This window comes from Sandaracinus amylolyticus (genome assembly GCF_000737325.1).
Classification (GTDB): domain Bacteria; phylum Myxococcota_A; class Polyangia; order Polyangiales; family Sandaracinaceae; genus Sandaracinus; species Sandaracinus amylolyticus.
This window is the reverse complement of record NZ_CP011125.1, coordinates 6,202,875-6,318,217: the sequence shown is the minus strand read 5'-3', so window position 1 is coordinate 6,318,217 and position 115,343 is coordinate 6,202,875. Positions and strand designations below refer to the sequence as shown.

Annotated in this window: 79 protein-coding genes (2 of these 79 cut by a window edge); 53 read left to right on the top strand and 26 right to left on the bottom strand. The window is 73.4% G+C overall.

Features of this window, described 5'->3' with window-relative positions; genetic code table 11:
- From DB32_RS26530 to DB32_RS26480, 11 genes are all read left to right on the top strand, one after another.
- Positions 1-937 carry the 3' end of an error-prone DNA polymerase gene (locus DB32_RS26530; RefSeq protein ID WP_053238966.1) on the top strand. Its footprint begins 2,252 nt before the window's first position, so 937 of the gene's 3,189 nt are visible here — the last part of the coding sequence; its start codon lies off the left edge, out of view; the stop codon is at positions 935-937.
- Between the two features lie 39 nt (positions 938-976).
- Positions 977-1,447, top strand: coding sequence for a hypothetical protein (locus DB32_RS26525; protein ID WP_053235433.1), 471 nt, complete (start codon positions 977-979; stop codon positions 1,445-1,447).
- Positions 1,448-1,476: 29 nt separating this feature from the next.
- Complete coding sequence (locus DB32_RS26520) at positions 1,477-4,761, top strand: MopE-related protein (protein WP_157069413.1); 3,285 nt, start codon at positions 1,477-1,479, stop codon at positions 4,759-4,761.
- A 1,228-nt stretch (positions 4,762-5,989) separates the two neighbouring features.
- Positions 5,990-6,304: a four helix bundle protein gene (locus DB32_RS26515; protein ID WP_053235431.1), complete on the top strand. Its 315-nt coding sequence runs from the start codon at positions 5,990-5,992 to the stop codon at positions 6,302-6,304.
- Between the two features lie 599 nt (positions 6,305-6,903).
- Complete coding sequence (locus tag DB32_RS26510) at positions 6,904-7,128, top strand: hypothetical protein (RefSeq protein ID WP_053235430.1); 225 nt, start codon at positions 6,904-6,906, stop codon at positions 7,126-7,128.
- Positions 7,129-7,571: 443 nt separating this feature from the next.
- Entirely contained in the window at positions 7,572-10,067 is a 2,496-nt protein-coding gene (locus DB32_RS26505) for an FG-GAP repeat domain-containing protein (RefSeq protein WP_053235429.1), read from the top strand.
- A complete protein-coding gene (locus DB32_RS49670; RefSeq protein ID WP_157069412.1) occupies positions 10,064-12,391 on the top strand; it encodes a VCBS repeat domain-containing M23 family metallopeptidase in 2,328 nt (775 codons plus the stop codon). Before DB32_RS26505 ends, DB32_RS49670 begins: the two co-directional genes overlap by 4 nt.
- 43 nt (positions 12,392-12,434) lie before the next feature.
- Entirely contained in the window at positions 12,435-12,908 is a 474-nt protein-coding gene (locus DB32_RS26495; RefSeq protein ID WP_053235427.1) for a hypothetical protein, read from the top strand.
- Positions 12,909-12,944: 36 nt separating this feature from the next.
- On the top strand, positions 12,945-14,285 hold the full coding sequence (locus DB32_RS26490; RefSeq protein WP_053238965.1) for a PQQ-dependent sugar dehydrogenase: 1,341 nt from the start codon (positions 12,945-12,947) through the stop codon (positions 14,283-14,285).
- Between the two features lie 50 nt (positions 14,286-14,335).
- Positions 14,336-15,685 (top strand): exonuclease SbcCD subunit D C-terminal domain-containing protein, encoded by a 1,350-nt coding sequence (locus DB32_RS26485; RefSeq protein ID WP_053235426.1) that lies wholly within the window; start codon positions 14,336-14,338, stop codon positions 15,683-15,685.
- Positions 15,682-19,491, top strand: a complete 3,810-nt coding sequence (locus DB32_RS26480) for an AAA family ATPase (protein ID WP_053235425.1) — start codon at positions 15,682-15,684, stop codon at positions 19,489-19,491. The genes DB32_RS26485 and DB32_RS26480 overlap by 4 nt, the downstream gene beginning before the upstream one ends.
- Before the next feature lie 5 nt (positions 19,492-19,496).
- Here DB32_RS26480 and DB32_RS26475 read toward each other — a convergent pair whose 3' ends face one another.
- Positions 19,497-20,363, bottom strand: coding sequence for a hypothetical protein (locus tag DB32_RS26475; protein ID WP_053235424.1), 867 nt, complete (start codon positions 20,361-20,363; stop codon positions 19,497-19,499).
- Positions 20,364-20,482: 119 nt separating this feature from the next.
- Between DB32_RS26475 and prfB the strand changes: the two genes are divergently transcribed.
- Positions 20,483-21,632 (top strand): peptide chain release factor 2 gene (gene prfB / locus DB32_RS26470; RefSeq protein WP_420820909.1). Its coding sequence is split into 2 segments (ribosomal slippage): positions 20,483-20,548 and positions 20,550-21,632, totalling 1,149 coding nucleotides; the frame shifts between segments, so codons are not numbered across the junction.
- Here prfB and DB32_RS48540 read toward each other — a convergent pair.
- Positions 21,633-22,469: a tetratricopeptide repeat protein gene (locus tag DB32_RS48540; protein WP_053235423.1), complete on the bottom strand. Its 837-nt coding sequence runs from the start codon at positions 22,467-22,469 to the stop codon at positions 21,633-21,635. It abuts the gene before it with no gap.
- 117 nt (positions 22,470-22,586) lie between these two features.
- Here DB32_RS48540 and DB32_RS26460 point away from each other — a divergent pair, with 117 nt between their 5' ends.
- From DB32_RS26460 to DB32_RS26445, 4 genes are read left to right on the top strand one after another with little or no spacing between them, the layout of a single operon-like run.
- Complete coding sequence (locus DB32_RS26460; protein ID WP_053235422.1) at positions 22,587-24,308, top strand: lysine--tRNA ligase; 1,722 nt, start codon at positions 22,587-22,589, stop codon at positions 24,306-24,308.
- The gene (locus tag DB32_RS45645; protein WP_053235421.1) at positions 24,305-26,611 is read left to right on the top strand and encodes an ABC transporter permease; all 2,307 of its coding nucleotides are present in this window, start codon (positions 24,305-24,307) and stop codon (positions 26,609-26,611) included. The genes DB32_RS26460 and DB32_RS45645 overlap by 4 nt, the downstream gene beginning before the upstream one ends.
- Positions 26,612-26,631: 20 nt before the next feature.
- Entirely contained in the window at positions 26,632-27,393 is a 762-nt protein-coding gene (locus DB32_RS26450; protein WP_075097636.1) for an ABC transporter ATP-binding protein, read from the top strand.
- A gap of 19 nt (positions 27,394-27,412) precedes the next feature.
- Positions 27,413-27,619, top strand: coding sequence for a hypothetical protein (locus DB32_RS26445; RefSeq protein ID WP_053235420.1), 207 nt, complete (start codon positions 27,413-27,415; stop codon positions 27,617-27,619).
- Positions 27,620-28,011: 392 nt separating this feature from the next.
- On the opposite strand, the gene DB32_RS26440 is transcribed toward DB32_RS26445, so the two are convergent.
- Both DB32_RS26440 and DB32_RS26435 read right to left on the bottom strand, forming a co-directional pair.
- Positions 28,012-28,365 (bottom strand): GFA family protein, encoded by a 354-nt coding sequence (locus tag DB32_RS26440; protein WP_053238962.1) that lies wholly within the window; start codon positions 28,363-28,365, stop codon positions 28,012-28,014.
- A gap of 593 nt (positions 28,366-28,958) precedes the next feature.
- Positions 28,959-29,744: a ZIP family metal transporter gene (locus DB32_RS26435; protein WP_053235419.1), complete on the bottom strand. Its 786-nt coding sequence runs from the start codon at positions 29,742-29,744 to the stop codon at positions 28,959-28,961.
- A gap of 118 nt (positions 29,745-29,862) precedes the next feature.
- On the opposite strand from DB32_RS26435, the gene bamA reads away from it, so the two are divergent.
- From bamA to DB32_RS26400, 7 genes are all read left to right on the top strand, one after another.
- Positions 29,863-32,424, top strand: a complete 2,562-nt coding sequence (bamA, locus tag DB32_RS26430) for an outer membrane protein assembly factor BamA (protein ID WP_053235418.1) — start codon at positions 29,863-29,865, stop codon at positions 32,422-32,424.
- 256 nt (positions 32,425-32,680) lie between these two features.
- A complete protein-coding gene (locus DB32_RS26425; protein ID WP_205627082.1) occupies positions 32,681-33,304 on the top strand; it encodes an OmpH/Skp family outer membrane protein in 624 nt (207 codons plus the stop codon).
- 47 nt (positions 33,305-33,351) lie between these two features.
- The gene (gene fabZ / locus DB32_RS26420) at positions 33,352-33,807 is read left to right on the top strand and encodes a 3-hydroxyacyl-ACP dehydratase FabZ (RefSeq protein WP_053235416.1); all 456 of its coding nucleotides are present in this window, start codon (positions 33,352-33,354) and stop codon (positions 33,805-33,807) included.
- Positions 33,808-33,855: 48 nt separating this feature from the next.
- A complete protein-coding gene (locus tag DB32_RS26415) occupies positions 33,856-35,280 on the top strand; it encodes a TolC family protein (RefSeq protein WP_157069410.1) in 1,425 nt (474 codons plus the stop codon).
- A gap of 44 nt (positions 35,281-35,324) precedes the next feature.
- A complete protein-coding gene (locus DB32_RS26410) occupies positions 35,325-35,954 on the top strand; it encodes an MlaC/ttg2D family ABC transporter substrate-binding protein (RefSeq protein WP_169791558.1) in 630 nt (209 codons plus the stop codon).
- A gap of 102 nt (positions 35,955-36,056) precedes the next feature.
- On the top strand, positions 36,057-36,569 hold the full coding sequence (locus DB32_RS26405; RefSeq protein WP_053235413.1) for a DUF507 family protein: 513 nt from the start codon (positions 36,057-36,059) through the stop codon (positions 36,567-36,569).
- 33 nt (positions 36,570-36,602) lie between these two features.
- The gene (locus tag DB32_RS26400) at positions 36,603-37,523 is read left to right on the top strand and encodes a YicC/YloC family endoribonuclease (RefSeq protein WP_075097635.1); all 921 of its coding nucleotides are present in this window, start codon (positions 36,603-36,605) and stop codon (positions 37,521-37,523) included.
- An 80-nt stretch (positions 37,524-37,603) separates the two neighbouring features.
- Here the strand turns inward: DB32_RS26400 and DB32_RS26395 are convergent, their stop codons facing one another.
- From DB32_RS26395 to DB32_RS26385, 3 genes are read right to left on the bottom strand one after another with little or no spacing between them, the layout of a single operon-like run.
- Positions 37,604-39,565 carry a bifunctional aldolase/short-chain dehydrogenase gene (locus DB32_RS26395; RefSeq protein WP_053235411.1) on the bottom strand — a complete coding sequence of 654 codons (1,962 nt, stop codon included), beginning with the start codon at positions 39,563-39,565 and terminating at the stop codon, positions 37,604-37,606.
- 24 nt (positions 39,566-39,589) lie between these two features.
- Positions 39,590-41,458, bottom strand: a complete 1,869-nt coding sequence (locus DB32_RS26390) for a serine/threonine protein kinase (protein WP_275935492.1) — start codon at positions 41,456-41,458, stop codon at positions 39,590-39,592.
- A 55-nt stretch (positions 41,459-41,513) separates the two neighbouring features.
- Complete coding sequence (locus tag DB32_RS26385) at positions 41,514-42,317, bottom strand: sterol desaturase family protein (RefSeq protein WP_075097633.1); 804 nt, start codon at positions 42,315-42,317, stop codon at positions 41,514-41,516.
- Between the two features lie 117 nt (positions 42,318-42,434).
- Here DB32_RS26385 and DB32_RS26380 point away from each other — a divergent pair, with 117 nt between their 5' ends.
- Positions 42,435-45,554, top strand: a complete 3,120-nt coding sequence (locus DB32_RS26380; protein WP_053235409.1) for an ATP-binding protein — start codon at positions 42,435-42,437, stop codon at positions 45,552-45,554.
- A gap of 9 nt (positions 45,555-45,563) precedes the next feature.
- On the opposite strand, the gene DB32_RS26375 is transcribed toward DB32_RS26380, so the two are convergent.
- Complete coding sequence (locus DB32_RS26375; protein WP_075098024.1) at positions 45,564-46,571, bottom strand: AraC family transcriptional regulator; 1,008 nt, start codon at positions 46,569-46,571, stop codon at positions 45,564-45,566.
- 114 nt (positions 46,572-46,685) lie between these two features.
- Between DB32_RS26375 and DB32_RS26370 the strand changes: the two genes are divergently transcribed.
- The 3 genes from DB32_RS26370 to DB32_RS26360 are packed head-to-tail and all read left to right on the top strand — an operon-like array spanning position 46,686 to position 50,683.
- Complete coding sequence (locus tag DB32_RS26370; protein ID WP_053235407.1) at positions 46,686-47,879, top strand: c-type cytochrome; 1,194 nt, start codon at positions 46,686-46,688, stop codon at positions 47,877-47,879.
- A gap of 57 nt (positions 47,880-47,936) precedes the next feature.
- Positions 47,937-49,478 carry a polysaccharide lyase 6 family protein gene (locus tag DB32_RS26365; RefSeq protein WP_053235406.1) on the top strand — a complete coding sequence of 514 codons (1,542 nt, stop codon included), beginning with the start codon at positions 47,937-47,939 and terminating at the stop codon, positions 49,476-49,478.
- 17 nt (positions 49,479-49,495) lie between these two features.
- The gene (locus tag DB32_RS26360; protein WP_053235405.1) at positions 49,496-50,683 is read left to right on the top strand and encodes a trans-sulfuration enzyme family protein; all 1,188 of its coding nucleotides are present in this window, start codon (positions 49,496-49,498) and stop codon (positions 50,681-50,683) included.
- Here the strand turns inward: DB32_RS26360 and DB32_RS49145 are convergent, their stop codons facing one another.
- Positions 50,684-51,028 (bottom strand): (2Fe-2S) ferredoxin domain-containing protein, encoded by a 345-nt coding sequence (locus DB32_RS49145; RefSeq protein WP_053235404.1) that lies wholly within the window; start codon positions 51,026-51,028, stop codon positions 50,684-50,686.
- A gap of 49 nt (positions 51,029-51,077) precedes the next feature.
- Here DB32_RS49145 and DB32_RS26350 point away from each other — a divergent pair, with 49 nt between their 5' ends.
- From DB32_RS26350 to DB32_RS26335, 4 genes are all read left to right on the top strand, one after another.
- Positions 51,078-51,758 (top strand): hypothetical protein, encoded by a 681-nt coding sequence (locus tag DB32_RS26350; protein WP_053235403.1) that lies wholly within the window; start codon positions 51,078-51,080, stop codon positions 51,756-51,758.
- A 178-nt stretch (positions 51,759-51,936) separates the two neighbouring features.
- Complete coding sequence (locus DB32_RS26345) at positions 51,937-52,875, top strand: hypothetical protein (protein WP_053235402.1); 939 nt, start codon at positions 51,937-51,939, stop codon at positions 52,873-52,875.
- Between the two features lie 27 nt (positions 52,876-52,902).
- The gene (locus tag DB32_RS26340) at positions 52,903-54,378 is read left to right on the top strand and encodes a Y-family DNA polymerase (RefSeq protein WP_053235401.1); all 1,476 of its coding nucleotides are present in this window, start codon (positions 52,903-52,905) and stop codon (positions 54,376-54,378) included.
- A 448-nt stretch (positions 54,379-54,826) separates the two neighbouring features.
- Positions 54,827-56,449 (top strand): alanine:cation symporter family protein, encoded by a 1,623-nt coding sequence (locus tag DB32_RS26335; RefSeq protein WP_053235400.1) that lies wholly within the window; start codon positions 54,827-54,829, stop codon positions 56,447-56,449.
- On the opposite strand, the gene DB32_RS26330 is transcribed toward DB32_RS26335, so the two are convergent.
- Positions 56,438-57,808, bottom strand: a complete 1,371-nt coding sequence (locus DB32_RS26330) for a hypothetical protein (RefSeq protein ID WP_169791557.1) — start codon at positions 57,806-57,808, stop codon at positions 56,438-56,440. The two genes, DB32_RS26335 and DB32_RS26330, sit on opposite strands and share 12 nt — an antisense overlap.
- Before the next feature lie 156 nt (positions 57,809-57,964).
- Between DB32_RS26330 and DB32_RS26325 the strand changes: the two genes are divergently transcribed.
- The 3 genes from DB32_RS26325 to DB32_RS26315 all read left to right on the top strand — a co-directional run bounded on the left by DB32_RS26325 (position 57,965) and on the right by DB32_RS26315 (position 62,774).
- The gene (locus DB32_RS26325) at positions 57,965-59,782 is read left to right on the top strand and encodes an FHA domain-containing protein (protein ID WP_053235398.1); all 1,818 of its coding nucleotides are present in this window, start codon (positions 57,965-57,967) and stop codon (positions 59,780-59,782) included.
- Between the two features lie 283 nt (positions 59,783-60,065).
- Positions 60,066-62,096, top strand: a complete 2,031-nt coding sequence (locus tag DB32_RS26320) for an OmpA family protein (protein ID WP_157069404.1) — start codon at positions 60,066-60,068, stop codon at positions 62,094-62,096.
- Between the two features lie 63 nt (positions 62,097-62,159).
- Positions 62,160-62,774: a hypothetical protein gene (locus DB32_RS26315; RefSeq protein WP_157069403.1), complete on the top strand. Its 615-nt coding sequence runs from the start codon at positions 62,160-62,162 to the stop codon at positions 62,772-62,774.
- A gap of 204 nt (positions 62,775-62,978) precedes the next feature.
- Here the strand turns inward: DB32_RS26315 and DB32_RS26310 are convergent, their stop codons facing one another.
- The 4 genes from DB32_RS26310 to DB32_RS26295 are packed head-to-tail and all read right to left on the bottom strand — an operon-like array spanning position 62,979 to position 66,781.
- The gene (locus DB32_RS26310; RefSeq protein ID WP_053235395.1) at positions 62,979-64,664 is read right to left on the bottom strand and encodes a hypothetical protein; all 1,686 of its coding nucleotides are present in this window, start codon (positions 64,662-64,664) and stop codon (positions 62,979-62,981) included.
- Between the two features lie 43 nt (positions 64,665-64,707).
- Positions 64,708-65,646 (bottom strand): site-2 protease family protein, encoded by a 939-nt coding sequence (locus tag DB32_RS26305; RefSeq protein WP_157069402.1) that lies wholly within the window; start codon positions 65,644-65,646, stop codon positions 64,708-64,710.
- A complete protein-coding gene (gene sctL, locus DB32_RS26300; protein WP_053235393.1) occupies positions 65,643-66,218 on the bottom strand; it encodes a type III secretion system stator protein SctL in 576 nt (191 codons plus the stop codon). The genes DB32_RS26305 and sctL overlap by 4 nt, the downstream gene beginning before the upstream one ends.
- Positions 66,206-66,781, bottom strand: a complete 576-nt coding sequence (locus DB32_RS26295) for a hypothetical protein (RefSeq protein WP_053235392.1) — start codon at positions 66,779-66,781, stop codon at positions 66,206-66,208. The genes sctL and DB32_RS26295 overlap by 13 nt, the downstream gene beginning before the upstream one ends.
- An 80-nt stretch (positions 66,782-66,861) precedes the next feature.
- Between DB32_RS26295 and DB32_RS26290 the strand changes: the two genes are divergently transcribed.
- Complete coding sequence (locus DB32_RS26290) at positions 66,862-67,782, top strand: hypothetical protein (protein WP_157069401.1); 921 nt, start codon at positions 66,862-66,864, stop codon at positions 67,780-67,782.
- A 138-nt stretch (positions 67,783-67,920) separates the two neighbouring features.
- The gene (locus DB32_RS26285) at positions 67,921-69,174 is read left to right on the top strand and encodes a hypothetical protein (RefSeq protein WP_157069400.1); all 1,254 of its coding nucleotides are present in this window, start codon (positions 67,921-67,923) and stop codon (positions 69,172-69,174) included.
- 50 nt (positions 69,175-69,224) lie between these two features.
- Here the strand turns inward: DB32_RS26285 and DB32_RS26280 are convergent, their stop codons facing one another.
- Together DB32_RS26280 and DB32_RS26275 are read right to left on the bottom strand one after the other, a co-directional pair.
- Positions 69,225-71,129 carry an RCC1 domain-containing protein gene (locus DB32_RS26280; RefSeq protein ID WP_053235389.1) on the bottom strand — a complete coding sequence of 635 codons (1,905 nt, stop codon included), beginning with the start codon at positions 71,127-71,129 and terminating at the stop codon, positions 69,225-69,227.
- Between the two features lie 139 nt (positions 71,130-71,268).
- Positions 71,269-72,615 carry a hypothetical protein gene (locus DB32_RS26275; RefSeq protein WP_157069399.1) on the bottom strand — a complete coding sequence of 449 codons (1,347 nt, stop codon included), beginning with the start codon at positions 72,613-72,615 and terminating at the stop codon, positions 71,269-71,271.
- A gap of 131 nt (positions 72,616-72,746) precedes the next feature.
- On the opposite strand from DB32_RS26275, the gene DB32_RS26270 reads away from it, so the two are divergent.
- The 9 genes from DB32_RS26270 to DB32_RS26230 all read left to right on the top strand — a co-directional run bounded on the left by DB32_RS26270 (position 72,747) and on the right by DB32_RS26230 (position 90,965).
- Positions 72,747-73,529 carry a hypothetical protein gene (locus tag DB32_RS26270; protein WP_053235387.1) on the top strand — a complete coding sequence of 261 codons (783 nt, stop codon included), beginning with the start codon at positions 72,747-72,749 and terminating at the stop codon, positions 73,527-73,529.
- 1,008 nt (positions 73,530-74,537) lie between these two features.
- Entirely contained in the window at positions 74,538-75,848 is a 1,311-nt protein-coding gene (locus DB32_RS26265) for a Stp1/IreP family PP2C-type Ser/Thr phosphatase (protein ID WP_053235386.1), read from the top strand.
- Positions 75,845-76,867, top strand: a complete 1,023-nt coding sequence (locus tag DB32_RS26260) for a FecR domain-containing protein (RefSeq protein ID WP_053235385.1) — start codon at positions 75,845-75,847, stop codon at positions 76,865-76,867. Before DB32_RS26265 ends, DB32_RS26260 begins: the two co-directional genes overlap by 4 nt.
- A gap of 17 nt (positions 76,868-76,884) precedes the next feature.
- Positions 76,885-77,205, top strand: coding sequence for a hypothetical protein (locus tag DB32_RS48535; protein WP_053235384.1), 321 nt, complete (start codon positions 76,885-76,887; stop codon positions 77,203-77,205).
- Positions 77,206-77,461: 256 nt separating this feature from the next.
- On the top strand, positions 77,462-82,369 hold the full coding sequence (locus tag DB32_RS26250) for a tetratricopeptide repeat protein (protein WP_053235383.1): 4,908 nt from the start codon (positions 77,462-77,464) through the stop codon (positions 82,367-82,369).
- Positions 82,366-88,998, top strand: coding sequence for a hypothetical protein (locus tag DB32_RS26245; protein ID WP_053235382.1), 6,633 nt, complete (start codon positions 82,366-82,368; stop codon positions 88,996-88,998). The genes DB32_RS26250 and DB32_RS26245 overlap by 4 nt, the downstream gene beginning before the upstream one ends.
- Positions 88,999-89,006: 8 nt before the next feature.
- Positions 89,007-89,609 carry a hypothetical protein gene (locus DB32_RS26240; protein ID WP_053235381.1) on the top strand — a complete coding sequence of 201 codons (603 nt, stop codon included), beginning with the start codon at positions 89,007-89,009 and terminating at the stop codon, positions 89,607-89,609.
- The gene (gene nadD / locus DB32_RS26235) at positions 89,606-90,160 is read left to right on the top strand and encodes a nicotinate (nicotinamide) nucleotide adenylyltransferase (protein WP_075098023.1); all 555 of its coding nucleotides are present in this window, start codon (positions 89,606-89,608) and stop codon (positions 90,158-90,160) included. The genes DB32_RS26240 and nadD overlap by 4 nt, the downstream gene beginning before the upstream one ends.
- On the top strand, positions 90,153-90,965 hold the full coding sequence (locus tag DB32_RS26230) for a DUF2520 domain-containing protein (protein WP_053235379.1): 813 nt from the start codon (positions 90,153-90,155) through the stop codon (positions 90,963-90,965). Before nadD ends, DB32_RS26230 begins: the two co-directional genes overlap by 8 nt.
- Here DB32_RS26230 and DB32_RS26225 read toward each other — a convergent pair.
- From DB32_RS26225 to DB32_RS26200, 6 genes are all read right to left on the bottom strand, one after another.
- Positions 90,940-91,350 (bottom strand): hypothetical protein, encoded by a 411-nt coding sequence (locus DB32_RS26225; RefSeq protein WP_053235378.1) that lies wholly within the window; start codon positions 91,348-91,350, stop codon positions 90,940-90,942. The genes DB32_RS26230 and DB32_RS26225 overlap by 26 nt on opposite strands.
- A 279-nt stretch (positions 91,351-91,629) precedes the next feature.
- Positions 91,630-94,752, bottom strand: coding sequence for a putative Ig domain-containing protein (locus tag DB32_RS26220; protein ID WP_053235377.1), 3,123 nt, complete (start codon positions 94,750-94,752; stop codon positions 91,630-91,632).
- A gap of 37 nt (positions 94,753-94,789) precedes the next feature.
- On the bottom strand, positions 94,790-95,527 hold the full coding sequence (locus DB32_RS26215; protein ID WP_053235376.1) for a hypothetical protein: 738 nt from the start codon (positions 95,525-95,527) through the stop codon (positions 94,790-94,792).
- 74 nt (positions 95,528-95,601) lie between these two features.
- Entirely contained in the window at positions 95,602-97,980 is a 2,379-nt protein-coding gene (locus DB32_RS26210; RefSeq protein WP_083457783.1) for an MXAN_6577-like cysteine-rich protein, read from the bottom strand.
- Positions 97,981-97,985: 5 nt separating this feature from the next.
- Complete coding sequence (locus tag DB32_RS26205; protein ID WP_053235374.1) at positions 97,986-100,640, bottom strand: MXAN_6577-like cysteine-rich protein; 2,655 nt, start codon at positions 100,638-100,640, stop codon at positions 97,986-97,988.
- Between the two features lie 270 nt (positions 100,641-100,910).
- On the bottom strand, positions 100,911-102,134 hold the full coding sequence (locus DB32_RS26200) for a serine/threonine-protein kinase (RefSeq protein ID WP_053235373.1): 1,224 nt from the start codon (positions 102,132-102,134) through the stop codon (positions 100,911-100,913).
- 155 nt (positions 102,135-102,289) lie between these two features.
- Between DB32_RS26200 and DB32_RS26195 the strand changes: the two genes are divergently transcribed.
- Positions 102,290-102,889, top strand: a complete 600-nt coding sequence (locus DB32_RS26195) for a hypothetical protein (protein ID WP_157069396.1) — start codon at positions 102,290-102,292, stop codon at positions 102,887-102,889.
- A 79-nt stretch (positions 102,890-102,968) separates the two neighbouring features.
- Here the strand turns inward: DB32_RS26195 and DB32_RS26190 are convergent, their stop codons facing one another.
- From DB32_RS26190 to DB32_RS26180, 3 genes are read right to left on the bottom strand one after another with little or no spacing between them, the layout of a single operon-like run.
- A complete protein-coding gene (locus DB32_RS26190) occupies positions 102,969-104,189 on the bottom strand; it encodes a ferritin-like domain-containing protein (protein ID WP_053235371.1) in 1,221 nt (406 codons plus the stop codon).
- An 18-nt stretch (positions 104,190-104,207) separates the two neighbouring features.
- Positions 104,208-104,954, bottom strand: coding sequence for a MerR family transcriptional regulator (locus DB32_RS26185; RefSeq protein ID WP_053235370.1), 747 nt, complete (start codon positions 104,952-104,954; stop codon positions 104,208-104,210).
- Positions 104,954-106,336: a ferredoxin--NADP reductase gene (locus DB32_RS26180; protein WP_083457780.1), complete on the bottom strand. Its 1,383-nt coding sequence runs from the start codon at positions 106,334-106,336 to the stop codon at positions 104,954-104,956. Before DB32_RS26180 ends, DB32_RS26185 begins: the two co-directional genes overlap by 1 nt.
- Positions 106,337-106,439: 103 nt before the next feature.
- On the opposite strand from DB32_RS26180, the gene DB32_RS26175 reads away from it, so the two are divergent.
- The 7 genes from DB32_RS26175 (at position 106,440) to DB32_RS26145 (ending at position 113,483) form a co-directional block, all read left to right on the top strand.
- On the top strand, positions 106,440-107,528 hold the full coding sequence (locus tag DB32_RS26175; protein ID WP_053235368.1) for a penicillin-insensitive murein endopeptidase: 1,089 nt from the start codon (positions 106,440-106,442) through the stop codon (positions 107,526-107,528).
- 324 nt (positions 107,529-107,852) lie between these two features.
- Positions 107,853-108,089 carry a CsbD family protein gene (locus DB32_RS26170; protein WP_075098021.1) on the top strand — a complete coding sequence of 79 codons (237 nt, stop codon included), beginning with the start codon at positions 107,853-107,855 and terminating at the stop codon, positions 108,087-108,089.
- A 100-nt stretch (positions 108,090-108,189) separates the two neighbouring features.
- Positions 108,190-109,311, top strand: coding sequence for a hypothetical protein (locus tag DB32_RS26165; protein ID WP_157069395.1), 1,122 nt, complete (start codon positions 108,190-108,192; stop codon positions 109,309-109,311).
- A 72-nt stretch (positions 109,312-109,383) separates the two neighbouring features.
- The gene (locus DB32_RS26160; protein WP_053235365.1) at positions 109,384-110,031 is read left to right on the top strand and encodes a MopE-related protein; all 648 of its coding nucleotides are present in this window, start codon (positions 109,384-109,386) and stop codon (positions 110,029-110,031) included.
- Positions 110,032-110,038: 7 nt separating this feature from the next.
- Positions 110,039-111,472: an MptA/MptB family glycosyltransferase gene (locus DB32_RS26155; RefSeq protein WP_053235364.1), complete on the top strand. Its 1,434-nt coding sequence runs from the start codon at positions 110,039-110,041 to the stop codon at positions 111,470-111,472.
- A 35-nt stretch (positions 111,473-111,507) separates the two neighbouring features.
- Positions 111,508-113,169 (top strand): sigma-70 family RNA polymerase sigma factor, encoded by a 1,662-nt coding sequence (locus tag DB32_RS50170; RefSeq protein ID WP_053235363.1) that lies wholly within the window; start codon positions 111,508-111,510, stop codon positions 113,167-113,169.
- 110 nt (positions 113,170-113,279) lie between these two features.
- The gene (locus DB32_RS26145) at positions 113,280-113,483 is read left to right on the top strand and encodes a hypothetical protein (protein WP_053235362.1); all 204 of its coding nucleotides are present in this window, start codon (positions 113,280-113,282) and stop codon (positions 113,481-113,483) included.
- Between the two features lie 65 nt (positions 113,484-113,548).
- Here DB32_RS26145 and DB32_RS26140 read toward each other — a convergent pair whose 3' ends face one another.
- On the bottom strand, positions 113,549-115,343 hold the 3' portion of the coding sequence (locus tag DB32_RS26140) for a glucosidase family protein (protein ID WP_053235361.1). Its footprint extends 911 nt past the window's final position; the window shows 1,795 of its 2,706 coding nt (coding positions 912-2,706); its start codon lies beyond the right edge, outside the window; its stop codon occupies positions 113,549-113,551.

The following is a 115,343-nucleotide window of genomic DNA, read 5'->3' as shown; positions in this document are numbered from 1 at the left end:
GCTCATCGCGTACGTGACCGCGTGGCTCAAGTGCCACCACCCCGCGGTCTTCGCGTGCTCGATGCTGAACGCGTGGCCGATGGGCTTCTATCACCCGTCGACGATCGTCGAGGACGCCAAGCGCCACGGCGTGCGCGTCCTTCCGATCGACGTGCGGCGCTCGAAGTGGGACTGCACCCTCGAGCACGTCACCGGCGAGCCGCGCTGGGCGCTGCGCATGGGCCTTCGCTACGTGCGCGGCTTCGGCAGCCGCGAGAAGGCCGCGTTCGAGCGCGCGTGGGCGAGCGAGGTCGCGATGGACGATCTCGCGTCGTTCGTGCGCACCGTGCGCCTCTCTCGCCGCGCGCACGAGGCGCTCGCGGAGGCGGGCGCGCTCGCGGGCTACGGGCTCGATCGCCGCAAGGCGATCTGGGAGGTGCGCGCCCTCGCGACCGAGCACGAGGGCGATCTCCCGGTGATGGACGCGCCGAGCGCGAAGAAGGGCGCGAAGTTCCGCGCGCTCGCGCCCGGCGAGTCGATCTCGTGGGACTACCGCGCGAGCATGCACAGCACGCGCGGTCATCCGATGGAGCGCCTCCGCGAGGCGCTCTCGGCGCGCGACATCCCTGACGCGCGCACCGTCGCCTCGATGCGCGACGGCGCGCGCGTGCGCTACGCGGGCATCGTCATCTGTCGGCAGCGCCCGGGCACCGCGACCGGCGTGACGTTCATGACGCTCGAGGACGAGACCGGCTTCGCGAACGTCGTGATCTGGCGCGACGTGTTCCAGCGCTTCGACGTCGTCGGCAAGACCGCCTCGTTGCTCGAGGTCGAGGGACGCATCCAGTCGGCCGACGGCGTGGTGCACGTGATCGCCGAGGTGCTGCGCGATCTCGGCAAGGACGAGCGCATGTTGAGGAGCGCCGAGGAGGTCCCGCGGTCGCGCGACTTCCATTGATCGCTGATCCCGAGCAGGACCCGGATCACGTTGGTGCTCATGTACGTCCACGCGCACGATCCGGTCCGCGGCCTCGCGGTCTGGTACTTCCGCGACGCGACCGACGAGGACTGGGCGCAGCACTTCGCGCACCTCGACGAGATCGCGACGTGGTCGCGCACGACGGGCAAGCGCGCTGCGTGCGTGCTCGTGGTCGGCCGCTTCGACGTGCCCGACGCGAAGCGTCGCGCCGAGCTCGCGTGGCACACCGAGCAGCCGGGCTACGATCCCTACGTCGCGTTCATCGCGCCCAACGCGGCGGTGCGCGGCGCGCTCACCGTGATGAGCTGGCTCCAGAAGAAGCCGCGCTTCGAGAGCGGGTTCGTGAGCTCGCCCGAGGAGGCGCAGGCGTGGCTCGAGGAGCGCCGCGGCGAGCCGCTGCCCGCGCTCGGGCGGATGATCGACGGCGTGCTCGCGCGCGCCGGCCACGCCGCCCCGCGCGCCCCCGTGATGCAACGCGGGGGAGCTTGAGCGCCGATCCCGGTACCATCTCGGACGCGATGCGCAGTCTGCTCGGCCCCTCTCCGCTCGTTCCGCTCTTCGTCGTCCTGCTCGCCGCGTGCGGCGGCCCTTCGAGCTCCCCGCCCGAGCCCGACGCGTCCTCGCCGCCAGACGACGACGCGGGCGAGGCTCCGGAGTGCACCTCCGACGTCGCTTGCGACGACGACCTCTTCTGCAACGGCGCCGAGCGCTGCGTGAGCGGCGCCTGCACGAGCGGCAGCGCGCCCTGCGACGAGGGCGACGCGTGCGACGAGGAGACCGACGCCTGCCTCGATCCCTGCGACCTCGACGCCGACGCCGACGACGACGGCCGCGACGCCATCGCGTGCGGCGGCGACGACTGCGACGACGGCGATCGCAACCGCTTCCCCGGCAACCCCGAGGTCTGCGACGCGGCCGACCACGACGAGGACTGCGACCCTCGCACCTTCGGCGTGCGCGACGGCGACGGCGACGGCTTCCCCGACGCCGCGTGCTGCAACGACGCCCCCGACACCCGCCACTGCGGCTCCGACTGCGACGACACCCGCGCCGCCGCGCACCGCGGCGCGACCGACAGCTGCAACGGCCTCGACGACGACTGCGACGGGCTCAGCGACGAGGGCGCGCTCCGCAGCTACTACCCCGACGACGACGGCGACGGATACGGGCGCGAGGGCGCGACGCCGGTGATGGCGTGCAACGCGCCGGCGCGGCACGTCGAGGACGACGCGACCGACTGCGACGACACCGTGCGCCTCCGTAACCCCGCGGCGACCGAGCTGTGTGACGGCATCGACAACAACTGCGATGGCGCCACCGACGAGGCCGGCTCGCGCACCTACTACCGCGACTCCGACGGCGACGGCTACGGCGACCCCGGCACCACCGTCACGCGCCTCGACTGCGTCATCCCGAGCGGCCACGTCGCGCTCGGCAACGACTGCCGCGACGGCGACGCGGACATCCATCCCGGCGCGACCGAGCGCTGCGATCGCATCGACTCCGACTGCACGCTCCCCGGCGCCGCCGCGGGCGGCGAGGACCTCGCCGAAGACGGCGATCGCGACGGGCACGCCCCGCTCGCCGCGACCTGCACGGCGGGCTTCCCGAAGGACGACTGCAACGACGCCGATCGCTTCTCGTTCCTCGGCGCGCCCGAGGTCTGCGACGGGCGCGACAACGACTGCGACGGCACCGCCGATCCCCAGCCCGCGATGAACGCGTGGTGCGGCGTCGGCTACGCCTGCGACGGCGGCACCTGCGAGCCGCGCCGCACGATCGAGGTCGGCCCCGACGACGAGGCGTGCGCGCTCGAGGGCACGGCCGCGTACTGCTGGGGCGCCAACGACGAGGGACAGCTCGGCGACGGCACGACCGCGCCGCGTCCCGGCGCGGTCGCGGTCAGCGGCGGCTTCGCCTTCGAGCAGCTCGGGGTCGGACCGTCGTCGAGCTGCGGCGTGCGGAGCGACGGAGCGCTGCTGTGCTGGGGCAGCGGCGCCTCGCTCGGTGAGCCCGAGGGGCCCGACCGCCTCGGTCCGAGCACGCCGATGCCCGGCACGAGCGACGTCGTCGAGGCCTCGCTGCGCTACTCGAACGGCTGCTTGCGGCTGCGCAACGGGCGCGTGCGCTGCTGGGGCAACAACGGCTCGGGCCAGCTCGGCGCGGGCGCGGTCGGGCGCAGCGACACGCCGATCGACGTGATCGGGATCGACGACGCGGTCGCCGTCGACACCGGCGGCAGCTTCGCGTGCGCGCGCCGCCGCGACGGCACGGTGTGGTGCTGGGGCGCGCCGAGCCAGCTCGGCCGTGGCCCCACCGTCGGGGACACGCACGTGCCCGGCCCGGTCATGGGCCTCTCGGGGGTGCGCCAGCTCGACCTCGGCTCGCTGCACGCGTGCGCGCTGCTCGCGACCGGCGAGGTCCGCTGCTGGGGCAGCGGCTCGGGCGGCTTGATCGACGGCACCATCTCGACCGCGTCGGCGCCACGCACCGTCGCGGTCGGCTGCGACGTCGCCGAGATCGCGGCGGGCTCCACCGCGACGTGCGCGGTGTGCACCGACGGCCACGTGCGCTGCTGGGGCTCGGGGCTGCCGGTCGGCGACGGCGTGAGCAGCGGCGTCGGGCGCGGTCCGCTCACGGTCGCGGGCATCGACGACGCGGTCGAGATCGCGATGGGCCACGCGGCCTGCGTGCGGCGTGCGACGGGGGACGTGGTGTGCTGGGGCGAGCGCGGCTCGCCCGTGGTCGGCGACGGAGGTCAGCGCTTCGCGGCGCCGGTCGCCGGCATCTCGGGCGCGACCGCGATCGCGGCCGGCGCGCAGCACGGGTGCGCGATCGTCTCTGGCGCCGTGCGGTGCTGGGGCGCGAGCGGCCAGGGGCGGCTCGGCGTGCCCGCGGGCCGCCCGGCGTGGGGGCCGGTCGACGCGGGCGTGACGGGCGCGAGCGCGATCGCGCTCGGGTGGCGGCACAGCTGCGCGCTGCGCGGCGGCGAGGTCTGGTGCTGGGGCGACAACGCGGAGGGCGAGCTCGGCGACGGCACGCTCGTCGTGCGCTCGACGGCGGCGCCGGTGGTGGGCGGGCTCGGCACGGTGACCTCGGTCGACGCCGCACTGGGCACGAGCTGCGCGACGGAGAGCGACGGCGACGTCTTCTGCTGGGGCGACGGCGGGTCCAGCTTCCTGCCGGGCGGCGTCGACTCCGCGACGCCGATCGAGGTGGCGATCGACACCGGCGTGCTGGCCCTCGGCAGCGGCTTCGCGTGCGGCGTGCAGCCCGGCGGCTCGTGGTGCTGGGGCTCGAACGTCAGCGGTCAGCTCGGGCGAGGCGACATCGGCGGGTCGAACGGCGTGCCGATGCCGGTGATGGGTCTCGCGTCGGCGCCGGCGCACCTCGCGGTCGGCAGCCGGCACGCGTGCGTGGCGACCGACGCCGGCGTGTCGTGCTGGGGCGAGAACGGCACCGGACAGCTCGGCGACGGCGGCACGGTCGACGCGGCGCGACCGACGACGGGGCCCGCGCTCACCGGGCTGCGCGCGCTCGCGGCCGGCAGCGAGAACACCTGCGCGATCGTGGCCGACGGCACCGTGCGCTGCTGGGGCGCCGGCGAGGCGACCGGCGACGGCACCGGCGCGGGTGCGGTGGCGCCGGTGAGCGTCGTCGGCGTGACGGGCGCGACGGCGCTCGCGGCGGGCTGGGGCTTCAACTGCGCGCTCGTGACGGGCGGTCGGGTGATGTGCTGGGGGGACGACGACACGGGGCAATTGGGTCGCGGAGTCGTGATCCCGGTGCGTGGATTGCCCTGAGAGGCTTCGGCGTGAGGCGGGGGGTGGAGGGGCCGCCTCGGAGACGTTCGGAGGGGCTTCGGCGTGAGGCGGGGGGTGGAGGGGCCGACGCCCTGTGTGCTCCCGGGCTGCTGTCATGAGAGGGCGCGAGCGTCGGGACGCGGTGGTCGCATCGCGGCGCGCGCTTCGCGCTCTGCCGCGATGCTTCGATCAGTCTGTGGTCGGCCTCGGCGGCCCCCGTCGCACGAGGGCGCCGGCCCCTCCACCCCCCGCCCGGTACCGCGGTTCTGCCGTCTCGCTGGCTTGGGGTGAGATGGCTCGCGACCGGTCCGCGCTTCGCCGCGGCCCGGACGCTCGCGTGTAGCACCGCGCTTCGCGCGTGTGCGCGCTGTCGCGCGAGATCGGGGAGGGCGCGCGGACGTGCGGTCACGGATCGCTCGCAGTGAGCATCCGAGTGCGCCAGCGCGCGCCAGCGCGCCCTTGCGTGAACGTGCACGCCGAGCCTCACGGTGGGCACCCAGATCGTCCTCGAGATCACCTCACCGCAAGCCGACGAGCATGTCCGCGAGATCGCGCCCGCGAGCACGATCTGCGGGGACTCGAGATCGCGCGCTTGCGAAGCAACCCCACCACGAGCGGCCCGCTCGCCGAGACCCAACCGAAACAGCTGTGAGCGCGAGCGCGCGCCAGCGCGCCCTTGCGCGAACGTGCACGCCGAAGCCTCACGGTGGGCACCCAGATCGTTCTCGAGATCACGCTCTCGAAAGCGACGAGCGCGTCCTCGAGATCGCGCCGACCGCGAAGCACCTCCCGCTCCCGCCCCGCGCTCCCGCTCCCGCTCCCGCTCCCGCCCGCGCTCGCGCTCCCGCTCCCGCCCGCGCTCGCGCACCCGCCCGCGCTCCCATTCCCCACGCGCACCCGCCCGCGCTCCCACTCCCCCACGCGCTCCCGCGCGCTCGGCAGCCGCGCGGGAGCGCGTCTTCGACAGCACGCCACCGGGAGGCCGGAGCGGGTCGCTCGGGCTTCTCGAGCGTGCCGGCGTGCTCGGCGGCGTCGAGGCCGGGCCCTGCGGGCCCGCCGCTCCACGAAATCGACAGCGAGCGAACAGCGGCTCGCCATCGATTTCGCTGCGCGGTCGCTGCGCGAGCCCCGACCCCGCCTGCGCGCGCCTGCGGAGGTGCTGCGCACGCGAGCTCGGGTCGGCGCGCACTGACGCGCGTCGAACCTCGAGCCGGGCGCGGAGACGACGATGCTCAGGATCTACACGGACGCGGTCGAGCTGGTGCGCGCTGCAGCGCAGCTCGGCGAAGCGGTGAGGACGCGAAGCGCGGAGCTGGCGCGACAGCTCGAGCGCGCCGCGATCAGCGTGCCGCTCAATGTCGCGGAGGGCGCGGGGGTGCGCGGCGGGCACCGTCGCGCGCGGAACCTGACAGCGCTCGGGAGCGCGCGCGAGGTGAGCGCGTGCCTGGACGTCATCGAGGCGCTCGGAGCCGCGCGCGTGGACGGCGCGATGCGCGCGCGGCTGGATCGGATCATCGGGACGCTCGTGCGCTGCACGCGATGAGAGAGACGAGCCGGCGGTCGCGAGGCCGCCGGCTCGTTCGAGAACGAGAACGAGAGCGAGAGCGAGAGCGGGAGCGAGAGCGGGAGCGAGAGCGAGAGCGAGAGCGGGGAGAGAGAGAGCGGGGAGAGAGAGCGGGGAGAGAGAGCGGGGAGAGAGAGCGGGGAGAGAGAGCGGGGATGCGTTCTCGAGATCGCGAGCGCGTCGATGATTCAGGCGCGTCCTCGAGATCACGCCCCCGAGCACGATCCGCGGGGACCGAGATCGCGCGCTCGCGAAGCAACCCCACCACGAGCGGCCCGCTCGCCGAGACCCAACCGAAACAGCTGTGAGCGCGAGCGCGCGCCAGCGCGCCCTTGCGCGAACGTGCACACCGAAGCCTCACGGTGAGCACCCAGATCGTCCTCGAGATCGCGCTCGCGAAAGCGACGCGATCGTCCTCGAGATCACGCCCCCGAGCTGGATCCGCGGGGACTCGAGATCGCGCGCTCGCGAAGCAACCCCACCACGAGCGGCCGCGTGCCGAGACCCAACCGAAACAGCTGTGAGCGCGAGCGCGCGCCAGCGCGCCCTTGCGCGAACGTGCACACCGAAGCCTCACGGTGAGCACCCAGATCGTCCTCGAGATCGCACCACCGCGCGCCGACGAGCGCGTCCTCGAGATCGCCTCACCGGAAGCGCCCTTGCGGGCCGTGCACGCTGACGTCGTCGCCGCGCCAACCGAGCTCGGTTGGCGCGGCGGTCTCGTTCTCGCCGCGCCGACAGAGACTGTCGCCGAAGGCGTAACGACGTCGCTGAGCGACGGAGATCTGTTGCCGAGGGCGTAACGACGTCGCCGAGCAACGGAGATCTGTTGCCGAGGGCGGAACGACGCCGCTGGGCAACAGAGATCTGTTCCGAATCTCTAACGTTAGCGATCGCCAAGAGAGATCTGTTGTCCAGCGACTCCGTTCCCGAGTGGCTGCGCGCGCGTTCGGCGCGAGGCGTAGCCGGGACGGATGCCCTCGAATAGGGTCGCCCCATGCGGACGACGCCTCACGCGTTCCTCGCGCGACGTCGATGGGAGGCGCGCAGCCAGCCCACGGCGTGATCGAGCGGCCCGGTCCGCACCGCGGCGTGCGGTCCGCAGTCCGATCAACTCCCGGACGCTCCGCCCGCCTGCGCGCGCCGCCTCGTCGCATCCGCGCGCGCCCGCGCGACCTCCACGCCGCATCACGATCCTCGCGCGCCGCTCCACGTCCGGCACGTCGCTTGAGTAGTGCGCGCTCGAATGCGCGCTCTCTCCCTCTCGCTCCTCTGCGTCTTCCTCGCGGCCTGCACCAACGAGCCACGCGCTCCGATGGCGATGAGCGACGGCGAGGTCGGCGTCGTCGCGTCCGAGCTCACCGCCGCGCAGCGTCGCGTGCGCGCCGGGCAGATCCGCGACGCCGCCTACGCCGCGGGCATGACCCAGGGCTGGCTGCTCGCGGGCATCGCCGACGCCGAGACCCAGATGTCGCATTGCTGGCGCGAGCTGACCTGGGCCTGTCAGGGCCCGAACAGCAGCGACTGCGGCGGCGGGCCCGTCGTGGCGGGCGCGGGCGACGGACCGTGCTCGGCGCGCCAGGGCGGCCTCGGCATGTTCCAGTTCGACGCCGGCACGTTCGACGACACGCTGCGCCGCGAGGGCACGCGCATCCTCAGCATCGCGGGGAACACCCAGGCGGCGGTCGACTTCGTCGCGAGCATGGTGGTGCGCAGCGCGTACGTCTCGGGCGTCGACACCCGCGCCCAGGCGATCGCGTGGATGAACGGCGTGCGCGTCGGCAACGGGCGCTGGGACGCGTGGATCCGCACCGTCACCCACTACTACAACGGCTGCGCGCCGAGCTACTCGTGCTTCTCGCAGCGCTACGCGCACTACCGCGACAACACGCGCAACGTGTTCAACGAGATGGGCGCGGACTTCTGGGTCGTCCCGCGCTGCACGCCCGCCGCCGAGTCGTGCAACGGGCGCGACGACGACTGCGACGGGCGCACCGACGAGAACGTGACGCGCGCGTGCTCGAGCGCGTGCGGCGCGGGCACCCAGGCGTGCTCGGGCGGCGGATGGGGCGCGTGCGACGCGCCGCAGCCCGTCGCGGAGTCGTGCAACGGCCGCGACGACGACTGCGACGCGCGCACCGACGAGGGCGATCTCTGCGAGGTCGCGCTGCTGAACGAGCAGCCCGCGGCGTACGCGGCGCCGCGCTCGACCGACGTCGACGCCGACGGTCGCGCCGACCTCTGCGCGCGCGGCTACGGCGGCGTGCGCTGCTGGACCGCGAGCGCGAGCGGATGGAGCGCGCCCTGGGCCGCGATCCCGTGGAGCGACGCGAGCGGCTGGAACGACGTGACGAACTACGCGACGTTGCGCATGGGCGACGTGAACGGCGACGGGCGCGCCGACGTGTGCGCGCGCTCGAACGCCGACGTGCTCTGTGCGGTGTCGAGCGGCACCGGCTTCGGCGCGCACACCACGTGGCGCGCCGGGCTCTCCGACGAGAACGCGTGGAACCAGCCGCGCTACTACACGACGCTGCGCCTCGCCGACGTGAACGGCGATGGTCGCGACGATCTCTGCGCGCGCGATCGCGCCGGCTTCGGGTGCTGGCTCTCCGACGGAGCGCGCTTCGATCGCCGCATCGAGGGCCCGCGGTGGAGCGACGAGAGCGGCTGGGGCGCGGCGCGCCACTACGGGACGATCCGCATGGGCGACCTCGACGGCGATCGGCGCGCCGACGTGTGCGCGCGCGCGGCGGCGGGCGTCGAGTGCTGGCGATCGAGCGGCGACGGATTCGACACGCGCGTCGAGGGCCCGCGGTGGAGCGACGAGAGCGGCTGGGGCGCGATGCGCTACTGGAGCACGCTGCGCCTCGTCGACTTCGACGGCGACGGGCTCGGTGATCTGTGCGCGCGCAGCTCGACCGATCTGCGCTGCGTGCGCGGCACCGGGAGCGGCTTCGGCGAGCCGGTGATCGTCCATCCGATGTCGGACGAGAGCGGCTGGAGCGACATCGCGAACTACGCGACGCTGCGCGTGGGCGATCTCGACGGCGACGGCGCCGACGATCTCTGTGCGCGCGCCAACGCGGGCGTCGTCTGCTTCGCGTGGGACGGCAGCGCGTTCGCGCGCCGCGCCGGGCCCGAGTGGAGCGACGAGTCGGGCTGGTCGCAGGCGCGCCACTACCAGACGATGCGCCTCGCCGACTTCGACGGGGACGGGCTCGACGACGTGTGCGCGCGCGCGGGCGCGGGCTGGCGCTGCCATCCGTCGACCGGCGAGGGCTTCGGCGCGGCGGTGACGTTCGACGAGCTCACCGACGCAGGCGGCTGGGTCGAGCCGCGCTACTGGTCGACGATCCTCAGCGCGGGCCACGCGTGCCGCGCCGAGACGGAGTCGTGCAACGGGCGCGACGACGACTGCGACGGCGAGATCGACGAGCACGCGACCGACGAGATCTGCAACGACGTCGACGACGACTGCGACGGCGAGATCGACGAGCACGCGACCGACGAGACGTGCAACGAGCGCGACGACGACTGCGACGGCGAGGTCGACGACGGCCTCTCGTGCGAGCCGCCGTCGACCGGCGGTGACGGCGGCGTGCGCGGCGACGCGCCCGACGGCGGCACGGCGGCGCACGGGCGCGTGTCGGGCGGGTGCAGCGCCGGCGGCGCCGGCGGCGGCTCGCCGATCGCGCTCGTGATGATCGCGATCGCCCTGTGGGCGGCGCGGCGGCGATGAGGCGGCTCGGCGTTCTCCTGCTCGTCGCGCTCGTGCCCGCGAGCGCGTCGGCGCAGGCGCGCTTCCGCCGTCCGTTCGCGTCGGAGAGCGCGCCGATCACCGCGCACTTCGACACCAACGGGCCGGGCGGCGGCTTGGCCGACTACGTCTGCGGCGGTCGCACCTACGACGGACACACCGGCACGGACTTCGGGATCCCGATGGGCACGCCAGTGCTCGCCGCGGCGGCGGGGCAGGTCATCTCGGTCATGACGGGCTGTCCCGACGTCGGCTACAACTGCAGCCCCTGCGGCGGGCTCTGCGGCAACCAGGTGCGCCTGCGGCACGCCGACGGCTCCGAGACGCTCTACTGCCACATGCAGAGCGGCGGCATGCGCGTGCGCGTCGGCGACGCGGTGTCGTGCGGGCAGACGATCGGGCACTCCGCGTCGAGCGGCTGCAGCACCGGACCGCACCTCCACTTCGGCTACCACCCGCGCGCCGGCGCGCCCGCCGACGATCCGTTCCGCGGCGCGTGCGGCGGGCCGGTCTCGGTGTGGACCGAGCAGCGCGCGTACCCGCAGACGCCGGGCGCGACGTGCGATTGCGCGCCCAGCGCGGAGACGTGCGACGGGCGCGATCAGGACTGCGACGGTCGCGTCGACGAGGGCGTGACGCGCGCGTGCTCGAGCGCGTGCGGCAGCGGGACGGAGGCGTGCTCGGGCGGCGGCTGGGGCGCGTGCGACGCGCCGCAGCCGAGCGCCGACGTGTGCAACGGGCGCGACGACGACTGCGACGGCACCGCCGACGAGGACGACGTCTGCGAGATCGAGCTCTTGAACGAGCAGCCCTCGGCGTACGCGCCGCCGCGATCCACCGACGTCGATGCGGACGGGCGCGCGGACCTGTGTGCGCGCGGCGGCGCGGGCGTGCGCTGCTGGCCCGCGAGCGCGAGCGGCTGGAGCGCCGAGTGGGCGCCGATCCCGTGGAGCGACGTGAACGGGTGGAGCGACCCGACGAACTACGCGACGCTGCGCATGGGCGACGTGAACGGCGACGGACGCGCCGACGTGTGCGCGCGATCGGACGGCGACGTGCTCTGCGCGCGCTCGAACGGCAGCGGGTTCGACGGGCACACGACGTGGCTCGCCGGGCTCTCCGACGAGAACGCGTCGGGCCTGCCGCAGTACTACACGACGCTGCGCCTCGCGGACGTGAACGGCGATGGTCGCGACGATCTCTGCGCGCGCGATCGCGCCGGCTTCGGGTGCTGGCTCTCCGACGGAGCGCGCTTCGATCGCCGCATCGAGGGCCCGCGGTGGAGCGACGAGAGCGGGTGGGGCGCGGCGCGGCACTACGGGACGATCCGCATGGGCGATCTCGACGGCGATCGTCGCGCCGACGTCTGCGCGCGCGCGGCGGCGGGCGTCGAGTGCTGGCTGTCGAGCGGCGACGGATTCGACACGCGCGTCGAGGGCCCGCGGTGGAGCGACGAGAGCGGCTGGGGCGCGATGCGCTACTGGAGCACGCTGCGCCTCGTCGACTTCGACGGCGACGGGCTCGGTGATCTCTGCGCGCGCAGCTCGACCGATCTGCGCTGCGTGCGCGGCACCGGGAGCGGCTTCGGCGAGCCGGTGATCGTGCATCCGATGTCGGACGAGAGCGGCTGGGACGACATCGCGAACTACGCGACGCTGCGCGTCGGCGACATCGACGGCGACGGCGCCGACGATCTCTGCGCGCGCGCCAACGCGGGCGTCACCTGCTTCGCGTGGGACGGCAGCGCGTTCGTGCAGCGCGCCGGGCCCGAGTGGAGCGACGAGTCGGGCTGGTCGCAGGCGCGCCACTACCAGACGATGCGCCTCGCCGACTTCGACGGCGACGGGCTCGACGACGTCTGCGCGCGCGCCGGCGCGGGCTGGCGCTGCCATCCGTCGACCGGCGAGGGCTTCGGCGCGGCGGTGACGCTCGACGAGCTCACCGACGCGGGCGGCTGGGTCGAGCCGCGCTACTGGTCGACGATCCTCAGCGCGGGCCACGCGTGCCGCGCCGAGATGGAGTCGTGCAACGGGCGCGACGACGACTGCGACGGCGAGGTCGACGAGCACGCGACCGACGAGATCTGCAACGACGCCGACGACGACTGCGACGGAGCGATCGACGAGTCGCTCCGGTGCGACGTGCCGGTGATCGACGGCGGCACGATCCCGCGCGGCGACGCGGGCACGAGCGGAGGCGGCACCGTGCGCGGTGGCTGCGCGTGCGGCGTGTCGCGCGGATCGCCGCCGCTCGTGCTCGTGCTGGTGCTCGGCGTGGTGCTCGCGCTCCGCCGCCGGCGCACCTGAGGCTCGGGAATCACGTGCTCCGGGTCGCGCGTAGACTACCCGCGTGTCTTCGCGCGACCCGTATCGCCGTCCCGCTCCGCCCGCGCCGGAGAAGCCCCGTGGGGTCGTGGTGCGGCGGGCCGACTTACCCGACGAGCTGGAGCGCGTCGACGCCGAGCGAAGGCGCGCACGACAGCGCGCCGAGAGCGCGCGCGCGGTGATCGAGCTCGAGGAGGCGCGCCGTCGCGGCGCGCTGGTCGCGCGAGGGCAGGGCGCCGCGCTGATCGCGGTCGGGCTCGTCCTGTGCGCCATGTCGATCTCGCAGATGCACGAGGGCTACTACCACCCGCGCCCGATCGTGCTCGCGGGCGGCGCGCTCAACGCCGGCGTGTGGCTCGTGGCGTTCGGTGCCGGCGGCGCGACGTCGCTGCGCGACGCGCCGGCGTGGGTCGGGCTCGGCGCCGCGATGGCGTTCGTCGGCGGCGCGGTGTTCGGAGGGACCCACCTCGTCGATCTGCTCGCGTGGATCGCGGGCTGATTGATCACGGCGCGCGCCGGTCTCATGTGCGTCGCGATGCGCGCGCTCGCGGCGATCGTGATCGTCTCGCTGATCGGATGTGCGAGCTCCTCGCGCGAGGAGCGCCCGAGCGCGCAGACGAGCTCGCCGCCCCGCGCCCCCGCGCCACCGCCCGCGACACCGTCCGCGAGGCGCACCGCCGGCCTCGTGCGCACGACGACGCTCGAGCCGCGCACGTTCCAGATCCGGCTCGAGGACCTGCCGCCCCCGCGCGAGACCGAGGTGCGCCGTCGCCCGCGCGAGATGCCGCCGCCGCAGGACGCGACGCTGCGCGTGCCCGCGGGCTTCGAGGTGAACGTCTTCGCGAGCGAGCTCCGCATGCCGCGCTGGCTGCGCGTGACGCCGAGCGGCGAGATCCTCGTCACCGAGACGCGCGACAACCGCATCACGCTGCTCGCCGATCGCGACGGAGACGGCGCCGCCGACGAGCGCACGGTGTTCGCGGACGACGAGCGCGGGCATCGCCTCGACATGCCGTTCGGGATGGCGTTCGCGGGCGGCTTCTTCTTCGTGGGCAACCAGGACGAGGTGCGGCGCTGGCCCTACCGCGAAGGGCAGCGCGCGCTCGAGGGCGAAGGCGAGCGCATCACCGAGCTCCCGGGCGGCGGCTACCGCCAGCACTGGACGCGGAACGTCGTCGCATCGCCCGACGGCTCGCAGCTCTTCGTGTCGGTCGGCTCGCAGAGCAACTCGGATCCCGAGCCGCTGCCGCGCGCCTCGGTGCAGGTGATGGGGCTCGACGGCAGCGGGCGCAGGACGTTCGCGTCGGGGCTGCGGAACCCGGTGGGCCTCGCGTTCCATCCGCGCACCGGCGCGCTCTGGACGACGGTCAACGAGCGCGACGAGCTCGGCGACGATCTGGTGCCCGACTACCTCGCGCACCTCGAGGAGGGACAGTTCTACGGCTGGCCGTGGGTGTACCTGACGCCGGATCGGCGCGACCCGAGGCTCGCGGATCGTCCGCTGCCCGAGGAGGCGCGCCGCACGGTGACGCCCGAGGTGCTGTTCCAGGCGCACAGCGCGTCGCTGGGGATCGCGTTCTACGACGGCGCGACGTTCCCCGAGCGATACCGCGGATCGGCGTTCGTCGCGTTCCGCGGATCGTGGAACCGGCGGCTCGGCACCGGGTACGGGATCGCCCTGGTGCCCTTCGACGAGAGCGGTCGACCGCGCGGCGGGTACGAGGAGTTCGTCGACGGATTCCTCCTCGATCCCGCGGGGCCGGAGGTATGGGGGCGCCCGGTCGGCGTGGCGATCGCGCCCGACGGGAGCCTGCTGTTCACCGAGGAGACGAACGGGCGGATCTACCGCGTGCAGTACGTGGGCGAGCGCCGGTGAGATAAGGTCGCCGCGTCAGACGCGCCGATGCGGGCGCGTCGGACGCGCCGATGCCGCGCCGCTTCACGCTCTGCCACACCGCCGACTGGCACCTCGGGCACGCCCTGCACGGCCGCTCGCGCGAGGCGGAGCACGCGGCGTTCTTCACGTGGCTCATCGAGCTGCTGGAGCGACAGCGGGTCGACGCGCTGGTGATCGCGGGGGACGTGTTCGACAGCGCGAGCCCGTCGGGCGCGGCGCAGGCGCAGCTCTTCGAGCTCCTCGCCGCGCTGCGGGCGCGCTGTCCGGCGATCGACGTGGTGATCGTCGCGGGCAACCACGACTCGCCGTCGCGACTGGCGGCGCCGGATCCGGTGCTGCGATCGCTGCGGGTGCGCATCGTGGGCGCGGTGCCGTGGGTCGGGCGCGGGCGCGATCAGCGGATCGATCCCGAGCCGCTCGTCGTGCCGCTGCACGCGGACGGCGAGGTCGCGGCGTGGGCGCTCGCGGTGCCGTACCTGCGCGCGTGTGATCTGCCGGCGCTCGATCCCGACGCGGGCGAGGAAGATCCCGCGGCGCGCATCGCGCGCGGCGCACGGCGCGTCTACGACGAGGTCGCCGCGCATGCCCGGACGGTGCGGCGCGACGACCAGGCATTGATCGTCACCGGGCACTGTCACGTCGCGGGCGCGGCGGTGTCGGACGGGAGCGAGCGTCCCGTGATCGGCGGGGTCGCGGGCGCGCTGCCGCGCTCGGTGTTCCCCGAGGACGCGACCTACGTCGCGCTCGGCCACCTGCACCTCGCTCAGGAGGTGCGGGCTCAGGAGGTGCGGGCTCAGGAGGTGCGGGCTCAGGAGGTCGCGGGGCCGGACGTGCGGTACTCGGGGTCGCCGATCCCGCTCGCGCTCGGCGAGGAGAGCTATCCGCACGAGGTGCGGCTGGTCACGTTCGAGGGCGCGCGCATCGTCGCGCAGGCGGGGCACCGGGTGCCGCGCTCGGTGGCGATCCTGCGCGTGCCGAAGAGCGGTCCGGCGCCGATCGACGAGGCGCTCGCGGCGCTGCGCGCGCTCGAGGACGACGAGGTGGTGCGCGCCGCGCGGGGGGCGCCGGAGAACCGGTGGCCGTGGGTCGAGGCGCGGGTGCGGCTCGAGCGCGCGGAGCCCGCGCTGCGGGCCCGGGTGGACGAGGCGCTCGCGGGGCTGCCGGTGCGGCTCGTGAAGCTCACCGTGGAGCAGGCGCGCACGGGATCGTCGCCGGGCACCGAGGAGGGCGCGAGCCTGCGCGAGCTCGCGGAGCTCGACGTGCGCGAGGTGTTCCTCCGGCGCTGGGCGCTCGAGCAGGAGGGCGAGCCTCCGGCGGACGTGCTCGCGGCGTTCGACGAGGTGCGCGCCGCGGTCGTGGGCACGGAGAGCGGGCCGTGAAGATCCTCGCGATCCGGGGCGAGGGGCTGGCGAGCCTCGCGCGCCGCTTCGAGCTCGCGCTCGACGCGTCGCCGCTGCGCGACGCGGGCGTGTTCGCGATCGTCGGCCCGACGGGCGCGGGGAAGAGCACGCTGCTCGATGCGCTGTGCGTCGCGCTCTACGACCGCACACCGCGCCTGACGGGTCGCGGCGAGCGCATCGGGACCGAGGAGGACGCGCGCACCGCGGGCGATCCTCGGAACCTGCTGCGTCGCGGCGCGGGGCGCGGGCACGCGGAGGTGGACTTCCGCGGCATCGACGGCCGTGTGTACCGCGCGCGCTGGGAGGTGCGGCGGGCGCGCGGTCAGCCCGACGGACGGCTGCAGGACACCACGATGTCGCTGGTCGACGTCGACACTGGCCGCGCGGTGTCGGGCACGCGCAAGGGCGAGGTGCTCGCGGCGATCGAGGAGCGCCTGGGGCTCTCGTTCGCGCAGTTCCAGCGCGCGGTGCTGCTCGCGCAGGGACGCTTCGCGGCGTTCCTCGAGGCGGACGATCGCGATCGCGCCGAGCTGCTCGAGCGCATGACCGGCACCGAGATCTACGGGCGCATCTCGATCGAAGCGGCGCGTCGCGCGCGCGAGGAGCGGAGCGCGCTGGAGCGGCTCGAAGAAGGGCTCGCGTACGTCGCGCCGATGGACGACGAGGCGCGTCGTGCCCAGGAGGCGAGCCTGCCCGAGCGGAGGCTCGAGGTCGCGCGCGCGGCCGAGCGCGTGAAGACGCTCGAGGCGCACGCGCGGTGGTGGAACGAGCGCGACCTCTGGGCGCGCGAGGAAGCGGACTCCCGGCGCGAGCTCGCGGAGCTCGATGGTCAGCTGGACCTCGCGGAGGCGCGCCGCCGCGACATCGAGGAGGCGCAGCTCGCGGAGCCGCTGCGCGCGCCGCTCGAAGCGCTCGATCGCGCGGAGCAGGCCGCGCGAGGCGCGCGAGACGCCCACGTCGCCGCCGATGCGGTGGTCGCGTCGGCCGAGCGCGCGCGCGCCGAGGCGAACGAGGCGCTCGCGCGAGCCGACGCGGAGGAGCGCGATGCGCGAGCGCGCGCCGACGCGCTCGGACCGGTGGTGCGGGAGGGCAGGGCGCTCGATCGCGAGCTCGCCGTGGCGCGCACGCGCATGGACGAGTCCGCGGCGCGTGCGTCGCGCGCGGCGGAGGTGTCGGCGCGGCGAGGCGCGGAGCGCGCGGCGCACGGCGCGCGTCTGGCGACGTTGCACGACCAGATCGCGTCGGCCGTCGCGCGCCGTCGTGCGCTGGGCGAGCTCGACGGCATCGCCGAGGACGACGCGGCGCGGGTGATCGAGCGGCTCGAGCGGCTGATCGCCGCGCGGGACGCGCTGCGGGAGGCCGCCGAGCGTCGCGAGCGGGTGGCGGCCCAGACCGCGCCGCGGACGCGCGCGCTGGAGGAGGCGATCCTCGACGCCCAGCGCTGGCGCGCCGCCCTCGACGCGGCGACCGAGCGGCTCGCGTCGCGTCGAGATGCGCTGGGGCGCGAGCTCCCGGCGCACGAGCTCCGCGACGCGCTCGAGCGCTTCGGGGCCGCGCGCTCGGCGCTGGTGACGATCGGCGAGGCTGCGCGGCGAGCGTCGGCGGCGGCTGCACGCGCTGCGACGGTGAGGGCCTCGGAGCGCGCGGCGCGCCTCGCGGTCGAGCGTGCCGAGGCGCGTCGTGCCGCGGCGCTGAGCGCGCTGCCGTCCGCGCGTGCGCGGCTGGTCGAGGCGGAGCGCGCGCGCGATCTCGCGGCCGCGATGCTCGATTTCGCGCAGCTGCGCTCGGAGCTGCGCGACGGAGATGCGTGCCCGCTGTGCGGCGCGCTGGATCATCCCTACGCGCGCCACGCGCCGGCAGCCCTCGTCGACGCGCAGCGGGCGCGCGCCGCGGAGCTGCGCGAGGCGGTGGTCGCGCTCGAGCGCACGCTGGCGACGGCCGAGGCGGAGATCGGCTCGGAGCGCGTCGCGTCGCAGCGCGCGGCCGAGGCCGCGGTCGCCGCCGAGCGGGAAGCGACGGAGGAGTCGGAGCGCGCGCGTCAGGCGTCGCGCGCGAGAGCGCTCGAGTCGCTCGCGGCGTGGTGGTCGAGCGCGGGCACGCGGCTCGCCGGCGCGCCGAGCGAGGGCTTGCACCCCGGTGGCGCGACCGGTGCGCCGCTCGTCACGCCGATGTGGGCGGAGCCGCTCGCTTCTCGCGAGATCGACGATGCGTGGGCCGGCGCGCTCGAGGACGCGCGTGCCCGGGTGCTCGCTGCGCTGTCCGCGCGCGAGGGCGCCGAGCGGGCGGTGGAAGGCGCATCCCAGGAACGCGATCGCGCGGCGTCGGGGCTCGCGCAGGTCGAGCGCGCGGCGCGCGACGCCGAGGGCGCGCTCGAGGCCGTGCGGCACGCCGCCGCGGAGCACCAGCGGGAGCACGCGCGCGCGCTCGCCGAGCTCGAGGAGAGCGCGGCGCGCATCGCGACGTGGCGCGCGGCGGTCGAGGCGCACGTCGGCTCGCTCGACGAGCTCGATCGCGTGAAGCTGCTCGACGTCCAGCGCGCGCTCGCGACGTGCGCCGAGGCCCGTCGGGACGAAGCACGCGCGCGCACCGCGCTCGCGGCGCTCGAGACGGATGCGGCGCGCGCCGCGGACGCGGAGGCTGGCGCGAAGCGCGACGAGGACGACGCGCGCGCCGCGCGGGCGCGCGCGGAGGCAGAGGTCGCGGCGATCGCGGCGCGGCGGAGCGCGCTCGGCGCCGACGACCTCGACGCGCTCGAGGCGGCGGCGCGCACGGCGTGCGATCGTGGGCGCGCTTCGCGCGAGTCCGCGGCCCAGGCTCGAGCACGCGCGGAGACGGCGCTCGCGGCGGCGCTCGAGGCTGCATCGGCCGCGGCCCGGGCGCACGCGGAGCGCGCGCGGGAGCTGCACGAAGCACGCGCGCGGCTCGACGACGCATTGCGGGCGTCGGGGCTCGACGAGCGCGCGCTGCGTCGCGTGTTGGCGCGCCCGCGCGAGGAGCTCGCGGCGTGGCGACGCGAGCTCGCCGTGCTCGACGAGCGCCGAGCGCGTGGGCACGCCGTGCTCGCGGAGCGCGTGCGGCGTCGCGAGGCCCACGATGCCGCGCCGCCCGACGGGCTGGTCGCGCGCGACGCGATCGATCGCGAGCTCGCGCGGGCGCGCGAGGCCGAGAACGTGGCGCGACGGTTCCTCGCGTCGCTCGAGGACGCGCTGGCGCGCGACGATCGCCAGCGCGCCGAGCGCGCCGAGATCGTGCGTCGCATCGAGGCACAGCGCGCGCGCGTCGGCACCTGGGCCACGCTGGAGGCGCTGATCGGCTCGGCCGACGGCAAGCGGTTCCGCGTCTTCGCGCAGGGCCTCACGCTCGAGCTGCTGCTCGACCACGCGAACGCGCAGCTCGATCGCCTCGCGCCGCGGTACGCGCTCCGCCGCACGCCGGGCGCGGAGCTCGGCGTGCAGGTCGTCGACCGCGAGATGGGCGACGAGATCCGCGGCATCAAGAGCCTGTCGGGCGGCGAGACGTTCCTGGTCTCGCTCGCGCTCGCGCTGGCGCTCGCGTCGATGACGGCGCGGCGCGTCCCGGTGGACTCGCTGTTCATCGACGAGGGCTTCGGCGGGCTCGACGCGGAGAGCCTCGAGGTCGTGCTCGCAGCGCTCGACGCGCTGCAGGCGAGCGGACGCCAGGTCGGCGTCGTGTCGCACGTCGCGGCGATGGCGGAGCGCTTCGCGGCGCGCGTCGAGGTGCGCCCCGCCGGGCACGCCGAGAGCGTGGTCGAGGTGGTGTCGTGATCGCGTCAGCGACGACGGCGCGCGCCGAGCACGCCGAGCACGACGGCGATCGCCGCCCACGCCGCCTCGGCACCGGCGCCCGTGCCGCCCGGCACCGAGCACCGACAGCCTCCGCCGCCCGCGAATTGGATCCCGGGCGGCGCGCTCGGGCCGGCATCGAATTCCTCGCGGCCTGCGTCGAACGGCTCCTGGCCGGCGTCCTCGTCGTCGCCCCCCGCGTCGTGCTCGGCGCCGGCGTCAGCGGCGCCGGCATCGTCGTTCGTCGAGGTGCCGGCATCGGAGTCCGACGGCACCCCGGGGACGCACTCGCCCTCGCCGAGCCGCACCGTCCCGCAGCGCTCGATCGCAGAGTCGCTGCAGGGCTCGGGATCGCGCCCGTTGGGGCACCCGTCCTCGTCGCAGTCGCCTGCCAGCCAGCTGGACGTCGGGCGGCCATCCGGCGTGCGATGACAATCGAGCACGTCCTCGCTCGTGAGCTCGGTGCTCCCCGCGCAGTAGTCGAGCCCGATCGCGGGGTACGCACACACACCGCTGGTGAAGCCCTCGGGCGGGTTCACCGCGCCGACGCACACGCCCTCGCGCGCGAGCAGCGCGGGACAGTCCTCGCTCACGTCGCAGCCGAACAACGTGCCGCAGAGCGGTCGGCACACGAGCCCCTCGACCCCGGGCAGGATCTGATCGCAGAGCCCCGGCTCGAAGCGCGCGTCGGGACAGGTGAACGTGCCGGCGCACGCGATGAGATCGCACTCGACGAGCGGTGTCGCGCCGGTCGCGCCGGTCACGGTGCAGACGAGCGGCTCGGCCTGCGCGACCATCGGCACGCCGAGCACGCCCAGCACGACGAGCAAGCAAGACGAGCGGCGCTGAAGCATCCCTCGATGATCCCGGATCGCGCGACGCGACGGAAGAGGCGTGCGCCGTTGACGGACGCGCCGTGCGGTCGTAGGACACACGACCGGCCTCCGGCCGGTTACCAGAGAGGACTCGCATCATGTCGATGCCCGTCGGCGAAGCCCGCGAAAGACTGTCGGAGCTCGCTCAGCGCCACGAAGCGCTGGGGAGGTATCTTTGACGTCGACGGCCTTCGTCTGCAGATCGATCGTCTGAACGACCACACCCTGCGCCCCGGCTTCTGGGACGACGCCGAAGCCGCGCAGAAGGTGGTCCAGGAGAAGGCGGCCATCGAGGCCGTCGTCGCCAAGTTCGAAAAGCTCCAGCGCGAGACCAAGGACCTCGGCGATCTCCTCGAGATGGCCGACGGTGACGCGTCGATCATCGACGAGGTCATCACGCAGATCCCCGAGCTCGAGAAGGGCACGCGACAGATGGAGGTCGCGCGCATGCTCGCGGGGAAGACCGATCGCTCGGACGCGATCGTCACGATCCATCCCGGCACCGGCGGCGTCGACGCGCAGGACTGGGCCGAGATGCTCCTCCGCATGTACCTGCGGTGGTGCGAGAAGAAGGGCTACAAGACCGAGATCGTCGACCAGCAGGCCGGCGAGCAGGCGGGCATCAAGGGCGCGACGATCCACGTGCGCGGCCCGTTCGCGTACGGCTACCTGCGCGCCGAGAACGGCGTGCACCGCCTGATCCGCATCTCGCCGTTCGACGCCAACGCGCGCCGTCAGACCGCGTTCGCCTCGCTCGAGGTCGTGCCCGATCTCGACGACGACGTCGGCGAGATCGAGATCAAGCCCGAGGACCTGCAGGTCGACACCTTTCGCGCGGGCGGCAAGGGCGGCCAGCACGTCAACAAGACCGAGTCGGCGATCCGCATCACGCACATCCCGAGCGGTGTGATCGTCGCGTGCCAGGCCGAGCGCTCGCAGCACAAGAACCGCGCGACCGCGATGAAGATGCTGCGCGGCAAGCTCTACGAGCTCGAGCGCCAGAAGCGCGAGGCCGAGTTCCAGGCGAACTACGGCGTCGACAAGATGGAGAGCGGGTTCGGCTCGCAGGTCCGCACGTACACGCTCGCGCCCTACCGGCTGGTCAAGGACGAGCGCACCGAGTTCAAGACCGGCGCGGTCGATGCGGTGCTCGACGGGGACCTCGACGATCTCATCGAGGCCTACCTGATGAAGACCGCGGACCAGCGGAAGAAGAAGGACGAGGCCGCGACCGCCGCGGCCCAGTGATCAGCGCATCGCGGGCGGCAGCTCGTCGTCGCCGCCCGATGCGCTGCGCGTCGTCGTGGTCGCGCACGTCGAGGGGCGCACCCGCCCGCTCTCGTCCGCGACCATCGCGACGCCGAGCTCACGCGCCGCGATCTGCACGACGCGCATCGTCGCGTCGCTCGCGTCGCTCGCGCACCCGAGCTGCACCACCTCGGTCCTCGCCGCGCGCGCGTCGTCGGCGCGTCCTTCGTGGTCCCAGCTCTCCGCGCTCCGATGCAGCGCGTACGCGTACAGCGGATGCTCGAGCTGCCCGAGCGCGTAGCGATACGCCGTCGCCGCGTCCGCCCAGCGCTCCGCCGCGAACGCGAGCTCACCGCGGATCATCCACGCCATCAGCGCGAGCTCGCCCGCGCCCGCGAAGCGCGTCGTGAACCGCTCGGCGCGCCCGACCGCCGCGCGCTCTCCCGCGCGCCAGCTCAGCCAGAGCGACACGAACGCCATCTCCGCGAGCAGCGTCGAGTCGCGGCTCCCGTTCACCGCCGCGTCCGCCGCGCGCTCCGCGTCCGAACGATGCCGTCGCGCCTCGCGTCCTTCGCTCGACTCCGCCGCGAGCAGGTGCGCCCGCGCGAGATCGCGCAGCACACGACGACGCTCCGCGCCGCGCGCGCTGCGTCGCGCCGCCTCGAGCTCGTCCATGCTCGCCTCCGGCGCCTGCAGCAGATCGGTCCGCCCGTTCGACGCCTCGACGAAGAGCGCCGCGGGCTCGATCGCGCCGCCGCTCGCGCTCGTCGTCCGCACCTGCGCGCCGCCGCACCCCACCACGCCGAGCAGGACGAGCCCCATCGAGATCCCACGCATGGCGCCGATCCTACTCAACGGCGCCGGACCTCGCTGGCGCCATCCCCCGCGGGCGTGGCAACGTTCGCGCCCCCGGCGCCCCCGGATCCGGGAGCTGCGCGAGGACCGAGGCACCAGATGGCGAGCGAAGAGGAGCTGATCGAGGCGCGCCGCGCGAACGCGAGCGCACTGCGCGAAGCAGGCACGCAGGCCTATCCGAACGACTTCCGCGCGCACGACGACGAGACCACCTCCCGCGCGCGCGCCGTCGCCATCCTCACCGATCCCGAGAAGCGCGCCGCGCTCCCCGAAGAGAAGGACCTCACCGGCACCGAGCCGAGCCACCACCTCTTCGGTCGCGTCGTCGGCAAGCGCGGCCCGTTCGTCGTCATCCGCACCCCGCACGGCGACGCCCAGGCGCTCGTCCGCAACAAGCCCGGCAAGGGCGGCGAGCCCGCGCTCCCGCCCCAGGACGCGAAGCAGCTCGAGCTGCTCGACCTCGCCGATCACGTCGCGGTGCAGGGCCCGATGATCCGCACCCGCACCGGCGACGGCGCCATCCGCGCCGATCGCTTCCAGCACGTCGGCAAGGCGCTCCTCCCGCCGCCCGACAAGTGGCATGGCCTCACCGACGTCGAGAAGCGCTACCGCGAGCGCTACGTCGACCTCTTCGCGAACCCCGCCGTCGCGCGCGTCTTCCACGCGCGCTCGCGCATCGTGCGCGCGCTCCGCAGCTTCCTCGACGGACGCGACTTCCTCGAGGTCGAGACGCCGCTCCTCCATCCGCTCCGTGGCGGCGCCGTCGCGAAGCCGTTCGAGACGCACCACAACGAGCTCGACATGAAGCTCTACCTGCGCATCGCGCCGGAGCTCTACCTGAAGCGCCTGCTCGTCGGCGGCTTCGATCGCGTCTACGAGATCGGTCGCGCCTTCCGCAACGAGGGCGTCAGCACGCGCCACAACCCCGAGTTCACGATCCTCGAGTTCTACTGCGCGTACGCGACCTACGAGGACCTCATGGACCTCACCGAGGCCATGTTCCGCCACGTCGACGCCGCGCTGCGCACCGAGATGCACGCGCGCGCGCCCGAGTGGTGGAGCGAGCGCGCGTACACGCTCGACGAGCCCTTCGCGCGCGTCGACATGCGCGAGGCGATCGTCGCGCGCACGCGTCGCTCATCCACGCCGCAGGGCTCGGGCGGCGATCTGCTCCCGACGCCGTTCGACGGTGCGCTCACGCGCGAGCTCCTCGACGATCCCACCGAGCTCCACGCGACGATCGAACGCGTGCTCCATCTCCCGAAGGACTCCCACGAGGCCGCGGTCGCGCGCCTCGGCGGCGCGGATCGCGTGCAGTACTGGCGCGAGGCGCGGAAGCTCCTCGCGAAGAGCCACACCCACGGCGAGCGCGTCTTCGTCCTCTACGAAGTGCTCGTGGAGCCCGACCTCCCGAAGCTCTACCGCAGCCAGGACGGCACGAAGTCGGTGCCCGTCTTCGTGATGCACCACCCGTTCGACGTCTCGCCGCTCGCGCGCAAGAGCGATCGCGACCCGTTCATCACCGATCGCTTCGAGCTCTTCGTGGAAGGCCGCGAGGTCGCGAACGCGTTCTCCGAGCTCAACGACCCCGACGATCAGGCCTCGCGCTTCCGCGCGCAGCTCGATCGCCGCACGAAGGGCGACGAAGAAGCGATGGACTACGACGCCGACTACGTGCGCGCGCTCTCGCACGGCATGCCCCCCGCGGGCGGCTTCGGGCTCGGTGTCGATCGCCTCGTGATGATGCTGTGCGGGCAGGCCTCGATCCGCGACGTGCTGCTCTTCCCGGCGATGCGGCCCGAGACGCCGGAGCGCGGATGACCGAGAAGGCGCTGCGCCTCGGCCCGCTCGCCGTGGTCTTCGGCCTGTGGGCCGTGATCGGGGCGCTCGCCGCGGACGCAGCGCTCTTGCTCGCGCTGCCGCTGCTGCCGCGCGAGCACGTCGTCGTCGGCGTGCCCGTCGCGTTCGGCGTGGTCGGCGCGATCTCGCTCTTCGTCGCGGTGCTCACGCTCGTGCGCATCGCGCGCGTCGACATCGGCGTGCGCGGTCGCGCGCGCCTGTGGATCGGCGCGGTCGCGATGATCGTCGCGGCGCTCGCGAAGATCGGCTTCGGCGTGGTCCTCGGGCTCGTGCTCGCGGATCCCGGCTACGGCGCGCTCGGTGCGCCCTACGGCGCGCAGGCGTTCTCGGACGTGCTCTCGAGCACGCAGTCGTCGCTCGAGACGATCGCGGTCGCGCAGGGCACCTACGCGCCGCTGATGGCCGCGCTGACGATCGGCTCGATCGCCACGCACGTGCAGCTCGGCGCCGGCATCTCGACGTGGTTCCTCGTCCCCGAGCGCGTCCGCGCGTTCATCTGGATCGTCGTCGACGTCCCGCTGCTGCTCGCGTTCGTCTTCGCGCTCTGGGCGCTGCCGTTCACGCCCGGCGAGGACGGCGACCCCACGCTGCCCGGCATCGCGCTCGCGATCTCGACGCTCTTCGCGCTGCGCTTCTGCGCGCGCATGCTCCCGCCGGCGCTCGACGTCGCCGAGCGCATCGGGTTCCAGACGCTCGTCGCGGCGCGCATGCTGCGCGCGAAGAAGAGCGGGTTCCTCACCGCGATCGGCATCCTCTCGATCCTCGCGGTGAGCTTCTCGTCGTGCACGCTGACGACGACGCTCTCGGTGATGGGCGGCTTCCGCGAGGACCTGCAGCGCAAGATCCTCGGCAACAACGCGCACGTCGTGATCGATCGCGAGTACGGCACCTGGGAGGGCTGGGGCCCGGTGCTCGAGCACGTGCGCGAGGTGCGCGGCGTGACCGGCGCGAGCCCGTACGTCGCGGGCGAGGTGATGGTCACGAGCGCGTCGAACCTCGGCGGCGCGGTGCTGCGCGGCATCGACCCCCGCACCATCGGCGACGTCACCGATCTCCCGCGCAACATGGCGCCGGGGCGCGGCCACGGACGGCTCGAGTACCTGGTGCACCCCGAGCGCCTCCTCGATCTCAGCGCCGCGGAGATGACCGGCAGCGTGCTGCACGGCCGCGACGACGACCTCCTCGACGACGAGGACGACGAGGCGCTCGACGAGCCCGATCGCGACGCGGGCACCGCGGTGATCGGCGAGGACGACGAGACCGCGTCCGCGCAGCACGAGAGCCTGATGCGCGAGATCGATCGCGTGCTCGGCGAGCTCGACGAGCGCACCGGCGATCCCCCGGCGGACCCCGACTTCCGCACCGGCTCGGGCGCCGCCGTGCGCGTGCAGGACGCGTTCGGCCGGGTCGACGATCCCACCGGGCTCTTCCTCGGCATGCCTCCGCCGCTGCAGCGCCCGCGCGAGGTGCTCCCGGGGCTCATCGTCGGTCAGGAGCTCGCGCGCTCGCTGCGCCTGCACGTCGGCGACGAGGTGAACGTCGTCTCGCCGCTCGGCGATCTCGGCCCCGCGGGGCCGATCCCGAAGTCGCGTCCCTTCCGCGTCGCCGGGATCTTCTACAGCGGCATGTACGAGTACGACATGAAGGTCGCGTACACCGACCTCGAGACCGCGCAGCGCTTCCTCTCGACCGGCGGCGCGATCAGCGGCATCGAGGTGCGCGTCGACGACTGGGAGCGCGCCGACGTCGTCGCCGCCGCGATCGCGCAGGCGACGTCGCGCCCCGAGCTCCGCGTGCGCAGCTGGCAGGAGGTGAACCGCAACCTCTTCGGCGCGCTCGAGCTCGAGAAGCTCGCGATGTTCATCACGCTCGGCATCGCGATCCTCGTCGCGAGCTTCTGCATCGTGGGCACGCTCGTGCTGATGGTGCGCGAGAAGGGTCGTCAGGTCGGCATCCTCAAGGCGATGGGCGCGCAGGACGGCCAGATCGTCGGCATGTTCATGCTGCAGGGCCTCTTCATCGGCCTCGTGGGCGCGATCAGCGGGCTCGGCCTCGGCTGGGTCGTGTGCTTCGCCGCGGAGCACCTCGGGATCGTGCCGCTGAACCCCGAGGTCTATTACATCGACTCGCTGCCCATCCACACCGACCCGCGCGAGTTCTTCGCGGTCGGCGTCGCGGCGGTCGTCGTGTGCCTGCTCGCGACGATCTACCCCGCGATCCTCGGCAGTCGGCTCAAGCCGGTCGACGCGCTTCGCTACTCGTGAATTCGTTGGAGCACAAACGAATGCCCCCGCTGGTCCGCGCCGAGAAGGTCACGAAGAAGATCCTCCACTCCGCCTCCGGAGAGAGAGCGGAGCACGAGGTCGAGATCCTCCGCGGCATCGACCTCGAGGTGCAGCAGGGCGAGATGCTCTCGATCGTCGGCGCGTCGGGCGCGGGCAAGAGCACGCTGCTGCACGTGCTGGGCACGCTCGATCTGCCGACGTCGGGCCGGATCGTCTACGAGGGCCAGGACGTCACGCACCTGCCGAGCTCGCGTCTCGCGGACTTCCGCAACCGATCGATCGGCTTCGTCTTCCAGTTCCACCACCTGCTGCCCGAGTTCACCGCGGTGGAGAACGTGATGATGCCGGGCCTCATCCGGGGCGCGCCGCGCAGCGCGATGCACGCGAAGGCGACGAAGCTGCTCGACGACGTCGGGCTCAAGCACCGCCTCTCGCATCGCCCGGGCGAGCTCTCGGGCGGCGAGCAGCAGCGCGTCGCGCTCGCGCGCGCGCTGGTGATGGAGCCGAAGCTGGTGCTCGCGGACGAGCCGACGGGCAACCTCGACAGCGTGACGAGCGAGGCGATGCACGAGCTCTTCTTCGAGCTGAACCGCGAGCGCAACGTGACGTTCCTGATCGTCACCCACAGCGAGAAGCTCGCGTCGCTGATGCCGCGCGTGGTCACGATGCGCGACGGCCGCGTCGAGCGCGACGACCGCAAGAGCGACGTCGCGTACCGCGAGCCCGAGCGCAGCGCGCCCGAGATCGCGCCCGAGAGCTGATGCCCGAGGCGACTCGCCGGTGCGCGCGCTGCGTCACGCGGTCGAGCGCAACGGTGGGCCCATCGGTCGCGTCGACCTGATCGGAGCTGTCCACGAGGCGACCCGCGTCGGGCTCGCGAACGCCGGCGTGGTCGGTGCGTGGCACGTGTTCGGCGAGCGCCTGAGCGACGAGGAGCTCGACGCGAGGCTCGCGGAGCTCCTGCGACGTCAGACGTCGGGTCGCTGAGCCGCGCAGCGGCCTCGAGCGCCGTCGACCGGCCTGCGATCCGGGGCGGCGCGCCGTCACCGCGTGCACGACGCGCGTCCTGCGCGCGCGATCGCGCCGCAACCGGCGCCGCCCCCACCACGCGCGACGACGCCCCCGGCTCGAGGCATCGAGCCCCCGGCTCGAACGATCGCGGCCCCGCATCGATCGATCTCGGTCCCCGGGGGGCTCGGATCGATCGAGGCGGGGGGTCATCTCGCCGAGGCGGGGGATCATCTCCCCGGAGCGGGGGCGCGCGTCGCCCGCTGCACGTCGCGCAGTGGTCGGACGGCGGGCGCGCGAGTCCCCGACGCGGGGCGCGCGATGTCGGAGGGCCGAGCGCGCGATCTTCGTGCCGGGGGCCGAGCGCGGGCTCAGTACTTCGCGCCGTCGGCGTGCACGACGTCCAGCGATCCGAGGTCCACGTCGGGCAGGCAGCGCACGTTCACGGCGGCCATCTTCGATCCGTCGGGCCCGGTGCCCTCGCCGAACGGCGCGATCCCGCACTTCGCGCAGAAGTGATGCTGGATCGCGTGCTTGTGGAACGTGTAGGTCGACAGCGCGCTCTCCGGCGTCTTCAGCCGGAACGCCCCGCGCGGCACGAACCACAGGAGCCCGCCGCGCCTGCGGCACATCGAGCAGTTGCAGTCGATCACGCGATCGATCGCGCCTTCGACCTCGAACGCGATGTTCCCGCAGTGACAGCTTCCCTGATGCGTCGTCGTCATGTCGCGCACCATCTAGCCACGACGATCGCGCCCCGGTTGGACAAAGGCGACACGCCGCGCTGACGGCGCTCCCGCGCCCCGCCGCGCTTCGCGCGTCGCGTCGCTCCCGCACTCGTTCCCAATCGCGCCCCGCCGCGCTTCGCGCGTCGCGTCGCTCCCGCACTCGTTCCCAATCGCGCCCCGCCGCGCTTCGCGCGTCGCTCCTGCGCCCCCGCGCCCCGCCGCGCTTCGCGCGTCGCGTCGCTCGCCAAATCCCGCGCGAAGCGCGCACACGCGCGACTTCGTCGCGCGGTGCTACCCCGCGAACGTCCGGGGCGCGCGAACAGCGCGACTCGGTCGGGAGCTCTCCCCAGCCTCAACCAGCGAGACGGCAGAACCGCGGTACCGGGCGTGGGCGTGGGGGTCCGGCGGCCCCGTGCGACGGGGGCTCGCCGAGGCCGACCGCAGCTCGAACGAAGCATCGCGGCAGAGCGCGAAGCGCGCGCCGCGATGCGACCACCGACACCCGACGCTCGCGCCCTTCCGTCGAGCAGCCCGCGAGCACACAGGCCGCCGGACCCCCACCCCCGCGCCTCACGCCGAAGCGCTCTCCTCTAAGCGGCAAACGCCACGTCCAACACCATCATCAGGACGAACCCGCCCATCGTCCCCCAGGTCGCCGCATCCGAGTGCTCCCCGCGATGCGACTCCGGCAGCACCTCGTCGCTGATCACGAAGAGCATCGCGCCCGCCGCGAAGCACAACGCGACCGGCAGCACCGCGCTCGACACCTCCACCGCCGCCGCGCCGAGCCCGGCGCCGATCGGCTCGACCGCGCCCGACAGCAGCGCCACCCCGATCGCCATCCGCCGCGAGTACCGCTCGCGCACCAGCGACACCGCGACGACCAGCCCCTCGGGCGCGTTCTGGAACGCGATCCCCAGCGCGATCGGGAGCGCCAGCGACTGGTCCCCGCTCGCGACCCCGACGCCCACCGCGAGCCCCTCGGGCAGGTTGTGCAGCGTGATCGCGATCACGAAGAGCCACGTCCGCGCCAGCGCCGTCGGCGATCGCCCCCGACCGTCCACGCCCTTCAGGAAGTGCTCGTGCGGCGAGAACCGATGCATCAGCGCGATCGCCGCGACCCCCGCGATCAGCCCGCCCGCGCCCGCCGCGACGCCGCCCCACCGCGCCCATCGCTCCACGGCGATCTCGAGCCCCGGCCCGAGCAGCGAGAAGAACGTCGCCGCGAGCATCACGCCCGCGCTGAACCCCGAGAGCGCCGCCCGCGCGCGGTCCCCGAGCTCGCGAAGCCCGAGCGCTGGCAGCGCGCCGAGACCGGTCGCGCCGGTGCCCGCCCACAGGCTCGTCAGGACCGCGTCGATCCAGGTGCTACCCACACCTCCGCCACATGGGGCCCCACGCTTGACCCGGCATCCCCGCACGGCTAGAACGCCGCGGTTTGCGGGGGAAACCCGCGGCTTTCCTCCGATTTCGAAACGGGATCCTCGCCACCTCATGCGCCGCGCCCTCCACGCAACGCTCCTCGCGATCGCGTCGCTGACACTGGTCATCCCAGTCGCCGCGCAGGTCACCGACGAGGACGAGGACGAGGCGGGCCTCGAGGACGAAGAAGGCCTCGAGGAAGAGGAAGAAGAAGAGGCCGAGGAAGAAGAGGAGTACGAGCCCGTCGAGGACGCCGAGGCCGGCGTCGGCGTGCCCCGGACCCTCTGCCACGGTCGCCGCATCCGCCGCGTGCGCGTGCTCGGCAACCGCCGCGTCGGCGACGACGACGTGCTCGCCTCGGTGCGATCGCGCGCCGGCAACGTGTGCACCGACGATCGCGTCGCCGACGACGCGCGCGCGCTCTGGGACCTCGGGTTCTTCGACGACATCCGCGTCGAGGCCGAGCCCGCCGAGGATCGCGTCGATCTGATCTTCCGGGTGCGCGAGCGCCCGTCGATCTCGGCGGTGCGCTACGAGGGCAACTCGTCGGTCGGCAACAGCGACATCGACGAGGTCGTCGAGCTGCGCTCGGGATCGATCCTCTCGATGCAGGAGGTCCAGCGCCAGCTCACGCGCATCCGCGATCTCTACGCGGAGAAGGGCTACTTCCTCGCGCGCATCGAGCCGCGCCTCGTCCGTCAGCCGAACAACGAGGTCGAGGTCGTCTTCCGCATCCAGGAAGGCGCCGAGGTCGTCGTCCGCCGCATCCGCTTCGTCGGCAACCGCCACATCTCGGGCGGCGATCTGCGCGGCATCATGCAGACGGGCGAGACGGGCTTCTTCTCGTTCCTGACGAACAACGACAACTTCCAGGACGAGCGCTTCGACGAGGACGTCACGCGCCTCCAGGCGATCTACTACGACCGCGGCTACCTCACGATGCGCGTGGGCACGCCGCGCATCGAGCTCACGCCGGATCGCCGCTTCATCGACATCACGATCCCGCTCGCCGAGGGCCCGCGCTTCCGCATCGGCCGCCTGCGCGTGGTCGAGCAGGACGACGACGGCAACGAGGTCGAGCCGCTCGGAGGTCGCCGCCGGGTGCGCGAGCTCGTCGCGGCGGAGCCCGGCGACTGGTTCAGCCGCACCGCGCTCGGCACGTCGCTGCTCGCGGTGACGCGCCACTATCGCGACGCCGGCTACGCGCACGTCGACGTGCAGCCCGAGACCGATCTCGACATGGATCGCAACACGGTCGATCTGTCGATCGTCGTGCGCCGCGGCCCGCTGACGCGCATCGAGCGGATCAACGTCCGCGGCAACACCAAGACGCGCGACTCGGTCATCCGCCGCGAGATCCGCATCGCCGAGGGCGACCTCTACAGCCAGACCCAGCTCGAGACGTCGCGCGCGTTCATCCAGGCGCTCGGCTACTTCGAGCGCGTCGAGCTCAGCGAGAGCGACGGCAGCGCGCCCGATCGCATCGTGGTGAACGTCGAGGTCGCGGAGCGTCCGACCGGCACGTTCAACGTCGGCGCGGGCTTCTCGTCGATCGAGGCGTTCATCTTCACCGCGCAGGTCCAGCAGCAGAACCTGTTCGGCAACGGTCAGTCGCTGAACCTGCAGCTGCAGCTCTCCGGCCTACGACAATTGGTGCAGATCCAATTCGTCGAGCCGTACTTCTTCGGGACCGACTGGACCTTCGCGATAGAGCTGTTCAAAACGGTCCGCCAATTCAGCTCGTTCACGCGCGACTCGACCGGTGGATCGCTGTCGTTCGGACATCCGATCTTCGATCGACGACTGTCGCTCTTTGCGCAGTACCGCGCGGACTACGTGCAGATCGGACCGCGCACCGGCGGGTTCGGCGCAGGGCAGGGCCTCTTCCAGCTCAACCTGCTGCCGATCGAGAACAACTTCCGCAACGGTCTGCAGAGCTCGCTGCGCCTCACGGTCACGTGGGACTCGCGCGACAACCGCATCTATCCGCAGAACGGTCTCTACGCGTCGTGGTCCACCGAGGTCGCGGACGAGGTGATCGGCTCCGCGACGAGCTGGGTCCGACACCGCGCGTTCTTCAGGTGGTACTGGGAGCTCTTCTCCGGCGTCGTCCTGAAGATGAACACCGAGTGGGGCTTGATCGCGTCGCGACAGGCGCCCGGTCCGCCGGTGTTCGAGCGCTTCTATCTCGGCGGCATCTTCAACGTCCGCGGCTTCCCGCTGAACAGCCTCGGTCCGCGCGTCGGCGTGCCGCGCACGTACGCGCCGCCGGACGGCGCGATCGTCCCGCAGTTCGGCGAGCCGGTCGGCGGGAACATGCAGCTCTATTACAACCTCGAGCTCGAGTTCCCGATCATCCAGCAGGTCGGCATCCGCGGCGTGATCTTCACGGACGGCGGCAACGCCTGGAACCTCGACAACTACATCTGTCAGCTGCCGCAGCCGTCGGAGTACGTGTCGTCATCGGATCCGTGTCGCGTCGACCTGTTCGATCTGCGCACGTCGTGGGGCTTCGGCATCCGTTGGATCTCGCCGCTCGGCCCGCTGCGCTTCGAATGGGGGCTCCCGTTCATGCGCATCCCGGGCCGCGAACAGGACATCGACTTCCAGTTCACGATCGGCAACTTCTTCTGAGGAGGGGTCTTGGAAGACCCGGCGGAGCCGGATCGGGGCCCCCCTCCCCGAACACTGCGCGCGGGCCCCGGCCCCGCTTGCTTCTTGATCGCCTGCGCTTCGCTCGTCCGCTTCGCGTCTCAGCAGTCTGAAATACCGCTCGGTCTTGACCCGTCGGATACGAACGGGTAGCCACTCGCACCTTTCGAGGAGACCTCCTTTGCTCCAGCTCCAACGGCACGCCGTCACCCTCGCCGCGGCGCTGATGATCTCGTTCGTGGCGCCGCGAGTCTACGCGCAGGTGCGCATCGCCGTGGTCGACCTCCAGCGCGCGCTCAACGAGACCGAGGACGGACGTCGCGCGAAGGCGCGCCTCAAGCGCCTCTTCAAGCAGCGCCAGGACGATCTCGACAAGCGTCAGGGCGAGCTGAAGGCGCTCAAGGAAGACATCGAGAAGAACATCGAGCTCTGGTCGCAGGAGACCAAGCAGCGTCGTCTCGAGGAGTACCAGAAGGCGTTCGTCGACCTTCAGCAGCAGTACGTCGAGTACCAGCGCGAGCTCGCGGAGCGCGAGGCCGAGGCGACGGGCGAGATCGTCGAGCGCATGCAGTCGATCCTGCGCCGCATCGGACAGGCCGAGGGCTACACGCTGATCATCGAGCGCAACGAGGCCGGCGTCGTGTGGGTGCCGACGAACCTCGATCTCACCGATCAGGTCATCCAGCGCTACAACGCGGGCGAAGGCCGCGAAGGTGGCGGTGAAGGCGGCGGCGGTGGTGGCGCGGCGACGACCGGCGGTGGAGCGCGCGGCGGTGGCGGCGCGGCGACGACCGGCGGTGGTGCGGCGGGCGGCGGTGGCGGCGGTGGCGCGCGCCGTCCCCCGACGAAGCGCGCGGAGTGAGCGCGGAGGAGCGGAGGGCGAGCCGATTTGAGTAGAATCGCGCTCGCATGGAGCTCGACGTCGAACGGATCCTCCGGATCCTCCCGCATCGCTCGCCGTTCCTGCTCCTCGATCGCGTGACGGAGCTGAGCCCGCGCAAGTCGGCGCGCGGGCTCAAGTGCGTCACGTACAACGAGCCGTTCTTCCCGGGGCACTTCCCGGGTCAGCCGATCTTCCCGAGCGTGCTCATCGTCGAGTCGATGTCGCAGCTGCTCGCGGTGCTCGTCTACGCGTCGGAGCCCTTCGACCCCGGTCAGAAGGTCCTCTACTTCCTCGGCTTCGACGGCGCGAAGTTCCGACGCCCGGTGGTGCCCGGCGATCGCATGGTGCTCGACGTCGAGATCACGCAGCGACGCTCGAACATCTGGAAGGCGCACGCGACCGCGACGGTCGACGGCAACCTGTGCGCGCAGGCCGAGCTGCTCGCGGCCCTGACCGACCGCGGCGAGCTGCCGAGCCATTGAGCCGGCCGACATTGCCGCACTGATTGTTTCTGTCTACAACCGGGCGCCGTGCGCAGGCCCGCCCGACTCCTCGCGCTGAGCGCGATCGCGACGATGCTCGCGCTCCCACTCGCGGCGGTCGCGCAGGACGCAGGCTCGGGCGAAGGCGCGAGCGCAGAGGGCGCGACCAGCGAGACGTCGGGCCCACCGGTCTACGATCTCGCGAAGCTCCTGCGCGCGGCCGAGCGTAGCTACCCCGGCATTCGCGCCGCCGAAGCGCGCATCCGCGCGGCGCGCGCGCAGCTCGACGAGGCGTGGGTCACGCCGTACTTCCAGTCGTGGGTCACGGCGGGCTTCACGCTCGCGCCCGAGGCGCGCGGCAGCCCGATCCTCTCGCCCGACGCGCAGGTCCCGCTCTCGAACCCGTGGCAGCCCGTGCTCGGGTTCGACTTCCAGGGCGCGATCCCGCTGTGGACGTTCGGCAAGCTCGGCGCCGCACGCGAGGCTGCGCGCGCCGGCATCCGCGCGTCGGAGTCCGATCGCGCGCGCGTGCGTGCGCAGCTGCTCTACGACGTGCGCCGCGCGTACTTCGCGCTGCAGCTCGCGCTCGACGTGCAGCAGATGCTGCGCGAGGGCATGCCCGCGCTCGAAGAAGCGATCGAGCGCACCGACGATCGCATCGCGGAGGGCGACCCCGAGGTCGACGAGATGGATCGCTTCCGTCTCGCGGCCGCGCTCTCGGAAGTGCGCGCGCGACAGGCGCAGGCGGCGCACCTCGAGGCGAGCTCGCGCGCCGCGCTCCAGATCCTCAGCGGCGTGCGCGAGCTGCGCGTGCCCGACTGTCCGATCCAGGTCGTCGACGCGCGCCTGCGCCCGCTCACCCAGTACGTCTCGAGCGCGATGAGCGATCGCCCCGAGGTGCGCATGCTCGAGGCCGCGCAGCGCGCGCGCGAGGCGAGCCTCGACGTGGCGCGCGCCGGGTTCTGGCCCGACCTCGCGCTGACGTATCGCTTCGCGATCAGCTACGCGCCGGGCATCACCGACCAGACGAACCCGTTCATCATCGATCCCGCGAACTACATGAACATCGGGGCGGGCATCGCGCTGCGGTGGTCGCTCGACTTCTGGGGCAACGCGTACCGCGTCGATCGCGAGAGCGCGCTGCTCGACGACGTGCGCATGCGCTTCGAGGAGGCGCGTCGCGGCATGGAGCTCGAGATCACCGACGCGTACAACACCGTCGTCGAGGCGCGCGATCGCGAGACGGCGTTCGATCGCGGGCGGCGCGAGACGCGCGCGTGGTTCATCACCGCGGCGCAGGCGGTCGAGCTCGGCACCGCGGAGACCAACGACCTCGTCGACGCGGTGCGTGCCTATTTCACGGCGCGCTACTCGCATCTCCAGGCGATCCACGACTTCAACAGCGCGCTCGCGAACCTCGAGCGCGTCTCGGCAATGCCCGTCACCGATCGCTGGGAAGACGCCTGCGATTGAATCGGGGCACCCTTCGACCAGTCACCAGGCACACGCACATGACGATGCGCACGATCTTTCTCGCCCTCGCGCTCGCCGCGCTCTCGTTCACCGCTCCGTCGTTCACCCCGAGCGCCGCGGCGCAGGAAGGCGGGCCCGCGACGCGCTTCCTCCGGCAGCGCCACGACGAGGTCACGCGCATCATGAGGCGTGATGCCTCGACCGACGCGGCGCGCGCGACACGCAGCCAGGAGGTCACGCGCATCCTGAGCCAGCTGCTCGACTACCAGGAGCTCTCGCGGCGCGCGCTCGGCACGCACTGGGAGTCGCGCACGCCCGCGCAGCGCACGCAGTTCGTCGATCTCCTGCGCCAGCTCGTCGAGCGCAATTACGAGGCGAACCTCGAGCGCATCCAGGGCTTCGAGGTGCGCTACACGCGCGAGGAGGCGATCTCCGACGGAACGGTCGTCTACACCGAGGCGCGCTCGCGCCAGGAGCGCCGTCAGCCGCCGGTCGAGATCTCGTACTCGATGCACCTGACCGACGGTGCGTGGCGCGTGTTCGACGTGAACACCGACGGCGTCAGCCTGGTCCGGAACTACAACCGTCAGTTCAATCGGATCATCGGCCAGGACGGCTGGGACGCGCTGATCACGCGCATGCAGGAGCGGCTCGCGTCGGGTCGCACCGAGTGATCTCGGGCGCGCTCGCGCGTCCTCCGGCGCGGAGCTCGTGAGCGCGTTTTTCCTTGCGATCGTTGACGGGCACAGATGTGGGCACTAGCCTGCCCAACCCGTATGCGACTGTTCAGCGGCAAGGTTCCCGTCATCGCCCAGGAGATCGTCCGGACGCTCACGGAAGGCGGTGACATCGAGACCGAGGCGCCGAACGAGGTGCAGGCGGACATCGAGTCGGTGCTCAAGGAGTACCTGCGCCAAGAGCGTCGCGTGACCGACGAGGCGAAGTCCCGGATGGAGATCCGGGGCATGACCTACAGCGAGCTGGGGAAGATGAAGTCCCAGGTCGCCAAGGATCTGAAGCTCTCGACGGGCGAGGACACGCTCCCGTACATCCTCGAGCAGGTGCTCGAGATGCTCTTCCACAGCAACAACGTGGAAGAGGTGTTCGCGGAGGACAACGTGCTCCGCAAGAAGATCACCGCGATCCTCCGCCGCCACATGGACGTGGAGCAGGAGCTCGATCGCGAGGTGCGCTCGAAGATCAAGAACCTCGAGGAAGGCACCGCCGCGTTCGAGACCGAGTACGCGCGGGTGATGGATCAGATCAAGCGCAACAAGAGGCTCACCTGAGCCGGGCGCCCTGAGCGGCGCGTCGAGGATCCCATGCACGAGAGCGCCACCCCGACACTGCGGAGCATGACGGGGCACGGCCTCGGCGAGGCCCCGCTCGGGCCCGGGCGCGTGCACATCGAGATCCGCTCGGTGAACCATCGCTACCTCGAGGTGCGGGTGAGACTGCCCGCCGAGGTGGTCGAGCACACCGGGTTCGTCGAGGAAGCGGTTCGCACCGCGCTCGGACGCGGTCGTGTCGAGGTGACGGGGCGCATCTCGGGGGACGCGATCGGCGCGCCGGTGCTCGACGTGGCGCGAGCGCGCGCGGCGTACGAGCAGCTCGTCGCGCTGCGGGATGCGCTCTCGCCGCGGGAGCCGTTGCCGCTCTCGTTGCTCGCGTCGGTGCCCGATCTGTTCATCGCGCGTGGGCTCCCGGATCTGCGCGTGGCGCGCGAGGCGCTGGCGCGCGCGACCGAGCAGGCCTGTCGTGGCGTGATGGAGATGCGGGCGCGCGAGGGCGCGGCGCTCTCGGCGGATCTCGAGGCGCGGGTGGATCGGCTGGTCGAGCACGTGGAGTCGATCGAGGCGCGCGTGCCCGAGGTCGTCGACAACGCGCGGCGGCGGCTCGCGGAGCGCATCGAGAAGCTGCTCGCGCAGGTCGGCGGGACGATCTCGCAGGTCGGCGCGCTGGAGGAAGGTCGGCTCGAGCAGGAGATCGCGGTGTTCGCGGATCGCTGCGACGTGACCGAGGAGTGCACGCGGCTGCGGAGCCACTCGGATCAGTTCCGCATGCTGCTCGCGACGGGCGCGGCGGAGGCGCTCGGGCGGAGGCTCGACTTCCTGCTCCAGGAGATGGCGCGCGAGGCGAACACGATCGGCGCGAAGAGCGCGGACGCCGAGACCGCGCGCCTCGTCGTCGAGGTGAAGGCCGACGTCGAGCGGATGCGGGAGCAGGTCCAGAACGTCCTTTGAGCTCGATCGCAGGCGCCCCGGCGAGAGGCGGTCCTCGCGGCTCGCTCGGTCGCGGCGCGAGCTTCGGGACGCGGGCGGGCTCAGATCACGCGGTCGCTGCCGCCGTCGATCGGGAGCTGGGCGCCGGTCGTCGCGCGCATCTTCACCAGGGCGAGCGCGGCCTCGGCGACGTCCTTCGTCGTCACCTCCGCGCGCAGCAGGTTCTGGCGCTTGTACCGATCGACGCTCACGCCGTAGCTCTTCGCGCGCGATGCGATCGTCTCGTCGCTCCAGAGCTCGGTGTCGAAGACCTTGTCGGGGTGCAGCACGTCGACGCGCACGCCCGCGGGCGCGAGCTCGATCGCGGCGACACGCGCGAGCTGCGTGAGGCCTGCCTTGCTCACCGAGTACGCCGCCGCGCCAGGGCCCGGCGCGGGCACGTTGCGCGACGCCATCATGATCACCGCGGGCTCGACGCCGAGCTCGAGGTACGGCGTCGCCGCGCGCAGCACCTTGAGGTGCGAGGTGAGGTTGAGCGCGAGCGAGCGCTCCCAGTGCGCGTCGTCGAGCTCCTCGATGCGCTTGCTCGGCGGGAAGTCCCCCGCGTTCGAGACGAGCAGGTCGAGCCCTCCGAAGCGGCGCACGCACGCGTCGATCGCGGCGTTCACCTGCGCGGTGTCGGTCACGTCGCACGCGACGCCGAGCGCGTCGTCGCCCTTCCACGCGCTCGTGATCTCGGCGCGTCGATCGAGCACGCACACCGCCGCGCCCTCGGCGCGGAAGCGCAACGCGACCGCGCGACCGATGCCGCTCGCGCCGCCGGTGATCAGCGCGACGCGCCCCGCGAGCGAGGGGCTCGCGCCGGGCTTGCGCAGCTTGCGCTGCTCGAGCTCCCAGTACTCCATGTCGAAGAGATCACGCTCGCCGAGCGGGGTCCATCCGCCGAGCGCCTCGGCCCACTGCACGCAGCGGATCGTGTGACGCGCGATGTCGCCCACCTGCGCCGCTGCCTTCGCCGCGGTGCCGAACGCGATCGTGCCGACGCCGCGCCACACGGCCCAGCGCGGCGCGGCATCGAGGCGCGTGCGCGACCCGTCGTCGTGGCGCGTGAAGTACGCGTCGTACTCGCGCGCGTAGGCGCCGATCGCCGCAGCGGGATCGCCGTCGATCACCGCGGGCACGCGCTTGGTGCGGATGACGTGATCGGGCGTGACCGGGCCGCGCGTCGCGATGCGCGCGACGTCGTCGCGCGACGCGTAGCCCGCCGCGTCCTCGCTCGCGTCGACGCGCGCGATCATCGCGCGGCCCGCGGCGCGCGAGACCTCGCGGCGGATGGTCGCGAGCGCGCGCGCATCGACCTCGGATGCGCGCGCGGCGCGGCGCGGTGCGCTCCACGCGCCGCTCTTCGCGAGCGCGTCCTCGGCCTCGCTCACGAGGCGGATCGTGCGCTCGTAGCTCTCGCGGGCGTCGTCCGAGAACGTGAAGAGCCCGTGGTGCATCAGCACCATGCCCTCGAGCCTCGACCAGTCCGCGCCGCGCGTGATCTCGCGCACCGCGCGCGCGAGGACGAAGCCCGGCATGACGTACGGGACGTAGAGCACGCGATCGCCGAGCACGTCGCGGATGCGCGCCGCGCCGTCTGGGGTGTTCGTCAGCGTGATCACCGCGTCGGCGTGCGTGTGATCGACGAAGCGGTGCGGGAGGATTGCGTGGAGGATCGCCTCGATCGACGGATCGGGCGCGCTCGGATCGAGGAGCGCCGCGCGCTGCTCGCGCACCATGTCGACGTCGGAGAGCGCCGCGAGATCGGCCATGCGCAGCAGCGCGCGCATGCGCACCGGCGAGAACCCCGCGGGCTCGATCGTCGCGAGGTCCCAGCCGCTGCCCTTCACCCAGAGCACGTCGGTGTCGTCGCCGAAGAAGTCCTTCGTCGTGCCCTTCACGCTCGTGTTGCCGCCGCCGTGCAGCACGAGCGAGGGCTCCGCGCCGAGCAGCCGCGACGTGTAGCAGCGGAGCTGGAGCAGATCGGTGGGCGCGTCCTCGGCGCGGTAGCGGCTCTCCATCGCGCGGAGGATATCGTCCCCGCGTCAGCGCATCACGATCTCGCGGCGCTGGCCCGGCGCGATCTCCACGCTGCGTCGCATCGTGCGCTCGGACCGCGAGGGGCCCGCCTCGATCAGGTGCGTGCCCGCGGGGAGCGAGCGACGCACGGGCGAGGAGCCGACGTAGTCGCCGTCGATCCACACCTCGCCGAAGGGCATCACGACGATGTCGAGCGAGCCGGGACGCTCGTCGACCGGCGGCGGCGGAGGGGGAGGCGGTGGCGGTGGCGGTGGCGGAGGCGGGATCACGACCGGCGTCGTCGTGCCCGCGTCACGCGGGCGCGACGGCGTCGGACGGGCGCCGCGATCATGCGGCGTCGTGACCTCCACCCGAGGCGCGACGTACGCGTCGATCGGCGGCGGTCCCGCGTCTTCGGGCGCGCGCGCGAAGCCGGCGTCGGCGGGGCTCGCCGGATCGACGACCACGACCGGCGGCGGGGGCTGCTCGGTGCGCGTCAGCAGGATCGCGAGCCCTGCTCCCAGCGCCACGAGCGCGATCGCCGCGACTCCGCCGACGAGCGGCATCAGCGAGCGCTGTCGCGGGAGCTCGCGCAGCGACTCGACCGGCATCGGCGTCGCGCCGCTCGGCCGCGTGAGCTCCGCCGGCGTGACGCGCGCGCTCGCATCGGCGGGGCGCGAGAACGAAGGCGGCGTGGCCGGCGGATACGCGGGGACGCCTGGGGCGAGCTGGGCAGCGAGCTCGGGCCCCACGCCCGTCGACGTGTACTGCGGGCCCGTGTTGCCGAAGGGCGGCGGCACCGGCGTCGGCGTCATCACCGTCGGCGCGCCGTCGACCGGGGCGCGCGTGCGCGTCGGGTCCTGTCCCGACGCGGGCTGCGGACCTCCGCTCCACTGCGGGCGCTCGCCTGGCATCGCGCTCGTCGGCTCGTACGCCATCGCGGGCTGCTGGCTCGGCGGCGCGCCCGCGCGCGTCGTCTCCTCGAGCCGGCGCACGAGGTCGCCCAGGATGCGGCGCGCCGTGGGCGGCGGCGCGATGTCGACCAGCGCGTCGATCAGCTCCGCCGCGCTCTGGAAGCGCGCGTCGGGATCGGGCGCGAGCAGCCGCTCGACGGCGTCGACCAGCGCCTTCGGCGCGCTCGGGCACAGCTCCGCCAGCCCGGGGCGACGCCCCTCGCTGATGCGCTGCAGCGTGTCGAGATCGGTCGCGCCCACGAAGGGCCGGCGCCCGGCGAGCGCCTCGAACAGCAGCACGCCGAGCGCGAAGAGATCGCCGCGCGCGTCGAAGCGCCCCTGCAGCGCGTACTCGGGCGCCATGTACGGGACCTTGCCCTTCACGGTCCCGGTGGTCGTCAGCATCGTCGACTTCGACACCGCCTTCGCGATGCCGAAGTCCGTCAGCTTCACCTCGCCCGCGCGGCTCACCAGCACGTTCGACGGCGAGATGTCGCGGTGCACGACGGGCCCGCCGCCCGCCGCGCCGCGGTGCCCGTGGAGGTTGTGCGCGTAGTCGAGCGCGGTCGCGAGCTCGTTCGCCAGGTGCACGACGAGCCCGGACGTCATCGTCTCGCCGCGCTCTTCGAGCGCGCGCAGGAGACGGTACAGATCCATGCCTTCGACCAGCTCGAGCGCGAGGTAGTGCGACGCGTCGGCCACGCCGAAGTCGACGACCTGCACGATGTTCGCGTGGCGCAGCTGCGCCGAGACACGCGCCTCGTCGAGGAACTGGTGGACGAACGCCGCGTCCTTCTCGAACGCCGGCAGGATCCGCTTCACGCAGACGCGCTGCTCGAACCCTCCGGGCCCGCGCCGCACCGCGAGGAAGGTCTCGGCCATCCCTCCCGCGCCGAGTCGGCCGACGAGCTCGTAGGGCCCGAATCTCGAAGGGCTCCCCACCACGCGGCGACGAGGCTAGCACGCGGTGCCCGCGCCGCGTCCCGCGGGAAGCGACTCAGACGACGGAGGTGCGCGCCAGCGGCTCGCTGGTGGGCGCGAGCGCGTCGTCCTCCATCGTCTCGACCACGTTCTCGGAGCTCGCGTTCGTCACGTCGCGCAGCAGCAGCAGGTCGCCGACGCGCGCCGACGCGCCGTTCCAGTAGCCCGTCGCGCCGCGCCACTCCCGCGGGTTGCGGAACGTGCCGAACACGAGATCCCAGAGCGGGATGTCGCCGTAGTTGTGCGCGTGCACGCCGCGCTCGTGGTGCACGCAGTGGCTCTCCGGGCGCTGCACGACGTAGCCGAGCCAGCGCGGCGTGCGGAGGTTCGCGTGCTGGAAGAGGCTGCAGAACGTGACGAGCGCGTTGACGATCGCGGCGGCCAGCGGATCGACGCCGAGGATCAGCGTGAGCCCGATGCTGCCCGCCATCGCGAAGCCCGCGACGTCGAGCGGGTGCAGGTAGAACGCGCCCCACACGTCCATGCGCTCGGCGCTGTGGTGCATCTGGTGGATGCGCCACAGCGGCTCGAAGCGGTGCAGCGCGCGGTGCCACCAGTACGTGCAGAACTGGAGCGCGACGAGCCCGACGACGGTGCCACCGGCGACGCCGAGCCCGGTCGCGTCGATCAGCCGGTACGGCGCGAGGAGGGGGTCCCACAGCAGCGGGAGGGCACCCGAGAGCAGGACCGAGACGACGAGCCACACGAGCCCGCGGGCGCGCCACCGGCGGATGCGCGGGAAGACGCGCGCGGGGGCGACGCGGTCGAGCACGACGAGCACGAGGAGCGAGGCGAGCAGCCCGCCGGTGAGCAGATCCATGAACGTCCTCCAGGAGTTGCGCCGCCGGGAAGCGCGTGGCGGGGCAGGTCGGAGAGGAGGCGTGACGATGCGCGGAACGATGTTCCGCGGGCGCGTTCCGCGGTCCATGATCGCCGCGTGGGGGCCCAGGGCGCGGCGATCGTCGGACGTGCACACGAGCTCGAGCGACTGCGCGAGGCCGTGCTCGACACGTCGCGAGGGCGGGGCGGCGTGTGGCTCCTCTGCGGCGAGGCGGGCATCGGGAAGAGCCGCCTCGCCGAGGAAGCGTCGGCGCTCGCCGCGGAGCGCGGGGTCGTCGTCGTGTGGGGGCGCGCGTGGGAGGTCGGCGGCGCGCCGGTGCTCTGGCCATGGGTGCAGGTGCTGCGCGCGCTGCTCGCGACCGAGGCGGGGAGGGCGGCGCGCGAGGCGCTCGGTGCCCGGGCGCGCCTGCTCGCGCGCGGTCTGCCCGAGCTGCGCGAGCGGGACAGCGAGATCGGCGATGCGATCGATCCCGAGCGCGCGCGCTTCGAGCTGATCGACGCGATGGGCTCGCTCGTGATCGGCGTCGCGTCGCGCGCGCCGACGATGATCGTGCTCGACGATCTGCACGGCGCGGATCCGTCGTCGCTCTTGCTCGCGGAGTACGTCGCGCGGCACCTGCGCAGCGTGCCGCTGGTGCTCGTCGGCACGTATCGCGAGCACGAGGCGGAGCGCACCGCGCACGCGTCGTCGTTCGCACGGCTCGCGCGCGACGCGCGCGTCCTCGCGCTGCGTCGGCTCGGCGAGGCCGAGGTCGGCGCGCTGCTGCTCGAGGGCGAAGGCACGCCCGATCCGACGATCGTGCGCGCGGTGCACGAGGCCTCGGAGGGCAATCCGCTCTTCGTGGTCGAGCTCGCGCGGTACTGGCGCGCGCAGGCGAGCACCTCCTCGCTCGTGCGCGCGACCACGATTGCGATCCCGCACGGCATCCGCGAGGTGCTGCGCGAGCGGCTCGGCGCGCTGCCCGCGCCCGACGTGGCGATGCTCGAAGCGGCGTCGGTGCTGGGGCGTGACGTGCGCGTCGCGTCGCTCGCGGAGCTCTTGGAGACGTCGGTCGCGTCGCTCGGCGCGGCGCTGCGTCGATGCGCGGGCGCGCGTGTGCTCGTCGAGCTCGCGCCCGGCGCGCTGCGCTTCTCGCACGTGCTCTTGCGCGAGGTGCTCTACCAGCAAGTCGATAGCGAGCGCCGCGCGGTGCTGCACGCGCGCGCGGCGACGTGCCTCGAGCAGCGGCGCGACGCGGGCGCCGAGGTCGGCACGAGCGAGATCGCGTTCCATTGGGCCGCTGCCGCGGCGGCCGGCGGCGGGGCGCGCGAGCGTGCGAGCGCGGTGATGAGCGCGCGGCGTGCGGCGGAGGAAGCGGACGCGCAGCTCGCGTTCGAAGACGTGGTGGCTTGGTACGAGCGCGCGCTCGAGTGGACCGACACGGGCGTGCCTGCGAGCACGCGCGTCGAGCTGCTCCTCGCGCTCGGGAGCGCGCGCATCCGCGCGGGAGACGTCGCGCGCGGCCAGGAGGCGTGCCTCGCGGCGGCGGCGCTCGCGCGTGCGCAGGGCGCGGAGCTCTTCGCGCGCGCAGCGCTCGCGTACGGCGCCGCGTTCGTCTACGCGACGATCGACGTGCGCTTGATCGCGCTGCTCGACGAGGCGCTCGCCGCGCTTCCCGCGGACGCACGCGCGCTCCGCGCGAGGGTGATGGCGCGCCTCGCGGCCGCGCAGCAGCCCGCGGCGGATCCGTGGGGACCGATCGCGCTCGCGCGCGAGGCGATCGCGCTCGCACGCGAGACGGGCGATCGACGCGTGCTCCTCGAGACGCTGCGCTCGGCGTGCTCGGCGATGATGGACTTCGCGGAACCGTCGGAGCGCGCGGCGCTCAACGCCGAGCACGTCGCGCTCGCGGAGGCGCTCGGCGAGCCCGTCGACGCGATGCGCGGCTCGATGCGGCTCGTGATCGACTGCTACGAGGCGGGCGACACGGTCGCCGGGCGCGCCGCGATCGAGCGCTGCGAGCGCGTCGCGGAGCGGCTCGGGCACTCGTTCTACGCGTGGCCCGTCGCGGCGATGCGCGCGATGGACGCGACGCTCGCGGGCCGCTGGGACGAGGCGGATCGCTGGCTCGACGAGGCGAAGGCGCGCAGCGAGCGGGCGCGCGATCCCAACGCGTCGCGCGCGCTCGCGGTCGCGCGTGTGGCGCGGCTGCGGACCGAGCGGCGCGACGTCGACGCGCTCGCGATGTTGCCCGCGCTCGAGCAGGCGCTCACCGCGATGCCGTTCGGTCGCGCGGCGACGCACGCGCTCGCGAGCGCGATGCTCGCGCGTGCGGGCCGTCTCGACGAAGCTGGCGCGCGCCTCGCGACGGCGGACGTCGACGAGATGATCGCGCTCGGCGACGTCGCGCTGCTCTCGTGCATCGGCGAGGTCGCGCTCGCCCTCCACGACGCCGCGCTCGCGACGCGCGTCGCGGAGCGTCTGCGCCCGCTGGAGGGTCGCTTCCGCAGCTGGGGCCTCTTCGGGATGACGTGCGAGGGCCCGGTCGCGGCGCTGCTGGGCTCGCTCGCCGCGCTGCGCGGCGAGGTCGACGATGCGCGCGGCTGGCTCGAGCGTGCGCTCGAGCGCGCCCAGCGCGCGGGGGCGACACCGTACGTCGACGCGATCCGCGTCGAGCTCGTGGCGCTCGGTGCGCCGCGCAGTGTGCCCGCGCGCATGCGTCGCGCGATCACGATGCGCCGCGACGGCGAGACCTGGGTCGTCGAGCGCGAGGGCGCGCCGATCCGCCTGAAGGACAGCAAGGGCCTGCAGTGGCTCGCGCGCTTGATCGCGGAGCCGGGGCGCGACGTGCACGTGCTCGAGCTCGCCGCGCCCGACGCGCGCGACGTGGATCGCGGCGACGCCGGCGAGCTGCTCGACGAGCGCGCGAAGCAGGCCTATCGCGCGCGCCTCGCGGCGCTCGAAGAGGAGCGTGCGGAAGCGGAGGCGTGGAACGACGTCGAGCGCGCCGCGCGAGCGCGCGAGGAGATCGACGCGCTGCGCGCCGAGATCGCGCGCGGGCTCGGGCTCGGTGGCCGCGCGCGACGCGCGGGGAGCGCGGTCGAGAAGGCGCGCATCAACGTGCAGCGACGCCTGCGCGACGCCATCGAGCGCATCGCCGTGCACGACGCTGCGCTCGGTCGTCTGCTCGAGCGCTCGATCCGCACCGGCACGTCGTGCCGCTACGATCCCGAGTAGCGGCGCGCGTCACGCGAGCGCGGCGCGATACTGCTCGGGCGTGCGCCCGGTCCAGCGCCGGAACGCGCGGAAGAACGCGCTCGGCTCGGAGTACCCGACGAGCATCGCGACCTCGTACACCGCGAGGCGCGGCTCGCGCAGATAGAGCTCCGCGAGCTCCCGCCGCGTCTGCTCGAGCAGCGTCTGGAACACGACGCCTTCTTCCTTCAGCCGCCGCTGTAGCGTCCGCTCGCTCATCCCGAAGTGACGCGCGACGGCCGACTGCGAAGGCACGCCGTGCCGCAGCATCTCGGTGAGCTTCCGCTGCACGCGATCGGCGAGACGATCGTCGCCCGGCAGCACCTTCAGCAGCGACTCCGCGTGGCGCTCGAGGTACCCGTGGAGCCGCGGGTTCGCGTTCACGATCGGCGCATCGAGGATCTCGCCCGGGAGCACCAGGCGCGACGCCGGCGCGCCGAAGCGCGGCGTACGTCCGAAGTACGCGGTGAGCATCGAGACGTCGGGCGGGGGCGGGTGCTGGAACCACACGTCGAGCACCGGGATGTCGTCGCGCCCGATGAGCGCGCGGAGCATCGTGAGCCCGCTCGACATCGACCACTCGGCGGGATGCCGCAGCCGCACGAACCGCGGCGCGAGCACCTGCTCGAGCACCGCGCGCCCGTCCTCCTCGAAGAAGCGCCCGATGAACACGTCGCAGAGCAGGCTCCCGAAGCGCTCCATGCAGCGCCCGAGCTCGCGCGGCGTCGCGCACTGCAGCATCAGGTAGCCGAGCGCGCCGAGCGACTCGATCGTGAACGCACCCCCGAGCCGCACCCCGAGATCGTCGATGCCGCGGCGCGCGAGGATCAGATCCCAGATCGCCATGTGCTGCTTGAACGGCACGCGCGCGTCGGGGTTCGCGAGGATCTCCGGCGTCAGCTGCGCGTGCGCGAGCGCTTCTTCGCGAGGCACGCCCAGCATGACGGCGACGTCGACGAGCGTCGCGGTGAACGAGGCGACGACGGTCGCGACTGCCATGTGCCCGCGGATGATACGGCGCGCCGAGCGCGCGGCGCCATCGTCCACGCCATTGTCGCCCGCGGTCAGTCGTGGAGCGCCCCGATGCCGCCAATCGTCGTCGAGGAGACTCTCATGCGACGGAAGATCGTCATCGCGCTCGCTTCGCTGCTCGCGCTCGTGATCGTGGCGGGCGCAGCGCTCGTGGTCCGCGCCTCGCAGCCGGTGAGCGCGCCGTACCCCGAGGTGAGCGCGGATCGGAGCGAAGCGGGCATCGCGCGCGGACGCGTGCTCTTCGAGGGCACGTGCGCGCAGTGTCATCGCGCGCCCGGCGCCACGCGCGTCGCGGGCGCGCCGCTCGCGGAGATCCCGGCGTTCCTCGGCGAGTTCCACTCGCGCAACCTCACGCGCCATCCGACCGCGGGCATCGGCGGGTTCGAGGATCGCGAGATCGCGCGCCTGCTTCGCTACGGCGTGACGCGCGACGGGCACGCGGTCGTGATGCCGACGTACGGCTTCTCCGACGAGGATCTCGCCGCGGTCCTCGGGTTCCTGCGCTCCGACGATCCGGTCTTCGAGGCCGACGCGACCGAGACCCCGCCGTCGCGGCCCTCGCTCGTCGGGCGCGTGCTCGTGCGCGCCGGGCTGCCCGATCCCGCGACGCGTCCCGCCCGCGGCATGCGCGCGCCGCCGCGCGCACCGACCGCCGAGTACGGCCGCTACCTCGCGCACGACGTGTTCGACTGCGCGGGCTGCCACACGCCCGGCTACGACCCCGACAAGGCGAGCGGCGACGACCTGCTCCGCGGCGGGTTCGAACTCGTCGGCGCCGACGGCGCGGCGGTGCGCTCGCCGAACCTCACCGCGCACGCGAGCGGGCTCGCGGCGTGGACCTCCGCCGACCTCGGCCGCGCGCTGCGCGACGGCCTGAAGCCCGACGGCACCGCGGTGCGCCCGCCGATGCCGCTCTTCCGCGGCCTCGGCGACGACGAGGTCGAGGCGCTCTTCGTCTATCTGCGCAGCGTCCCCGCGCTCGACGGCGAGGTGCCCGCGACGCAGCCGGTGCGCACGCCGCGTCCCGGTGCGCGCGCGCCCGAGCAGCTCTTCGTCGAGCTCGGCTGCCCCGGGTGCCACGCGCCCGGCGCGCGCTACCACGCGCAGCTCGAGCAGGCGCGAGGCGAAGATCCCGAAGCGCTCGCGCGCTGGATCCAGCACCCCGAGGCGCTCCAGCCCGGCACGCCGATGCCGACGTATGGCGCGCTGCTCTCCGACGCCGATGCGCTCGCGCTCGCGCGCTGGGTGAGCGAGGGCGCTGCGCGCACGCAGTGAGCGTAACGGCTCGCTCGTCGGCTCGGCGGCACACCGCAGCCGACGGAGGCGACGAGCGTGCAGCGATGGCCGAGCGTGATCGCGCTGAGCGCGGCGATCGTGAGCGCCTGCGCAGACGAGCCCGTGATCGACGCCGCGCCGAGCGACGCGGGCGTGCTGATCGATGCCCGCGCGATGCTCGACGCGCGCGTGCCCGACGACGACGCCGGTGAGCCCCCGGTCGCGTGCGACGTCGTCGCGTCGGATGGCGAGACGCTCGAGCGCGCGATCGCCGCCGCGTCGCCTGGCGACACGGTCTGCCTCGCCGCGGGCACGTGGCGCGATCTCGTCCTGCGCATCACGCAGCACGGCGCCGAAGGCGCGCCGATCACGATCGCCGCCGAGCGTCCGGGCGAGACCATCGTCACCGGCACGAGCGCGATCGGCCTCGGAGGCAGCCACCTCGTGCTGCGCGGGCTCGTGTTCCGCGGCGGACGCAGCGCGGGCGGCACGCTGCTCGCGACGCGCAGCGACGTCTCGACGCCGTGCGGCCACTGCCGCCTCACCGAGCTCACGATCGACGGCGTCGACGAGGGCGTCGAGGAGTCGAAGTGGGTCTCGATCTACGGTGATCACAACCGCGTCGATCACTCGTGGTTCGCCCACAAGACGAGCTCGGACGTGCTGCTCGTGGTGTGGCGCCCGGACGGCGCCGAGGACCATCACCGCATCGACCACAACTACTTCGGCGATCGCCCGCCGGTCGGCGAAGGCGCCGAGACGCTCCGCGTCGGCACGAGCGACACCCACGACACGCCCTCGTACACGATCGTCGAGCACAACCTCTTCGAGCGCACGAGCGGCGAGATCGAGATCGTCTCGAACAAGTCGGGCCGCAACGTCTATCGCCACAACACGTTCCGCGCGTCGATCGGCCAGCTCACGCTGCGGCACGGCGACGGGTGCGTCGTCGAGGGCAACTGGTTCTTCGCGGACGGTGCGCCGGGCGCGGGCGGGATCCGCGTCGTCGGCGGCGGTCATCGCATCGTGAACAACTACGTGCAGGGCGTGCGCACCTCGAGCGACGTGCGCGGCGGCATCGTGCTGATGAGCTGGGAGAGCGACGCCGAGCCGACGGGCTATCAGGAGGTCGTCGACGTGCTCGTCGCGCACAACACCATCGCCGACAGCGAGCAGAGCCTGGTGCTCGGCGCGGGATCGAGCGACCGCGCGCCGCGTCGCATCACGCTCGCGAACAACCTGATCGGCGGTGCGATCGGCGCCGTCGTCCGGAGCGAGCTCGGCATCGAGGCGTCGACGTGGGCCGGCAACGTGCTCCACGGCGACGCGCTCGGGCTCGACGAGACGCCCGGGATCCGCTTCGTCGATCCCGGGCTCGCGCGCGACGGCGAAGGCATCTGGCGACCCGATCCGCGCGGCCCCGCGATCGACACCGCGGCGGCGATCGACGAGCCGCTCGCGATCGACATCGAGGGACACCGGCGCGACGGTCGCGCCGACGTCGGCGCCGACGAGCTCGTCGACGCTCCCGCGCGCCTCCCTCCGCTCACCGCCGCCGACGTGGGCCCGCGCACCTACGATCCGCGCCGGCGCGACTGAGCTACGCTCGCGCGCGCATGACCGATCGCACGCTGCGGCCCGGCACCCTCGCGGTGCACGCCGGTGAAGAGCCCGACCCGACGACCGGCGCGCTCGAGCCGCCGATCGTCCTCGCGAGCGCGTACGCGTTCGCCTCCGCCGACGACGCGGCCGCGCAGTTCCGCGGCGAGCAGGACGGCTGGATCTACGGGCGCTGGCGCAACCCGACGGTCGAGTCGTTCGAGCGCAAGATCGCCGCGCTCGAGGGCGCCGAGGCGACGGTCGCGCTCGCGAGCGGGATGGCCGCGGTGAACGGCGCGATCGCGTCGTGCGCGCGCGCCGGCGAGCACGTCGTCGCGCCCCGCAGCGTCTACGCCGAGGCCGCGCGCCTGATGCGCGAGGTGCTCCCACGCTTCGGCGTCGAGACCACGTTCGTCGATCAGACCGACCTCGCCGCGGTCGAGGCCGCGATGACCGAGCGCACGCGCATCGTGTACGCCGAGACGCCGGCGAACCCGAACCTCGTGTGCACCGATCTCGCCGCGCTCGCGGAGCTCGCGCACGCGCGCGGCGCCGTGCTGATCGTCGACGGCACGTTCGCGACGCCGTGGCACCAGCGCCCGCTCGCGCTCGGCGCGGACCTCGTGCTGCACTCCGCGACGAAGGCGATCTGCGGGCACGGCGATGCGATCGGCGGCGTGGTCTCGGGCTCGCGTGATCGAGTGACCGAGGTGCGACGGATCGGCGTGCGCGCGATGGGCGGCGCGATGGCGCCCAACACCGCCGCGATGCTCGCGCGCGGCGTGCGCACCCTCGGGCTCCGCATGGATCGCGCGAGCGCGAGCGCGATGGAGCTCGCGCGTCGCCTCGAGGAGGATCGCCGCGTCGCGCGCGTCTGGTATCCGGGCCTGCCCTCGCACCCGCAGCACGCGATCGCGCGCGCTCAGATGACGCGCGGCTTCGGCGCGATGATCGCGTTCGAGGTCGCGGGAGGGCTCGAGGCGGGCAAGCGCTGTCACGACGCGGTCGAGGTGATCGCGCGCGCGGTGAGCCTCGGCGACGTGCGCTCGCTGCTCACGCACCCCGCGACGACCACCCAGGCATCGATGCCGCGCGAGGCACGCATCGCAGCGGGCGTGACCGACGGCCTGATGCGCTTCAGCGTCGGCATCGAGGACGTCGAGGACCTCTGGGAGGACCTCGATCGCGCGCTGCCCTCGTCCTGATTAGCGCGGCCCGAAGCGCTTGTCGTCGGGAGGCGTGCGCCCCTCGTTGAGCGCCTCCGCGATGCGCACCAGCGAGGGCGCGTCGACGCCCACGTACCACGCCTGCGTGAGCGCTCCGGTCTCGTCGCCGTAATACGCCGCGAGCGTCGGCCCGTAGGAGCAGCACCCGAGGCACCCCGACTCGGTCAGCCGCACTCCGCCGCCGCGCTTGTAGTACGCGATGCCGCGCGCCTCGAGCGTGCGCCACGCCTCTTCGAACACGCGCGTGCTGCCGCGGCGCGAGCAGCGCGGTCCGGTGCAGAGCAGAAGGTGCGCGCGCGTCGGGAAGAAGAGCGGGCCGTCCACGTCGGCGGCGAGTATAGGGCTCACGACGCGTGATAGCCTGGAGCGCGGAATGAGCGACGATCCGCCCTCGCGTCCCAAGCACGGCACCGTGCCCGGCTTCGGCCCGCCGTCGCAGCCGCTCCCGCCGCTCGAGGTGCAGCCGATCGCGATGCGCGACGATGCCTCGCCCGAGGTGGTCGCGGGCGCGGTGCGCATGGTCGTCGAGCCCACGCCGCACCCCGAGCCCCAGGTGCGCTACTCGGTGCCCCAGGGGCCCGAGGACGCGCGACGTCGCGCGAAGGGCCCGCCCGCGGTCGACATCGATCTCGTCTACGAGCGCCGCAGCGCGCCGCTGCCCGATCAGCCGTGGATCTTCCTCGAGATCTGGACGCGCAACACCATCTACCAGCTCGACGCGTCGCTCATCTGCGTCGACGTGATCGATCAGGGCACGCGCCGCGCGATCGCCGAGCACCCGCTGCGCGGCGCGCGTCTGGTCGGCGGTCAGTCGCGCGACGGCGACGCGATGGAGCTCTCGCATCCGTTCCCGCGACCGGGCTCGGAGGCGGTGTTCGAGCAGACCTCGGGGCGCCACGTGCGCTTCTCGCAGACGTCGTCGGTGACGCGCGTCGTGATGCGGCTGCGGGTGCTGACGGTCGAGCCCGAGCAGCTCCTGCCGACGTGGGAGGACGTCAGCGGGAAGTGGGACCTGCGGACGCTCGGCCAGAAGCCGCAGGGGCAGAAGAAGTAGCGCCGCGGCGCGCGTGCTCGTTCCGAGCTCTTCGTACCGCTCGGAAGGAGCAGGCGGGGTGCGGTGCGACGTGAGCCTCGGACCGGAGGTCCGACAGAAGAAGTAGCGCGTTTGCGTCAGTCCGAGCGGCCTTCGGGCGTCGCTTGACACTGTGCATCCGTTCAGCCATCGGATCGGGGTGGCCTCGACGCTCGTTCCCCGGGTCCTTCGCGCCTCCACGGTCGTCGCCGCGAGGGTCGCGACACTCCCGGCCGATCGAGCGCGCGTCGTCGAGGCCGCGGGCGCATCGCTCGCGCAGCTCGCGCTCGCGCTCGACGGTGACGAGCAGCGCATCGACACCGCAGCGCTCACGCGCCTGCTCGACGTCGCTCGCATCGACGAGGCGCGCATCGACGAAGCGCCTGCGCCCGACGTCGCGCTCGCGGACGTCGGGCTCGCCGGCGATGCGAGCACGCGAGAGACGCGCACCGCGCAGGCGCTCGCCGTCGCATCGTCGTCGCTGCGGCGCGTCCGCCTGCTCCGTGCGCCCACCGCGCGCGTACCCGAGCCTCCTGCGAGCGCGCCCTGGGTCTCGCCGGGGCGCATCGTCGAGCTGTGCTCGGGACCGGACAGCGCGCAGACCAGCGCGGCCGTCGTCGTCCTGCGCGACGCGCAGCGCGAGGGCGATCCCGTCGCGTGGATCATGCCGCGCGGCGCCGGGCTCTTTCCGCCCGATCTCGCGGCCGCGGGAATCGACCTCGACGCGCTCGTCGTGGTGCACGTCCCGCCCGACGACGCCGCCGCCGCGCCGCGCGCGGCCGAGCTCGTGCTGCGCACGGGCGCGTTCGGCGCGGTGGTGCTCGATCTCGGCTCGGCCGTGCTCCCGCGCGGCACCGCGTGGCAGGGCCGGCTGCTCGGCCTCGCGCGCGAGCACGCGTGCCGCGTCGTCGTGCTCTCGCCGCACGGTCGCTCGCGCGCGTCGCTCGGTCCGCTGGTGTCGCTGCGCTTCGACGTGCGGCGCAAGCGCGTCGGTCCCGATCGCTTCGGCGTCGTCGCGAGCGCGCTGAAGGACAAGAGCGGGCTGCTCGCGACGCACGAGACGCGCGGCGCGTGTCTCGCACCGGTCGGCGCACGCTGACGTCGCTCTCCACGCGCGTGATCCACGATGTCTCGGATCGCATGCCTCGACGTGCCCGCGCTGCCCCTCCAGGTGCTGCGGCGCGATCGCCCGGAGTGGGCGGGGATGCCGCTCGCCGTCGTCGGCGACGATCGACCGCAGGCGCCGGTGCTCTGGACCTCGCAGAGCGCGCAGCGCCTCGGGGTGCGCGTCGGGATGCGCTACGCGTCGGCGCTCGGCATCTCGCGCGAGCTGCGCGCCGCGCCGGTGCCCGAGGCGCGCATCGCCGAGGTCCGCGCCGAGCTCGTCGGCGCGATGCATCGCTACTCACCGCGCGTCGAGCCCGACGACGAGCGCCCCGGCGTCATCTGGATCGATCCCGAGGGCATGGTCTCGCTGTTCGGCTCGCTCGAGCGCTGGGCGCAGTCGATCTGGGGCGAGCTCGGCGCGCACGATCTCTTCGGCGCGGTCGTCGTCGGGTTCCAGCGCATGCGCGCGTGGGCGATCGCGCGCACCGTGCGCGACGCGCGCGTGATCGCCGACGCCGACACCGAGCATCGCCTCGCCGGTCGCGTGTCGATCGCGCGCCTCGATCTGCCGCCCGAGCTCGAGAGCGCGCTCGCGGTGCTCGGCGTCGCGACGCTCGACGACTTCCTCGCGCTGCCTCCGGGCGAGCTCTCGGTGCGCTTCGGGCCGAGCGCATCGCGCCTCCACGCGCTCTTCTCGGGCGTGATGCGCGAGCCGATGACGCCGGTGATCGCCGCGCAGCCGATCGCGATCGAGGCCGAGCTCGATCCGCCGGACGACGACGCGTCGCGCCTCCTCTTCTGCGTGAAGGGCGCGCTGCACGCGCTGCACCGCGCGCTCGAGCAGCGCTCGCTCGCGCTCGCCGCGCTCGACCTCACGCTGACGATGGAGGGCGGGGCCGCGCCGCACCGCGAGGTGCTGCGTCCGGCGCGCGCGAGCCGCGACGCGACCTCGGTGCTCGAGCTGGTGCGTCTCCGGCTCGACACGATCTCGCTGCCCGAGCGCGTCGAGCGCATCCGGCTCGAGGCGGAGCCGGCGCCGCTCGAGGGCACGCAGCTCGTCCTCGCGGCGGGCACGCGACGTCGCGATCCCGACGCCGCGACGCGCGGGATCGCGCGGCTGCGCGCGGCGTTCGGCGACGAGGCGGTCACCCGCGCGCGCCTCGAGGACGCGTGGCTGCCCGAGCACCAGTTCCGCTGGGAGCCGGTGCGCACGATCGACGTGCCGCGCCGCGCGCCGGACGACGATCCGCGCGACCCGCCGCTGGTCCGTCGTCTGATGCCGAGCCCGCAGCCGCTGCCGAGCGACGACGCGGGACGTCCGGTGTGCGTCCCGCCGATCACGGAGATGAGCGGCCCGTATCGCCTGCAGTCCGGCTGGTGGGCGCACGGCGTGGTGCGCGACTACTGGTACGCGGAGCGCGCGGACGGCGCGCTGCTCTGGATGTATCGCGATGCGGCCCTCGATCGATGGTTCGTGCAGGGGCGGATCGACTGAGAGGTCTCGGTGCGCGGCGGCGGGCGCTCGCGGGCTGCTGGACGAGACGGTGAGCGCGTCGGGGCTCGCGGCGCGGCTTCGCGCTCTGCCGCGACGCTGCCATCCGTCCGCGATCGACGTCCGCGAGCCTCCGGAGCCGTCTTCGGCGCCGAGAACGTGATTCCGCGGCGCCGGATCGCCTCCAGCGCGCGCCGGAGGCGATCCGCGATTCGCCACACGCAGTCGGGCTGTAATTGCCGCGAGTGGGGGCCCGCCGATCGGCTCCAGCGGTCGCAAAAGGCGATTTCGCGCTGCCGACACGCCTCCAACGCCCGCCGGAGGCGAGTCGGCGCCGCCGAATCGCGTTCTGCGGCCGAATTCCGCGGATCACCGGTGCCGGCCCGGGCACCCGCTCCGTTCCCGGGCCCGTTTGGCCCCCTCATCGAAAACCACTACAACTCGCCCCCTCATGCAGGCCCTCTTCAGCGCTCGTGACGTCCTCTGGACCTGGGTCGTGCCCATCGTCCTCGCGCTCGTGGGGCTGGTGCTCACCGTCGTCCTCCGCGCGCCTCAGCTGCTGCGCCTGCGCGACGGATTCCGCGCCGCGCTCTCGCACGATCCGCGCGTCGAGGGCTCGATGCCGCCCGGCACGTCGGTGCTGCTCTCGAGCGCCGCGACCTGGGGCGCCGCGGCCGCCGTCTCCGCCGCGACCGCGGTCGCGCTCGGCGGGCCCGGCGCGATCGCGTGGCTCTGGCTCTTCGGCCTCCTGATCGCGCCCCTGCGCTACGCCGAGGTCCTGCTCGCCCGCAGCGCGCCGCCCGGCAAGGCCGGCGAGGACGCGCACGGGAGCCTCGCGACGCGCCTCGCGAACGACTCCGCGCCCGCGCTCCGCGCGATCGGGCTCGCGCTCGTCGTGCTCGTGCCGCTCGCGGCGTTCGCGTTCGTCGGTGGCGTGCACGGCGGCGCCGCGGCCGACGCCGCGGGCCAGCTGCTTCCCGGCAGCGAGACCTACGTGGGGATCGCGGTGGCGGTCGTCGCCGCGCTCGCCGTGCTGCCCGCGCTCGGCCGCCCCGTCGCGACGCCCGCTTCGGCGGTGCTCGGTTGGATCGCGCTCGCCGCGCTCGGCACGCTGTTCGGCGTCGCGTTCGCGGCGATGCTCCAGGACCCGGCGCGCGCCTTCGGCACGATCCCGCGCGCCTTCGACGACGTCTTCTCCGGCGCCGAGAGCGTCGGCGCGTTCTCCGGCGCGATGGTCGGCGAGATCGCCGCCGCGGCGCTGCTCCACGTGCTCCCGCCGCTCGCCGCGACGACCGGCGCCGACGGCGCGATCCACGCCGCCGCGCGCGCGCCGACCGCGCGCGGTCAGGCGGCGGCCGCGCTCTTCGGCCCGCTGCTGCACGTCGTGCTCGCGACCGTGCTCGCGTGCGCGTTCGTCGCGACCGGCGCGTTCCACCGCCGCGTCGAGGGCTCGCGCGCGCTCGACGAGATCACGTTCTGGCGCTCGGGCTTCGACACCGTGAGCCAGCGGCGCGAGACCGATCGCACCTTCAGCGGCACCCTCCGCGTGCTCGACGGCGGGGTCCTCGCGCGTCCGCTCGAGCTCGCGACCGAGCGCGGCATGATCGTCGACCCGCGCTACGTCGGCGAGGACGGGCAGCCGGGCGACTTCGCGCTGCGCGTCACCGACGGACGCATCACGGCGCTGCTCGAGCCCGACGGCGAGGGGACGCTCCGCCAGGTCGATCTCGCGCGCACGAGCCGCATCCGCGTCGAGGGCGCGATGCTCCCGCGCGGCGGGACGCTCGTCGCGTCCGCGATGATGCGCGGCGGTGGCGACATCGCGTCGCGCATCGCGCTCACCGCGCTGCTCCTGCTCGCGGCGCTCGGCGCGGCGGGGTGGGGCGTCGCCGCGGCGCGCAGCGTCCCGCGCGCGCTGGCGATCCCCGCGGCGTTCCTCCCCGCGCTCGGCTTGCTCCTCGCGGCGACGGGCGTCGCGCCCTGGCTCGCGACGGTGGGATCGATCGCGGGCGCGGTGCTCGGCCTGGTCGCGGCGATCGGCCTGCTCGCGAAGCTCCGCGAGCTACGCGCCTGAGTCGACGCCGCCGTCGACGAGCCGCCCGCGCGGCACGATCACGCGCACCGTGCGCTCCACGAGATCGAGCCCGTCGCCGAGGATCCGCACCGACACGCGGAACACCTGCTCGTAGTCGGCGGGCGCCACGGTGGTGTTCCGGAGCACGAGCTCGAACCGCACCGACGTCCCGGGGCGCACCCCGGCGAACGTGTCCGCGACACCGTCGCCGCTCGGCCGGCGATCCTCGCGCGTCGGCGGCGCCGCGCCGCCCTCGACGCGCGCCTCGATCGCCGCGACCGCGCGCACGAAGCCGAGCCCCTCGTCGTCGGCCTCGCCCCACACCTCGTTCCACTGCACGGTGTCGAGCAGATCGCCGATCGCGTCGACGAGCGTCGTCGAGAGCCCGGTCCCGTCGGGCGCGACGTCGAACACGAGCGGGCACGTGCCCTCCACCGTGCCGCGAGGCGCGCCTTCGATCCCGGTCGAGCAGCTCCCGTCGACCGGCGGCACCACCGCGCCGGTGCGCAGCGCGAGCGCCTCGAGCTCGCTCCGCGGCGCCGGCCCGGACGCGATCCCGATCACGCGCGCGTCGATCGCGCGGAGCGCCTCGGCCGCCTGCGCGAGCGAGCGCGTGCCCGGGAACGACGCCTCGTACTCGCCGGGCGCGTGGCTCGTCGCGTCGGTCACGTGCACCACGACGCGCAAGGCCCGCGCGCGGAACCCGGCGCCCCCGACATCGCCTCCGCCCGGCACGCCGCGATCGCGGAACGGCGCGATCCACGTGCGCCCGTCGTGCGTGTAGCCCTCGCCGGTCGCGATCTGCCAGAGCGCCTCGGCGCCCGACTCCGGGAGATCGCCGCCGTCACCGAGCGGCGCGTCGAGCGACGCCAGCGCCGATCCGACCCGCGCGCGATCCGTCGTGATCGCCGTGACCAGCTGGAACGGTCGATCGTTCTCGGTCCCGAACGGCTCCGCCGGGAAGTCCTCGAAGCGCCCGACCCCGAGCGCCACGCTCGGCACCCGCGCCGCCAACGTGGGCACCACGCCGTCGATCAGATCGCGCTGGAGCGCGTCGATCTCGCCCCCGAAGCTCCCCGTCGTGTCGATCGAGAGGAACACGTCGAGCGTGCCCAGATCGGCGCCGACCTCGAGCGGGACTCGCGCCTCGGGCCCGCCGTAGGGCAGGGTGACCTCGAGATCGGCGGGCGGCAGGCGCGGCCCACCGTCGGGCCTGCGATATCCGCCGTCGATCTGCGCCACGTCGCCGCCGTCGCGCGCGCGTGGCCCCGAGTCGCGCGTCGGCACGGCGGGCGCGCGCTCCTCGCAGCCGAGCAGCGCGACGGCTCCCACGACGCACGCCGTCGTACGCCATCGCATCGACGTCGTCAGCGTGTCATGGATCCCGACCTCACCCAAGCCTCGGTCGGAGCCGATGCTCCATCGATCGATTGCCGTCGTTGACACCCGAGCCGTGGAGCGACCATCCTTCCCATCCCAACCCCCTCCCCTCGGGTGAGCCCGTCCGTGGCCGGGATGTACAAACTCGTCATCGCCGACGACGAAGGTAAGACGACCGTCGTCCCGCTGGTTCGTGACGAGATCACGATCGGCCGCAAGGAAGGCAATACGATTCGCCTGACCGAGCGGAACATCTCGCGTCGTCACGCGAAGCTCCGTAAGGCCAACGGCTCGTATCTCGTCGAGGACCTGTCGTCGTACAACGGCGTCAAGGTCAACGGCCGCCGCATCGGGAACGAGGCGACGCTCAAGGCCGGCGATCAGATCTCGATCGGCGACTACCAGCTCGCCCTGCAGCTCGACGACGGGGCGACCATTCCCGACACGACGGCGCCGATGGCCGCGCCGAACGGGGGAGCGGAGCCCGCGACGGCGATGCTCCAGTCGCCCGCGATCGCGCCCGGCGCTCCGACGCTCCCTGCGGGCGGTGTGGGCACCCCGGCGATCGTCGTCGGCCCGCCGGCGCGCCTCGTCATGACGTCGCAGCCGGCGCCGGGCGCGGAGTTCGCGCTCGCGCGCCCGGTCACGCGGATCGGCCGCGCCGAAGAGCTGGACGTCTGGATCAACCACCGCTCGATCTCGCGCGAGCACGCCGAGGTCACGAACGACGGCGGCGCGATCCGCATCAAGGATCTCGGCAGCGCGAACGGCGTGCGCGTGAACGGGCGCGACGTGCAGCAGGCCGAGCTGAAGCCGGGCGACACGCTCGAGCTGGGGCAGGTCCGCTTCCGCTTCGTCGGCCCGGGCGAGCAGTTCGTCTTCGACGCCGCGCACACGATGCAGCTCGAGGCGGCGTCGCCCGAGCGTCCCACGAGCCGCGCGCCGATCTTCGTCGCGGCGGGGATCGTCGGCCTGGCGGTCGTGGGCGCGGTGGTCGTCGCGATCTCGGGCGGACAGCCCACGTCGACGACCGCGACGCCGATCACGGAGCCGCCGGTGCCCAGCCCCACCGTGCCCACCGTGCACGGCGATCCCACCACCGCGGTCGCGGGCCCGTCGGTCGAAGAGCGCGTCGCGGCCGCGGTCGCCGCGTGCGTGACGGCGCGCAACGGCGGCCACTTCGATCTCGCGCTCCAGCGCGCGGGCGAGGCGCTCGCGATCCTTCCCTCCGACGTGCGCGCGCTCGATTGCCAGGCGGGCGCGCAGCAGGACCGCGAGGAGTCCGACGCGTTCGCGCGCGGTGTCGCGCTGCGCAACCAGGGCAACCTCGAGGGCGCGTACCTCGAGTTCGACGCGCTCCCGCCGCAGAGCCCGTTCCGCACCCGGCCCGAGGTCGAGCAGACGATGCGCGACTTCGCCGACGCGACGCTCGAGCAGGCGCAGGACCAGCTCACCGAGGAGCCCGAGGAGGCGCTGCGTCTCGCGCAGACGGTCCTCAACATGGCGCAGCTCGAGCCTGCGACGCGCCGCGCGGCGGACGCGATCGCCCGTCGTGCGCGCCCGCGCGTCTCGGGCGGCGCGCGCGATCGCGCGGTCACCCCTCCGCGCGATCGCGAGCCGCGCGATCCGCGAGGCACGGCCGGCGCGGTCACCGGGCGCGACTCGGGCACGACGACCAGCGCGGCCGTCACCCCGCCGCCGCCCGCCGACTCGGGCCAGACGCCGCTCGCCGCGGCGCGCGCCTGCCTCGCGCGCGGCGACAACCAGTGCGCGGTGCGCGCGCTCGAGGGCCGCTCGCGCACGACCGACGAGTACCGCCTGCTCGTCGAGACCTACCGCGCGATGGGCAACACGGGCCGCATGCTCGACACGATGGAGCGCTACATCCAGCGCTTCCCGAGCGATCCGCGCACCCAGCAGTACCGCCAGATCCTGCTGCAGCACGGCCGCTGATTCTCCCCGGGGGGCTGCGCGCCCCCCTGTCGACCCCCGAGCTGCGCGCGGGTCCCCACCCGCTTGCGCGCGCTCGGCGGCCCGATCGTCGATCGGGGCAGGTCGCTCGTGTGCGCTGTGGGCCCTCGCCGCGGCGGCGCGAATCGTCCGTCGCGGCGTGCGTTCTGCGCGGTTTCACACGCGAAAACGGGCGACTCTTCGTTGACTCCGTCCAGGTCGTGCGCGAACATCGCGCCGACCCGGATTTCCCCGGCTTTTTTCGGCTTCTGAGGAGATGATGCGCATGCGCCGGATCGCCCGGATCCTCGGCTTCGCCACGCTGATCGCGCTCGCCCACGCGGCCGTTCTCGCGCCCTCGGGCACCGCGGAAGCGCAAGGTGCCGGCGGACGGCTGACGTCGGGCGGCATGGACCTCCACCTGTTCCGTCCAGCCGTCGACTCGAAGGGCCTGCTGTACACGAACGGCACCGACATCCTCGGTCACCTCGCGTTCAGCTTCGGCCTCATCGTCGACGCCGGGTTCGGCATCCTGCCGTACAACGGCTTCGTCAACGACACGAGCACGGCCGCCGACCAGGCGGACTACTGCAACGGCCGCGGCGATCTGCTCTGCGGGCGCCTCGTCGACGCGCTCTTCCACGGCACGCTGCACGCGAACCTCGGCCTGTTCAACGTGCTCGAGGTGGGCATCCAGCTGCCGCTCGCGGTCTTCGGCGCTGGCCCGAACGTGACCGTGCCCGGCTTCTTCAACGAAGGCGGCACGCGCTCCCGATCGCTCGACTACCAGGGCATCGGGCCGCTCTCGCTGCACGTGAAGGGCCGCATCCTTCGCGCCGAGCGCAACGGCGGCTTCGGGATCGCCGCGCTGCTCCAGGTCGAGTTCCCGACCGGCAGCCCGAGCGAGTTCGTCGGCGACAACAACGTCGTGCTCTGGCCGATCGTCGCGCTCGAGTGGCGCCCCGCGCGCATCGTTCGCTTCGGCGTGAACGTCGGCACGCGCCTGCAGCTCGGCGAGGGCATGCCGATCGTGCCCGCCGGCGGCCGCACGGTGCCCGGTGGCAGCAACGCGACGATGCCGATGCAGGTGCCCGGCTCCGCGACGAGCGTGCAGTACGGCCCGATGCTCACGTACTCGCTCGGCGTCGGCATCCGCCTCGGCGACTCGCCGGTCGAGCTCACCGCGGACGTCTACGGCGCGTCGATCTTCGAGGCGTTCGCGACGGAAGGCGGCACCTCGCTCGAGGCGATGGGCGGTCTGAAGATCTTCGTCGACCGCAACAGCTACCTCGTGCTCGCGGGCGGCGGCGGCATCCCCGTCGGCGGCATCCTCCAGAGCGACGTGCGCGGCATGATCGGCTTCGTCTTCGAGCCGTCGATCGGTGACCGCGACGGTGACGGCCTGCGCGACGACGTCGACCAGTGCCCGGATCAGCCCGAGGACTTCGACGACTTCGGCGACGAGGACGGCTGCCCCGATCCCGACAACGATCGCGACGGCATCCTCGACGTCGACGACGAGTGCCCGATGGTCCCCGAGGACCGCGACGGCGACTCCGACGAAGACGGCTGCCCCGAGGGCAACGAGGGCGATCGCGACGGCGACGGCATCCTCGACGCCGACGACCAGTGCCCCGACGATCCCGAGGATCGCGACGGCTTCCAGGACGAAGACGGCTGCCCCGATCCCGACAACGATCAGGACGGCATCCTCGACACCGACGACCTCTGCCCGAACGATCCCGAGGATCGCGACGGCTTCCAGGACGCCGACGGCTGCCCCGATCCGGACAACGACGTCGATCGCATCCTCGATCGCGACGACTCGTGCCCGAACGATCCCGAGACGTACAACGGCACCGAGGACGACGATGGCTGCCCGGATCGCGGCACCGTCGTGATCGAGGAGAACTCGATCATCATCCTCGAGAAGATCTACTTCGAGACGGACAGCGCGCAGATCCAGTCGCGCAGCTTCCCGATCATCGACGCGGTCGCCGCGACGCTGATCGGCAACCCGCACATCACGCTCGTCGAGATCCAGGGTCACGCCGACGAGCGCGGCGACGACGAGTACAACCTCCGCCTCACGTCGGACCGCGCTGCGGCGGTCGTCGAGGCGCTGGTGCAGCGTGGCGTCGCGCGCGATCGTCTGCGCAGCGGCGGCTACGGTGAGCGCTGCCCCGTCGATCCGCGCCACACCGCGGAAGCGTGGGAGCAGAACCGTCGCGTCGAGTTCAAGATCATCCGCACCGCGGACGGTCCGACCGGCGTCGAGGTCGCGTGTCCGGCGGGTCGCTCGCTGATCCCGGACTGACCTTCTTGATCCCGCCCAGAGCAAGGGCGACACTGCGACGTCAGGAGGGATGACGGCCGGCTCGTGCAGAGCCGGCCCTCCTGCGACGAGCAGCTCATTCGACTGGCGATCCGATCAATGGCGGAGAATGGTTTCGCGGAAGCGATGCGGGAGGCGATCCTCTCGCTGCCCCAGGATCTGAAGGCGATGCTCCGGGTCATGGAAGACCCGGATCTCGACGATCAGGGGCGCGTGCTGGCGAGCGGCGCACTGCTGCACGTGCTCTCCGCGTCGAACGCGATCCCGGGCGTGAAGGGCACGCTCGCGCTCGTCGACGACGTGCTCGTGCTGCGGCTCGCGCTCGAGCGCATCGCGCAGACCTCCCCCGAGGTGGTCACGCATCACCGCGAGGACGAGCCCGAGATCTTCGAGCCGTGGACGGTGCAGCTCGACGCGGCGCGCGCGTACCTCGGGGATCGCGGCGTCGCCGTGCTGCAGAAGGCGGTCGACGGACTGCCGAAGATCACGTTCCAGGGCCACTCCGCGCGCGAGTGCGCGCGCGATCAGGACGCGGCGACCTGGCTGTACGACTCGGTGCACGAGGCGATCATCCAGCAGTTCGAGATCGCGCCCGACGAGGTCGCGCGCGCCGTGAAGAACGCGCACGAGATCCTCGCGAAGGTCTCGCAGCGCGCCTGATTGCCCGGGGGAGGCTGCGCGCCTCCCCTCTCGACCCCTCGAGCTGCGCGCGGGTCCCCACCCGCTTGCGGTGCTCGCAGCGGGCGTAGTTGCCCGGGGGAGGCTGCGCGCCTCCCCTCTCGACCCCTCGAGCTGCGGCGCGGGTCCCCGCCCGCTCTCCCGTGCTCGGCGGCGGCCCTCGCGTTGCCCGGGGGAGGGCGCCCCTCACGCGGTCGCGGCGAGCGTGCCGACGCTCCGGGGAGCGGGCGCGGTCTCGACGGGGCAGGCCGCGAGGGCTTCGAGCACCGGCGCGAGCGTGCGCGCGAGGTCGGGCTCGATCGCGAGCTGACGCGCGATGCGGCGCGGCGCGCTCGCGATGCGCGCGTCCGGGAAGCGCTCGTCCAGCGCGCGATCCGCGGGGCTGCCCTCGCGCGTCACGACGAGGAGCACCGGCTCGCTCGACCATCCGCCGCGGTCGGCGCGCGCGGCGCGCACCACGTCGAGCCGCAAGAGGCCCTTCGGCATCGCGGCGAGCACGATGCGCAAGCGCGCGTCCTGCGCCTCGCCGCGCACGTCGGTGTGCAGCACCGGGCGCATCGCCCAGCGACGGTCGTCCTCGAGGTCGGCGCGCAGCTGTGCTGCGAGCGCGAGCAAGTGCGCCAGCTCGACGTGCGCCGCCGCAGGACGGCTGCGGCGCGTGCCCCCGAGCAGCACGGTCGTCGCGAGCGCAGCGGCGACCATCGCGATCGGGAGCGGCACCGGCAGCACGCCGCGCGACCACGCGATCAGCGGCGCCGCGATCACCACGCCGAGCAGCGTCGCGCCGGGCACGGTCGTGGGATCGAGGACGTCGAGCCGCGACGTACGCAGCGCGCGACGAGCACGCGCGTGATCCTCGGGCGTGGTCGCGCGGAACGAGCCGAGGCGCGGTGCGCGCGGCTCCTGTGCGCGACGATGGATCGCGCACAGCGCGACGCCTCCGAGCAGCCCGAGCGCGAGCTCGACGTGCTCGTGGAGCATCGCGGCCGCGCTCGCGAGCACGACGACGATCACCACGCGCGCACCGAGCCCGAGCGGCACCAGCGCGCTCGAGGGCACCCGCGCAGCGCGCTCGGCGCGCGCGACCACGAGCGACTTCGCGACCGCGATCACCGCGAGCGCCAGCGCGAGCAGCGGCACGCCGATCGGCGTGCTCGGCGCGTCCATCGGCGGCGCGGGGCGCGCGCGGCGGGGCGTGGTGCTCGGCACGTGCAGCGACGTGTCCATGCGCCCGGCGGGCAGCGCGAGCGTGACGACCCACTCGCGCGTGCGCGGCAGGTGCACGCGATGGAACACCACCCGCGTGCCCGTCGCCGTCGGCGCGTGCGTCACCTCGACCGCGGGATCGTCCTCGTCGCGCACCGGCGCCGCGCCCTCGGGCGCATCGAGCGTGATCGCCACGTCGTCGAGCCCGTAGCGCCACCCCGGCAGCACCCAGCGGACCAGCACGGTGCCGTCCTCGCGCACCTCGGTCGCGCGGTGCGCGAGCGACGTGCGGTACACGATCGTCGCGACGTAGTCGCCGCGCCGGGGCGCGCCGCGGCGGCGGAACCCGAACACCACGCGTCCTTCGCCCTCGACGTCGACCCGCGGCTCGAGCAGCACGCCCTCGGCGTCGCGGAAGCTCGCGCGCCCCGGCACGAGCTCGAGATCGGGATCGAGCCCGTCGAGCTCGAACGCCTGCAGCCATCCGCCGTCGACGCGCACCTGCGCGACGAGCTCGACCTCGGCGCTCGCGTCGCGCGCGATCGTCACGTGCGCGGACACGCTGCGCACCGTCGCGTCGGTCCACGCGCGCGCCGCGCGCGGGCACACCAGCACGCCGAGGATCAGAGCGAGCGAGACACCGGCTCGCGCGAGCGGACGGACCACCCCGCGGGTGTACCAGCGGTCGGGGATTCGGCTGAAATTCTCGTCACCCCGCGCGCATCCACGACGGCATGAACAGCAGCACGAACAGCACGAGGCAGCCGATCGCCACCACCCGCCGCCCCGGCGTCAGCGCGCCCGGCTCGAAGGGCGGATGATCGATCCCCGACAGCCAAGACATCAGCCCGAGCACCGCGAACCACACGAGCCAGCTCACGCCCGCGAGCGCCGAGCCCATCAGCGGATCCCCGCGCTCACCCGACGCGTAGAGCGGCCACGCGTAGAAGAGCCCGGTCGCGATCGCGACGACCGGCAACACCGCGAGCACCGCGCGCGCGATCCGGTCCTGCGTCTTGCCCAGCAGCGCGTACGCGATGTGCCCGCCGTCCAGCTGCCCGAACGGCAACAGGTTCATCATCGTGACCAGCAGGCCCGCCCATCCGGCGAACGCGGTCGACGAGAGCATGATGTCGTGGCCCTCGGGGATCGGCCCCTTCAGCGCGTAGAGCAGCGCGACGTAGAGGAGCGAGCGCCCCTCGATCAGCATCTCGCCGCTCTCCGGGAGCGGCTGCACCGGCGACGTCGCGATCCCGTAGATCAACACCGGCAGCGCCACGACCATCCCCGCGAGCGGCCCCGCCGCGCCCACGTCGAGCAGCGCGTTCCGGTCGCGGATCTCGCCGCGCATCCGGATCACCGCGCCCATCGTGCCCAGCATGAACGGCGGCGGCATCGGCACGAAGAACGGCGGCGAGATGTCGACCCGGTGCATCCGCCCGACGACGTAGTGGCCGAGCTCGTGCGCGAGCAGGATCGCCATCAGCGGCAGCGCGAAGTCCCACCCCGCGATCAGCTCGAGCGGGCGCTCCCAGGGGTCGCTCCCGCCCATCAGCGCGCCCGCCCACAGCGTCGACACGAACGTCAGCACGATCAGCGCGAGCGGCGTGCGCCACTCCGCCCACCACGTCCTCGCGATCTCGCTCACGGGCGCTCGCACCCGAGCATCCGCGCCATCGCGTCGATGCGCACTTCGACCCGCGCGTCCACCGTGCCGAGCTCGCTGCGCATCACGCACCCGCCGCGCGTGATCGACGCGTCCTCGATCACCCGCACCGAGGGCTCGATCGCGCCCTCGAGCGCTCGCGCGTCCTCCGGGTGCACCCGCAGCTCGATCGCGCGCGCCCGGCGCGCCCGCGCGATCACGTCGCGCACGATCGCCACCACGCGCGCGGGCTCGATCGTGATCGCCTCACCGACGATCCGCTCCGCCGCCGCGAGCGCCAGCGTCTGCGCGTCGCGCTCGATCCCCACCAGCGCTCCGTCGCGCGCCCGACGTGCCTCCACCAGCAGCGCCGCCGCCTGCGCCAGCCCGCTCGCCGCGCCCTCGGCCCGAGCCTCGGCGCGCAGCCGCTCGCACTCCGCGCGCGCGCCCTCGAGCAGCGCCTCCGCCTCCCGCCGCGCGGCCTCCACGATGCGCTCGGCCTCGGCGCGCGCGTCCACCACCTCGGCCGGCACCACGCGCGGCGGCGCGCCCGGCCCTCGGATCACCCGCGACATCCACGCTCCCACAGCGCCGCGAGCTCGCGTCCCGCCCGCGCGCCTCGATCCTCTCCGCCCTCGCGCGCGCCGCGCTCCATCGCGCCGAGCGCCGCCTCGACGTCGCGCCCGGTCGCCCTCGCGATGCGCACGAACGTCGCGCTCCGCTCGTCCTGCTCCTGCGCCAGCACCGCGCCGCGCGCCCGATCCGCCGCCTCGTCGATCGGCGCGCCCGCGAGGCGACGCATCGTCGCCCGCAGCCCCGCGCTCGCGCGGAACCCCGGTCGCGGCAGCGGCGCGCGCGCCATCCACGCCGCGCCCGTCGCGCGGGGCACCTCCGACGCCAGGATCGCCGCGCCCCGCGCCGGCAGCGTCGCGCGCGCATCGATCCCCGGCCGCAGCCCCACCGCGATCGCGCCGAGCGCGCGCTGCCGACCCTGGGTGTCCGCCCCGCGGATCTCCTGCACCCGCGCCTCGAGCGCCCGCGCGAGCTCCGGTGCGAGCCCCGCCTCCGCAGCCCTTCCGCGGTCGCCCGTCAGCGTCGCCGCGAGCGCGAGACCGTCGAGGAACGAGGCGGAAGACACGGGCCGTTGCCGTAGCACGCACGACGCGGTCCCGCGACGCGGGCCTGCTGACGCACGCGCCGCGGGCTATGTTCGTTGCCGTGCAGCACGCAGCGCCGTTCCGCGGTCTCGCCGTCGCCCTCGCGCTCGTCGGTGCTCCCGGCGCCGCGCTCGCGCAGGACGATCCCTGTGTCGACGACACCTCGCCCGCGCGTCGCCCCGTCGAGGTCACGCCGTCGGTCGGGGCGTTCAACGTCACGCTCGATGCGCCGATCGCGGTGCGCTATTCCCGCGGCTACTTCGGGCCCGACGGCCCCGGCGACGACCCCGCCACGCTCCTGCGCATCGTGCGCTGCCCCGCCGACGTCGAGTGCTCGGCGGGCTGCTCCGCCGCCGATGGCGAGGACGTCGCCGGCCGCGTGCAGGTGATCGGCGACCAGCTCTTCTTCTTCCCCGACGGCGGCTTCGAGCCCTCGCGCGCCTACGCCGGGCGCGCCGGCGGCATCGACGAGTCGCTCGACTTCCGGTTCTGCACCGGCGTCACCGTCGACAACGGCCCGCCGGTGCTCGGCGAGTTCCTCGACGCGGAGCCCTCGGAGTCGACCGCGGAGTGCGTGCTGCCCGAGGGCGGCCGCCTCGTCGGCCTCCGCTGGGAGCAGGCGACCGACGACGGCCCGCCCGGCTCGATCGAGTACATGCTCTACCTCACGCGCGCCGCCGGCGTGAACGCGCCCCAGCTGCGCGACCGCGTCCGCAACTACGCGAGCCGCGAGATCACGCTCAACCTCCGCCTCGACGCGCTCGAGGCGAGCGAGCCCGTCTGCGTGCGCGTGTTCGCCGCCGACGGCGTCGGCAACGTGTCCGAGCCCTCCGACGAGCGCTGCTTCGACCCGCTGACCGACGCCGCGTTCCAGCCGCTCTGCGCCGTGTCCGCCCCTGGCAGCGCCCGTGCCATGCCCTGGGCGCTCGCGGGTTTCGCCTTGGTTCTCGGGGTGATCGTCGCCCGCCGCCGCGCGCGCTGAAGAACGTTGCGCGTGCATCCGGTGACGCTCCGGCGTGCCGCTTCTTACGTTGTTCGCCCGTTTTGCGTTGCCTAGAGTCCGCCCCTCGTGAAATGCCCCGGCGCGCGGTGTCGCCGGGTGGGATCGGACGAGGGCAACATGGTGGGGAACGGACGGCTCGGGACACTGGCGTGCGTCATGGCGCTCGTCGTCGGCTGCGGTGAGTCGCGGACCACCGACGCCGACGCGGCGATCGTGATCGACCTCGACGGCGCGATGCTCGACGCCGGGCAGGACGCGGGCCCGCCCAGCAACATCGGCGCGGCGTGCTCGGACGAGTCGACCGCGACCGACTGCACGGGCGGCGCGGACACCTGCATCGCGGACCCCGACTACTTCCCCGACGGCTACTGCACCCTCGAGTGCGGCAGCGACGAGGACTGCGGCGAGGGCGGGATCTGCTCCGACTTCTTCGGCCCCTCGTTCTGCGTCGACGCGTGCGACGCGGCGGGCACCGACCAGTGCCGCGACGGACAGGGCTGCACCCTCGACCACCCGATGCTCCCGCTCCCGTTCTGCCTCGGCGGCGGCTGCGAGGAGGACCGCGAGTGCCCCGAGGGCCTGCGCTGCGACCCCGACGGCGGCGACCTCGGCGAGGGCAACTGCTACGACCCGACCGCGAGCATCGGCGAGCCCTGCGAGGACGAGAGCGCGTGCCCGATGAGCGCGCTCTGCCTCTCCGAGGCGCTCGGCGGATGGCCCTCGGGCGCGTGCATCGCCACCGGCTGCGACCCCGCCGCGAGCGGCAGCTGCGGCGCCGACGCGCACTGCCTGCCCAGCGCGGGCGGCGGCGGCGGTCTCTGCGTCGACGCGTGCGCGACCGCCGAGGACTGCCGCGCCGGCTACACCTGCCGCGGCACCAGCACCTACCCCGATCGCCTCACCTGCCAGCCCGCGTGCAGCGACGCCGACTGCACCGCCGGCCGCGTGTGCAACGAGGTGCTCGGCACCTGCGACGATCCCTTCCCGGCCGGCCAGCTCGGCGCGCAGTGCTCGCGCTTCGGCGGCGGCATGCCCTGCACCGGTGGCACCTGCTACAGCGAGGGCCAGACCGGCTATCCGGGCGCGTACTGCGCGTTCGAGGGCTGCAACGTCGGCGACGACACCACCTGCCCGGACGACGGCGTGTGCATCGCGGCGACCGAAGCGGGCGAGCCCAACGTCTGCTTCAAGCGCTGCGCGGTCAGCACCGACTGCCGCGACGGCTACACCTGCCGCGACGTCGACGGCGAGGGCGAGGGCACCGTCGGCGCGTGCACCCCGCAGTGCACCGCCACCATGCAGTGCGCCAATCGTGATCGCGGCTTCACCTGCGACGTCGCGAGCGGTCTCTGCGTGCGCGCGGAAGGCTGACACCCGAACCGAGAGCACGCGAGGCAGCCGCCTCGCGTGCTCGGTCATGCTCACGGTTCGATGAGTCGCACCGGAGTCGCGGTGCCGTCGCTGTTCGGCACCGAGCCGTCCCCGAACTGACCGCGGTCGTTGATGCCGACGCACCAGAGCCGGCCGGCCGTGTCCAGGATGCAAGTGCGAGCGCCGCCGACTACGAGGGCCTCTACGTTGGTGAACTGGGCAACGACGGGCGCGAGTTGCGTGGTTCTCGTCCCGTCACCCAGCTCGTAGAACGCGTTCCGACCCCAGCAGAGGACGCGACCACCGGATACGCGCGCGCACGCGTGACTGGATCCGGTTCCGATTTCCTCCACGTCGGAGATGCTCGCCTGCACGGGGGCAGGTCTGCGCGTTGTCGAGCCGTCGCCCAACTGGCCATGCACGTTGTCGCCCCAGCATCGGACGCGATCGAAGCTGTCGAGAGCGCAGCTGAAGGCCGAGCCCGACTCGAGCTGCACGACGTTTGACAGGCCCGTCACCTGGACAGCGCTAGGACGAGTCGTGGTCGTCCCGTCTCCAAGTTGGCCGAAGAAGTTCGAGCCCCAGCACCAAGCGGTTCGTGCGCTCGTGATCGCGCACGTGTGGGCCGTTCCGACGGAGAGACGCTGAACGCCGGTCAGCGGCGTTCCGTCGGATCGAAGGACCGTCGCCACCGTCGTTCGCTGCGTCGTCGTGCCATCGCCGAGCCGTCCAGCTTCGTTGTTGCCCCAGCACCGCACGCCCCCCGACGCGAGTCGCGCGCACGAGTGCTGCTGGCCCGCCACCACTTCGACCGCGGTCGAGAGGCCCGGAACGACGTACGGACGCGATTGCTGGGCACCGGCGCCAGGGCCGAGTTGGCCATACAAGTTGCTGCCCCAGCACGCGACGCGACCATCGGAGAGGGCTGCGCAGACGTGCTGCGTCCCGACCGAAACCTGAGTCACGCCGGTCAAACGCGTCGTCGCGCTCGGCGAAACGACGAATACGGGGCGCGAGCTGAACGTACGCGTGTCGCCGACCCCAAGCGCGCCCGCATCGTTGGTCCCGGCGCACGCGAGCTCCGAGCGATCCGTGATCAGACAGGTGATGCTGCTTCCGGCGACCGGCGTGGCGATCCCGACGCAATCGCTCCCGTCGCACCACCAACCGCACTGGTTGCCGCAGGCGCCGCAGTTGGACTCGTCCGCCGCGAGCTCGGCCTCGCAACCGTTCGCGTCGTCGTCGTCGCAGTCGTCGAACCCGGTCGTGCACGCCGCGACCACGCATGCGCCACCGCTGCACGCCACGCTGGTCGCGCGCGGTCGCGATCCGCAGGCCGCCGAAGCCGCGGGACCGTCGATGACCATGTCGCAGTCCTCGTCGAGGCCGTTGCACGCCTCGGTCGCGACGCCTATCGCGCCGTCACAGTCGCTCCAGGCTCCGTCGATGCACGTCTGCACGCCCGCCGCGCACTCGCCGATGTCGGTGCCGCCGGGGCACGCGCGCGAGCGGCCGGTGGCGCAATCGCAGCCCTCGTCGACTCCTCCGACGCAATTCTCGTCGCGCGTGCCGTCGCATTCCTCGGCTCGGCCCGGCGCACACGTCTCGCATTCGTCGTCGCAATCATCGCCGGCTGCGACGAAACGGTCGGGCGCCTCGCATGCGTCGACTCGCGTCAGGGGATCGCCGTGCCCGTCCCCGTCGCCGTCTCGGTACCACGCCTGCGGGACGCACGCGTCGTCAGCGCTCCGTGATCCCGCATCGTCGGGCAGGTGCAGCATCCCGCCATCGGGCAGCACGCAGATCGCTTCGTCCATGATCCACTCGCTGCCTGGCGGGCAGACGCAGCGACGTTCGTTCCGGTCGTAGACGAGCGGCGTGCAGATCGGGTCGGTGTCGCAGCCCGCGCTGGCGATCAGCACCGCGAACGCGATGCTCGTTCGGAGATTCGTCATGCTCCGCTCCTCGGCCCGAGCACGAGCGTCGTTTCGCGTCTGGCGCGAGGTGCGCTCGGGGTTCGCACGCCGAGTCTCTGCGCGGTCTGGTGATCGCGAGCAAACCGGGTTCTCGCTCGCCCGTGCTGCTCGTCGCGTCTCACGGCGACTCGAACGCGACCAGCTCGCCGTAGCGCGCCGTGACCAGCACCATCCGGCCGCTCGCGCAGTCGACACCGAGCGCCTCGTCCACCACCGTCGACTCGGTCGCGACCGCCAGCGTCGTCGACACCGGCGTGGCGCCCGCCGTCGACGTGTGCAGCGTCCGCATCGACCCGTCGACGTGCATCACCGTCGCGTCGTCCCCGCAGCGCGCCGTCGACCACACGCCGATGCGCCGATCGGCGAGCACGTGGTGCGTCGCCGTCTCGCCCTCGGGCGCGTGCGTCAGCACCAGCGCCGAGCACGAGAACCCGTCGCAGTCGTAGTGCACCGCGCCGAGCAGCACCGGCGCGCCCACGAGCGCCAGCCCGCCCACGCCGCGCACGTCCTCGCCGGCGAGCGCCGACCCGTCGAGCACCGCGCGCGTCATCCGCTCGCCGGTCGCGAGATCGAGCGACCAGAGCCCCGCGCTCGCCGGCACCGACGCCGCGCCGCGGAGCACGCCGCCCTCGAGCTCCATCCCCGCGCGGCTCGCGCTCGGGCCCCCGTCGATCCACGCGCCCCAGCCGCTCGCGGTGCGCCGTCGCACGCGCAGCTCGTAGTTCGCCGGCGCGGGGAACCCGGGGTCGCGGCGGCGCGAGATCACGAGCGCGAGGCTGCTCGCGTCGGCGCGCAGCGCGTGGACCGTCACCTGCGAGACGTCGTCGGGCGGCGGCTCGAGGTCCACCGCCACGGCCTCCCACGCGCCGGTCGCGGTGCGCCGCTGCAGCGCGAAGCCGTCGACCGTCGTCGCGCTCGACGCCACGTGGGGCGCCCCCTCGAACAGCGCGATCGAGCACTGCGCCGGCTGCTCGTCGGGCGTGACGCGCACCACCTCGACCCGGAACGCGCCGCCCTCGTTCGTCGCGTAGAGCACGCGCCGCTCGTAGGTCGTCACGCCGGTGCGCATCCGGATCGAGGCGCACGCGTGCGCGGCCGCGCCGTCCATCACGAGGTCGACGTCCAGGACGCTCGCGTCGGGCTCGCTCCCGATGATGCGCGACCAGGGCACGAGCGTCGTCGCGCGCCATCCCCCGCTCGTGCCGCCGTCGCCGGTGTGCGCGTCGGGGAGGGTGCCCGCGTCACCGGAGCCGCCTGCGTCGAGCGTGCTCGCGTCCGAGGTGCTCGCATCGGGGGTCGCGGCGTCGGGCGCCGCGGCGTCGGGATCGCTCCCGGCATCGAGCCCGGCGGCGTCGGTCGCGATCGTCGCGTCGCGGCGATCGCCGGCGTCGAGCGTCGTGTCTCCGTCGTCGTCGCCGCAAGCGGCGAGCACGAAGAGCGCTGGGAGGAGGACGAGAGATCGCATCGGCCGGGGCTCCATGGGTGCGGGGACGACGCGGCCCGAGCGCTGTCGATTCAGCGCGAACGTCCGCGCCCGGGAGCATTGGCGCCGCGCGCGCGGCCGTCTAGCGTGCGGGACGTCAGGAGGTGCTCCACATGGCTCGTTCGCTCACCGCCACCGACGTCGTCCAGCTCCCCACGCTGAGCGCCGAGGACGCGTTCACACTCGTCTCCCAGCTGTTGCACCAGGCGTCGCGGGTGCCTGCGCCGGCGTCGCTCGAGGAGCTCGTCGTCGAGCTCGCGTCGCGGCACTCGGCGCTCCAGTCGCAGCTCGTCGCGCGTCGCGCCAAGCCCGGGGTGGACGCCAAGAGCGCGGTCGAGTCGGACCGTCGGGTCGACACCGCGTGGTCGGCGCTGCGCGACTGGCTCTCGGGCTGGGTGAAGCTCGGGGCGGCGGCGCCGCGCGCGACCGAGATCGCCGAGCTCGACGCGTTCTTGTTCGGCGACGGCCTCGGCTTCCTCGGCCTGCGCTACGAGGCCCAGTGGGCCGCGGCGGAGACGAGGCTCGCCGGGCTGCGCGCGCGCCGCAACGAGGAGCTGGTGCGCGCGCTCGGCGGCGGCCCGTTCCTCGACGTCCTGTACGCGGCGCAGGCGCGGTACGGCGAGGTCCTCGGCGTCTCGGGCGACGCGCCGGCGCCGCCCTCGGACGCGAAGATCCGCGAGTCGCGCGACGCGATGCTCGACGCGCTCCGCGAGTACGTCGTCGGCGTCCTCGGCACGGTCCGCCGCAGCCGCCCGGTCACGGCGGAGCGCGCCGACGAGCTGCTGCGCCCGCTCGCGCAGTGGGAGACGCCGCCCCGCGCCTCGAGCAGCGCGCCGCAAGACGGAGACGAGGACGCCGAAGGCGGCGGCACGCCGCCGGCACCGGCGACGACCTGATCCCCCGCCTCCGACCCCGCGAGAGGTCGATGCATCGAGCACGGCCGGGGGTAGTCGCCCCCAGAGCCCTCGATGCATCGACCCGCGCCGAGCGCCGAGGGTCACGAACGGTCGATCGATCGAGGATTGCCGGGGGTAACTGCCCCCAGCGAGTCGATCGATCGAGGATGTCGGGGGTAGCCGCCCCCAGAGAGCTCGCCGCGAGCACGAGCCCCGACCCATAGAGGTCCCGACCGGTCGATCGAGCCAGGATCCCGCCCCCGAGCCGCGTCGGGAAGCTCGATGAGGCGCCCCGTTTCGCGACCGGCCTGCCCGAAAGCTTGCGCGGCCAATGGACGAAGGAGCCGAGCGCGTCGCTCGCTCGATGCAGGCGCCCCGTTCCGAGTCGCGCCCGTCGCGCCGTTCGACCGAGTCGCGCCCGTCGCGCCGCTCGACCGCGCGGACCGTTCCGAGTCGCGCCCGTCGACATCCTCAGCCTGCTCGTCGTGCCGACGACGGGGGTCAGTCTTGCTGTCGCCCGGGGGTCAGTCTTGCTGTCGCCCGGGCCCGAAAGACGAGCGGCGCAATCGTCCGCGATGCCCGAAGGGCGAGCCGTTCGATCGGCCGCGAAGCCCGAAGGGCGAGCCGGTTCCGCGTGACGACGCGAGCCCGCGAAGCGGTCTCGCGTCGTCACGCGTCCCGCCCACCACACGAAGTACCGAGCGAGATCCCCCGCGCGCGGCCGAAGCCCTACCAGCCGGGGCGCGGGGTGGGGGGCCGCGCGCAGTTCCGCAGCGCCATCCAGTCTCCGCGACGCTCCCGAGTGCTCGCTCGTTCGAGCGCTCCCGCGCTCGAACGAGCGAGAGCCCCGGCCATCGACCTCCTCGCCCGCAGCAGGTTGCAATCGCGAGGACTGTCCGAGCACGGCCCCCCACCCCGCGCCCCACACCGAAGCCTCTCCCCGCGCGGCCCCCCACCGCCGCCACCGTTGACCCAACCCCCTCGCCTCGGATACGAGATCCCACCCGCATGAACGACGCCGTCGCGCCGCCTCAGCTCTCGTTCTGGCCGACCACCGACGTCGGCCGGGTGCGGGATCACAACGAGGACGCGTTCCTCGTGGACAAGAAGCTCCAGCTCTTCGTCGTCGCCGACGGCATGGGCGGGCACGCGGCGGGCGAGGTCGCGTCGAACCTCGCGTCGCGCACCGTGCGCGACGTGATCGCGGGGCAGCGCGAGGCGCTGGTCGAGTTCGAGCAGGGCCACGGCGGGACCACCCGCACCGACCTGCTGCGCCTCATGGAGTCCGCCGTCCAGCAGGCCTGCTCCGCCGTCTACCAGGAGGGCGTGAAGGACGAGACCAAGCGCGGCATGGGCACCACGCTCGACGCGCTGCTCCTCGTCGGCAACCGCGGGTTCATCGCCCACGTCGGCGACTCGCGCGTGTACCTCTACCGCCAGGGCTCGGTGCACCAGCTCACCGAGGACCACTCGCTGATCAACGAGCTGCTCAAGCGCGGGCGGCTCTCGCGCGAGCAGATCGAGAAGCTCCAGTACAAGAACGCCGTCACGCGCGCGGTCGGCGTCTACGAGTCGGTCGAGGTCGACACGATCGACTTCGACGTGCTGAAGGGCGACCGCTTCCTCATCTGCAGCGACGGCCTGCACGGGTACTTCGAGGAGGCGGAGCTCGCGAAGCTCTTCGCCGAGACCCCCGAGGACCAGCTCTCGCAGCGCCTCGTCGAGCTCAGCAACGAGCGCGGCGGCAAGGACAACATCACCGCGATCGTGGTGAAGGTCCCGGACGCCGAGGCAGGCGTCGATCGCCTCGCGCGCGAGGTGAACCTCAAGATGGAGGTTCTCCACCGCATGCCGCTCTTCCGGTTCCTGACCTACCAGGAGCTGGTGCGCGTCCTGAACATCACGCACGTGCGCACGTTCGAGCCGGGCGCGGAGATCGTGGGGCAGGGCAGCGACGGCGACGAGCTCTTCATCGTGCTCACCGGCAACGTGCAGGTCGAAGCGAGCGGCGCGCCGATCGCGTCGCTCGGGCCGGGGCAGCACTTCGGCGAGATGGCGCTGATCGACAAGGCGCCGCGCAGCGCCGACGTGCGCGCGATCGAGGCGAGCTCGCTGCTGACCATCCGCCGCCGCGACTTCTTCGACATCATCCGCAAGGACCACGCGATCGCGGTGAAGCTGCTGTGGAGCTTCCTCGGCGTGATCACCGAGCGCTTGCGCAACACGTCGCGCGAGCTCGGCGAGGCGCGCGAGGGCAAGCGCGCGCCGGACCTCGCGGACTCGATCCTGCGCGCGTTCGAGCACCCCGAGGACTCGTGAGATTCTTCGCGCTCGCCGCGCTGCTGATCACGGCGTGCGGTGGGGGCGAGGACGAGCGTCCGCCGCGCAGCGCGAGCGCCCCGCAGGCCGCGGTGGAGCGGCACGCGGGCGAGCCGGTCGAGGTGATCGGGACGCCGCCCGATCAGCCTCCGGCGCGGCTGGCGCGCGCGACCGGCGACGTGCTGCGGTCGCGCGGTCCGATCGAGGCGGGCGCGCCGCTCGAGGCGGGCGACGGCCTGGTGGTGCGCGGGGAAGGGCGCGCCGACGTCGACCTCGGCGACGGCGGGCGGGTGTCGCTCGGTCCCGACACCGAGCTCCGCATCGGCGACGGCGGGCCCGCGCAGGTCGTGCTGCTCGAGGGCTCGCTGCACGCGGCGGTGCCCGCGGGCCCCGCGGGGCCGCGACCGCCGCTGCGCATCGCGACGGCGCACGCGTCGATCGATCTCGGGGGCAGCGGCGAGCTGTTCGTGCGGGCGCATCGGACCGGGACGTGGGTGGCGTCGCTCGCGGGGCTCGGGACGGTCGCGACCGGCGAGGTGGACGGGCGTCGGCGGCTGCGGGTGATCGAGCTGCCGCCGGGGCGGGCGATCTTCGTGGGCGCGCGGCTCGCGGAGCCGACCGACGGCCCGACGCGGCTCGACGACGCGCGCAGCGCGGCGGTGACGATCTTCGAGGGCGCGGCCGAGCCCGAGGCGGCGCGGCTGACGCGCGAGCTCGACGACGCGGCGTCGCGCCTCGACGAGTCGCTGCTGTGGCTGGAGGCGGAGACGCGGCGCGGGCTGGACCTGACGACGCAGCACCGCGAAGCGGTGCGCGCGGGGCGCGCCGACGAGGGCATGCGGCTCCAGCGGGAGCTGGTGACCCACTCGCAGCAGCTCTACGCGCTGCGCCAGGTCGCGACGGCGCGCTGGGAGCGGCTGCACGCGAGCGCGCTGGCGACCGCGCACGTCCCGGGCACGACGCCGAGCACCCACGCCGAGACGCGCCGAGACCGGGTGGCGAGCCTGCTCGGGCTGTGAGGAGTGGGCGAGGGGACGTGGAGACCGCGACCCGCGTCGACCACGACCACGTCGCCGACCGCGACGACGTCGCCGACCACGACGACGTCGCCGACCACGACCACGACCACGACCACGACCACGACCACGTCGCCGACCGAGAACGTGTTGCCGATCGGGACGCGGCCGCGTGCCGTCGGCGGGGCCGCGGCGGGCGGGTGAACGTGGTCGTGGTCGTGAACGTGGTCGTGGTCGTGGTCGGTCGTGCTTCGTGGTCGGTCGCGCGTCGTGGATGGCGCGTCGCCAGCACGAAGCCCATTTGCGATCGGTTCCCCTCCGCCCGAAAGAGCGCGTCGTGACCGAGTACGCCGATCGAATCCGACGCCGCGTGCGCATCGCGCGCCTGGGGCGCGGGCTGTTCCTGCTCTTCGCGCTGGCCGGGCTGGTCGGCGGCGCGGTGAGGGGGTGCCGCGCCCTTCGCGCCCGGGCCGACGACGTGCACGTCGCGCCGCGGAGCTAGCCGCTCGGCGAGGGCGCGTCGAACGCGCGTGATCGCGGTTCTGTTTTTCGTCCCCCGTCGGTATAGTGGCGTCCCGCTGTCCTCCCCGGGACACGATGACGACGACCCAGCCTCCGATCACGTCCTCGAGCCGTCCCGGCGGCGGTCTCTCGCCCGATCCCGTCGACGCGCGCGTCGCGATGCTGCGGGCAGAGCTCGAAGCGGCGACCGATCGCGCGCACAAGGCCGCGATCCAGTACGAGCTCGGCCACGTCACGGAGGTCGAGCTCGGACAGGAAGCGCAGGCGGTCCGGGAGTACCTCGCGGCGTACAACCTCGACCCTTCGTTCGCGCCGCCGCTCGTCGCGCTGGTGCGCATCTTCGAGCGACGTCGCTCGTTCAAGAACCTCGCGCGCCTCTACGAGGCCGAGACGAAGAGCGCAGCGAGCCCCGAGGAGCGCGCGTCGTCGCTCGTCGATCGCGCGGTGCTCGCGGAGGATCAGCTCGGCTCTCCCGATGCCGCTCGCGCGCTCTACGAGCAGGCGATCGTCGAGCACCCCGAGGGCGCGGCGCTGCCGGCGCTCTTCCTCGAGCGGCTGCTGCTCGCGCGCGGCGAGCGCGACGCGGCGACCGACGCGATCGCGACGCGCGCGGCGCAGGTCGCGGATCCGACGCTCAAGGGGATGCTGCTGATCGAGGTGGCGCGCGGGCGGGAAGAGCGCGGCGACGTCGACGGAGCGATCGAGGCGGCGCGCCAGGCGGCGACGCTGCCGAGCGCGCGCTTCCGGTTCCTCGAGCAGCTCGAGCGCATCGCGCGGCGCCACGCGCGGGTGCCGGAGATCGTGGCGGCGCTCGAGGGACGCGCGGCGCTGGCCGCGCGCGCGGCGCGCGGAGAGGCGCCGGCCGGCTCGGAGGGGACGGCGGGCTCGGGCGCGTTCTCGATCAAGCGCTTCGCCGACGAGGCGCGCGCGGCCGGCGAGGCGGCGGCGCTCTATCGCGAGGCGGCGCGCATCCGGATGCTGCACCTGCGCTCGCAGGACGGCACCGGCGACGCGCAGGGCGCGCTCGCGGCGCTCGGCAAGGCGATCCTGCTGCGCTCGGGCGACCTCGCGCTGCACCGCGATCGCATGCTCGCGGCGGAGCTCGCGGGCGATCTCGTGACCGCGGCCGACGAGGCACGACGGCTGCTCGCGGCGGGCGTCGAAGGGCGCCACGCGGCGCCGCTGCACTTCCGCGTCGCCGAGGAGGCGCAGGCGCGCGGCGAGACCGACGAGGCACGCGCCGCGCTCGCGGCGGCGCTCGAGGCCGATCCGCGCTCGGCCGTGGTCGCGGCGATGCTCGAGGACCTGAGCGTCGCGGGCGCGCAGGCGGGCGACGGGCGGCTCGAGGGATGGATCGCGCGGCTCGGGGCGCGCGCGGAGTCGAGCGAGGGCGCGCTCCGGGCGCGGCTCGCGTGGCAGGCGGCGCACCTCGCGGCGACGCGCACGAACGACGCGGAGCGCGCGTGTGCCCTCTACGCGACCGCGCTCGACGCGGCGGCCGAGGACACGAAGGCGACCCTGGCGCGCGAGTGGCTCGGCGCGAGCTTGCGCCTCGGTCACGCGACGGGCGCGCGCGACGCGGCGAAGGCGCTGCTCGAGCAGCCGATCGACGACGAGGAGCGCAGCGCGATCCTCCGCGACCTGCACGAGCTCGAGCGCATGGTGCTCGAGGACGACGCGGCGGCGGACGCGACGCTCGATCGCGCGCTCCAGACGAGCGTCGCGGCGTGGGCGCCCGACGCGGCGCGCGTGCTCGCGGCGATGCGCGGCGACGGAGCGCTGCTCGCGCGGGCGCATCGGAAGCTCGCGGAGCGCGCGGCGGATGCCGACGCCGCGGCGGCCCACCTGTGCGCGGCGGCGCGCGCGCTGGTGCGGGTGGCGGCGTCGCGCGAGGGCGGTCTCGAGGCGTCGCGCACCGAGCTCGAGGAGGCGGCGACGCTGCTCGCCGACGCGCTGCAGCGCGTGCCCGGGCATCGCTACGCGGTCGCGCTGCTCGAAGAGGTGTACCGGGCGCGCGGCGACGCCGACGCGGTCGTGAAGCTGCTGCGCGAGGCCGCGGAGGCGGACCGCGCGGGGCGCGCGATGGAGACGCAGCTGCTGCTCGCGGGCGCGGCGGCGGAGGCGGCGGGCGATCACGCGCTGGCGCGCCGCACTTACGAGGAGGCGGCGGAGCGCGATCCATCGGCGATCGGTCCGCTCTTCGCGCTGCGCCGGCTCGCCGAGCTGCGCGAGGACGATGCGCTGCTGCGGCTCGCGCTCGAGCGGCTCTCCGAGGTCGAGGTGGGCGCGGGCGCGCCCGGTCGCGCGACGCTCGAGGTCGGCGAGCACCTGCAGCTCGTCGCGAAGGAGCCGAGCCTCGCCGAGCCCGCGCTGCGGCTCGCGCTCGGCGTCGCGGATCTCGCGGCCCCGGCGGCGCTCGATCTCGCGCTGATGGGCCCGGCGTCGCCGGCGTCGATGCTCGACGGAACGCGCGAGCTCGTGACGCGCGCCGAGGGCGATGCGCGGCTCGCGTGGCGTCGCGAGCTCGGCGGTGTGCAGCTCGATCTGCTCGGCGAGACCGCGGCGGCCGAGGCGATCGCGGACGAGATCCTCGGGGCGTCGCCGGACGAGCCGTGGGCGCTGCTCGCGAAGCTGCGCGCGACGTCGAGCGATCCGGCGCGCGCGGCGGATCGCGCGGCGGCGATGCTCGCGCTCGCCGATGCGACGAGCGACGCGGACGCGTCGGCGGACCTCGTGGTGCACGGGCTGCGCGTCGCGGCGCTCGCGGGACAGGCGGCGGACGACGCGATCCTGCGCGCGGTCGAGCTCGAGGAGGCACGCCCCGGCTCGTTCGCGGCGGCGGCGCTCGGGCTCGAGGCGCTGAGCGAGGCCGACGATCCCGGCGAGCGCGCCGACGCGCTCGGTCGCTGGGCGGCGCACGCGTCGACGGAGTCGGCGCGCGCGATCCACGCGGCGCGGGCGCGGGCGCTCGCGGCGGCGGCGCGCGGCGCCGAGGCGTGCGACGCGCTCCGCGAGGCGCTCGCGGGCGATCCCGAGGACCTCGCGTCGTGGGAGGCGCTGCGGGTCGCGGCGCGCGACGCCGAGCGCTGGATGGACGTGGTCGAGGCGTGTGATCGCCTGGCGGCGCAGGTCGACGGCGCGCTGCGCGCGACGCTGCTCGAGGAGGCCGCGGCGGTCCTGATGGACCAGACGGATCCCGAGGACGCGGAGGCGCTGGTCCAGGCCGAGCGCCGGCTGCGCGAGGCGCTCGAGATCGACGGTGGGCGCGCGATCGCGTACGGGCGCCTCCACGATCTGCTCGCGGAGCGCGGCGACGACGCCGGGCTGCTCGAGCTGGTGCAGGCACGCGCGGATCGCACCGACGATCCGGAGCAGCTCTCGCCGCTGTTCTACGAGCTGGCGCGCCTCCATCGTGGCCTCGGCCGGCGCGACGACGCGCTGGTGTCGCTCGACAACCTGCTGATGCTCGAGCCCGAGCACGTCGGCGGGCTCGCGCTGCTCGTCGAGCTGCACGTGCAGCGCGAGGCGTGGCCCGAGGCGGTGCAGGCGCTGCGCACGCTCGCGGGCGCGAGCGACGTGCCGGCGAGCCAGCGGCGCATCGCGCGGCTCGGCGCGGCGGACTTCCTCGACAAGAAGCTGAGCCAGCCGCTCGCGGCGGCGGACGAGCTCGAGGCGATCGAGGGGCTCGGCCTCGCGGACCGCGCGCTCTTCGAGCGCATCGCGGATCTCTGCGAGCGCGGCGGGCGCGTCGATCGCGCGGTGCAGGTGCTCGCGAAGGCGGCGGCGGCGGCGCGCGAACCGGCGCAGCGCGCGGCGGCGGAGCGCCGTGCGGCGCGCCTCTGGGACGAGCGGCTCGGCGACGAGGACCAGGCGATCGCGGCGTACCGTCGCGCGCTCGAGGCGGTGCCGACCGACGTCGAGGCGGGCGCGGCGCTCGCGGTGCTGCTCGACGGGCCGAGCCGCATCGCGCTCTCGACGTCGTTCGAGCGCTCGGTGCGCGAGGTGCTCGACGCCGATCCCACCGAGCCCGAGGCGCTGCGCATGCTCGCGACCGCGGCGCGGTGGCGCGGCGACAAGGTGCTCGAGACCGCGGTGCTCGGCGCGCTGGTCGCGATCGACCTTGCGACCGAGGACGAGCGCGAGCAGCTCGGCGAGGACACCGAGGTGCTCCGCCGCGTGAAGCCGGGCGCGACGAAGCTGACCGAAGCGCGGCTCACGGAGCTGATGGTCTCCGGCGTGAGCGGGCCGGTGATGGAGCTCGCGCTCCTCGCGACCGAGACGCTGACCGAGATGGATCGCCTCGAGCCCTCGTCGTTCGGGATGGGGCGCGGCGAGCTGCTGCGCGACCCCGCGACGTCGCCGGCCGCGCAGGAGGTGCTCGGCATCTCGATGCTGCTCGGCGCGCCCGCGGGCGACGTGTGGGCGGGCGGGCGCGACCCGCAGCTGCTCGCGGTGATCCCGAGCTACAAGGGCAAGCCCGCGTGGCTGCTCGGCGGTGGCGTGGGACCGCCGCTGACGTCGCTGCGACGCTACGAGATCGGGCGCTCGGCGATCGCGCTGCGGCTCGGGCTCGGACCCTTCGTGACGCGCAGCGTGGACGCGACGGCGACCGCGCTCTTCGCGATCGCGTCGGCGGCCGGTGCGCCGCTGCCGGTCGGCGAGGGACGCGCGGGCATGGCGGACGCCACGCGCGCAGCGAACAAGGCGATGTCGCGCCGCGTGCGCAAGGCCGCGCCCGAGGCGATCGCGAAGATCGCTGAGGGCGGGCGGCCCGTGCTCGCGTTCGCGTCGGCGCTGCACGCGAGCTTCGCGCGCGCCGGGCTCGTGGTCGCGGGCGACCTGCACGGGGTGCTCGCGACGGTCCTCGGTCGCGCGCCGGAGCGCGACGCGGTGCGCGCGAACGCGTCGGCGCTCGATCTCCTCCGGTTCTGGATCTCGCCCGCGGCGATCACGACGCGGCGCGAGCTGGGTCTCGCTTCATGAGCGGCACGGACGACAAGCGCGGCGCCGATATCGACTTCGACTGGGACGACGCGCTCGCCGACTGGGAGCGCGATCTCGACGACAAGTCGGAGGCGCGCTCGGGGCCGATGCCGCAGAAGCCCGCGGGCGCGACGCCGGCCAAGGAAAAGGAGCCGGCGCGCGCGCTCTACCGGCCGCCGGATCCGAGCGAGTTCAAGCGCCCGGTGCCGCGCGGCGCGCCGCCCGCGCGTCCCGAGCCGCCGAAGCCCGCGCCGCCTCCGCCGCGGGTGCACGAGCCGGTGCTCCCGCCCGCGGAGGACGTGCACGTCTCGTTCGACGACGACGACGACGACGACGAGCACACGCGCATCGCGTCGATCCCGAAGGAGCTGATCGCGTCGCTGGTCACCGCGCGGGAGCGCGACGAGGCGTCGTCCGAGCAGCACCGGCTCAGCACGCGCCCGCCGCCGCCGGGGATGCCGACGTCGGACGATCCGATCGCGGTGCCGCCCGCGGCGCCGCCGCCGATCGATCTCGATCTCGACGACATGCTCGACGGGCTCGACCAGGACACGCGCGCGTATCCGGTCGACGTGCCGCGCTTCGTGAGCCCGATCCGGGGCCGCACGTCGGCGCCTCCGGGCCCGGCGTCGGTGCCGCCCCCGCCCGCTTCGGAAGCACCGGCGCCGCCGTCGGTGGGCACGCCGACCGCGCGACCGGGCGCGCCCGACGAAGACCCGCTCGCGCTCGCGCTCCCGTCGGCGCCGCCGGCCGCGCGCACGCCGAGCCCCGAGGGCGCGCCTCCGACGTCGTCGACGCCGCCGCGGAAGTCGCTGCTCCCGTCGCCGAGCGATCTCTCGTGGGAGGAGATGCCGGAGCCGGCGCGGCCCACGCGCGAGCCGCTCGCCGACGCGGACGCGCTCGAGGACGTCTCGGCGACGCCGTCGCCGGGAGCGCGCGCGATCGCGCCGCCTCCGCCTGCACGCTCGGAGGAGACGCCTGCGCCGCCGCCGCCTCCGTCGGGCTCGGCGGCCGCCGCGGCGCTGCGGGCGGCCGTGGCCGCGCGCAACACGGGCGGGGCCGCGCCGCTTCGTCCGCCAGCGCCCGAGGACACGACGAGCCCGTCGTCGTCGACGCCCCCGAAGATGCCGCCGCTGCCTCGCCCCGGCGCGGCGGCGGCCGGCGGAAAGCCGGTGGTGCCGCTCCCGCGTCCGGGCGGGCTCCCGCCGCTCCCGCGTCCGCCGGGCGCGCGCGTGAGCGTGCCGCAGCCGGGCGCGCCGCGGGTGCCGCCGCCGCCGGGCGTGCCCGCGCCGCGGCCGCCGGTGGTCCCGCGGCCCGGTGCCGACGTGCCGGCCGCGGTCGCGCCTCCGCCCGAGCCGCAGGCGGTCGCGCTCTCGGGCGAGCAGGTCCACGCGACGCCGGTCACCGCGCCGAACGACCGCGCGGCGTTGGACGTGGGCGCGCCCTCGAGCGCCGTCGTCGCGGTCTCGTCGGGCGCCGCCGAGCGTCCGGTCGCGGACGACGACTTCGCGTTCCTCGACGCGCTCGAGGCGCCGGCCCCGAAGGCCGCGCCGGCGCCCGAGCCCGCCGATGGCTTCGGCGGGCTGCTCCCGGTCGACGACGACGAGGGCGGCGAGGAGCCGAGCGTCGCGGAGGTCTCGATCCGGGTGAGCGAGCCCGACCTCGTCGTCGCGCCGGCGTCGTCGCCGGCGCCCGACGACGACGAGCCCGAGATCGCCGCGATCGCACCGGACGACGGCGAGCCGGAGCTCGCCGCGATCACGCCCGACGACGACGAGCCGGAGCTCGCCGCGATCACGCCCGACGACGACGAGCCCGAGGCGCGCGTCGAGTCGGTCACGGACTCGGAGCCCGCGCCCGCAGCACCGGCGCCCGCGGCACCGGTCCCCGCAGCAGCGGCGGCGCGCGATCGCGGCGCGGCGGCTGCGCGGCGCACGGTCCGCTCGCGCAAGCCGCGCGTCGAGGTGTTCCCGCTCGTCGGCCGCGGCGCGGACGCGCTCGCGGCGCGGCGTGATCTGCTGCTGCGGCTCGCGGAGGGTCGCAGCGGGAGCCAGCGCGCGCGCCTGCTCCTCGCGGCCGCCGAGCTCGATCACCAGCTCGGCCGTGCCGACGATGCGCGCGAGCACACGCTGCTCGCGCGCGAGGCCGACGCATCCGATCCCGTGGTGGTGCGCGCCGCGCGCCGCGACGCCCTCGCGCGCGCCGCGTACGACGAGGCCGCCGCGCTGCTCGAGGCGGAGATCGCGCTGCCGCTCGCGCCGCCGGAGCGCGTCGCCGCGCTGCTCACGCTCGCCGAGGTGCGGCTCCAGCAGCTCGGAGACGCGTCGGGAGCCGAGCGCGCGGCGCTCGATGCGCTCGAGCTCGCACCTCGCTCGGTCGCCGCGGCGCTGGTGCTCGCGAGCGCGCGCGCTGCGTCCGGCGCCGGCGGTCCGGCCGTCGACGCGCTCTCGCGCGCGGCGGACGCGTGGGACGATCCGCGCGCTCGCGCCGCCCTGCGCGTGACCGTGGCGCGCGAGGCGGAGCGCACCGGTGATCGCGCTCGTGCTGCGACGCTGCACGCGTCGGCGCGCACCGACGATCCGCAGGCGCTCGACGCCGCGCTCGGCGTGGCGCGCACCGAGGCCGGTGTCCCGCAGGCCGACGCGCTCGAGGCGCTCGCGCGCCCGCTGCCCGAAGGCGCGCTGCGCGACGCGCTGCTGCGCCGTGCCGCGCTCGCGCTCGTGACGTCGACCGTGCGCGAGACGCGCGGCGAGGAGCGCACCAGCGCGGCCCGCCGTGCGCTCGACATGCTCGAGGACGCGCGTGCTCTGCCCGCGCTGCGCACGCGCGCGCTCGCCGCGTCGTTCGTCGGCGACGTCGACGTCGAGCTCTCGACGCTCGAGGCCTGGGCGGGCGCGAGCGGCGGCACCGATCGCGCGCTCGCGATGGTGCGCCTCGCCGAGAAGCACGGCGCGACCGGCGATCTCGCGGCGGCGGACGCGACGCTGCACGCGGCCGCGCTCGCCGACGCGTCGCTCTCGACGATCCGCATCGTGCGCGAGGTGCTCGCGCGACGGGCGGGCAATCGCGCGCTGCTCGTCGAAGCCGTCGAGTCCGCGGGCGCGCTCGCGGCGGCCGCGAAGCTCGCGATCGATCCCGCGTCCACCATGCGCGAGCGAGAGCTGCTGGGCGAGGCGCGCCGCGCCGACGAAGCGCCGCTCACCGCCGAGGTGCTCTGGCTCGATCTCGCGGCGGGCGCCGCGGACGCGGCCGAGGTCGCGTCCGCGCTGCGCCACGAGGTCGATCGCACGCCGCCCGAGCGCCGCACGGGCGCGCTGCTCGCGCTCGCGGATCGCGCGCTCGAGGAAGGCGATGCCGAGACCGCCGAGCGCACGCTGCGCGAGGCGCGTGATCTCGCGCCCGGCGACGCGACGGTCCTGCGCCCGCTCGGGCGTCTCGCGGCCGCGCGCTCCCCGCGCGACGCGGCGGCGCTCTGGCTCGAGGAAGCGACCGCGGCGAGCGGCGCGCGCGCGGCGTTCGCCGCAGCGACCGCGGGCCTGCTCCTCGAGGCCGCCGAGGGCGACGCGATCGGCGCATACCGCCGCGCGCTCGACGCGATGCCGGGCTACGGGCCCGCGTTGTGGTCGCTCGAGCCGGTCGCGCGCGCGGCGGGCGACGCGATCACGCTCGTGGACGTGCACGAGCAGTCGGCCGACGGCGCGCTCACCGAGGTGGACGCCGCGGCGAGCCTGGTGCGCGCCGCGCTGCTGCGCGCGGAGTCGGACCCCGCGTCGGCCAGCGCGCTGCTGGCGCGCGCTCGCGAGAAGACGCCGCACGACGCGGTGCTCGTCGATCTCGTGCTGCGCCTCGGAGATGCGCTCACGCCCGACGAGCGCGCGCAACTGACGCTCTCGCTCGCCGAAGGCGCGCCGCGCGAGCTCGCGCGCGCGATCGAGCTCTCCGCCGCCGCGTCGCTCGAGGACGCGGGCGAGCCGGGGCGCGCTGCGGAGATCTATCGCGCGCTCGCGGAGCGGCACCCGAACGATCCGCTGATCGCGCTGCCGCTCGATCGCGCCGAGCTCCACGCGGGCGAGACCTCGCGCGTCGCGGAGCGCCGGTTCGCCGCGGTGCGCGACGCGGCCGACGACGCGCTGCGCGTGCTCGCGCTCGAGCGCCTCGCGGAGCTCGATCTCGAGGAGCGCGACGACGCGGCGAGCGGCGTGCTGTCGCTCGTGTCGATCCTCGAGGTCTCGCCCGGTCACGTGCCGAGCCTGCGCACGCTCGAGCGCTACTACCTCGAGCAGGATCGGCGCGAGGATCTCGCGGGCATCGAGGAGCGCCTCGCGATGCACCTCGAGACGCCGGAGGACGCGGCGGTCCACCTGCGCCTCGCCGCGCGTCTGAAGCTCGCGGGCGAGGGCACGCCGGGCGACGCCGCGGACGCGGTGCTCGTCGGTGCTGCGCCGCGGGTGCGCATGAACGCGTGGCTCGCGCGACGGATCGCGGCGGCGGCGCGCGCGGCCGGTGCGTCGGAGCTCGAGACGAGCACGACGTCGGAGATCGCATCGCGCCTGCCGACGCCGCTCGCGCGCACCGCCGGCACCATGCGCGTCGCCGACCTCCGGGCTGCGGCGGGTGATTTCGCGGGCGCGGCCAGCGTGCTCGCCACCGCGGTCGAGGCGTCGCCCGATCATCCGTTCGCGGCCGAGCGCCTCGCGCGCCTGCGCGAAGGTGCGGGCGATGCGCGCGGCGCGGCCGAGGCGCTCGCGATCGCGGCGCGCGCGGCGCACGTGCCGGGTCGCGCTGCGTCGCTCTGGTACCGCGCCGGCGTGCTCTGGCAGGACACGATCGGGGACGAGGAGCTCGCGCTCGAGGCGCTCACCGAGGCGAGCAAGGTCGACGTCGGTCACCTCGACGTCTTCGATCGCCTGCGCAACCTGCTCGAGCTGCGCGAGGACCACGCGGCGCTCTCCGAGCTCGTCGCGCGTCGCACCGCGGCGGGCGGCGGCGACCCCGCGCTGCTCGTCGAGCTCCACGCGCTGCAGGCGAAGCTCAAGGAGAAGCTCGGCGATCGCGAGGGCGCGCGCGAAGCGCTGCGCGCGGTGCTCGCGCTCTCGCCCGAGATGCTCGACGCGCTGCGCCGCCTCGCCGAGCTCTGCCTCGAGGACGAGGACTATCGCAACGCGGCCGAGGCGCTGATCCGCATCGCGCGCATCCGCAAGGATCGCGAGGAGCTGCGCTGGGTCTTCTTCACGCTCGGCGAGATCTACGACCGGCACATCCCGGACGCGAAGCGCGCCGAGGCCGCGTACCGGCGCGTGCTCAAGCTCGCGCCCGACGACGTGACCGCGATGGAGCGCCTCGCTGCGCTCTTCCGCCGCGACAACCAGCTCCAGGCCGCAGCCGAGCAGCTCGGTGAGCTCTCGCGGGTCGAGCCCGATCCCGATCGCGCGCGTGGGCACCAGCTCGCGCTCGCGGAGGTGCTCGAACAGATGGGCGATCCGCGCCGCGCCGAGCAGGTGCTCGAGACCGCGCGTCGCGCCGCGCCCACCGAGCTCGGCGCGCTCAAGGCGCTCGCGGACTTCTACACGCGCCAGCGCGCGATGCCCGCGCACGCGATGCACCTGAACCGCGCGGTCGCGGACTTCCGGCACGCGCTCGGCAACGATCTCTCCGACGCGGCGGCGTGGCTCGGGCTCGTCGAGGTGCTCGGGTGGCGTGGTCGCGGCGACGCGGCGCGCGTCGCGGCGGGCGCGGCGTTCGCGTTGGGCGTGACCGATCTCGAGATCTCGCGGCTCGTCGATGCGCAGGGCGGTGTGCCCGGCGTCGGCGCCGCGGCCGCCGACGCGGCGCTCGACGATCTGCTCGCGCCGCAGGGCCTTCCTGCCGCGCTGCGCGCGGTGCTGCGCTCGGCCGGCCCGGTGCTCGAGAAGGTGCTCCCCTTCGACCCGCGCGCGTACCGCGCGGAGAAGCTCGGCGCGCGTGACGGAGCGATCCGCGCCGCGGCCGTCGACGTCGCGAAGTGGTTCGGCATCCCCGACGTCGAGATCTGGATCACGCCGGGCGCGCCGCGCGTGTGCGTGCCGGTCTCGAGCGGTCCGCCGGTCGCGCTGATGATCGGTCGCGACCTGCTCGCGGTCGACGATCGCGAGCGCCTGTTCGTGCTCGCGCGCGCGCTCAAGATCGCGAGCCTCGGGCTCTCGGTCGCGGTGCGCAGCCAGCCGCAGGAGCTCGTGCTCGCGATGGCGGGGCTCGTGCACAACTTCGATCCGCACTACGCGCCGGGAGGCATCGACCCCGCGGCGCTCGGCGACTGGAGCAAGCGCGTCGCGCGTCAGCTGCCGCGCCGTCTCGCGGACGAGCTCGGCCCCGTCGTGTTCGAGATGGCGGGCGCGCCGGACTACGAGCCCACGCGGCTCGCGATGGCGGCGTCGGAGCTCGGTGATCGCGTCGCGCTGCTCGCCGGCGGATCGATCCCGGCGGGCCTCTCGGCGCTGCTGCGCCTGTCGGGCGAGAACGGGCTCGCGGAGTCGACGTCGACGCGCGTCGCGCAGCTGCGTCGCTTCCCCGAGGTGCTCTCGCTCGCGAGCTTCGCCGTGTCCGACGTCCACTTCGACGCCCGACAGCGCGCGGGCGCCGACAAGCTCTGAGCGCGACGATGCGCATCGGCCTGCTCGGACCGACGGAGGACGACCAGGCGGGCTTCCGCGAGGCGGTGTCGTTCCTGCTCGCCGACGTCGAGGCCGACCAGATCGTCTACCTCGGGCGCGGTGAGTTCGCGGACCGCGCGATCGACGCGTGGGTGCGCGAGCTGGGCGGCGCGGACGACGCAGAGAGCGCGTTCCTCGCGCGCGCCGCGCACCTCGCGACCGACGGCTCGCCCGCGCAGATCGAGGCGCTGCTCGAGACCGACGCCGCGATCTCGCAGCTCGCGCGCATCCGCAAGATCCCACCGCCGCCGTCGCGCGCGATCGAGATGCTCGACGATCGCGTCGTCCTCTTCGTGCACGACAAGAGCATCCTCGACGAGGAGGACATCGCGAACGCGCACCTGATCGTGTACGGGCGCGGCGCGGAGGCGGACCTTCGGCGCTTCGGCAAGCGCACGTTCTTCACGCCGGGGCCGCTCTCGGGCGGGCGCGTCGGCGTGCTCGAGTCGAGCGACGACGGCACGAGCGTCGCGCTCTACGATCTGTCGGGGATGCCCGTGTGGCGCGAGCCGATCGTCTCGCCGGGATCCAAGGTGATCGTCGCGACATGAGCGAGACGATCGGCGTGTTCGGTGGCAGCTTCGATCCGCCGCACTGCGGGCACGTGCTGCTCGCGACGTACGCGCTCTCGGCCGCGCCGATCGATCGACTGCTCGTCGTGCCGACGTTCGCGCATCCGTTCGGCAAGCAGATGGCGCCCTACGAGCATCGCGTCGCGATGTGCGAGCGCGCGTTCGGTCTGCTGCGCGGCGCGGAGATCTCACGCATCGAGGAGGAGCTCGGGGGCGCGAGCTACACGGTGCGCACGCTCGAGGCGCTCCACGCGCGACATCCGGGGGTCACGCTGCGTCTGCTCGTCGGCGCCGACGTTCTCGGGGATCTCGAGAAGTGGAAGGACTTCGAGCGGGTGCGCGCGCTCGCGCCGCTCTTCGTGGTCGGGCGCAGCGGGTACGCGCGCGAGGCAGGGATGGAGACGCCGGACCTGCCGGCGATCAGCTCGACGCGGGTGCGCGAGCAGCTGCGCGCGCATCGCACGATCGGCGGGCTCGTGCCGCGCGAGGTGGCGCGCTACTGCGACGAGCACGGCCTCTATCATGGCTGAGCGCGTCGTCGTGATCGGACGCGGGCGCCTCGGGACGCGCGTCGCGCGCGCGGTGTCGGCGCAGCTCGTCGGTGGTCGCGACCACTCGCTCGAGGTCGTGCGCGCGGCGGGCGTGATCGTGATCGCGGTGCCGGATCCCGCGATCGAGAGCGTCGCGGAGCGGATCGCGCCGGTGCTCGATCCATCGCACGTCGTGCTGCACTGCGCGGGCAGCCGCGGGCGCGACGTGCTCGCGTCGTGCGCCGCGCGCGGCGCGTCGACGGGCGTGATGCACCCGCTCGTCGCGATCGCGAGCGAGGAGAGCGTGCTCGCGGATCGCACGTTCGTGATCGACGGAGATGAGCGCGCGATCGACGCGGCGTCGCGCATCGCGCGCGCGTGCGAGGCGCGGGTGGTGATCGCGCCGCTGCACGGGCCTGCCTATCACGCGGCGGCGGCGCTGGTCGCGAACGGCAGCACCGCGCTAGCTGCGTTGGGTGTGTCGATCCTCGAGCGCCTCGGCGTCCCCTCGGGCGATGCGGCCCGTGCGATCGGCGGGCTGCTCGCGAGCGTCGCGCAGAACGTCGCGAGCGTCGGCGTCCCGCGCGCGCTCACCGGGCCGATCGCGCGCGGGGATGCGCAGACCGTCGCGCGCCATCGCGAGGCGCTCGCCGAGATCGACCGAGTCACGCTGGCCGCGTACGACGCGGTCGCGCCGTCGATCCTCGAGGTCGCGACGCGCGCCGGGCTCGACGGGCGCGCGCAGCGGGCCATCCGCCGCGCGCTGGGGCGACGCGGTCTCAGCGGCCCGCGCGGAGCTTCATGACGAGCACGCCGAGCACCGCGACACCTTGCGCCGCGAGCAGCGCGACGCCCGCGGTGCTCAAGAGGTCGCGCTCGAGCACGAGGAGCGCGAGCGTGCCGAGCACCCAACCTCCGTCCACGAGCACGTGCATCCCGAACGCTGCGGCGGGCTGCGTCGATTGACGCGCGCTCCACGCGTTCACCGCCGCCCACGGCAGGAGCGTCGCGCCGAGGACGACGAGGAACGCGGGCGGCAGCGACCACGCCAGCAGCTCGGTGAGCGGCTCTGCCACGGCGATCATGCCCGCGCCCAGGACCGCCGACGCGACGGTGTCGAGGGCGTAAACGGTGCGGGGCGAGAGCGCGAGCTCCGGCGCTCGGGTGGTCGGGGTGGTCGTGGTCTTCATCGCGGGCCTCCTCGAAGCGGGTTGCGTTCGAGAAGACGATGAGCTGCCGCGACGTCCGCCTCCATGACGTCGGAGGTCATGATCGCGATGGGCGGTGCGCGACCTCGTCGGTCGCGATCTCGAGCTGCGCGCCGATCGTCCCGTGGGCCGAGCCGTCGAGCCAGGTGTCCTCGTCCCGCTCGCGCGCTTCACGGCTCGAGATCGTCGACGTCGCGACGCGCGGGGCTCGCTGCGAACGCGGCGCGCGCGGTGAGGCGCGCGCCGTGTCGACGTCGCTGGTCAGATCGGGACTTCCGGACCCGGGATCACCGGCGGCACGAGGAAGTACACGATGCGCGAGTCGAGCGGCGATCCGTCGCCGTGGACCGTGAGCCGCGCGCGGAAGACGAGCGGCACCGTCGCGGGCTCGACCGTGTCGTTCTGCCGGACGACGACGTCCCAGCAGACCGGCGTTCCGGGGAGCAGCGAGGGGAACGCGTCGTCGTGGCCGTTCGCGTCGGTGTCCTCGGTCGGACGGATCGCGGTGCAGTCCGGGTTGGCGACGTTCACCTCGACGTGATCGATGAACTGCAGCGCGTCACCGGCGTCGCCCGGCTCGTCTGCCGACGTGATGGTCACGCGGAGCGGCACACCCTCGACGACCTCGTTGATGGCGCTGATCACGCGAGGCACGACCGCCCCGTCCATGCCCTCGAAGACGAGCGGCTGGCCCGTGGACGAGAACGAATTCGAAGCGCGTGCGAGCTGGACGAGCGAGTCGCGCGCCGCCGCGCCGGGCGTGCCGCTCCAGACGCCGATCGTCGTGATGTTCGCGTAGCGCAGGGCCGCGCCCGCCTGCGCGGCGGTCTCGGAGCCCGAGCTGATCTCGTCGGTGAAGATGACGAGGATGCGCTGCGCGTTCTCGCGGAACGCCGGGCAGCCGAGCCGGCCGAGCGCCGGCACCGCACAGCCAGACTCCACGCCCGGCGCGCCCGCGGGATCGGCGACGCCCCACGCCGCGCGGAAGAGCTGCTCGGTGCCGCCGAAGGTGCCGACGTTGAGCGCCGCAGCGGTGCGTGCGGGATCGTCCTGCACCGAGAGCAGGTTCTCGAGCTCCTGCTCGTAGATGCCCGCGCCGGTCCATGCGCTCGCCACGCACGAGCTGAACGCGGGATCCTCGATGCACACGCCCTCGACGCTGCACGCCTGACCGCCGTCGCAGTCGCCGTCCGCGCGGCACGCGCGGCCGAAGCTGGTGCAGGTGAGGTCGGTCGAGATCGTGCTCACCGCGCCGGCGAGGGCCTCGAGCTCGCCGCTCATCGAGCCCGAGATGTCGAACAGGAAGTACACGTCGACGAGCTGCAGCGTCGTGCGGAAGCGGAGCGTGTCGCGCGCCGGCGCGGGTGCCTCCTCGAAAGGCACCACGAACACGAAGTCGCCGCGCGTGCGCGGGCTGACGCTGCCGTCGTTCGGGTCGGTGCCGGCGCCGACCTCGATGAGATCGGAGACGCCGTCCCCGTCGCTATCGTCTCGAGTCGGGTCGCTGCCGCTCTCGCGCTCGAGCGAGTCCGAGAGACCGTCGTTGTCGCTGTCGGTGTCGCGGAAGTCCGCCGTGCCGTCGTCGTCGCTGTCGCGCGGCGCGCTGAAGATGTCGGCGTCGCCGGCCTCGACCGCGTCGGGGATGCCGTCGTTGTCGGTATCGTGATCTTCGAAGTCGAGCAGGCCGTCCTGGTCGGTGTCGGCGTTCCACTCGTCGCCGTCGAGGATGTGGTCGTCGTCGCAGTCGGGGTCGTGGTAGTTCGCGAGGACGTCACCGTCGGTGTCCGCGGGGGGAAGGGCGACGCCCATCAGCTCGAGGACGTCACGCACGAGGTCGCCGTCGTCGTCGAGATCCGCGTGGTCGGCAATGCCGTCGAGGTCGGTGTCGCCGCGCGTCTCGAAGCCGTCGGGGATGCCGTTGTCGTCGGCGTCGAGATCGCGGTAGTCGGGCGTTCCGTCGGCGTCGGAGTCGACCGGCGGCGTCGCGCGGTCTTCATCGCCCGCCTCTGCGGAGTCGGGGATCGTGTCGCCGTCGGAGTCGGGATCTCGAAAGTCGGGGTTGCTGTCTTCGTCCGTGTCGACGCCCTCGTCGGCGCCCTCGTCGGCATCGGAGATGGTGTCGAAGTCGGAGTCGTCGCCGACGACCGCACCGCCGTCGCCGCCCGTCATCTGCTCGCCGTCGGTGCAGCCCACCGCGAGCGCGGTGAGCGCGGCCATCACGAGCGCGGACGCAGCACTACGGCGCGCGCGCCGGAACGCCACGAGCCCGAGCGCGAGCACGCCCGCGAGCCACGCCGCCGACGATCCGCGCGTGGCGCCCGCGTCGACCGCGCAGCCGCCGCGCGGTGCGTCGTTCGACGGGCCCGCGTCGAGCAGCGAGGTCCAGTCCGAGCCGGCGTCGGGGGTTCCCGCGTCGGGCAGCGCGTTCAGCTCGTACTCGGTGTCGCCGACGATGAACGAGCCGAAGCGCGGGCTCGTCTCGACGATGCCGTCGCTGACCCACGCCTGCCAGTACCAGAGGCCGGGATCGAGCGGCTCGCTCGTCGTCCACGACGTCGTCTCGCCCTCCTGCTCCGCGACCTCGCCCGAGCCGATCACGCGCGCCGGGTCGAACTGCGACTCGCGCGAGAGACGGAAGAAATACACGAGCGGGTCACCGTCGGGATCGGTCGCGTTCTGGACCGTCAGGGTCGTCGGCTCGTCTCCCGCGATGCGCGCGCGCTCGATCGGCGAGGACAGGCTCGGCACCGAGGGCGCGGTGTTGCGGGCGATCTCGATCGTCCACGACTGCGTGTCGGTCGCGCCGTCTCCATCGGCTGCTCGCACCGTGACGTCGAACGCGCGGCCGCGCTGATCGATCGTGGGCGTCCAGGTCACGACTCCGTCGACGACCTCCATGCCGGGCGGGCGCGCCGTCAGCGCGTACGTGATCGGATCGTTCGCGCCGGCGGGATCGCTCGTGCGCAGCTCGTAACGGTACTCGTGACGGACCGAGCCCGTCGTGAGCGGGAAGCTCGTGATCTCCGGAGCGACGTTCGCGACGGTGATCGTTCGGTACACGGTCGTGGTCTCCGTGCCGTCCGTCGCGCGCACGCCGATGCGCAGGTTGCCGGGCCCGTCGGTCTCCGCCGCGGGCACCGTGAACGACGCCGCGTTCGGATGATCACCGAACACACCGTCGGGGCCGTCGGTGTCCCAGCTCCACGTGACCGGCGCGCCTTCGGGGTCCGTGACCGTCACTTCGAGCGTGACCTCACGACCCTCTTCGATCGCCGTCGGCGACGTGAAGGCGATGACCGGCGGCGCGGCGCTCGCGCCCGAGGGGCTCGCGGCAAGCGATCCGGTGACCAGCGCAGCGGCGCTCCATACGCGAACGTGCTTCATCGAACTCCACCAGTGGGGCATCGGGGTTCCAGAGCGCTCACTCGCAGCGGTTCTCGGCGTTGCAGTCCCCGCTCGCACAATCGGCGTCGAGGGTGCACGTGAGGCCGGGGCCGCAGCGCGGGCACAGCGCCCCGCCGCAGTCGATGCCCGCCTCGTCCTGGTTCCGCGTCCGATCGTTGCAGCTCGGCGCGAGGCAGCGCCCGAGCACGCAGCGCAGGCTCTCGCAGTCATCGGCGGTCGTGCACATCGCCTCGGGCGGGCAGCGCTCGCACGGGCCGCCGCAGTCGGTGTCGCTCTCGCCCTGGTTGCGCAGACCGTCGTCGCAGGTCGCCGCGGCGCAGATCGCGCCCGCGCCGCAGCGGCCGCTCTCGCACTCCGAGTTCGCCGTGCACGGCTCGCCCTCGGGGCAGAGCCCGCACTCGCCGCCGCAGTCCACGCCGACTTCCGCGCCGTTCTCGACACCGTCCACGCAGCTCGGCTCGAGGCAGAAGCCGCGCTGACACACACCGTCCGCGCAGTCGCTGGCGGCGCGACACCCACGACCGGCGCCGCAGGCCGTGCACTCCGGCCCGCCGCAGTCGACCGACGTCTCGTGGCCGTCGAGGAGCTCGTTCGAGCAGAGCGCGCCCGGCACGAATGCGTCCTCCATCGGCGCGTCGAGAGGCGCGCCGGAGTCGGCGCCGGAGCCGTCCGAGTCGCCGCACGCAGCGAGCAGGACGACACCCAGGACGAAGATCGCGCGGGGCGCGCGACCGAGATCGCTACGAGGCTGCATCGAGGGGAACGCTCCTGTTGCGACGCGTGCGCCGCGACTGCTCTGCGAGCGAGTCGCGGCGTGAGCGCCGAGGATCACTGGATCACGACGAATTCGTCAGCCGAGTCGTCGAACGTCACGAGCGCGCCGGTGGCCGGGTCGATCGCGAGACCGCCCGTCATTCCGGTGACGTTCGCCAGCGTGGAGAGCGTCGGGGAGGGACCCGCGGGCTCGCAGACGAACTGCACGGTATCGGTGAAGTCGCCGCTGCTCGCGGCGCCGACCAGGTAGAGGACGTCGAAGGTGCCGTCGGCGTCGGTGTCGCCGCCGCGCAGCGTGCTCGACACCGAGGAATTGATGTCGAACGCAGGCGACGCGAACATCACCTCGGGCGCTCCCCCCGCGACCGGAACGCGGAAGAGGGTGTCCGTGGACGTCGTGTCGACGCATGCGAGGTAGAAGTACGTCGCGTCGCGGGTGAGCCCGTTGCAGTCGCCCATGCCGGGGGTGCTGCTCGGCGAGAGGACACGCTCTTGGACGGCGGCGACGAAACGAGTGGTGTCGTCGAGCGTGACGCCGAGATCGACCGACCAGATCTCGGTGGACACGCCGGTGCTGTCCTCTTCCGTCAGGAGGTACAGCTTGTCGCCGTAGACGTAGGCCGACCTGAAGTCGTCGGCCGGGATCGGGAAGAAGTCCGCGTAGTCCTCGATGCGCCAGGTCACGCCACCGTCTCGCGAGATGCGGAAGAGGCGACCGCGACTGCCGACGGTGCTCGAGGTGGTCGCCTCGACCATGTAGATGTCGTCGCCGTGGATCGCCATCGCGGCCCCGAGGTGAGAGCTGGTCAGCCCTGCGGCCGCCTCGATGTCCTGATGCGATCCGCCCGCACGCGGGGCGCGGAAGAAGGCCGAGCTGTCGCCCACGTAGAAGTACTCGTCGTCGACCGCCAGGTAGTCGGCGGTCACCGTGCCGATGTTCGTGATGACGTCGGTCTGCGTGTTGCCCACGACGCCCCCGATGCCGGGCGCGCACGCGACCTGCGTCGCGGTGACGTCGACGGTGAGCGGGTTCGGCAGCGGCGGGAGATCGCTGGCCGTGCCGGAGTCGATCACGTGGACGTAGACGGTCGTACCGGCAGGGACGACGACCTGGTCGGTCGGCTGCATCGCAGCGCTCAAGGTGCTCGCGTACAGGCAGGCGATCTCGCTGTCGGGATCACCACACGTCGTCACGAGCGAGACGAGGAGCGGCGCGTAGCTCGTCGCGGAGCTCGCGGAGTTCGCCTTGTGGAACGTGAACGTGAGCGCCTGGTTGGCCGGCGCCGTGTACGACAGGACGATGTCCGGTCCGTTGAGGCCGGCGCTGGTGCTGCACGACGCTCGCTCGCGGAGGTAGTCGTTCGTCGCCGCCTCCCAGGTGATCGTGTTCGTCCCGACCGTGAGCGGGATCGCGCTCTCGCACCTGTCGCCCGCGCCCGCGCCGCCGCCCCCGGCCGCGATGCAGGTCGAGCGAACGCAGGCCTGATCCACACCGCAGACGGTGCCGCACGCGCCGCAGTTCAGGGCGTCGGTCGCGAGCTCCGCCTCGCAGCCGTTCTCCGGCGCGCCGTCGCAGTCGTCGAAGCCGGCGTCGCAGCTCGCGAGCACGCACTCGCCTGCGCTGCAGCCCGCCACCGCGTCCGCGAGCTCGCAGCCGATGCCGCACCCGCCGCAGTTCTCGACGTCGGTCGCGAGCGGCGTCTCGCAACCGTCCGTGGCGATGCCGTTGCAATCGCCCTGGAGCGCGCTGCACTCGAATCGGCAGCTGCCGTTCGAGCAGAACGGCGTTCCGCCCGCGACCGCCGGGCAGGCGTTGCCGCACGCGCCGCAGTGGTCGGGCGAGGTCGCGAGCGAGACGCACGCGCCGTCGCACGCGGCGAGCGAGCCACCGCAGGTGATCTCGCAGTGGCCCGCGTTGCACACCGCGCCGGGCGCGCACGCGTTGCCGCACTCACCGCAGTTCGCGTGGCTGCTCTGGAGGTCGGCGCAGACGCCTCCGCAGACGACCTGCCCCTCGGGGCACGACACCGCGCACTCGCCGTCGGCGCAGACCTGACCCGCGCCGCACGCGTTGCCGCACTCACCGCAGTTCGAGCGATCCGTCGCGAGGTCGGCGCACGTGCCGCCGCACTCGGTCTGGCTCGAAGGACAGAGCACGCCGCACTCGCCGTCGACGCAGGCCTCGCCCGCGGCGCACGCATTGCCGCACGCGCCGCAGTTCCGCCGCGATTCGCTCGTGCTGACGCACTCCGTTCCGCAGCGCGTCGTGCCGTCGGCGCACTCGAGCGGACCCGCGTCGACGAGCGGCGTCGAGGCGTCGACACCGGGGTCCGTGCCGTCGTCGTCGCCTCCGCAGCCCACGAGGACGAGCGTCAGTGCCAGACCGATCCAGAGCGTTCTTGCAAGCATGGCTTCGCTTCCGTTCTCGTTCATGGGGGTCACTGCACCGACACGATTTCGTAGGTGTCGTCGTCGTACGACCAGAGGACCCCGCCGACCGGATCGAGCCCGAGCCCGTAGGCGCTGGCCGTCACGGTGCTGAAGCGCACGAGATGATCGACGTACGGCGACGTCGCGGGGTTGCAGACGTAGTCGATCTGCTCCGCGGCGGCGCGGTAGTAGAGAACGTCGAACACGCCGTCGGCGTCGGTGTCGCTCCCGTGGAGGGCGTTGACCGTCGCGTTCGTCTCGACGTGCCAGCGATTGGGCATGGTCCGACGACCGGTGCCGTCGTGCGCATAACGAATGATCGCGCCCGCGCCGTCACAGACGAGGTAGTAGAAGCTCGCGTCTCGCACGACGCTCGTGCAGTCGCCCTCCGCGACCTCGAGCTCGAGCACGGGCTCGACCGGCAGAGTCGTCGCGACGCGGGGCACCGACCAGATCTGCGTCGGCTGCGCCGGGTAGGGCCCCGTCGCGGTCGAGTCTTCGTGCGTGACGAGGTAGATCCGGTCGCCCGAGATCGTCACGCCGCGGAAGTCGTCGTTTGGCGCGACGGAGAACTCCATGTACTCCTCGACGCTCCAGGTCGCACCGCCGTCGGTGGAGACGCGGTAGAGGTGGCCCGTCGGGATGGGAGCCGAGTCGCTCTCGACGGTGAAGATGTTCTGACCGTCGATCAGCATCGCGTAGCCGAGGTGATCGCTCGTGATCGGCGAGCTGCCGACGAGGTTCGTGCCGGCGCCGCCCGCCTTGGGGAAGCGCCACAAGGCGGCCGTCCCGCCGACGTACACGTAGCCGTTGGGGTCGCTGTCCGCGGCGACGTACTGCTCTGCGGCGTACGACCCGCCCACCGAGTGGATCGCGACGGTGTCCCCGATCATCCCGGCCATCCCGGGCGTACAGGGCGGCGTGCGCACCGTGACCTGCCACGTCGGCGTCGGCGCGGGGACGCTCGTGGTGGGGCTGCAGGTCCTGAGGTTGAGGCCGGTCCAGCTGATCGTGAGCTGCTCGCCGGGCGGGAACGAGATCCCGGGGTCGATCGTGAGGATCGTTCGCGTCGCCTCGTCGAGACGGGCGGGAGCAGTGGCCTCGGTGCCCACCGGGTACGAGAGCGCAGTGCCCATGTTGCCGGTGATGGTCACGGTGCCGCCCGGCACGGCCGGCGCCGAGAACTGCGCGGTGAACGTCGCGGCGCGGATCGGCGTCGTCCCACCGTTCGCCGGAATGAGGCGCGTCATCGAGGGCGTCGCGTCACACGCCGTCGCGTCGAAGTCGACCGTGAGCGGGCGCGAGAGCGGCGCCCCGCCGCTCACCGAGTCGATCAGATAGAGGTGTGCCGTCTGCCCCGGCGCCAGCAGCGCGCCGCCACCGAGGAACGGCGAGTAGAAGTCACTCGTGCAGAGCGCTCCGTCGAGCGTGCCGCAGGCCGCGCCCGTCGTGACGAGCGCATGCCAGCGTGCCCCTTCCGGCTTCTCGAAGAACGTGGAGATCCACTCCTGCGCGGCGCTCGTGTTCGTGTAGCTGAAGACGACGTCGGGCCCGGCCGGCGCGTAGCCCGCGCCGCAGGCCGGCGTGCTCGTGATGTAGTCGGCGTCCGCGGCCGTCCACGTCAGCACGTGACGCCCGGGGGTCAGCGCGATGGGGTTGCCGCAGTCCTCGCCCGCCGGCACCACGCACGCGCCGGCGCCGCACACCTCACCCGCCGCGCACGCGTTGCCGCACGCGCCGCAGTTCGCCGCGTCGTCCGCGAGGCTCACCTCGCAGCCGTTGGTGGGCGACGTGTCGCAGTCGAGGAAGCCCTCGTCGCAGGTCGCGATCACGCAGCCGCCCGCGTCGCAGCCGGCGGTCGCGTTCGCGAGATCGCACGCGTTCCCGCACGCGCCGCAGTTCGTCACGTCGGTCGACACCGCGGTCTCGCAGCCGTTGCCGGTCGCGCTCGTGAGATCGGCGTCGCAATCGCCGTATCCCGGCTCGCACAGCGTCCGGCAGCTCCCCGCGATGCACGCGCCGCCCGCGCCGTCCGCTTCGGTCGCGCACTCGTTGCCGCACGCCCCGCAGTTCGACGGGTCGTCGTTGGTGTCGACGCACGCGTCGTCGCACTCGGTGAGGCCGCTCGAGCACGTCGCCGCGCACGTGCCCTCGCTGCACACCTCGCCCGCGTCGCACGCGTTTCCGCACTCCCCGCAGTGCGAGGGCTCCGACTGCGTGTCGACGCACGTCGTGCCGCAGAGCGTCTGGCCCGACGGGCACGACACCGCGCACGCGCCGTCGACGCAGAGCTCACCCGCGTCGCAGGTCGCGCCGCACTCGCCGCAGTGACGGCGGTCGCTGTCGAGATCCGCGCAGACGCCGTCGCACGCGCTCTGCGACCCGGGGCACACGATCGCGCACGAGCCTTCGAGGCATGCCTCGCCCGCCGCGCACGCGTTGCCGCACTCGCCGCAGTGTGCGCGCGAGCTGTCGGTGTCCGCGCAGATGTCGCCGCACATCGACGTGCCGGGGGCACAGCCGGGCGGTCCGGAGTCCTGCGTCGGGGCGCTCGCATCGTCGCGGGCGCCTGCGTCGGGCGTGGCTGACGAGTCGTCGTCGCCGCAGCCAGCGAGCACGAGCGCTGCGAGCGCGAGAGTCGGAACGATGGAGCGTGCGTTCATTCTGCTGATCCGTCCGCGGAGGCACGAAAGAGGTGCCCACCGGGTTCAGCAGTGGCGCCCCGTATACTGGACGGCTCAAAAAAAATGAGCCGCCGTGACGGAACGTGGAGCACGCGGCCAAGGCGTGAGATTTCGCCGAGATCTGCGCTCTTCGCGCACGTCGGATGACATCGCGAAGTCGCGCGCGGGCGCACATCGGCGCGCCGTGGCGGCGGGCGGCGCGCAACGACCACGCTCGGCGCAGAGACGCGACCGACTCGCGCGCTCGGATCAGCGCGACATCAGCGCGACGAGCACCGCGAGCACGAGCGTCATCGTGATCGCGCCGATGACGAGCGCGCGCGATCGACGCGGCTTCGTGGTCGCGGTCTTCATCGGCTCGCTCTCGGGTGCCGGCAGCGCTCTCGCCTCCGGCACGGTGTCCTCGTCACGACGGATGTTGCGATCCGTGTCGATCTCCGCGAACCCCTGCACCGCAGCGGGCATCGCGATCGGCTCGAGGCGCACCGGCGGGCCCAGCTCCAGCGCCCGCGCCGCGCGCTCGCGCGCGCGTCGCTCCTTCACGAACTCCTCGCCGAAGTGATCACTGAGGAACGCGCCGAACCGGATCTGCGACGCGAACAAGCGCGCGCCGTGCGCGTACTCGTCGAGCTCCGCGCGCATCTGCGCCGCCGTCGCGTACCGCGCGTCGCGATCCCTCGCGAGCGCGCGATCGAGGATCGCCTGCAGCTTCTCGGGCTGCGGCAGCCCGCGCTCCGGCAGCGCCGGGATCTCGCCGCGCCGCGCGAGCTCGAGCATCTCCTCTTCGCTCCCGCGATAGAGCCTTCGCCCCGCGCAGAGCTCCCACAGCAAGATGCCCGCCGCGAACACGTCCGCGCGCGCATCGAGCGCCTCACCACGCGCGTGCTCGGGCGACATGTACGCGCTCTTGCCGACGACCTTCGCGTCGCCGCTGCGCTCTTCCTGCGCGCCCGCCGCGCGCGCGATGCCGAAGTCGCAGAGCTTCACCTCGCCCTCGAGCGACATCAGCACGTTCGACGGCGACACGTCGCGATGCACGATGCCGAGCGCGCGACCGCTCGCATCCGTCGCGCGATGCGCGAAGTCGAGCGCGGCGAGCACCTCGCGCACGATGAAGAGCGCGAACTCCGCGGGCAGCGCCACCTTCGCGCGGCTGCACCGCGCGAGCAGCTGGTGGAGGTCGAAGCCCTCCACGTACTCCATCGCCATGTAGAGCAGCCCGTCCTCGCGGCCGAGCTCGAGCACCTGCACGACGTTCGCGTGGCGCAGCCCCGCGCAGAGCTTCGCCTCCTCGATGAACATCCGCGCGAACGACTCGTCGCGCGAGAGCGCCTCGTGGATCTGCTTCACCACGACGAGCCGCTCGGCGCCGAGCTCGCTCGCCGCGCGCGCGAGGTAGATCTCCGCCATGCCGCCCTTGCCGATGCGATCGAAGAGCTGGTAGCGCCCGAAGCGACGCGGCAGGACGGGCATCGCTGGAGCGACGGGGGCGCGCGCGGGAGACGGCGAAGGAGGCACGGACTGCATCGAGAGCGCGTGTCCATGTGCCATGACGCAGCGTTCCAGCGCAAGCACGCACGCTGCGCGCGAGCTTCCCAAACGAGCGCTTCTGCGCGATGGTCGCGGCCATGTCGCGACGCGTGCTCGTGCTCCTCGTGTCCTCGCTGCTCTTCGCGTGTGGCGGGGACGACGACTCGGTCGTTCCCGAGGACGACGCCGGTGTCGTCACGGTCACAGCGCACGCGCGCATCGCGTGGCGCGTTCGCTGCGGTGGCGCGACCGGCTGCACCGACGACGCGCCCGCGCGGGTCGTCGATCACGACGACGCCGAGGCCGCGCACGCGGTCGAGTGCGACGTGACCGCGATGCCCGACGGCAACCGCCGCTTCGACGTGACGATCGCCACGCCGGACGGCGCCGCGATGCGCGTGCGCGGCGCGACGATCGCGGCCGACGGTGATCGCATCATCGGCTCGAGCTGCCGCCTCGAGATCGACGAGCCCGACGACTTCGATCTCGAGGGCGCGTGCAGCTCGAACCCGCCGAGCGCGGATCGCCCCTGTCAGATCCAGCGCATCGACATCACGGCCGAGGGCGCGGTCACCGCCGAGATCCGCTGCGCCGACGTGCCCGCCGCGGGCAATCCCGGCGTGACGCGCGACGTCACCGACGACGACGTCGCGGCCGCGGTCGCCGAGCTCGAGCTCACCGGCTGCGCCGGGCTCTGATCGCGGCTCCGACTCACACCGGTGCGAGTCGCGACTCACACCGGTGCGAGCTGCGGCTCACACCGGTGCGAGCTCGCCGTCACGCCGCCGCGATCACCAGCTTCCGCTCGTCCTTCGCCGCGCCGTCGTCGAGCTCGCGGATCATCTGCTCGCCCGTCAGCTTGTCCGCCGCGAGTCCGCCGAAGTACTTCTCGAGACCGACACGCGCGTAGTGCGGGCGGATGCGCTCCGAGAGCAGCCCGATCTCGCGCAGGTTCGGCACCATGCGCCCGAACATCAGGTGCCGGAAGCGCTCCATCCCGGGCGAGGTCGCCACGATCTCGCGCCACTGCGCGCGCGTGATCACGCCCTCGAAGTGCTCTTCGTAGACCTCGTACGCGAGGAAGCGATTGCGCATCAGCAGCGCGACCTCGAACGCCCAGTCCTCGCGCTCGCGCCGCTCGCTCTCGCTCAGCTCGGTCACGATGTGCTCGCGCAGCGCGAGCACGCCGTAGTGCACGTGGCGCGCTTCGTCCTGGATGACGTTCTTCAGCAGCTCCTTGAGGAGCGGCTCCTTCGTCTCGCGATAGAGCAGCGAGAACGCGCCGAGCGCGACGCCCTCGATCATGATCTGCATGCCGAGGAACTTCATGTCCCAGCGGCCGTCGTGCATCAGCGCGTCGATGATGACGAAGAGGTTGTCGTTCACCTGATAGAGCTTGTTCAGCTTCGTATCGAGGTAGCGATGGAAGACCTCGACGTGGCGCCCTTCGTCCATCACCTGCGTCGCGCCGTAGTACTTGCCGTCGAAGAACTGCACGGCCTCGGTCACCTGCGCCGCGGCGAAGAGCGCGCCCTGCTCGCCGTGCAGGAACTGCGAGAGCATCCACGCGCACACGCTGTGTCGCAGGTTGCGCTGCTCCGCGACGGTGAGCCGGATGCCGAGCTCTTCGACCTTCTTCCAGTTGATGATGTCGTCGGGCAGCAGCGCGACCTCGTCGTTCTCGGGATCGACGTCCGTGTGCCACGGCAGATCGTCGCCGTTCCACTGGCCGCGCTTCGCGCGCTTGTAGAGCTCCTGCATGTCGGGGAAGTCGGCCGGATAGGTCCAGTCGAAGTACGCCCGATGCGTCGCCGGGATCTCGGTGGGCACGCCCTGTTTGCCGCGCTTCAGGATCGTCCCGCGGATCGCCGACGGACCGATCGCGCCGAGCACGCGCGGATCGTGGACCTCGAAGAGCGTCGAGGCGGCGTCGGCGTACGCCTCGAGCTGGTTCTTCACCTTGGCCGGCAGGAGCCCGAGCACGCGTGCATCGATCATGACGATCTCCTTCGTTGATCAACCGAGCGACGCGAAGAAGTCGCGGATCTTCGCGGTGTGGAAGCCCGTGAGGAACGTGTGCACGAGAGGCAGTGCCTTCTCGATCATCTGCGCGGCGCGCTCGGGCGGGAGCCGATCGATGCGGCTCGCGAGGAGCAACGTCTCGCGGTTGAAGAGGTCCTGCACGACCTCCTGGATCAGCGCGAGCTCCTCCACGCCGATGCCGAGCTCGCTCACGAACCCGAGGCGCAGGATCTCGGCCCAGCCCTGGAGGATCCACACGTCGCCCTCGGCGATCCACGTGCGGCCGTCCTCGATGCGCGCGCCGAGCACGCCGATCTCGATCATGCGATCGAGATCGCTGCGCGGGACGCCGAGCCGCGCGATCACCTCGTCGGCGTCGACCGCGCTCTTCTCGCCCTCGCTCTCGCGACCGAGCGTGTCGAGCCGCTGCTTCACGCCGACGAGGAAACCGCGCTGCGCCGCGCTGAACGCCGCGTCCTGATCGTCGAGCAGCGCCTTGATCGCCTTGAGCGGGAGGAAGCGCTCGTGCTGCAGCTTCTTGATCAGCTTGAGGCGCTCGACGTGCTCGTCGCCGTAGAACGCCATGTTGCGCCCGGTCTTGTGCCCCGCGGGCAAGAGACCCTGCTGGATGTAGAAGTGGATCGCCTGGCGCGGCAGACCGGTGAGGTCGCAGAGGTCCTTCATGCGCAGCGTCCATCGCTGCGCGTCGGGCTCTCGGATCAGCTCGATTCCCTCGTCCATCACGTCGGCACCTCGATCGTCGTGGGACGCGTAGGATGCCCGACGCACGTGAGGACCCAACCCTCGGCGCGCTCGGCGTCCGAGAGACAGTGGGGCTCGTCCATCCGGATCTCGCCCTCGACGACCTTGCACTTGCACGCGGCGCAGCCGCCGATCGCGCACGAGAAGGGAAGGGCGACGCCGCGCTCCGTCGCGGCCTCGAGCACGGTGCGATCGGGCGGCACCGTGATCGCGACGTCGCGACCCCGACGGCGCACCGTCACGAGCTGCGGCGACGCGATCGGCGACGCACGACGCTCGGCGGGCGACTGGAAGCGCTCCTCGTGGATGCGCGTGCGCGGCACGCCGCGCGCGAGCAGCACCTCGCGCACCGCGTCCATCATCGGCGCGGGCCCGCACACGAAGTGCTCCGCGTCGTCGATGTCGAGCTCGCTCGCGATGCGCTCGAACGTCGCGCGATCGAGCATGCCGCGCGGCCCGCGGTGCGCGTCGCTCGGGTCGGCGAGCACGTGCACCACGCGGAAGCGCTCGCTCGCGAGCGCGTCGATCTCGCGCCCGAAGATCACGTCGGCCTCGCTGCGGTTGCCGTAGATCAGCGTGACGTGCGCGTCGGGATCACGCGCGAGCACCGCGCGCGCGATCGACCAGCACGGCGTGATCCCGCTCCCGCCCGCGATCAGCACGAGACGGCGCATCCGCGCGCTCGGCACGAACGTGCCCGAGGGACCGAGCACCTCGAGCACGTCGCCCTCGCGCAGCCGCTCGTGGAGGTGCGTCGACACGCGACCGCCCTCGATGCGCTTGCACGTCACCGCGGCGAACCCATCGGCGGGCGCGCTCGAGAGCGAGTACGCGCGGCGCACCACCGCGCCGTCGATCGGCACGTGCAGCGTGAGGAACTGCCCGGCCTCGAACGTGAGCGGCGCACCATCGAGCGCCTCGAGGCGGATCGTGATCGCGTCGCGCGTCTCGCGGATCAGCTTCGTCACCTTCACGCGTCGCGGCGCGAGCGAAGGCGTGGTCGTCGCGGTCATGGTGCGGCGGGGACGCGTGATCGTCGGCGGAACACGATCGCCGCGGAAGTCGCGCCCAATCATCTCGACGTCGCGCCGCAGCGTCGAGTAGCTCCGCTTGAGCGCGCGCGTCGGCAGCAGCTCGAGCACCGGGTCGATCTCGGCGAGCGGCGTCGGCACGAAGCCGGGGCGCGCATGGCTCGAGAACGTCGGCTCGCGCACGCCGCGGAACCCGTCGGCGATCGATCGCGCGTCGAGGCGCAGCTGATCAATCGCGGGCCGCAGCGCACGCGGCGCGAGGCGCGCGAGGACGCTCGCCGCGACGTCGATGCCGTCGACCGAGCGCAATGGCCGCTTGCCGTGCTGCATGGTCCGACAGTGTCTCGACCGCCGTCGAGTGTCAAGTGGCACTTTACACGCGACACTGTACGGAGACTGCGCGTGTTCGACCGCGCGCCCATTTTCCCGCACGATGAACAACGTGAGCAGCACGCCGCGCGGCAGTTCGATCGCGGCGGTCGCCACGGCGACCAGCCTCTCGCTCGTCTTGATCGTCGCGGGCGCCGGACGCAGCGACGCTCAGCTCGCCGACGCGTCGAGCGCGACCCCGCGCACGTCGAGCGCGTCGAGCGTCACGACCGCGCCGCGGCCGACCGATCCGCTCAGCGCGTCGCCGTCGCAGAGCACGTCGATCGGCGGCCCGTCGAGCGGCCGCGTCGAGGGCGCGATCGCGCTGCCGAGCACCGCGCCCGGCCTGCGCAGCAACCCGCTGCGCCCGAACCCCGACGCGATCTACGGCACCGTCGAGCTCGTGCGCGCGCTCGTCCGCGCCGCCGCCGTGGTGCACGCGGAGATCCCGGGCGCCGATCTCGTCATCAACGACATCGGTCTGCCGAACGGCGGTCCGATCCCGCACCACGGATCGCACCAGGCGGGCCGCGACGTCGACGTGCTCTTCTACTACCTCGACGCCGACGGCGCGCCGTTCGCCGCGAAGGGCATCCCCGTCGACCCGCGCGGTCGCGGGTGGGACTTCGCGGATCTCGCAGATCCTCGCGACGACGTGCGCGTGCGGCTCGACGTGCCGCGCACGTGGCGCTTCGTGCAGGCGCTCGTGCAGGACGACCTCGACGGGCAGGGCGCGCTGGTGCAGCGCGTGTTCGTCGCGGAGCACGTCCGCACGATGCTGCTCGAGCACGCAGAGCGCGCGCGTGCGCCGCGCGCGGTGCGCGATCGCTTCGCGGACCTCACGTGCCAGCCGAGCCATCCGCACGACGATCACCTCCACATCCGCTTCTTCTGCAGCACCGAGGATCTGCAGAACGGCTGCGAGGACGGAGGCCCGATGTACCCCTGGCGCCGCCAGCAGCTGCGCGAGGCGCAGGTCGATCCCGTGCGTGCTCGAGCGCGCGCGCGCACCCGTGAAGATCGCGGTCGCACCACCTCGCAGCGCGAGGCCGCGACGCGAGCCGGCGAGATGCACCGACGCGTCCGCGCGTTCCTCGACGAGCGCGCGACGTGGTCGGTGCAGCCCCATCCCGGTCGCCCCTTCTGTCGTTGAGCGCCTGCCGGAGTGCTCGTCCCGCGGGTCCCGGACGGGAGCGCGCGACGCGCGCGGACGGTAGGGCCCGGCGGGCGAGCCGATTGATGAGCGCCTGCCGGAGTGCTCGTCCCGCCGATCCCGGACGGGAGCGCGCGACGCGCGCGGACGGTAGGGCCGGGCGGGCGAGCCGATCTCCGAGTCGCGTGCTGGTTCGCCTCGCACGGGGCATCGGGACACGTGCCCGATCGCGCTCCGGCGCGTGAAACTCGCACACGTGGCGCGCGATCCGAGTGGCACCTGCGCTGCAGTGCCGCGCCGCACCCCCTTTCGCTGGAGGTGCGCATGACCTGGGACGACATCGCGGCGCGTTGGCGGCAGCTCAAGGGACAGGTGAAGACCGAGTTCGGCAAGCTCGACGACGACACGTTCGACGCGATCGGCGGGGACCGCGAGCGGCTCGTCGCAGCGCTCGAGGAGAAGTACGGCTACCCGAAGGAGCACGCGGTGCAGCGCGTCGACTCGTGGGTGAGCCGGCTCGATCTGCGCTCGCGCCCCGCGTCGGCGACCGCGACGACGTGATCGTGCCCAACGTTCGCGGAACTGCCGAGGTCCCAAGCTGTCGGAGCACCTGCCGGCGATGGACATCGATGGTAGATTCTCGGCGGCCGTGCCCTCGGACGTGACGAAGGCGTTTCGCCTGTTGCCCTTCGAGCGGGTCCTCTGGACGGGCGGCCCACGTGCGGGCGTCCCGCGCGCGCGGATCTGGACGCTCGCACCGGCGGCCTCGCTGGTGATGGCCGCGGTCGCGGCGCTCTTCGCGGCGCTGATGCGCATCGCGGCGCTCGGCGGCTGGCAAGAGTCGGGTCTCGTCGCCTGCTACCTCGCGGTCTTCGCGATCGGCGGGCTGCTCGCGCCGCGCTACTTGCTCGATCCGTGCGAGTTCGCGGTCACCGATCGACGCGTGCTCTGGCGGCGCGGTCGCTCGGTGCGATCGATCGAGCGCCACGCGATCACCTACGCGCGCGTGCGCTGGCATCGCAGCGTGCCCGGCGTCGGGAGCCTCGAGCTCGTGCGCGCCGTGCCCTTCGGTCCGCTCGCGCGCAGCCAGCGCCTCGTCATGCACGATCTGCCCGCGCCCGATCGCGTGCTCGCGATCATCCGCGACGTCGAGCCCACCGAGAACGCGGGCGACGATCAGATCTCGCTCACCGATCGCCTCGACGAGGGCGAGCAGGTGCTGTGGGGCGCCGGCCCCGAGGGCTTCCTGCTCGGCTGGCAGGACGTGCTGATCACGATCGGCGGCGCGGCCGTCGTGCTGATCGGCCTGCGCTACGGCGTGCTCGTCGGATCGATCCTGATGGACCTCGAGGAGGTCGGTCTCGCGGTGGGCTCGATGCCCTGGGTGTTCTTGTTCTCGGCGACGATGCTGACGTTCGCGATGATCGTCGGCGTCGGCGGCGCGCTCGTGTGGTACGGCCTCGTCCGCGCGCGCGCCCAGGGCCGCGAGACCGAGTACATCGTGACGGATCGACGCCTGCTGATCCGTCGCGGACGCACCGAGCTCTCGCTCGATCGCGAGCGCATCTTCGACGTCGCGGAGGCGCCTTCGTGGCGCGGGCTGCGCAACGTGTTCCTCATCCTCGACGGGCCCGGCGCGCGCGCGCTCGGCGACACCGGCGCGCTCACCGGGCTCACGCCTCCGCGCGACGCGGTGCCGCCCGTGCTCTACGAGCTGCGCGACACCGAGCGCGTGCGCGATCTGCTCTCGTCGCGCGACGCGCGCGACTCGCTCGCGGCGTGAATCGACGACGTCCGTGAGCCGTCGCGACATCGCGCGGTGCTACCATCGCGCGGACTCGCGGAGGCTCCACGCATGCGTCTCGTTCGCTCGCTCGGCATCGTCACGCTCGGCATCGCGCTCGCTTCGATCTCGACAGGTTGCACGATCCGCGCGCGACGGCGCGTCGAGACGACACCGGTCACCGCGCGCATCGAGGTGACGCCGCCGCCCGCGACCGCGCAGGTGCAGGTGCAGGCCTCTCCGCCGCCGCAGGGCGTCACCGTGATCCAGGCGCAGTGCACGCCCGGCGCGCCCGAGCAGTGCAACGGTCTCGACGACAACTGCGACGGCCGCATCGACGAGGGCTGCGGCTGGGAGAGCGGTCAGATCCAGGTGACGCTCGCGTGGGGCACAGGCGCGGACATCGATCTCTACGTGACCGATCCGTACGGCGAGACGATCAGCTATCAGCGTCGCCAGTCGGCCTCGGGCGGCATCCTCGACCACGACGCGCGCGGCGCGTGCGTCGCCGGTGGCGACACGATCGAGAACGTGTACTGGAGCTCGCCGCAGCCGCCGCGCGGCACGTACCAGGTCGAGCTGCACTACTGGGGCAACTGCGGCGCGGCGGGCCCGACGCCGGCGCAGGTCTCGATCTCGGTCGGTGGTCGCGTGATCGGCGTCTACAACGTGACGCTCTACGAGCGTCAGCGGATCCCGGTCGCCGTATTCACGCTCTGATCGCGCGATGACACCGCGGCGGCTCGCGTACGTCGCTGCGCTCGCGACCGCCGCGCTCCTGATCGTCGCTGCGCTCGGTGCGATCCGCGGCGCGCGCGCGAGCGACGTGGTCCTCGCGATCGCCGCCGCGTTCGTGCCGTACGCGGGGCTCGTGTGGTGGCGCCTCCACGACGATGCGATGCGCGCGACGCACGTCGCGATCGGGATCGCGCTCGTCGCCGGGCTCGCGCTGGTCTGCGCGCCGCCGCTGCTCTCCGACGACGTCTATCGATATCTCTGGGACGCGCGCGTGCTGCGCAATGGGATCGATCCCTACGCGTACCCGCCGACCGATCCCGCGCTGATCGGCCTGCGCGACGCGCTCCATGCGCGCATCAACCATCCCGACCTGCCGACGATCTATCCACCGCTCGCGCAAATCGTCTTCGTGATCGCCGACGCGATCGCGCACGCGCCGTGGTCGATGAAGCTCGTCGCGCTGATCGCGCACCTCGCGACCACGCTCGTCGTCGCGCGCCTCGCACCCGAGCGCGCGCCGCTCCACGCGCTCAACCCGCTCGCGCTCGAGGAGGCTGCGCTGGGCGGTCACGTCGACGCCTTCGCGGGCCTGTTCCTCGTGCTCGCGGTGCTCGCGATGGCGCGCTCCGCATGGTCGCGCGCGGCGCTCGCGATCGCATCGGCGACCGCGATCAAGCTCGTCGGGCTGGTGCTCGTTCCGCTGCTCGCGCTCGCTCCGCGAGCGCGCGGTGCGATCGCGATCTCGATATCGATCATCGTCGGTGTGAGCGTGCTCGCGCCCGTCTCGCTCGCCGGACACGCGCGCGACGACACGAGCGGCCTCGGTCACTACGCGCGTCGATGGCGCGGGAACGAGGGCGGTTTCGTGGTGCTCGCGGAGGGCTCGCGGCTCGCGCTCGAGGGCCTCGGGCGCGTGTCCGGAGCGCCTCCGGGATGGATTCGTCTGCCGTTCCTCGCGCCGGTGATCGCACGCGTGCGCGGCACTCCGCTCGACCCTCGCGCGACGATGCTCGCTCCGAAGAAAGAGGTGCAGCGACCGACCTCGTTCGAGACGCGTCACCTCGGTGATCTGCTCGCGCGCGGGCTCGCGCTGCTGCTCGTGCTCGCTGTCGCGATCGCCCACGTTCGTAAGGGTTCCGCGCCGTTGCGCGCGGCGCGCGACGTGGTCCTCGCGCTGCTCCTCGTCGCGCCGCAGGTGCACCCTTGGTATCTCGCGTGGCTGCTCCCGCTCGAGGTCGCGAGCGGTCGCGCGACCGGCCTCGTGTGGTCGGCGTCGATGCTCGTCGCGTACGCGCCGATCGATGTCTGGCTCGTTTCGGGGACGTGGCAGGAGTCTCCGATCGCGCGCGTGCTCGAGTACACGTTCGTGATCGTCGTTCTGTGCTCTGAGCACAGGAGCGATTTCGCACGGACCCCCGTATAGCGATCACTTCGACCCGTGATATATCCGCCGACTCGATGGCGAACCGAAGCGTGTCGTTGGTCGCGTCGCTCTCGCAGGCCCGCTCGGACGACGAGCTGGGGCCGTGGGACACGGAAGTCCGTAGGCGTGACGAGCGAGCGGGCGATCGCTCGAGCGCGACCAGTCCACGCGCGAGCGAGCATCGCGCGACGGTGCGCTTCGACGAACGACGCATCGACGCGAGCGACGACGGACGCGACGTGCGTCGCGACAGCGGCATCATGCTGCGCGGCGACGTGCTCGAGCGGCTCACGGATCAAGAGCTCGCGCTCGACGCCACGCCGCCGATTCCACCGCCCGCTCCGCTGCCGCGCGCGAAGGACCTCGAGGACGCTGCGTTCTCCACCGACCCGCTGCGCATGTACCTCCGCCGCATGGGCGGCGTCTCGCTGCTCACGCGCGAGGGCGAGGTCGAGATGGCGCGGCGCATCGAGCGCGGCGAGATGCGCATCCTCGCGTCGCTGCGCGAGCCCGGGCTCTGCCTCGAGGAGCTCGATCAGCTGACGGGCCACGGCACCAGCGACGACGACGAGGACGATGCGCCGCGCAGCGGTCCCGCGTCGTCGAGCACGCGCACCGAGCTCGATCGCAAGGTGCTCGCGCGCGTGGTGCAGCGGCTCACGCAGATGGTCCGCCGCCTCGATCGCGCCGAGCAGGCGCTCGCGAACGCGCGCGAGCGCGGCGCCGGGCTCGATGCCGCGGAGCTCGTCCGCACGATGGCCGACATGCGCCAGAAGGGCGTGCGCCGCCGTCGCGTCGGTGGGCGCTTCGTCGCGCTCGAGGAGCTCGAGGCGGCGTCGGAGTCGATCAGCGAGGCGATGGCCGCGGTCGGCGCGATCGAAGAGGAGTCGGGGCTCTCGCGCGAGCGGCTGCGCCAGGTGCTCCGCGACGTGCGCGATGCGCAGCAGGAAGCGGAGATCGCGAAAGCCGAGATCGTCGAGGCGAACCTCCGGCTCGTGGTCTCGATCGCGAAGAAGTACACGAACCGTGGGCTCGCGTTCCTGGATCTGATCCAGGAGGGCAACATCGGCCTGATGCGCGCGGTCGACAAGTTCGACTATCGCCGCGGCTACAAGTTCAGCACCTACGCGACGTGGTGGATCCGCCAGGCGATCACCCGCGCCACCGCGGACCAGGCGCGCACGATCCGCGTGCCGGTGCACATGGTCGACGCGCTGCACCGCACGGTGCGCGCGACGCGCATCCTGGTGCAGGAGCTCGGTCGCGATCCGCACCCGGACGAGATCGCCGCGCGTCTCTATCCGCACCTCGACAAGGCCGCGGGCGTCGCTCGTGTGCTCGAGGTGCTCTCGATCGCGCGCGACACGATCTCGCTCGAGACGCCGGTCGGCGAGGACGATGATCACCACCTCGGTGATCTGATCGAGGACAAGAGCGCGAGCTCGCCGCTCGAGTCGGTCTCGGGGAACGACCTCGAGGAGCAGATGCAGAAGGCGCTCGAGACGCTCTCGGAGCGCGAGCAGGCCATCCTCAAGCTGCGCTTCGGCATCGGCACCGAGGCGCCGCGCACGCTCGAAGAGGTCGGCCAGGAATTCGGCGTCACGCGCGAGCGGATCCGCCAGATCGAGGCGAAGGCGCTCGCGAAGCTGCGCAACCCGACGCGCAACGCGCAGCTCCGGGGCTTCCTCGACCAGTAGAGTGGGCCTAGGACTGCTGCGCGACGGTCAGAGACAATGCCCTCGCGAGGATTGACGGCCGACTCCGGACGGTCCAACACTCGCGCCCGAAGGCACGCGGAGACAGCTCGATGGACGACACCAAGAAGTTCGAAGATCGCCTCGCGAAGTACGACCAGGAGTGGACCGGTCCGAAGCTGCACGTGCTCCTGATCGTCACGCTGGCCATCGCGATCGCGGTCATCTACACCATCGCGTCGTGGCGTAGCGGCGACTTCACGTGGGACCCCACGGCACACGACCCGGGTCACGAGATCGAGCCCTCGGGCTGGTGAGCCGAGCCCCCCTCGGGGCAAGCGATAAGGGCGCTACGGATTCCGTAGCGCCCTTCTTCGTTCCGTCAGAGCGCGACGCGGAGCACGCGCAGCTCGGCGATGTTCACGCGCGCGAACGGGCCCTCGCGGCCACCGACGTTCGCGGTGTACGACGCGAAGTGCTGGAACGCGCTCATGTTGACCGTGTCCTCGTCGGCGGTGATCACGAACCGATAGGTGCGTCCCGCCTCGAGCCGCACGCGCGCGAGCGTGCTCTCGCCCCAGCGGTCCCACGCGCCCATGTGCGGCATCGCGAGCACGCCCTGCGCGACCATCGCGCCCGTGGTCGCGTCCTCGACGACGATGCGCTTCACCGCGGCGGTGATCCCGGTGTCGATGGGCCCGCCGTTGCCGTACAGCGTCTGGAGGAAGTACTCGCCGGTCGCCGTCGGCGTGAAGCCGGACACCTCGATGCGGTGCCCGTCGTCGCCCCAGCCCTGGTGGTGGAAGCGGCCGTAGTGCGTGATCGGCGAGCCACCCGTCACGGTGAACGTGCTCGCGTCGAAGGTGCGCACGCGCTCGTTGCCCGCGCCCCAGTCGCAGCTCGGCGGCGAGTGCTGCGAGCACGTGCCCGACGACGTGAAGCACGCCTCGACGGCCCAGCAGTGCGTCGTCGTCGCGCCGTCGGTCGCCTCGTCGAGGTACGAGGTGCTCGTGCCCGCGAGCTCGTCGGCCACGCGCACGCCATCGCGATAGATCGCGACGCGCAGCGTGCTCGTGTCGTCGCCGCCGAGCGCGTACTGCACGCGCACACGGTCGCCCTCGTGCGCGAGGCCGGTGATCGCCGGCGTGCGGGGGCCGAAGATCGCACGCCAGTCCGACGGGTCGTCGAGCGTCGTGATCTCGTGGCCGCCGCCGCTCGATGCCGCGCGGAGCTCCACCTCGACCCGCGCGCGCGCGCCGAGCTCGTCCTCGGTGATCGCGCGCTCGCCGATCGCGGCGCCATCGAGCAGCACGCGCGCGATGGTGTAGTTGCCCACGGTGCGCTCCTCGGGCAGTCGCACGACGACGTCGAGCACGTGACCGCGCCACACGACGTTGCGCAGCACGAGCGTTCGCGCGCTGTCGAAGAGCGTCTCGCGCATCACGCGCGTGATCCACGGGCGCACGCGCAGTCCCTCGTCGCTCGCCTCGAGACCGAAGATCACGTGGTGGACCATCGCGAGGTAGCCCGCGACCGACCACAGCTGGCGCTGCGAGTTCACGACGGGGCCGCTCATGTCGCCCTCGGAGACGAACGGCGAGCCGGTCGCGATCTCGAGGTTCTCCATGTTCGAGAGGTTCAGTGCCGCCGCGCGCATCAGCGAGCGCACCGCGCGATCACCGGCCGCGTCGTGGTCGGCGTGGCGCGCCGCGCGGAGCCAGTACGCGGTCACGAACGGCCACTCCGCACGGTTGTGATAGATGCGCGTGTGCTGCTGCTGCGGGTGCACGACGGGCGCGGCACCCGGGCCGAGGTGCGGGTACGTCGAGAGGATGCGGTCCGCCTCGTCGTTCGTCGCGACGTCGCTGAGGATCGCGAGCGACTCGCCGAGCAGATCGAAGCGACGCACCGGCGAGGGATCGAGCGCGGTGGTGACGTACGTCGAGAACAAGCTCTCGTCCTCGAGCCAGAAGCGCGCGTGGATCGCGGTGCGCAGATCGCCCGCCCAGTCGCGCCAGCGCGAGGCGCTCGTCGTGTCCCCGGCCTCCTCGGCGAGCGCGGCCGCGAGCTCGATCGCGCGCAGGTGCAGCACGTTCGTCGAGAGCGTCTTGCTCATCCCGATGTGCGCGAGCGCGGGCGCGCCCGGCGCGTTGACCCACGCGGGATAGGTCTGCTCG

Coding starts and splice junctions, on each gene's coding strand:
- DB32_RS26225 (WP_053235378.1), bottom strand. CDS start 91,350: ATGAAGACCACGACCACCCCGACCACCCGAGCGCCGGAGCTCGCGCTC.
- DB32_RS26250 (WP_053235383.1), top strand. CDS start 77,462: ATGACGACGACCCAGCCTCCGATCACGTCCTCGAGCCGTCCCGGCGGC.
- DB32_RS26490 (WP_053238965.1), top strand. CDS start 12,945: ATGCGCGCGCTCGCGGCGATCGTGATCGTCTCGCTGATCGGATGTGCG.
- DB32_RS26395 (WP_053235411.1), bottom strand. CDS start 39,565: ATGGAGAGCCGCTACCGCGCCGAGGACGCGCCCACCGATCTGCTCCAG.
- DB32_RS50170 (WP_053235363.1), top strand. CDS start 111,508: ATGGCGAACCGAAGCGTGTCGTTGGTCGCGTCGCTCTCGCAGGCCCGC.
- DB32_RS48540 (WP_053235423.1), bottom strand. CDS start 22,469: ATGCGTGGGATCTCGATGGGGCTCGTCCTGCTCGGCGTGGTGGGGTGC.
- DB32_RS26190 (WP_053235371.1), bottom strand. CDS start 104,189: ATGATCGATGCACGCGTGCTCGGGCTCCTGCCGGCCAAGGTGAAGAAC.
- DB32_RS26440 (WP_053238962.1), bottom strand. CDS start 28,365: ATGACGACGACGCATCAGGGAAGCTGTCACTGCGGGAACATCGCGTTC.
- DB32_RS26385 (WP_075097633.1), bottom strand. CDS start 42,317: ATGGATCTGCTCACCGGCGGGCTGCTCGCCTCGCTCCTCGTGCTCGTC.
- DB32_RS26180 (WP_083457780.1), bottom strand. CDS start 106,336: ATGCAGCACGGCAAGCGGCCATTGCGCTCGGTCGACGGCATCGACGTC.
- DB32_RS26155 (WP_053235364.1), top strand. CDS start 110,039: ATGACACCGCGGCGGCTCGCGTACGTCGCTGCGCTCGCGACCGCCGCG.
- DB32_RS26320 (WP_157069404.1), top strand. CDS start 60,066: ATGCGCCGGATCGCCCGGATCCTCGGCTTCGCCACGCTGATCGCGCTC.
- DB32_RS26275 (WP_157069399.1), bottom strand. CDS start 72,615: ATGCGATCTCTCGTCCTCCTCCCAGCGCTCTTCGTGCTCGCCGCTTGC.
- DB32_RS26230 (WP_053235379.1), top strand. CDS start 90,153: ATGGCTGAGCGCGTCGTCGTGATCGGACGCGGGCGCCTCGGGACGCGC.
- DB32_RS26145 (WP_053235362.1), top strand. CDS start 113,280: ATGGACGACACCAAGAAGTTCGAAGATCGCCTCGCGAAGTACGACCAG.
- DB32_RS26515 (WP_053235431.1), top strand. CDS start 5,990: ATGCTCAGGATCTACACGGACGCGGTCGAGCTGGTGCGCGCTGCAGCG.
- sctL (WP_053235393.1), bottom strand. CDS start 66,218: ATGTCGCGGGTGATCCGAGGGCCGGGCGCGCCGCCGCGCGTGGTGCCG.
- DB32_RS26185 (WP_053235370.1), bottom strand. CDS start 104,954: ATGGACGAGGGAATCGAGCTGATCCGAGAGCCCGACGCGCAGCGATGG.
- DB32_RS26475 (WP_053235424.1), bottom strand. CDS start 20,363: ATGCTTCAGCGCCGCTCGTCTTGCTTGCTCGTCGTGCTGGGCGTGCTC.
- DB32_RS49670 (WP_157069412.1), top strand. CDS start 10,064: ATGAGGCGGCTCGGCGTTCTCCTGCTCGTCGCGCTCGTGCCCGCGAGC.
- DB32_RS26360 (WP_053235405.1), top strand. CDS start 49,496: ATGACCGATCGCACGCTGCGGCCCGGCACCCTCGCGGTGCACGCCGGT.
- DB32_RS26195 (WP_157069396.1), top strand. CDS start 102,290: ATGTCGCGACGCGTGCTCGTGCTCCTCGTGTCCTCGCTGCTCTTCGCG.
- DB32_RS26410 (WP_169791558.1), top strand. CDS start 35,325: ATGCGCACGATCTTTCTCGCCCTCGCGCTCGCCGCGCTCTCGTTCACC.
- DB32_RS26220 (WP_053235377.1), bottom strand. CDS start 94,752: ATGAAGCACGTTCGCGTATGGAGCGCCGCTGCGCTGGTCACCGGATCG.
- DB32_RS26325 (WP_053235398.1), top strand. CDS start 57,965: ATGTACAAACTCGTCATCGCCGACGACGAAGGTAAGACGACCGTCGTC.
- DB32_RS26525 (WP_053235433.1), top strand. CDS start 977: ATGTACGTCCACGCGCACGATCCGGTCCGCGGCCTCGCGGTCTGGTAC.
- DB32_RS26285 (WP_157069400.1), top strand. CDS start 67,921: ATGGTGGGGAACGGACGGCTCGGGACACTGGCGTGCGTCATGGCGCTC.
- DB32_RS26375 (WP_075098024.1), bottom strand. CDS start 46,571: ATGGCAGTCGCGACCGTCGTCGCCTCGTTCACCGCGACGCTCGTCGAC.
- fabZ (WP_053235416.1), top strand. CDS start 33,352: ATGGAGCTCGACGTCGAACGGATCCTCCGGATCCTCCCGCATCGCTCG.
- DB32_RS26405 (WP_053235413.1), top strand. CDS start 36,057: ATGCGACTGTTCAGCGGCAAGGTTCCCGTCATCGCCCAGGAGATCGTC.
- DB32_RS26210 (WP_083457783.1), bottom strand. CDS start 97,980: ATGAACGAGAACGGAAGCGAAGCCATGCTTGCAAGAACGCTCTGGATC.
- DB32_RS26265 (WP_053235386.1), top strand. CDS start 74,538: ATGAACGACGCCGTCGCGCCGCCTCAGCTCTCGTTCTGGCCGACCACC.
- DB32_RS26240 (WP_053235381.1), top strand. CDS start 89,007: ATGCGCATCGGCCTGCTCGGACCGACGGAGGACGACCAGGCGGGCTTC.
- DB32_RS26205 (WP_053235374.1), bottom strand. CDS start 100,640: ATGAACGCACGCTCCATCGTTCCGACTCTCGCGCTCGCAGCGCTCGTG.
- DB32_RS26160 (WP_053235365.1), top strand. CDS start 109,384: ATGCGTCTCGTTCGCTCGCTCGGCATCGTCACGCTCGGCATCGCGCTC.
- DB32_RS26340 (WP_053235401.1), top strand. CDS start 52,903: ATGTCTCGGATCGCATGCCTCGACGTGCCCGCGCTGCCCCTCCAGGTG.
- DB32_RS26215 (WP_053235376.1), bottom strand. CDS start 95,527: ATGCAGCCTCGTAGCGATCTCGGTCGCGCGCCCCGCGCGATCTTCGTC.
- DB32_RS26270 (WP_053235387.1), top strand. CDS start 72,747: ATGGCTCGTTCGCTCACCGCCACCGACGTCGTCCAGCTCCCCACGCTG.
- DB32_RS26370 (WP_053235407.1), top strand. CDS start 46,686: ATGCGACGGAAGATCGTCATCGCGCTCGCTTCGCTGCTCGCGCTCGTG.
- DB32_RS26520 (WP_157069413.1), top strand. CDS start 1,477: ATGCGCAGTCTGCTCGGCCCCTCTCCGCTCGTTCCGCTCTTCGTCGTC.
- DB32_RS26200 (WP_053235373.1), bottom strand. CDS start 102,134: ATGCCCGTCCTGCCGCGTCGCTTCGGGCGCTACCAGCTCTTCGATCGC.
- DB32_RS26350 (WP_053235403.1), top strand. CDS start 51,078: ATGAGCGACGATCCGCCCTCGCGTCCCAAGCACGGCACCGTGCCCGGC.
- DB32_RS26245 (WP_053235382.1), top strand. CDS start 82,366: ATGAGCGGCACGGACGACAAGCGCGGCGCCGATATCGACTTCGACTGG.
- DB32_RS26335 (WP_053235400.1), top strand. CDS start 54,827: ATGCAGGCCCTCTTCAGCGCTCGTGACGTCCTCTGGACCTGGGTCGTG.
- DB32_RS26450 (WP_075097636.1), top strand. CDS start 26,632: ATGCCCCCGCTGGTCCGCGCCGAGAAGGTCACGAAGAAGATCCTCCAC.
- DB32_RS26505 (WP_053235429.1), top strand. CDS start 7,572: ATGCGCGCTCTCTCCCTCTCGCTCCTCTGCGTCTTCCTCGCGGCCTGC.
- DB32_RS26175 (WP_053235368.1), top strand. CDS start 106,440: ATGAACAACGTGAGCAGCACGCCGCGCGGCAGTTCGATCGCGGCGGTC.
- DB32_RS26280 (WP_053235389.1), bottom strand. CDS start 71,129: ATGACGAATCTCCGAACGAGCATCGCGTTCGCGGTGCTGATCGCCAGC.
- DB32_RS26170 (WP_075098021.1), top strand. CDS start 107,853: ATGACCTGGGACGACATCGCGGCGCGTTGGCGGCAGCTCAAGGGACAG.
- DB32_RS45645 (WP_053235421.1), top strand. CDS start 24,305: ATGACCGAGAAGGCGCTGCGCCTCGGCCCGCTCGCCGTGGTCTTCGGC.
- DB32_RS26330 (WP_169791557.1), bottom strand. CDS start 57,808: ATGCGATGGCGTACGACGGCGTGCGTCGTGGGAGCCGTCGCGCTGCTC.
- nadD (WP_075098023.1), top strand. CDS start 89,606: ATGAGCGAGACGATCGGCGTGTTCGGTGGCAGCTTCGATCCGCCGCAC.
- DB32_RS26485 (WP_053235426.1), top strand. CDS start 14,336: ATGCCGCGCCGCTTCACGCTCTGCCACACCGCCGACTGGCACCTCGGG.
- DB32_RS26400 (WP_075097635.1), top strand. CDS start 36,603: ATGCACGAGAGCGCCACCCCGACACTGCGGAGCATGACGGGGCACGGC.
- bamA (WP_053235418.1), top strand. CDS start 29,863: ATGCGCCGCGCCCTCCACGCAACGCTCCTCGCGATCGCGTCGCTGACA.
- DB32_RS26460 (WP_053235422.1), top strand. CDS start 22,587: ATGGCGAGCGAAGAGGAGCTGATCGAGGCGCGCCGCGCGAACGCGAGC.